This window comes from Anaerophaga thermohalophila DSM 12881, assembly GCF_000191885.1.
GTDB lineage: Bacteria > Bacteroidota > Bacteroidia > Bacteroidales > Marinilabiliaceae > Anaerophaga > Anaerophaga thermohalophila.
The window spans coordinates 1-84715 of record NZ_AEWI01000002.1 but is presented as its reverse complement, the minus strand read 5'-3'; the positions used below and the strand labels follow the sequence as shown (position 1 = coordinate 84715).

At 42.2% G+C, this 84715-nt stretch carries 91 protein-coding genes; 45 read left to right on the top strand and 46 right to left on the bottom strand.

Going from position 1 to position 84715, the window contains the following annotated elements; genetic code table 11:
• Positions 1–93 precede the first annotated feature (93 nt).
• The 37 genes from ATH1_RS0101545 to rpsL form a co-directional block, all read right to left on the bottom strand.
• Complete coding sequence (locus ATH1_RS0101545) at positions 94–3465, bottom strand: ligand-binding sensor domain-containing protein (protein WP_010416638.1); 3372 nt, start codon at positions 3463–3465, stop codon at positions 94–96.
• 332 nt (positions 3466–3797) lie between these two features.
• Complete coding sequence (locus tag ATH1_RS18755; protein ID WP_245531680.1) at positions 3798–4886, bottom strand: citrate (Si)-synthase; 1089 nt, start codon at positions 4884–4886, stop codon at positions 3798–3800.
• Positions 4819–5130 (bottom strand): citrate synthase family protein, encoded by a 312-nt coding sequence (locus ATH1_RS22100; protein ID WP_245531679.1) that lies wholly within the window; start codon positions 5128–5130, stop codon positions 4819–4821. The genes ATH1_RS18755 and ATH1_RS22100 overlap by 68 nt, the downstream gene beginning before the upstream one ends.
• 209 nt (positions 5131–5339) lie before the next feature.
• The gene (gene eno, locus ATH1_RS0101530) at positions 5340–6644 is read right to left on the bottom strand and encodes a phosphopyruvate hydratase (RefSeq protein WP_010416633.1); all 1305 of its coding nucleotides are present in this window, start codon (positions 6642–6644) and stop codon (positions 5340–5342) included.
• Positions 6645–6817: 173 nt separating this feature from the next.
• A complete protein-coding gene (gene rplQ, locus ATH1_RS22690; RefSeq protein ID WP_029163901.1) occupies positions 6818–7444 on the bottom strand; it encodes a 50S ribosomal protein L17 in 627 nt (208 codons plus the stop codon).
• Between the two features lie 5 nt (positions 7445–7449).
• A complete protein-coding gene (locus tag ATH1_RS0101520) occupies positions 7450–8442 on the bottom strand; it encodes a DNA-directed RNA polymerase subunit alpha (protein ID WP_010416628.1) in 993 nt (330 codons plus the stop codon).
• Positions 8443–8451: 9 nt separating this feature from the next.
• Positions 8452–9057 carry a 30S ribosomal protein S4 gene (rpsD, locus tag ATH1_RS0101515; RefSeq protein ID WP_010416625.1) on the bottom strand — a complete coding sequence of 202 codons (606 nt, stop codon included), beginning with the start codon at positions 9055–9057 and terminating at the stop codon, positions 8452–8454.
• 143 nt (positions 9058–9200) lie between these two features.
• The gene (gene rpsK, locus ATH1_RS0101510; RefSeq protein WP_010416623.1) at positions 9201–9590 is read right to left on the bottom strand and encodes a 30S ribosomal protein S11; all 390 of its coding nucleotides are present in this window, start codon (positions 9588–9590) and stop codon (positions 9201–9203) included.
• Between the two features lie 10 nt (positions 9591–9600).
• Positions 9601–9969, bottom strand: coding sequence for a 30S ribosomal protein S13 (rpsM, locus tag ATH1_RS0101505; protein WP_010416620.1), 369 nt, complete (start codon positions 9967–9969; stop codon positions 9601–9603).
• An 11-nt stretch (positions 9970–9980) separates the two neighbouring features.
• Entirely contained in the window at positions 9981–10097 is a 117-nt protein-coding gene (gene ykgO, locus ATH1_RS20285) for a type B 50S ribosomal protein L36 (RefSeq protein WP_010416616.1), read from the bottom strand.
• Between the two features lie 16 nt (positions 10098–10113).
• Complete coding sequence (gene infA / locus ATH1_RS0101500) at positions 10114–10332, bottom strand: translation initiation factor IF-1 (protein WP_010416614.1); 219 nt, start codon at positions 10330–10332, stop codon at positions 10114–10116.
• Positions 10333–10347: 15 nt separating this feature from the next.
• Positions 10348–11133 (bottom strand): type I methionyl aminopeptidase, encoded by a 786-nt coding sequence (gene map, locus ATH1_RS0101495; RefSeq protein ID WP_010416609.1) that lies wholly within the window; start codon positions 11131–11133, stop codon positions 10348–10350.
• A 21-nt stretch (positions 11134–11154) separates the two neighbouring features.
• Entirely contained in the window at positions 11155–12492 is a 1338-nt protein-coding gene (gene secY / locus ATH1_RS0101490) for a preprotein translocase subunit SecY (RefSeq protein WP_010416606.1), read from the bottom strand.
• 71 nt (positions 12493–12563) lie between these two features.
• Complete coding sequence (gene rplO, locus ATH1_RS0101485) at positions 12564–13010, bottom strand: 50S ribosomal protein L15 (RefSeq protein ID WP_010416605.1); 447 nt, start codon at positions 13008–13010, stop codon at positions 12564–12566.
• Between the two features lie 30 nt (positions 13011–13040).
• The gene (gene rpmD, locus ATH1_RS0101480; RefSeq protein WP_010416602.1) at positions 13041–13217 is read right to left on the bottom strand and encodes a 50S ribosomal protein L30; all 177 of its coding nucleotides are present in this window, start codon (positions 13215–13217) and stop codon (positions 13041–13043) included.
• Between the two features lie 11 nt (positions 13218–13228).
• Positions 13229–13747 (bottom strand): 30S ribosomal protein S5, encoded by a 519-nt coding sequence (rpsE, locus tag ATH1_RS0101475; protein ID WP_010416599.1) that lies wholly within the window; start codon positions 13745–13747, stop codon positions 13229–13231.
• Positions 13748–13752: 5 nt separating this feature from the next.
• Positions 13753–14109: a 50S ribosomal protein L18 gene (rplR, locus tag ATH1_RS0101470; protein ID WP_010416598.1), complete on the bottom strand. Its 357-nt coding sequence runs from the start codon at positions 14107–14109 to the stop codon at positions 13753–13755.
• A gap of 23 nt (positions 14110–14132) precedes the next feature.
• The gene (gene rplF / locus ATH1_RS0101465) at positions 14133–14684 is read right to left on the bottom strand and encodes a 50S ribosomal protein L6 (protein WP_010416595.1); all 552 of its coding nucleotides are present in this window, start codon (positions 14682–14684) and stop codon (positions 14133–14135) included.
• 16 nt (positions 14685–14700) lie between these two features.
• Positions 14701–15096, bottom strand: coding sequence for a 30S ribosomal protein S8 (rpsH, locus tag ATH1_RS0101460; RefSeq protein ID WP_010416592.1), 396 nt, complete (start codon positions 15094–15096; stop codon positions 14701–14703).
• Positions 15097–15151: 55 nt separating this feature from the next.
• Positions 15152–15421 (bottom strand): 30S ribosomal protein S14, encoded by a 270-nt coding sequence (rpsN, locus tag ATH1_RS0101455; protein WP_010416590.1) that lies wholly within the window; start codon positions 15419–15421, stop codon positions 15152–15154.
• A gap of 5 nt (positions 15422–15426) precedes the next feature.
• The gene (rplE, locus tag ATH1_RS0101450) at positions 15427–15984 is read right to left on the bottom strand and encodes a 50S ribosomal protein L5 (protein WP_010416586.1); all 558 of its coding nucleotides are present in this window, start codon (positions 15982–15984) and stop codon (positions 15427–15429) included.
• On the bottom strand, positions 15984–16304 hold the full coding sequence (gene rplX, locus ATH1_RS0101445) for a 50S ribosomal protein L24 (RefSeq protein ID WP_010416583.1): 321 nt from the start codon (positions 16302–16304) through the stop codon (positions 15984–15986). The genes rplE and rplX overlap by 1 nt, the downstream gene beginning before the upstream one ends.
• A 21-nt stretch (positions 16305–16325) precedes the next feature.
• Positions 16326–16691, bottom strand: coding sequence for a 50S ribosomal protein L14 (gene rplN / locus ATH1_RS0101440; protein ID WP_010416581.1), 366 nt, complete (start codon positions 16689–16691; stop codon positions 16326–16328).
• A 2-nt stretch (positions 16692–16693) separates the two neighbouring features.
• Positions 16694–16951 carry a 30S ribosomal protein S17 gene (gene rpsQ / locus ATH1_RS0101435; protein ID WP_010416579.1) on the bottom strand — a complete coding sequence of 86 codons (258 nt, stop codon included), beginning with the start codon at positions 16949–16951 and terminating at the stop codon, positions 16694–16696.
• 4 nt (positions 16952–16955) lie between these two features.
• On the bottom strand, positions 16956–17156 hold the full coding sequence (gene rpmC / locus ATH1_RS0101430) for a 50S ribosomal protein L29 (protein WP_010416576.1): 201 nt from the start codon (positions 17154–17156) through the stop codon (positions 16956–16958).
• Positions 17157–17161: 5 nt separating this feature from the next.
• Complete coding sequence (gene rplP / locus ATH1_RS0101425; protein WP_010416574.1) at positions 17162–17593, bottom strand: 50S ribosomal protein L16; 432 nt, start codon at positions 17591–17593, stop codon at positions 17162–17164.
• A 31-nt stretch (positions 17594–17624) separates the two neighbouring features.
• Positions 17625–18335 carry a 30S ribosomal protein S3 gene (gene rpsC, locus ATH1_RS0101420; RefSeq protein WP_010416572.1) on the bottom strand — a complete coding sequence of 237 codons (711 nt, stop codon included), beginning with the start codon at positions 18333–18335 and terminating at the stop codon, positions 17625–17627.
• 10 nt (positions 18336–18345) lie between these two features.
• The gene (gene rplV / locus ATH1_RS0101415; protein ID WP_010416570.1) at positions 18346–18756 is read right to left on the bottom strand and encodes a 50S ribosomal protein L22; all 411 of its coding nucleotides are present in this window, start codon (positions 18754–18756) and stop codon (positions 18346–18348) included.
• A 35-nt stretch (positions 18757–18791) separates the two neighbouring features.
• Positions 18792–19061: a 30S ribosomal protein S19 gene (rpsS, locus tag ATH1_RS0101410; protein WP_010416567.1), complete on the bottom strand. Its 270-nt coding sequence runs from the start codon at positions 19059–19061 to the stop codon at positions 18792–18794.
• Between the two features lie 21 nt (positions 19062–19082).
• The gene (gene rplB / locus ATH1_RS0101405; protein WP_010416564.1) at positions 19083–19907 is read right to left on the bottom strand and encodes a 50S ribosomal protein L2; all 825 of its coding nucleotides are present in this window, start codon (positions 19905–19907) and stop codon (positions 19083–19085) included.
• A gap of 5 nt (positions 19908–19912) precedes the next feature.
• Complete coding sequence (gene rplW / locus ATH1_RS0101400; RefSeq protein ID WP_010416561.1) at positions 19913–20203, bottom strand: 50S ribosomal protein L23; 291 nt, start codon at positions 20201–20203, stop codon at positions 19913–19915.
• Between the two features lie 11 nt (positions 20204–20214).
• Complete coding sequence (gene rplD / locus ATH1_RS0101395; protein ID WP_010416558.1) at positions 20215–20844, bottom strand: 50S ribosomal protein L4; 630 nt, start codon at positions 20842–20844, stop codon at positions 20215–20217.
• Positions 20844–21461, bottom strand: a complete 618-nt coding sequence (gene rplC / locus ATH1_RS0101390; protein WP_010416555.1) for a 50S ribosomal protein L3 — start codon at positions 21459–21461, stop codon at positions 20844–20846. Before rplC ends, rplD begins: the two co-directional genes overlap by 1 nt.
• A 24-nt stretch (positions 21462–21485) precedes the next feature.
• Entirely contained in the window at positions 21486–21791 is a 306-nt protein-coding gene (rpsJ, locus tag ATH1_RS0101385; RefSeq protein WP_010416554.1) for a 30S ribosomal protein S10, read from the bottom strand.
• A gap of 21 nt (positions 21792–21812) precedes the next feature.
• Positions 21813–23930, bottom strand: coding sequence for an elongation factor G (gene fusA, locus ATH1_RS0101380; protein ID WP_010416552.1), 2118 nt, complete (start codon positions 23928–23930; stop codon positions 21813–21815).
• A 35-nt stretch (positions 23931–23965) separates the two neighbouring features.
• Positions 23966–24442 (bottom strand): 30S ribosomal protein S7, encoded by a 477-nt coding sequence (gene rpsG / locus ATH1_RS0101375; protein ID WP_010416551.1) that lies wholly within the window; start codon positions 24440–24442, stop codon positions 23966–23968.
• A gap of 119 nt (positions 24443–24561) precedes the next feature.
• Complete coding sequence (gene rpsL, locus ATH1_RS0101370) at positions 24562–24936, bottom strand: 30S ribosomal protein S12 (protein ID WP_010416549.1); 375 nt, start codon at positions 24934–24936, stop codon at positions 24562–24564.
• A gap of 271 nt (positions 24937–25207) precedes the next feature.
• Between rpsL and fabD the strand changes: the two genes are divergently transcribed.
• On the top strand, positions 25208–26095 hold the full coding sequence (gene fabD, locus ATH1_RS0101365; protein ID WP_010416546.1) for an ACP S-malonyltransferase: 888 nt from the start codon (positions 25208–25210) through the stop codon (positions 26093–26095).
• A gap of 34 nt (positions 26096–26129) precedes the next feature.
• Here the strand turns inward: fabD and ATH1_RS0101360 are convergent, their stop codons facing one another.
• From ATH1_RS0101360 to ATH1_RS0101345, 3 genes are all read right to left on the bottom strand, one after another.
• On the bottom strand, positions 26130–29111 hold the full coding sequence (locus ATH1_RS0101360; RefSeq protein WP_010416543.1) for a PEP/pyruvate-binding domain-containing protein: 2982 nt from the start codon (positions 29109–29111) through the stop codon (positions 26130–26132).
• Between the two features lie 365 nt (positions 29112–29476).
• Entirely contained in the window at positions 29477–31036 is a 1560-nt protein-coding gene (locus tag ATH1_RS0101355) for an Rne/Rng family ribonuclease (protein WP_010416541.1), read from the bottom strand.
• 237 nt (positions 31037–31273) lie between these two features.
• Positions 31274–31558, bottom strand: a complete 285-nt coding sequence (locus ATH1_RS0101345; protein WP_010416533.1) for an HU family DNA-binding protein — start codon at positions 31556–31558, stop codon at positions 31274–31276.
• 122 nt (positions 31559–31680) lie between these two features.
• Between ATH1_RS0101345 and mutY the strand changes: the two genes are divergently transcribed.
• The 6 genes from mutY to ATH1_RS0101315 all read left to right on the top strand — a co-directional run bounded on the left by mutY (position 31681) and on the right by ATH1_RS0101315 (position 37265).
• The gene (mutY, locus tag ATH1_RS0101340) at positions 31681–32739 is read left to right on the top strand and encodes an A/G-specific adenine glycosylase (protein ID WP_010416531.1); all 1059 of its coding nucleotides are present in this window, start codon (positions 31681–31683) and stop codon (positions 32737–32739) included.
• 106 nt (positions 32740–32845) lie between these two features.
• Positions 32846–33337 (top strand): single-stranded DNA-binding protein, encoded by a 492-nt coding sequence (locus ATH1_RS0101335; protein ID WP_010416528.1) that lies wholly within the window; start codon positions 32846–32848, stop codon positions 33335–33337.
• Positions 33338–33574: 237 nt separating this feature from the next.
• Positions 33575–34903 carry a gliding motility-associated protein GldE gene (gene gldE, locus ATH1_RS0101330; RefSeq protein WP_010416524.1) on the top strand — a complete coding sequence of 443 codons (1329 nt, stop codon included), beginning with the start codon at positions 33575–33577 and terminating at the stop codon, positions 34901–34903.
• Positions 34900–35487, top strand: a complete 588-nt coding sequence (gene gldD / locus ATH1_RS0101325; protein ID WP_010416521.1) for a gliding motility lipoprotein GldD — start codon at positions 34900–34902, stop codon at positions 35485–35487. The genes gldE and gldD overlap by 4 nt, the downstream gene beginning before the upstream one ends.
• A gap of 56 nt (positions 35488–35543) precedes the next feature.
• Positions 35544–36179, top strand: coding sequence for a 4'-phosphopantetheinyl transferase family protein (locus tag ATH1_RS0101320; RefSeq protein ID WP_010416519.1), 636 nt, complete (start codon positions 35544–35546; stop codon positions 36177–36179).
• A gap of 351 nt (positions 36180–36530) precedes the next feature.
• A complete protein-coding gene (locus ATH1_RS0101315) occupies positions 36531–37265 on the top strand; it encodes a phosphoglycerol geranylgeranyltransferase (RefSeq protein WP_245531678.1) in 735 nt (244 codons plus the stop codon).
• Here the strand turns inward: ATH1_RS0101315 and ATH1_RS0101310 are convergent.
• Positions 37256–37606, bottom strand: a complete 351-nt coding sequence (locus ATH1_RS0101310; RefSeq protein WP_044114778.1) for a DUF190 domain-containing protein — start codon at positions 37604–37606, stop codon at positions 37256–37258. The two genes, ATH1_RS0101315 and ATH1_RS0101310, sit on opposite strands and share 10 nt — an antisense overlap.
• A 184-nt stretch (positions 37607–37790) precedes the next feature.
• Here ATH1_RS0101310 and ATH1_RS22540 point away from each other — a divergent pair, with 184 nt between their 5' ends.
• The 9 genes from ATH1_RS22540 to ung all read left to right on the top strand — a co-directional run bounded on the left by ATH1_RS22540 (position 37791) and on the right by ung (position 46467).
• Positions 37791–37973 (top strand): hypothetical protein, encoded by a 183-nt coding sequence (locus ATH1_RS22540; RefSeq protein ID WP_342626174.1) that lies wholly within the window; start codon positions 37791–37793, stop codon positions 37971–37973.
• Positions 37974–38332: 359 nt separating this feature from the next.
• Positions 38333–40498, top strand: a complete 2166-nt coding sequence (locus ATH1_RS0101295; protein WP_029163900.1) for an elongation factor G — start codon at positions 38333–38335, stop codon at positions 40496–40498.
• Positions 40499–40739: 241 nt separating this feature from the next.
• A complete protein-coding gene (locus ATH1_RS0101290) occupies positions 40740–41030 on the top strand; it encodes a hypothetical protein (protein WP_010416507.1) in 291 nt (96 codons plus the stop codon).
• Between the two features lie 191 nt (positions 41031–41221).
• Positions 41222–42226, top strand: coding sequence for an MlaD family protein (locus ATH1_RS0101285; protein ID WP_010416504.1), 1005 nt, complete (start codon positions 41222–41224; stop codon positions 42224–42226).
• Between the two features lies 1 nt (position 42227).
• The gene (locus tag ATH1_RS0101280) at positions 42228–42848 is read left to right on the top strand and encodes an ABC-type transport auxiliary lipoprotein family protein (RefSeq protein ID WP_010416500.1); all 621 of its coding nucleotides are present in this window, start codon (positions 42228–42230) and stop codon (positions 42846–42848) included.
• Positions 42845–43972 carry an ABC transporter permease gene (locus ATH1_RS0101275; protein ID WP_010416498.1) on the top strand — a complete coding sequence of 376 codons (1128 nt, stop codon included), beginning with the start codon at positions 42845–42847 and terminating at the stop codon, positions 43970–43972. The genes ATH1_RS0101280 and ATH1_RS0101275 overlap by 4 nt, the downstream gene beginning before the upstream one ends.
• Before the next feature lie 19 nt (positions 43973–43991).
• Entirely contained in the window at positions 43992–44780 is a 789-nt protein-coding gene (locus ATH1_RS0101270) for an ABC transporter ATP-binding protein (protein ID WP_010416496.1), read from the top strand.
• 209 nt (positions 44781–44989) lie between these two features.
• A complete protein-coding gene (locus tag ATH1_RS0101265; RefSeq protein WP_010416493.1) occupies positions 44990–45595 on the top strand; it encodes a superoxide dismutase in 606 nt (201 codons plus the stop codon).
• 200 nt (positions 45596–45795) lie between these two features.
• Complete coding sequence (ung, locus tag ATH1_RS0101260) at positions 45796–46467, top strand: uracil-DNA glycosylase (RefSeq protein ID WP_010416490.1); 672 nt, start codon at positions 45796–45798, stop codon at positions 46465–46467.
• 108 nt (positions 46468–46575) lie between these two features.
• Here the strand turns inward: ung and ATH1_RS0101250 are convergent, their stop codons facing one another.
• The 3 genes from ATH1_RS0101250 to ATH1_RS0101245 all read right to left on the bottom strand — a co-directional run bounded on the left by ATH1_RS0101250 (position 46576) and on the right by ATH1_RS0101245 (position 48836).
• Positions 46576–47016: an Hsp20/alpha crystallin family protein gene (locus tag ATH1_RS0101250; RefSeq protein WP_010416487.1), complete on the bottom strand. Its 441-nt coding sequence runs from the start codon at positions 47014–47016 to the stop codon at positions 46576–46578.
• A gap of 630 nt (positions 47017–47646) precedes the next feature.
• On the bottom strand, positions 47647–47829 hold the full coding sequence (locus ATH1_RS20280; RefSeq protein ID WP_010416484.1) for a helix-turn-helix domain-containing protein: 183 nt from the start codon (positions 47827–47829) through the stop codon (positions 47647–47649).
• 92 nt (positions 47830–47921) lie between these two features.
• Entirely contained in the window at positions 47922–48836 is a 915-nt protein-coding gene (locus ATH1_RS0101245; protein ID WP_010416482.1) for a proline dehydrogenase family protein, read from the bottom strand.
• Between the two features lie 721 nt (positions 48837–49557).
• Here ATH1_RS0101245 and ATH1_RS0101235 point away from each other — a divergent pair.
• The gene (locus ATH1_RS0101235; RefSeq protein WP_010416479.1) at positions 49558–50133 is read left to right on the top strand and encodes a superoxide dismutase; all 576 of its coding nucleotides are present in this window, start codon (positions 49558–49560) and stop codon (positions 50131–50133) included.
• 337 nt (positions 50134–50470) lie between these two features.
• Complete coding sequence (locus ATH1_RS0101230; RefSeq protein WP_010416477.1) at positions 50471–51058, top strand: nitroreductase family protein; 588 nt, start codon at positions 50471–50473, stop codon at positions 51056–51058.
• Between the two features lie 6 nt (positions 51059–51064).
• Here ATH1_RS0101230 and ATH1_RS0101225 read toward each other — a convergent pair whose 3' ends face one another.
• On the bottom strand, positions 51065–52306 hold the full coding sequence (locus ATH1_RS0101225) for a T9SS type B sorting domain-containing protein (protein WP_010416473.1): 1242 nt from the start codon (positions 52304–52306) through the stop codon (positions 51065–51067).
• 439 nt (positions 52307–52745) lie between these two features.
• Between ATH1_RS0101225 and ATH1_RS0101220 the strand changes: the two genes are divergently transcribed.
• The 24 genes from ATH1_RS0101220 (at position 52746) to ATH1_RS0101105 (ending at position 78054) form a co-directional block, all read left to right on the top strand.
• Positions 52746–54908: an alpha-L-fucosidase gene (locus tag ATH1_RS0101220; protein WP_139035186.1), complete on the top strand. Its 2163-nt coding sequence runs from the start codon at positions 52746–52748 to the stop codon at positions 54906–54908.
• A gap of 40 nt (positions 54909–54948) precedes the next feature.
• Positions 54949–57258 (top strand): ATP-dependent helicase, encoded by a 2310-nt coding sequence (locus tag ATH1_RS0101215; RefSeq protein ID WP_010416468.1) that lies wholly within the window; start codon positions 54949–54951, stop codon positions 57256–57258.
• A gap of 395 nt (positions 57259–57653) precedes the next feature.
• Complete coding sequence (locus ATH1_RS0101210) at positions 57654–58259, top strand: DUF4290 domain-containing protein (RefSeq protein ID WP_010416466.1); 606 nt, start codon at positions 57654–57656, stop codon at positions 58257–58259.
• Between the two features lie 30 nt (positions 58260–58289).
• Positions 58290–59594 (top strand): UDP-N-acetylglucosamine 1-carboxyvinyltransferase, encoded by a 1305-nt coding sequence (gene murA, locus ATH1_RS0101205; RefSeq protein ID WP_010416463.1) that lies wholly within the window; start codon positions 58290–58292, stop codon positions 59592–59594.
• A gap of 284 nt (positions 59595–59878) precedes the next feature.
• The gene (locus ATH1_RS22085) at positions 59879–60106 is read left to right on the top strand and encodes a thioredoxin domain-containing protein (protein ID WP_010416462.1); all 228 of its coding nucleotides are present in this window, start codon (positions 59879–59881) and stop codon (positions 60104–60106) included.
• 43 nt (positions 60107–60149) lie between these two features.
• On the top strand, positions 60150–60407 hold the full coding sequence (locus tag ATH1_RS22080; protein WP_010416459.1) for a thioredoxin domain-containing protein: 258 nt from the start codon (positions 60150–60152) through the stop codon (positions 60405–60407).
• 416 nt (positions 60408–60823) lie between these two features.
• Entirely contained in the window at positions 60824–61489 is a 666-nt protein-coding gene (locus ATH1_RS0101195; protein WP_010416456.1) for a nucleotide exchange factor GrpE, read from the top strand.
• A 15-nt stretch (positions 61490–61504) separates the two neighbouring features.
• Complete coding sequence (gene dnaJ / locus ATH1_RS0101190) at positions 61505–62656, top strand: molecular chaperone DnaJ (RefSeq protein ID WP_010416454.1); 1152 nt, start codon at positions 61505–61507, stop codon at positions 62654–62656.
• Between the two features lie 140 nt (positions 62657–62796).
• Complete coding sequence (locus ATH1_RS0101185; RefSeq protein ID WP_010416451.1) at positions 62797–63729, top strand: LysR substrate-binding domain-containing protein; 933 nt, start codon at positions 62797–62799, stop codon at positions 63727–63729.
• A 447-nt stretch (positions 63730–64176) separates the two neighbouring features.
• Positions 64177–65601: an anthranilate synthase component I family protein gene (locus tag ATH1_RS0101175; RefSeq protein ID WP_029163895.1), complete on the top strand. Its 1425-nt coding sequence runs from the start codon at positions 64177–64179 to the stop codon at positions 65599–65601.
• 77 nt (positions 65602–65678) lie between these two features.
• Positions 65679–66248, top strand: coding sequence for an anthranilate synthase component II (locus tag ATH1_RS0101170; protein WP_010416444.1), 570 nt, complete (start codon positions 65679–65681; stop codon positions 66246–66248).
• A gap of 31 nt (positions 66249–66279) precedes the next feature.
• On the top strand, positions 66280–67275 hold the full coding sequence (gene trpD, locus ATH1_RS0101165; RefSeq protein WP_010416441.1) for an anthranilate phosphoribosyltransferase: 996 nt from the start codon (positions 66280–66282) through the stop codon (positions 67273–67275).
• 16 nt (positions 67276–67291) lie between these two features.
• Positions 67292–68095 (top strand): indole-3-glycerol phosphate synthase TrpC, encoded by an 804-nt coding sequence (trpC, locus tag ATH1_RS0101160; RefSeq protein ID WP_010416438.1) that lies wholly within the window; start codon positions 67292–67294, stop codon positions 68093–68095.
• A 173-nt stretch (positions 68096–68268) separates the two neighbouring features.
• Positions 68269–68907, top strand: a complete 639-nt coding sequence (locus ATH1_RS0101155; protein ID WP_010416437.1) for a phosphoribosylanthranilate isomerase — start codon at positions 68269–68271, stop codon at positions 68905–68907.
• Positions 68908–69130: 223 nt separating this feature from the next.
• Positions 69131–70321, top strand: coding sequence for a tryptophan synthase subunit beta (gene trpB / locus ATH1_RS0101150; protein WP_010416436.1), 1191 nt, complete (start codon positions 69131–69133; stop codon positions 70319–70321).
• Positions 70322–70437: 116 nt separating this feature from the next.
• Positions 70438–71226, top strand: coding sequence for a tryptophan synthase subunit alpha (gene trpA / locus ATH1_RS0101145; RefSeq protein ID WP_010416435.1), 789 nt, complete (start codon positions 70438–70440; stop codon positions 71224–71226).
• Between the two features lie 82 nt (positions 71227–71308).
• Positions 71309–72172, top strand: coding sequence for a formyltetrahydrofolate deformylase (gene purU, locus ATH1_RS0101140; RefSeq protein WP_010416434.1), 864 nt, complete (start codon positions 71309–71311; stop codon positions 72170–72172).
• A gap of 183 nt (positions 72173–72355) precedes the next feature.
• Positions 72356–72955: an imidazole glycerol phosphate synthase subunit HisH gene (hisH, locus tag ATH1_RS0101135; protein ID WP_010416433.1), complete on the top strand. Its 600-nt coding sequence runs from the start codon at positions 72356–72358 to the stop codon at positions 72953–72955.
• A 42-nt stretch (positions 72956–72997) separates the two neighbouring features.
• Positions 72998–73726 carry a 1-(5-phosphoribosyl)-5-[(5-phosphoribosylamino)methylideneamino]imidazole-4-carboxamide isomerase gene (gene hisA / locus ATH1_RS0101130; RefSeq protein WP_010416432.1) on the top strand — a complete coding sequence of 243 codons (729 nt, stop codon included), beginning with the start codon at positions 72998–73000 and terminating at the stop codon, positions 73724–73726.
• A 642-nt stretch (positions 73727–74368) separates the two neighbouring features.
• Positions 74369–74728 carry a four helix bundle protein gene (locus ATH1_RS0101125; RefSeq protein ID WP_010416431.1) on the top strand — a complete coding sequence of 120 codons (360 nt, stop codon included), beginning with the start codon at positions 74369–74371 and terminating at the stop codon, positions 74726–74728.
• A 92-nt stretch (positions 74729–74820) separates the two neighbouring features.
• The gene (gene hisF / locus ATH1_RS0101120) at positions 74821–75576 is read left to right on the top strand and encodes an imidazole glycerol phosphate synthase subunit HisF (RefSeq protein ID WP_010416430.1); all 756 of its coding nucleotides are present in this window, start codon (positions 74821–74823) and stop codon (positions 75574–75576) included.
• Positions 75577–75975: 399 nt separating this feature from the next.
• Positions 75976–76572, top strand: a complete 597-nt coding sequence (gene hisIE, locus ATH1_RS0101115; protein WP_010416428.1) for a bifunctional phosphoribosyl-AMP cyclohydrolase/phosphoribosyl-ATP diphosphatase HisIE — start codon at positions 75976–75978, stop codon at positions 76570–76572.
• Between the two features lie 178 nt (positions 76573–76750).
• Positions 76751–77308, top strand: a complete 558-nt coding sequence (locus ATH1_RS0101110) for an HD domain-containing protein (protein WP_010416423.1) — start codon at positions 76751–76753, stop codon at positions 77306–77308.
• Positions 77287–78054: an acyl-[acyl-carrier-protein] thioesterase gene (locus ATH1_RS0101105; protein ID WP_010416421.1), complete on the top strand. Its 768-nt coding sequence runs from the start codon at positions 77287–77289 to the stop codon at positions 78052–78054. The genes ATH1_RS0101110 and ATH1_RS0101105 overlap by 22 nt, the downstream gene beginning before the upstream one ends.
• Positions 78055–78120: 66 nt before the next feature.
• Here ATH1_RS0101105 and ATH1_RS0101100 read toward each other — a convergent pair whose 3' ends face one another.
• Positions 78121–78606 carry a DUF4168 domain-containing protein gene (locus tag ATH1_RS0101100; RefSeq protein WP_245531677.1) on the bottom strand — a complete coding sequence of 162 codons (486 nt, stop codon included), beginning with the start codon at positions 78604–78606 and terminating at the stop codon, positions 78121–78123.
• A gap of 216 nt (positions 78607–78822) precedes the next feature.
• On the opposite strand from ATH1_RS0101100, the gene ATH1_RS18745 reads away from it, so the two are divergent.
• From ATH1_RS18745 to ATH1_RS0101085, 3 genes are all read left to right on the top strand, one after another.
• Entirely contained in the window at positions 78823–79566 is a 744-nt protein-coding gene (locus tag ATH1_RS18745) for a rhodanese-like domain-containing protein (RefSeq protein WP_245531681.1), read from the top strand.
• A 147-nt stretch (positions 79567–79713) separates the two neighbouring features.
• On the top strand, positions 79714–81687 hold the full coding sequence (locus ATH1_RS0101090; protein WP_245531676.1) for a T9SS type A sorting domain-containing protein: 1974 nt from the start codon (positions 79714–79716) through the stop codon (positions 81685–81687).
• A 370-nt stretch (positions 81688–82057) separates the two neighbouring features.
• Positions 82058–84397, top strand: a complete 2340-nt coding sequence (locus tag ATH1_RS0101085; RefSeq protein ID WP_162096770.1) for a glycoside hydrolase family 3 N-terminal domain-containing protein — start codon at positions 82058–82060, stop codon at positions 84395–84397.
• Positions 84398–84715 lie beyond the last annotated feature (318 nt).

Here is an 84715-nt window from a genome sequence, read left to right as displayed (position 1 = left end):
ACCGTCCGTCTCTACTTCAAATTAACGACCGTCCGTCTCTACTTCAAATCTAACGACCGTGCGTCTCTATTTCATATTAACGGCCGTGCATATCTATTTCATATTAACGGCTCCTGAGTCTTGCGACGGGACACCTAAATTAGAATTATTTTTCAACGGCTTAAAACCAATGACCAGCATGTCATCGACCTGTTCATTTTCTCCATTCATCCATTCTTCAATTTTTTGATGCAGAATGGACTTCTGATCCGGAAAAGAAAGACGATGAATATTCAACAGCAGTAACCGGAATCTCCTGTATTTGAATTTTTTATGATCGGGGCCTCCAAACTGATCGGGCAAACCGTCGGAAAAGAGATAAATAACATCATCTTCCTTCAGCATTATTTCTTTATCGGTAAAAACGGGTGATTCGCCGTCTTTTAAATATCCGACGGGGAATCGGTCACCTTTGTAACTGTAAATTTCATTATCTCTGATTAAGTAGAAACCGTTATATGCGCCTGAAAACTCTAATTTTTTATTTTTCCGGTCAATCACGATCATAGACATATCCATGCCGTCGCTGATATTAAATTCGGAAGACTCGGAAGTCTGTTCCCGATGAAGCGTACGAAGGAGTTCACTATTCATAGCTTTCAGAATCCCGGAAGGTGATTCAACGCCCTGAATTTCAACAATGTTTTTCAGGAGGTCTAAACCTATAATCGACATAAAAGCCCCGGATACACCGTGGCCTGTACAGTCGACAGCTGTCACAAAAATTTTCTCACCTTTCTCAAGAAACCAGAAGAAATCGCCGCTTACAATATCTCTTGCTCTTAAATAAACAAAAGACTCGGGGAAAATATGCTGAAAAGAAGCCTCGGAAGGAAGCATTGCCCTCTGTATTCGACGTGCATAATTAATACTGTCTGTCAAACTGCGATTTATCCGGGTAAGAACCTCGCGCTGTGCCTCAATTTGCTTTTTATTAACTGTTTTTTCCTGAAGTTCCTTGTTTGCCTTCCGGTAATGCCGAATACGGTAATTGATAAAAAGATGGATGACAAAAATGAGTGTAAAAACATAAAATGCAATAGCATAATTTGACATCCAAAGCGGGGGATGCACGATAATCTCCATTTCGAGAGGATCGTTATTCCATGTAAAATCATTATTCGAAGCAATGATTTTCAGAGTATAATCCCCCGGCAGCAAGTTGGAAAAAGAAACTTTATTTTCGGAAGTGACGGGTCTCCAGTCGGGATCGTATCCCTGCAGAAATACTTTATATCTGTTTTTCGAAGGCTGCGTGAATTCAAGGCCTGAATACTCAATTTCAACACTTGTAAAAGGTCTGTATTTTATCTCCAATTGTTTGCAATTGGGCCAATAAACATCTGTATCATCCCCTCTTTGCGTAACCTTGATATTTGTCAGAGCAATTAACGGTTTGGTAAGATTGTAGTCAATTGAGTCGGGATGGAACCAGCATAAACCTTCGGTGCTTCCAAAGAACAAAGTCCCTGCGCGATTCTTAAAAACACTGTTATTATTGAAGACGTACCCCGGTAGGCCGTCAACAGTATCAAAATTATAAACCGTTCCATCCGGATTGAGACAGGATATTCCTTTATTTGTTGAAACCCACGTACGATTGGTATTGTCTGATATTACAGCTTTTATCATATCGTTATCCAGTGCCGAATTGCCTTGAATAAGCTGTGGATAAAATCCGGGAGATACCACCTCCCAAACACCCGATCTGGTGCCCACCAATATCTTTCCATGATAGGACAAACTGATTGACAAGACCGAGGTCCTTAACCTAACGCCATTTCCTCTGATAAACGGCAAACTTCTTATTCTTTTGCTGTCACGCTCCAGATAGTTTAAGCCATCTGAAGTGCCAATCCATAAATTCCCTTCCTCATCAAGGCAAAGAGCATTGATATGATCACTTAATAAACCTGTTGAATCCCTCCTGTTTGAAAAATAACTGAACACATTTCTGCCATCAAACCGGTATAGACCAAAACGGGTTCCAATCCACAAATTACCGTCAAAATCGTTTTGAAGCGCATAGATGTGATTTTTTTTAAGAAGATTTTCAACGCCAAATTCAAGTCCGTTCTCAAACTCTACAAACTTGTCGCCAACAGCTTCGTAATAAAACAATCCGCAATTGGTACCGGCCCACAGTCTTCCCGAATTGTCTTTATACAACTCGTATACAGCAAAAGGCCCTGCAGGGGTATCATTTCCACATTGGATAAAATAGTTTCGCACCATCTGGGTTTTAGGATAATACCTCAGGATGCCGGAATCGATTGTCCCGAGCCAAAGACTTCCATCCTCTTCCTGACAGACACTTTGAAAATTGCAGGAAGTTAAATCGCCCTGAACAAGCGTACTGTTACATGAAAAGGCGTGGAATTTGGGTGGCGACAGATTAATTTTAAACACTCCGTTAAAACGGCTTCCGGCCCATATAATACCCGACCGGTCTTTAAGAACTGTTGTAATATGATTATTTATTTTCCTTCCCCGGGGATCAGGGAAGTTCATTCTGCGCCCCGTTTTTGAATTTATTACTTCTATGCCCCGGTTGGTTGCGGCAAAAACAGAACCATCCCCAAAATATAGCAATTCATTTATTGTCAAATCCTCGCTATCGGACGAAAAAGAAAACTCCTGGTCAAACAAAACACTATCCCCTATTTGCACCAATTTCAACCCTGTTGACGAAGCCACCAAATATTTGTCTGAGGCTGGCGGGCAAGGCAATATATCGTATATGGCCGACTGACAGGAAAAACCATCATCGGAACGGTCAGAAAAACGTGTAAAATGCCTGTTCAGGATATTAAATCTGTTCAGGCCATCCTTGGTTCCTACCAGTAAGGAAGTATCGGATTCCTGAATCAGTGGTGCCCTCGATATTTCAGTTACATTAAATACATTGCTGAAATGTCCGTAATTCTCAAAACCACCTGCTTTTCCTTTATATAAAGAGAGATAAGTTTGTGTCTTTACCCATAACCGGCCTTGATTATCAACCAGTAATCCAAAAACTGTATTTTCGGGGAGAGAATTTATCGAATCGGGGTCTGCAAGAAAACAGGAAAATTCTCCGGTTGAATAGTCAAGCTTGTTAAGGCCGCTGTTCCTGGTACCTATCCACAAGTCATTATTTTCATCCTGAGTGATGGCAATGATGTGATTCCCGGAAATTGAGTTCTCGTCCGAAGGGTCATGTCTGAATGTTTTAAATTCATATCCGTCATAACGGTTCAGACCATCCTCAGTTCCAATCCACAAAAAGCCAAAACTATCCTGAAATAGCACAGTTACAGAATTATTTGAAAGACCTTCCCTGATAGTAAAATCAGGTATCTCACCACTACTCCCGGCAAAAGCAGTGGTAAAGTGAAAAATCACCAACAGCAATAACAGAGTCGGGTATGTAGATGTTTCTTTCACAGGATAATGGTTTGGTATTAACTAACAACTTCGCAATATAGCCAATATATTACTACTACAGATTAGTTCATGAATCTTATTCATGAGTGCAGTATAAAAAGCATATTTGTTTGTCAAAATCAAGGCGTTTTAAATTTTTGTACCGGAGTTAACTTGTTGTTAATGAGGATTCAAAAATTTAAAACAACAACGAGTTTGGCAACAAAGATGGTTTTTATACCGGGCTCATTCATAAAGAAGGCCATTGCGAAAATATAAAAAACAAAATTAAAAAATCCGGTAATGCTCATTAAAAAAGCACTACCGGATTTTCACCAATTTTAGATGTTTGGTTATTTCGTTTCAGCGGCCGGGTTATTAAATCCAACTTTTTCCATAAACCATTCCAGGTTCTGCGATTTGGGTCGTTCAATAGGAAGACCGTACAATCTGTCCCATATCAACTGAGCGAGTACACCCAATGCCCTGGAAACTCCAAAAAGCATGGTATATACGGGATACTCTGTAATACCATAGCTCGATAACAAACTACCGGATATAGCATCGACATTAGGCCATGGATTTTTCACTTTTCCTGTCCGCCCCAAAATATCCGGGACAACCTCGTAAACCTGTTTGACCAGCTTAATTAAAGGTGCTTCTGGAATATATTTATTGGCAAAATCGAGTTGAACAGTAAAACGGGGATCGGTTTTACGCAAAACAGCATGCCCATATCCGGGTATAACTCTTCCCGAATCAAGCGTTTTTTGGGCATATTCACGAACCTGTTCCGTGGTAGGGGAGTCAGTACCCAACTCATCCATCATCCGCTGAAGCCAGTTCATAACATTCTGGTTGGCCATACCGTGAAGCGGGCCTGCCAGACCGTTCATCCCGGCAGAAAAGCTGTAATAAGGGTTAGATAGTGCCGAGCCCACAAGATGTGTGGTATGTGCCGAAACATTACCGCCTTCATGATCGGCATGTACCACCATATACAACCGCATCAGTCGCTTTACCTCCTCGCTGTCGAACCCCATCATGTGGGCAAGATTTCCTGCCCAGTCAAGCGAAGGGTCGATATCAATATACTGCTCATCGTGAAAACCCCGCCTGTAAATATAGGCCGCAATCACCGGCAAACGACTGATCAAATCCATTACCCCTTCATACATCGGGTCCCAGTAATCCTTTTTATCCATTCCTGCAAGATAGGCGCGCCGAAAGTGAGATTCGGTGCTCATAGCCAAAATAGCAGCGTTAAACTGAATCATTGGATGAGCACTTTTTGGCAATGCATTAATCACATCAAATGCATGTGGTGGTATGTTTTGAGCTCTTTGGGCCCAGGATTCACTAAGAAACTTCACATCATCTTTCGTGGGAAGCTCTCCAAGCAACATCAGATAAAAACAGTCCTTCGGGTAATGGTTCTCCATCTTCATTAATTTTGGGAAGTTTTTCACGTAATTCGGGAATTGAATACCCTCTGAAACGGATTCCTTCGTCAGGGTCGAGTTTCGAGGTACAGGTAAGCAATGAGACCACACCTCTCATCCCGGAAAACACTTGATCGAGGGTAACTTCCTGAATAACCTTGTCGCCATGTTCCTTCTGGATTTTTTTTACCAATTCGGCCTGGGGCCTTCCAATGGTGATGAGTTTTTCTTTAATATAATCCATATTCTAAAAAATTATAATTATTTAAATTGGTTGATTCGGCAATAAAGAAATAAGAAGTCAAAACCTGCTAATCAAACAAAAAAAAATTAAAATTGTTCTGTGGCTCCGGTTAAGACAAAAAAGCCGGACAGGGAAATTCCACTGTCCGGCCTTTTTATGTTAGAAAGGTATAGTTATTAAAACGACACAACAGATGTCAAACAAAAAATTTATTTTTTTACAATTTTCTTGTATCCATAAACAGCTGCATCGCCAAGCTCTTCTTCAATGCGAAGCAGTTGATTGTATTTGGCCATACGATCCGAACGGCTCAGAGAACCGGTCTTGATCTGGCCACTGTTAGTAGCAACCGCAATATCGGCGATCGTTGCATCTTCTGTTTCTCCGGAACGATGGGAAGTCACAGAAGTATATCCGGCACGGTGAGCCATTTCAATAGCATTCAGGGTTTCTGTAAGCGTACCAATCTGGTTAACTTTAATAAGTATTGAATTGGCAGCACCCATCTCGATACCTTTCCGGAGGTATTCAACATTTGTTACAAAAAGGTCGTCACCAACAAGCTGTACCTTATCGCCAATTTTGTTATTTAAATTGACCCAACCATCCCAGTCGCCTTCATCGCAACCATCTTCAATCGAATCAATGGGATATTTCCCAATCAATTCAGCAAGGTAATCGGCCTGTTCTGCAGAGTTACGCCTGGCTCCGTTTGGCCCTTCAAACCTGGTATAATCGTAAACCCCATTCTCAAAGAACTCTGAAGAAGCACAGTCAAGAGCAATCGAAACCTGACCGCCATCTTCCAGGCGTCCGGGCTTATAGCCGGCATTTTCGATAGCCTTAATAATGCAATTCAAAGCATCTTCGGTACCTTCCAGTTCCGGGGCAAAACCACCCTCATCACCAACGGCAGTACTAAGCCCGCGGTCTTTGAGGACTTTCTTCAACGAATGGAAAACTTCTGCTCCCATACGGAGACCTTCGCGGAAACTCTTAGCACCAACAGGACGGATCATGAATTCCTGGAAGGCAATAGGGGCATCGGAGTGCGAACCACCGTTAATAATATTCATCATAGGAACAGGAAGCGTTACGGCATTGGTTCCGCCGATATAACGATAAAGCGGCAGATCAAGGTATTCGGCAGCAGCTTTGGCTGTTGCAAGAGAGACCCCGAGAATTGCATTGGCACCAAGCTTGCTTTTTGTTTTGGTGCCGTCCATCTGCAGCATTTTATTATCAATTCCTACCTGATCAAGCGAGTTCATTCCAACCAACGCAGGTGCTATAACATTATTGACATTTTCAACAGCTTTAAGAACTCCTTTCCCCAGGTAACGCTTCTTATCACCGTCACGCAATTCAAGAGCTTCATTCTCGCCGGTCGACGCTCCGGAAGGAACGGCAGCCCGGCCAATAATACCGCAGTCGAGGGTTACTTCCACTTCAACGGTAGGGTTACCACGTGAGTCAAGAATCTCACGGGCATGAACATTAGCAATTTGTCCCATAACTTTTTTGTTTTATATCAGTTAATTATCAATTTTCCGAATAATATTGAATATCCGGTTTTTCCGGCCTTCAAATATCATAACATCCTGGCAATTTGTCAAAAAAAAAGGATAAAGCTATAACCCTTTATCCCCTTTTTAAGAATTTTTAAATCAAAAAACCTTAAACCGGTTTATTCTTCTTTCTTTTCTTCTTGTTCGCTATCGGGAGCCTGTTCTTTCGTGGTTTCTGCAGATTCATTTTTCACTTCCTCAGAATTTTCCTCTGAGGCTTTTGGGGAAGAAGAATCTTCCGCAGCAACTCCGGCAGAAGCAGTTTCAGCAGGTGTATCAACCTTGGTTTCAGCTACGGGCTGACCCGTTGACTTTTTACTTCCACCACGGCGTCCCCTTCTGGTGCGTTTTTTCTCGTCACCATCGGATTTGGCCGACAACATGTTTTCGTTATAGTCAACAAGTTCTATATAACAAATTTCTGAAGCATCACCCAGACGATTCCCAAGCTTTAAAATCCTGGTGTATCCACCGGGACGATTGGCCACTTTCTCTGATACATCACGAAACAATTCGGATACAGCTTCTTTGTTCTGCAGATGGCTGAATACAACCCTGCGTGAATGCGTATTGTCGGTTTTAGACTTATTGATCAGAGGCTCCACATACATGCGTAAGGCTTTTGCTTTGGCAACCGTCGTTTTTATTCTCTTATGAATGATAAGAGAACTCGCCATATTGGAAAGCATGGCCTTACGATGAGCGCTCGTGCGGCTTAAGTGATTAAATTTCTTTCTATGTCTCATTTCAATTATTCCTTGTCTAATTTATACTTCGAAATATCCATACCGAAATTCAGTCCCATATTATCCAATAGGTCATCCAGTTCGGTAAGCGACTTTTTCCCGAAATTGCGGAATTTCAGCAAGTCGTTCCGGTTATATTGAACCAACTCACCAAGTGTTTCAACATCTGCAGCCTTAAGACAGTTAAGGGCACGTACAGAGAGATCCAGATCCACAAGTTTGGTTTTCAGCATCTGACGCATATGAAGTACTTCCTCGTCGAATTCATCACTACCGGTCTTTTCTTCAGAATCCAATGTAATTTTTTCGTCCGAGAACAACATGAAGTGATGAATCAATATTTTGGAAGCTTCTTTCAGTGCATCCTTCGGATGGATAGACCCGTCGGTCCGGATTTCCAGAATTAATTTTTCATAGTCGGTTTTCTGCTCTACCCTGAAGTTCTCGACATCGTATTTCACATTACGTATTGGCGTAAAGATAGAGTCAATGGCAATAGTACCAAGTTCCTGGTCGGCGCTCTCATTTTCGCTGGCCGGAACATACCCTCTTCCTTTGCCGATGGTAAGTGTCATTTGAATCTTAACATCAGGGTCCATGTGAGCAATCTCGAGTTCGGGATTAAGCACTTTAAACCCGTTAAGAAATTGTTCGAAATCACCAGCTTTCAGGACTTCCTTACCGGTTATATTAACGGTGATTTTTTCCTGATCGTGGTCTTCAACAGATTGCTTAAACCTGACCTGCTTAAGATTCAGAATAATTTCAGTAACATCATCCACAACTCCCGGAATGCTGGAGAACTCATGGTCAACACCCTCAATCTTCACAGTTGTTATCGCATATCCCTCGAGTGAGGACAACAAGATTCTTCTTAAGGCATTTCCAATAGTAATACCATATCCCGGCTCAAGAGGACGAAATTCGAATCGCCCGAATTTATCGTCAGCCTCGAGCATAATGACTTTGTCAGGTTTTTGGAACGCTAATATTGCCATAAGAATATATTATTTAGAGTACAATTCAACGATCAACTGTTCTTTAATATTTTCGGGTATTTCAGACCTTTCAGGCATATTAAGAAATTTGCCCTGCATGGCACTTTCGTCCCACTCCAGCCATGAATATTTCTGAACACTTGAATTACTTAAAGAAGTATTAATCACTTCGAGCGATTTTGATTTTTCACGAACTCCGACAATCTGGTCGGGTTTGAGTGTATAAGAAGGAATATTAACCACGCTCCCGTCTACAGTGATGTGACGATGCAATACCAACTGCCGTGCAGCAGCACGTGTAGGAGCTATCCCCATACGATAAACCACATTATCGAGTCGGGATTCAAGCAATCCCAGTAAAACTTCACCGGTAATTCCCTTTTTACTTGTCGCCTTCTTAAATAAATTACGGAACTGCTTTTCCAGCAAACCATAAGTATACTTAGCCTTCTGTTTTTCTTTCAACTGTACACCATATTCACTGGTTTTCCGGCGACGGGAATTTCCGTGTTGTCCGGGAGGATAATTTTTCCTTTCGAAATTCTTATCAGGTCCGTAAATGGATTCTCCAAATTTACGGGCGATTTTGGTTCTTGGACCAATATATCTAGCCATTCTACTAAATTTTTGATTTTAAATTTTTGATTTCAAATGATGAATATGACAGCCGCAAGATTATAGAGAGGAGGTTAATAATATAACCCACCATAATTCAAAACCCAAAATCAAAAACTTATGGTTAACAACTAGTTAAACAATTAAACTCTTCTTCTTTTGGGAGGACGGCATCCGTTATGCGGAAGCGGAGTTACATCAACAATTTCTGTAACATCGATTCCACTTGAATGAATCGCACGAATAGCTGATTCACGACCATTGCCGGGGCCTTTCACAAATACTTTAACTTTTCTCAGTCCAAGGTCGTGTGCCACTTTTGCACAATCGCTGGCAGCAATCTGTGCAGCATACGGTGTGTTCTTTTTAGAACCACGGAAACCCTTTTTACCGGCACTGGACCACGAAATCACCTGACCGTTGTTATTGGTCAGTGAGACAATGATATTGTTAAAGGAAGAATGAATGTGGGCCTGTCCCACTGCTTCCACTTTAACAACTTTTTTTCTTTGACTTCCCGTCTTTTTTGCCATAACTCACTAATTATTTCTTCTTGTTAGCAACAGTTTTCTTCTTGCCTTTACGTGTACGGGCATTGTTTTTGGTCGACTGACCATTTACCGGAAGACCGATACGGTGACGGATACCACGGTAACAGCCAATATCCATCAATCGTTTGATATTGAGCTGAACCTGAGACCTCAGTTCTCCTTCGGTAGTAAAACTTGAACTAATGATCTCACGAATTTTTGTCAACTGTTCATCCGTCCAGTCCTTGACTTTGGTATCGCGGTTAACACCGGCCTTATCAAGCACCTTTCCGGCAGTGCTCCGTCCAATACCATAAATGTAAGTCAGAGCAACTTCTCCTCTTTTATGGGTAGGGATATCTACTCCTGCAATTCTTGCCATATTCGAAAATTTTATCCTTGACGTTGTTTAAACTTCGGGTTCTTCTTATTAATCACATACAAGCGTCCTTTGCGCCGTACTATTTTGCAGTCGGAGCTACGCTTTTTAACGGATGCTTTAACTTTCATGTCAATATATCTTTGATTATTTGTACCTGTAACTAATTCTACCTTTCGTCAGGTCGTAAGGCGACATTTCCACCTTAACCCTGTCACCCGGCAAAATTTTTATATAATGCATTCTCATTTTACCGGATATATGGGCCGTAATGATATGCCCGTTTTCCAATTCCACCCGGAACATGGCATTGGACAGTGCCTCGATAATTGTACCGTCTTGTTCTATAGAAGCTTGCTTGGCCATAAGCTGTGTATCTTTTTATTTTTCAGACTGCAAATGTAATACTTCTTCTACAAATTTAAAACTGGATAATATATCAGCTTCATTTTTCCCTACTGCAACAGTATGCTCAAAATGAGCAGAAACCTTACGGTCTTTTGTCCGGATCGTCCAACCATCAGCTTCCTGTACAATGTGTCTTTTTCCAGAATTGATCATCGGTTCAATGGCAATTACCATTCCTTCTTTAAGTTTCACCCCATTTCCTCTTCGGCCGTAATTCGGTACTTCGGGTGATTCATGAAGGTTTTTACCGACACCGTGACCTACCATTTCGCGGACAACAGAGAAACCGTATTTTTCGACATACGACTGAACGGCATATCCAATATCGCCTATTCTTTTCCCTTCTATTGCCTGTTCGATCCCTTGGTACAAAGAGGTTTTCGTTACATCAAGGAGCGTCCGGATTTCTTCATCAACATTGCCCACACAAAAAGTGTAGGCAGAATCACCATAGTAACCGTTAAGTAAAACGCCACAATCAACAGAAACAATATCTCCATCCTTTAACGGGGTGTTGTTTGGAATTCCGTGAACCACCTGATCATTGACCGATGTACAAAGTGAATTGGGAAATCCCCCATAATCCAAAAAAGCAGGAACACCTCCATTATCTCTGATAAACTCTTCTGCAATTTTATCCAGTTTCAACGTAGTAACACCTGGCTCAATCAACCTGGCCACTTCGCCAAGTGTCTTGGCATTCAGCATATTACTTTCGCGAAGTAACTCTATCTCTTCTTTCGTCTTTAAATAAATCATTCCAAATAACCAACCCTTCTATTAATACATTGCGGCACCACCACCGGTGCGTCCTTTTATTCTTCCCGATTTCATTAAGCCATCGTAATGTCTCATCAGCAAATGACTTTCAATCTGCTGAAGTGTGTCTAAAACAACACCAACAAGAATCAGGAGTGATGTACCACCATAAAACTGGGCAAATGTCTGATCTACACCTGCCAACATAGCAAAAGCGGGAAGAATAGCTACGATGGCCAGAAAAATTGATCCGGGCAGCGTAATTTTTGACATCACCGAGTCAAGAAATTCCATTGTTTTCTTCCCTGGTTTCACTCCCGGTATAAATCCGCCGTTACGTTTCATATCCTCAGCCATCTGCTGCGGGTTAATTGTAATAGCGGTATAGAAATAAGTGAAAAGGATAATCAATAAAGCAAACGTGAAATTGTACCAAAATCCGGTAAAATTGGCAAAAGTAGCAGCAAACCCTGTAGCAGCCTCACTTTCGGCAAAACCGGCTACAGTAATAGGTATAAACATAATAGCCTGGGCAAATATAATAGGCATTACTCCGGCAGCATTAACCTTGAGTGGAATATATTGTCTTACCCCACCATATTGCTTATTGCCAACGATCCGTTTGGCATACTGAACCGGCACACGCCGGGTACCCTGTACCAAAAGGATAGTACCTGCAAAAACAAAGAACAAAACGACCAACTCAATTAGCAACATCACCAGACCTCCGCCTTCTTCAAGACGGGAAACGAATTCTGCAACGACAGCAAAAGGTAAACGGGCGATAATACCAATCATAATAATCAGTGAAATACCGTTACCAATACCTTTATCGGTGATCCGCTCTCCCAGCCACATAACAAACATTGAACCGGCTGTGAGAATAATCGTTGAAGTTACTGTAAAGCCCCATCCTGAGGTAGCAAAAGCTGTATCGGGCAATTGTGCATGCAGGTTGGCAATATAACCGGGTGCCTGGAACAACAGTATGACCACCGTCAGGTAGCGGGTAATCTGGTTGATCCTGCGACGTCCGCTTTCACCTTCACGCTGCAAACGTTGAAAATATGGTATAGCAATTCCCAGCAACTGAACAACGATGGAGGCAGAGATATAAGGCATAATTCCCAATGCAAAAATCGAAGCATTGGAAAATGCACCGCCCGAAAACATGTTCAACAGTCCGAGAACACCACTGCTGGTTTGGGCCTCCAGATTGGCCAATTGGTTTGGATCAATACCCGGAATAACAACAAACGACCCCAAACGGTAAATAAGGATAAAACCAAGTGTGGTCAAAATACGGGACTTCAAGTCCTCTATCTTCCAGATATTTCGGATGGTTTCAAAAAACTTCATGAGTATAATTTTCTATATTAACAGACAAACAAAGCCTCTTACGCGTAAAGCGAGCAAGGGGCTGACTCTGTCTATAATTCTTCGGCAGTTCCCTGAGCAGCTTCGATGACTTCCCTGGCTTTCTTCGAAAAAGCATGTGCTTTTATATTCACCTTTGCTTTAAGTTCGCCATCACCTAAAATTTTTACCAGATCATGCTTACCTACAAGACCTGCGTTGTAAAGTACTTCAGGTGTAAAATCCGTTACATTCAGTTTATCAACAAGATATTGAATCGTACGAACGTTAATAGATTTATACTCTTTACGGTTAATATTTTTAAACCCGTATTTAGGTACTCGTCTCTGCAAAGGCATTTGGCCACCTTCGAAACCAATTTTTCTGGAATATCCCGAACGGGATTTAGCCCCTTTATGACCACGGGTAGAGGTACCACCCAGTCCGGAACCCGGCCCGCGTCCAAGGCGCCTCCTGTAGTGGGTAGAGCCTTTTGCTGGTTTAAGATTATGTAATTCCATGATTTATAGCGATAAAACGTTCAACCAAAATTATCTTTCAACACGCACCAGGTGTTTTACTTTTTCTATCATCCCGAGGATATTGGGGGTGTCCTCATGTTCCACGGTACCGTTCAGTTTCTTCAGGCCAAGTGCATCGAGTGTGCGTTTTTGCCGTTTGTTGCATTTGATGCGACTTTTAACCTGGGTCACTTTTATTTTAGCCATTTTAAAGTATTTTATCCGTTAAAAACTTTATCCAGGGTCACTCCGCGTTGTTGTGCAACAGTACGGGCATCACGCATTTCACATAATGCGTTAATAGTAGCCTTCACGAGGTTGTGAGGATTGGCCGAACCCTGAGATTTGGCCAATACATCCGTAACACCTGCACTTTCGAGAACCGCACGCATTGCACCTCCGGCCACAAGACCGGTACCATGGGAGGCAGGTTTCATGAAAATTTGTGCACCACCATATTTTGTGACCTGCTCATGGGGAATGGTTCCGTTAAGAACCGGGACGCGCACAAGATTTTTCTTAGCCGCTTCCACACCTTTGGCAATAGCGGTAGTAACCTCATTGGCTTTCCCGAGGCCCCAGCCTACAATACCATCTTCGTTTCCAACCACAACAATAGCAGAAAAGCTGAATGTACGTCCACCTTTCGTCACTTTGGTAACGCGATTAATAGCTACCAGGCGGTCTTTAAGTTCGATATCGTTATTATTCCTAACTTTTTTAGTATTTCCAGCCATAATGTTTAGAATTTAAGACCGGCCTCTCTTGCAGCATCGGCCAATTGTTTAACTCTACCATGATACAAATAGCCGTTCCGGTCGAAAACAACATTTTCGATTCCGGCTTTCAGGGCTCTTTCGGCAATCAATTTACCAACCATGGCAGCCTTTTCACTCTTATTTCCACTTTGTGAAGCAACATCCTTAACAAGGGAAGATGCTGCCACCAGTGTATTCCCGGATTTGTCGTCAATCAGCTGAACAGAAATTTGTTTGTTGCTGCGGTAAACCGACATCCGGGGTTTTTCGGCGGTACCGGAAATATTTTTCCGCACACGCTTCTTGATTTTCAGTCTTCTATTATGTTTTGAAAAAGCCATATCAAATAACTTATTTACTCAGATTAAACCTTAGCACTCTTACCAGCCTTGCGACGAATTTGTTCACCAAGAAAGCGAACACCTTTTCCTTTGTAAGGTTCCGGTTTACGCAATGACCGTAATTTGGCACAAACCTGGCCCAGAAGTTGCTTATCAGCCGATTCAAGTGTAATCAGAGGATTACTTTTTCTATCGGTTTTAGCTTCTACTTTTACTTCTTTGGGCAACTCAATATGAATGGGGTGAGAATATCCCAGCGAGAGTTCCAGAATTTGTCCGTTATTTTGAGCACGATAACCAACACCCACCAGCTCAAGCTGTTTTTTGTATCCTTCAGATACGCCAATAACCATGTTATTGATGAGAGAGCGGTACAATCCGTGCATGGCCTTGTGCTTTTTCTCGTCTGAGGGCCTTTTCACTTCAATTTTTCCGTCATTAACTTCAACGATCATATCGGGATTAATTTCCTGGTGAAGTTCTCCTTTCGGACCTTTAACGGTGACCACATGATCCTTGACCGTTACGTTAACACCGGAAGGTATGCTGATTGGTAAAATTCCTATCCTTGACATAACTAAAACCTCCTTTTTAATATACGTAACACAAAACTTCACCACCCACTTTTTCATTGCGGGCTTCTTTATCGGTCATTACCCCTTTACTGGTGGATATGATCGCAATACCCAGACCATTAAGAACACGCGGTACCGAGCGATATCCGGTATATTTTCTCAAACCCGGTGTAGATACACGCATTAATTTTTTAATGGCCGGTTCTTTGGAAACGGGATCATACTTCAGGGCAATTTTAATGATGCCCTGCTTACCGTCTTCCATGACCTTGTAGTTAAGGATATAACCTTTATCGTACAATATTTTGGTCATTTCCTTTTTCAGGTTGGAGGCAGGTACCTCCACAACCCTGTGCCGTGCCATGACGGCATTCCTGATTCGTGTCAGGTAATCTGCAATTGGATCTGTCATCTTCTTAAGTTTAAATTGATCCCGAAAACGGGACAATATTTAACACTTACTCTCCTTACCAACTGGCCTTTTTCACACCGGGGATTAATCCGGCAGAAGCCAATTCACGAAAAGTAATCCTGCTAATACCAAACTGACGCATATATCCTTTGGGACGTCCGGTAATTTTGCACCGGTTGTGCTGTCTGACGGGAGAACCATTACGAGGTAATTTTTGCAATGCCTCGTAATCGCCTTCTGCTTTCAGACGCGCCCTTTTTTCCGCGTATTTGGCAATAAGTTTTTCCCGCTTTCTGTCACGGGCCTTCATGGATTCTTTTGCCATATTAACTAATTCTTTTTAAGATTTTTAAACGGTAAACCGAATTCCCGGAGTAAAGCGTACGCTTCTTCATCGGTTTTTCCTGAGGTGACAAAGGTAATATTCATACCCATAATTTTATTCACCGAATCAATATTAATTTCAGGAAAAATGATTTGCTCCTCAACGCCGAGGGTATAATTTCCACGTCCGTCGAGTTTGCTGTTCACACCTTTGAAGTCGCGAATACGTGGTAAAGCAACACGAATTAAACGTTCCAGAAATTCGTACATATTATCGCGGCGCAGTGTAACACTTGCACCGATGGGCATTCCTTTACGCAACTTAAAATTGGAGATGTCTTTCTTCGAGTATCTGGGTACGGCTTTCTGGCCAGTGATTGTTGTCAATTCATTAACAGCTACATCAACTAACTTCTTATCGGCCACAGCATCGCCTACACCCTGATTAAGAACAATTTTCTCCAATCTGGGTACCTGCATCACCGTTTTGTACCCAAACTCTTTCATAAGAGCCGGTACAATTTGTTCCTTATACTGTTTTTCTAATGTCGGTGTATAGCTCATTACTTGATCTCCTCTCCTGATTTTTTAGAATAACGAACCAATTTCCCCTGGTCGTTTCGTCTGCGACCAATACGGGTGGCTTCTCCTGAAGAAGGGTCCTTCAGGTTTAGATTGGAAATATGAATCGGGGCCTCCTTCTTGATGATTCCGCCCTGTGGGTTATCAGAATTGGGTTTGGTATGTTTGCTTACCATATTAACCCCTTCCACGATGGCGCGCTTCTTTTCGGGAAAGACCTCCAGGACTCTTCCTTCCTGTCCTTTGTTGACACCGGCATTGACAATAACGATGTCGCCTTTTTTGACATGTAATTTTCCCATAATTTCTTAACTCTTTAAAATTTAAAGCACTTCAGGCGCCAATGAAACAATTTTCATGTATCCGTCGCGAAGTTCACGCGGTATGGGTCCGAAGATACGTGTACCACGCATCTCTCCCAGGTTATTGATAAGCACACAGGCATTATCGTCAAAACGGATATAAGAGCCGTCGGCGCGCCTGACTTCCTTTTTGGTACGAACGACCACCGCTTTACTAACGGTGCCTTTCTTCATTTCGCTTGAAGGCAGGGCACTCTTAACAGTTACCACGATACGGTCGCCCACCGAAGCATATCTGCGTCCCGTACCACCGAGGACCCGGATACAGAGCACTTCTCTGGCGCCGCTATTGTCGGCAACATTTAATCTGGATTCTTGCTGTATCATGATTACTTAGCTCTTTCAAGGATTTCAACTAATCTCCAACGTTTGGTTTTGCTCAGGGGCCGGGTTTCCATAATCCGGACTGTATCCCCGATATTGCAGGCATCTTCGGCATCGTGCACGTGAAACTTTTTTGTCTTTTTCACAAATTTCCCGTACATGGGATGTTTCTCACGAACTACGACAGCAACAACGATGGACTTGTTCATCTTGTCGCTCACGACAACACCTGTTCTTTCTTTTCTAAGATTTCTGGTTTCCATCTACTTACTGTTTTTCATTTAATTGCTTCTGACGCAGAATTGTTTTCAAGCGTGCAATGTCACGGCGGGTCTGCTTAATCTTCATCGGATTCTCCAGCGGAGAAATGGTATGATTAAGTTTCATGTGAACCAGCTCCTGACCTAAGGTGTCGATGCGCTCCTCAATTTCCTGAGGTGTCATTTCTCTAATTTCAGAACTTTTCATACCGCTTATTCATTTGAAGATTCAACAAAATCCCGACGCACTACAAACTTGGTAGTAACGGGTAGCTTTTGAGCAGCCAAACGCAGGGCTTCTTTGGCTACATCGTAAGGTACTCCGTCGCATTCAATAAGCATGCGTCCGGGTGTTACCGGGGCAACAAATCCTTCGGGGCCACCTTTCCCTTTACCCATCCGAACTTCGGCTGGTTTTTTGGTAATTGGTTTATCGGGGAAAATACGTATCCAGATTTGTCCCTGGCGTTGCATATAACGTGTCACTGCAATACGCGCGGCCTCAATCTGACGACCGGTAATCCATTTCGATTGCAGCGATTTAATTCCAAAAGAGCCGAATGCCAGTTCATGCCCTCTTTGGGCGTTACCCTTCATTTTTCCCTTTTGTTGCCTTCTGTATTTTACTTTTTTTGGTTGTAACATCGTTAATGTTCAATTAAAGGTTAACGAATGACTACTTTCTTCTCTTTTTGAATCCGCCTTTGCTACGGCCACCGCCGCCGGTCTCTTTCACATTGAAGTTGGGTGAAAGATCTGGTTTTCCGTAAATTTCTCCTTTACAAATCCAGACTTTGATCCCAATCAAACCGGTTTTTGTGAGGGCCTCGGCTTTGGCGAAGTCAATATCGGCGCGGAAAGTATGAAGGGGAGTACGACCTTCTTTATACATTTCGGAACGGGCCATTTCGGCTCCGTTCAGACGACCTGAAACCTGAATTTTTATCCCTTCTGCTCCCATTCTCATTGTGGAAGCTATGGCCATTTTAACAGCACGGCGGTAGGCAATACGCCCCTCGAGTTGTCGTGCAATGTTATTGGCCACGATAAGGGCATCCATTTCAGGACGCTTCACTTCGAAAATATTGATCTGTACTTCTTTATCGGTAATTTTTTTCAACTCCTCTTTCAGCTTGTCCACCTCTTGCCCGCCTTTACCGATAATAATACCCGGGCGGGCAGTATAAACGGTAATGGTAACAAGCTTGAGTGTGCGCTCAATCACGATCCGTGATACACTGGCCTTGGCCAGACGAGCATTGAGGTAATTACGTAGCCTGGAGTCCTCCAACAGCTTATCGCCGTAATCTTTCCCACCGAACCAGTTGGAATCCCATCCGCGGATAATTCCTAATCTGTTACTTATTGGATTTACTTTTTGTCCCATCTAGCTCAATTTAATTTTCCTGATTTTCTAACTTACTGTCAACCTTAATGGTAACGTGGTTCGACCGCTTACGAATGCGGTGTGCACGTCCTTGTGGAGCTGGTCTTAATCTTTTTAATATCCGACCTGAGTCCACATAAATCTCTTTGATGTAGAGATTGGCATCTTCCAGCCGAACGTCCTCGTTTTTTTCTTTCCAGTTGGCTATGGCTGACAACAAAAGTTTCTCAACACGACGGGAGGCCTCCTTGGTGGAAAACTTCAGGACGTCAAGTGCCTGATTTACTTCCATTCCCCGAACCATATCGGCCACAAGCCTCATCTTACGGGGTGAAGTAGGCACATTGCGAAGCCTGGCCACATATTCCTGTTGCCTGGCTTCCTTTAATTTTTCTGCTCTTATTCTTTTTCTTGCACCCATTTTTTTGTCATTAAAAAATTAGAACTCCCGGGCGATTATCTCTTTTTGTTCCCGGCGTGACCACGGAAGGTACGCGTAGGAGCAAATTCGCCCAACTTATGTCCTACCATATTTTCGGTAATATAAACGGGAATGAATTTATTTCCGTTATGTACCGCAATGGTATGCCCCACAAACTCAGGGGCAATCATCGATGCACGGGCCCATGTTTTAATGACCGACTTCTTGCCGGATTCATTCATTTCTGAAATCTTACGTTCCAGCTTGTAATGAATATAGGGTCCTTTTTTTAACGATCTGCTCATAATTCAAAAACAATTAACCGGTTACTTTTTCCTTCTTTCGAGAATGTACTTGGATGAAGCCTTCTTGCGGTTCCTGGTTTGATAACCTTTGGCAAGAACGCCTTTCCTTGATCTTGGGTGTCCGCCGGAAGCGCGGCCTTCACCACCACCCATCGGGTGATCGACCGGGTTCATAACCACACCACGAACACGGGGACGACGGCCAAGCCAGCGTGAGCGCCCGGCTTTACCCGATTGCTCAAGAGCATGGTCGGAATTACCAACTGCACCAACAGTGGCGCGACAAGTGGTAAGTACCATCCTCGATTCTCCGGAAGGTAATTTCACAACGGCATATTTTCCTTCGCGAGCAGAAAGCTGAGCAAAGGTTCCGGCACTACGGGCCAGTGCACCTCCCTGGCCGGGATGCAGTTCTACATTATGGACAATGGTACCCAGCGGAATATCTCCCAATGGAAGTGCATTTCCTATTTCGGGAGGAATTCCTGTTCCTGACTGCACCTTCTGTCCAACCTGCAACCCGTTGGGTGCAAGAATGTACCGTTTTTCACCATCTTCGTATACCAACAACGCGATTCGCGCACTACGATTGGGATCGTACTGAATGGAATCGACTGTTGCAGGAACACCGTCTTTATTTCGCTTGAAATCGATTACCCGGTACTTCCTCTTGTGGCCGCCGCCGATGTAACGCATGGTCATTTTTCCAGTGTTGTTACGTCCGCCGGACTTTTTGAGTGGCCGCAATAAGGACTTCTCTGGTACATTTGAGGTAATCGTATCGAATGCACCAATAATTTTGTTTCTCTGCCCCGGTGTTGTGGGCTTTAATTTTCTTACTGCCATGTCAATTAAATATTGCTAAAGAAATCAATCTTATCTCCTTCGGCTAATGTTACAATAGCTTTTTTAAAAGAATTGGTACGCCCGCTGATGATACCGCTTTTGGTATAGCGTGATTTCACTTTTCCAGAATAATTCATTGTATTTACACTGGTAACGGTCACGCTATACATCTCCTCCACGGCTTTTTTAATCTCAATTTTATTGGCGCTTTTGTCCACTATAAAGCCGTATCGGTTCAGGGTATCGCCAAGCCAGGTCATTCTTTCTGTTACTATGGGCTTAATAATTACATTCATGACTTAGTTTGTTAAGCGTTAAAATGTTGCGCGATTTCTTCAACCGAACTTTCGGCTAAAACAAGCGACTGGGCATTCATTATATTGTAGGTATTGAGACCTGAAAGCGTAAATACCTGAGTCTTCGGGACATTACGTGATGAAAGATAGACGTTACGATCGATTTCCCTGAAAATCATCAGTGTCTTTTTACCGTCCAGATTAAGATTCTTGCGAATGCTTACAAATTCTTTGGTTTTAGGCGCTTCCAGCTTAAAATCTTCCACTACAACAATGGCGTTGTTCCTGGCCTTATAGGCAAGGGCCGATTTGCGTGCCAGTTGCTTCAGCTTTTTATTCAACTTAAACCGGTAGTCCCGGGGTTTTGGACCGAAAGCACGACCTCCGCCACGAAAGACGGGAGACTTAATGCTGCCGGCACGGGCGGTACCCGTACCCTTTTGTCTTTTAATCTTTCTGGTACTCCCGGCTATTTCTGCGCGCTCTTTTGCCTTATGAGTGCCCTGACGGTTATTGGCCAGATACTGTTTTACATCAAGATAGATGGCATGATCATTGGGCTCAATACCGAAAACAGAGTCGGGCAATTGCACTTTCCTGCCGGTTTCCTGTCCTTGTATGTTAACTACGTTCAGTTCCATTACTTTTCGATAATTAGATATGAACCCTTAGGTCCAGGAACAGACCCTTTAACCATCAACAGGTTATTTTCGGGAATTACTTTAATTACTCTCAGGTTTTCAACTTTAACTCGGTCGCCGCCTGTACGGCCGGCCATTCTCATGCCTTTGAACACTCTGGACGGGAAAGAAGACGCACCCAATGATCCGGGGGCCCTGAGGCGGTTGTGCTGACCATGGGTCTGATCACCTACGCCACCAAAACCGTGACGTTTTACAACACCCTGAAATCCTTTCCCTTTGGAGACCCCGGTGATATCGACAAAAGTATCTTCATCAAAGATATCCACAGTTAAAACATCACCGAGTTTCAGTTCCTGTTCAAAATCTTTCAATTCAACCAGCTTGGCCTTGGGAGTGGTACCAGCCTTCTTAAAATGCCCTTTCATGGGATTGGTGGTACTCTTCTCTCTTTTTTCGTCAAAAGCCAACTGAACGGCTTCATACCCGTCGGTCTCATTGTTTTTGACCTGGGTGACGACGCAAGGACCAGCTTCGATAACAGTGCATGGAATATTTTTTCCCTCGGCACTGAAAACGGAAGTCATTCCGATTTTTTTTCCAATTAATCCTGGCATTGCTTAAAGATTTAAAAATTCAGATCACACTTTAATTTCAACTTCCACGCCGCTGGGAAGTTCCAGTTTCATGAGGGCATCAATGGTTTTGGCTGTTGAACTGTAAATATCAATCAGCCGTTTGTAGGATGCCAGCTCAAACTGCTCACGGGCCTTCTTGTTAACGAAGGTGGAGCGCAAAACTGTAAAAATCCGCTTATGCGTGGGAAGCGGAATGGGGCCGCTAACGACAGCCCCGGTAGTCTTTACCGTCTTCACGATCTTCTCGGCAGATTTATCCACCAAATTGTGATCGTACGACTTCAGTTTGATTCTTATTTTTTGATTCATAATCGTTGATGAGAACTGTTTCTATAATAATTCAACTTTACCTTTTGCCTCTTTTACAACTTCTATGGCAATATTCCTGGCCACTTCTTCAAAATGGCTGAATTCCATCGAAGATGTTGCCCTGCCGGATGAAATGGTTCGTAAAGCAGTCACATAACCAAACATTTCTGCAAGCGGTACTTTAGCTTTGACAACCCTGGCACCGGCCTTGGATTCCATTCCTTCCACCTGACCGCGACGCTTGTTGAAATCAGATATTATGTCGCCCATATATTCTTCGGGAGTAACCACTTCAACCCTCATAATAGGCTCCAGTAATACCGGCTTTGCTTTCATGCAGGCTGCCTTAAACGCCTGACGAGCAGCAATCTCAAAGGAAAGCTGGTCAGAGTCGACAGGGTGGAATGAACCATCAAGCAGTTCAACTTTAAGACTGTCGACATTAAAACCTGCCAGGACTCCATTTTTCATGGCTTCTCTGAAGCCTTTCTCTACCGAGGGAATAAATTCTTTGGGAATATTACCACCTTTTACAAGATCAATGAACTGAAGACCGTCTTTCCCTGCCTCTTCGTCGGCGGGACCGACACGAACAATAATATCGGCATACTTACCACGACCACCGGTCTGTTTCTTAAATACTTCACGATGTTCGACGGTTTTCGTAATGGCCTCTTTGTAGTTAACCTGCGGACGCCCCTGATTACATTCAACCTTGAATTCGCGTCTCAACCGGTCAATAATGATTTCAAGATGCAATTCCCCCATTCCGCTAATCACAGTTTGTCCGCTTTCTTCATCCGTTTCTACACGGAATGTCGGATCTTCTTCAGCCAGCTTTGAAAGCCCGTTACTCAGCTTGTCCATATCTTTCTGACTTTTGGGCTCAACGGCAATACCAATCACAGGATCAGGGAATTCCATAGATTCGAGTGCAATGGGGTGTTTTTCGTCACAAAGCGTATCACCGGTTCTGATGTCTTTAAATCCCACTCCGCCACAAATATCTCCGGCAGATATGACATCTTTGGGCAACTGTTTATTAGACCTCATTTGGTAAAGCCGGGAAATTCTCTCCTTTTTTTGAGTTCGCGAATTCCAAACCTGAGAACCAGCTTCAATTTTTCCGGAATAAACACGCATGAAAGCCAGTCGTCCCACAAAAGGATCGGTGGCAATTTTAAAGGCAAGAGCGGTAAAGGGAGCGTTCTCATCGTGCGGACGAGATTCTACCTTACCGGTATTGGGATTGACACCTTCAATCTCGGCCACATCAACAGGTGAGGGAAGGAAAGCAACAATGGCATCAATCAATCGTTGAACACCCTTATTTTTGAAAGCCGAGCCACAAAGCATGGGCACTACCTTCATATCAATAGTAGCCTTTCGCAAGACTTCAATCAGCTGCTCTTTTGTGATGGAATCGGGATCTTCAAAGTAACGTTCCATCAGTTCATCATCGTACTCTGCCACAGACTCGATAAGCTTTCCACGCCACTCTTCAACCTCATCGGCCATATCGGCAGGTACATCCTGGAGTGCATAATTTGTTCCCAAAACATCGTCGTCGAACCATACAACAGCCTTGTTTTCAATCAGATCGACGACGCCCCGGAAGTCATCTTCGGCTCCAATAGGGATCTGAACAGGTACCGGATTGGCACCAAGAACCTCTTTCACCTGACGAACCACTTCAAAAAAGTTGGCGCCGGAACGGTCCATTTTGTTGACGAAGCCCAGGCGGGGTACACCATATTTGTTGGCCTGACGCCACACTGTTTCTGATTGAGGTTCAACCCCTCCTACAGCACAAAATACAGCAACGGCACCATCGAGTACCCTGAGTGAACGTTCTACTTCAACAGTAAAGTCAACGTGGCCGGGGGTGTCAATAATATTAATTTTATATTCTTCGTTGTTATATTTCCATTGAGTGGTAATGGCAGCGGAAGTAATGGTAATACCTCTCTCCTGCTCCTGCTCCATCCAGTCCATCGTAGCAGAACCATCGTGCGTCTCACCAATCTTGTGGGTCATACCGGTATAAAACAGAATCCGCTCGGTAGCGGTTGTTTTTCCGGCATCAATGTGAGCCATAATTCCGATGTTTCTGGTATATTTCAAGTCTGCCTTTGCCATAATATTAAGGTATCCTCTTCTTTATTTAATTAAGTTTAAAATCTAAAATGAGCGAACGCACGGTTGGCTTCAGCCATCTTGTGCATATCTTCTTTTCTTTTGAAGGCTCCGCCTTCCTGGTTATATGCCGCAACAATTTCAGCAGCCAGCTTTTCGGCCATTGACTTACCACTGCGCTTACGGGCATAAGCAATCAGGTTTTTCATACTGACCGACACCTTTCTGTCGGGACGGATCTCCGTGGGAACCTGAAATGTAGCCCCACCAACGCGGCGACTTTTGACCTCTACTGCCGGGGTAATATTTTCCAATGCCTTTTTGAATACCTCGAGTGGTGATTTACCTTCTTTCTCTGCTTTGTCTGCAATACGATCCATAGCATCATAGAAAATACCGTATGCAACAGACTTTTTACCATCGAACATCAGGTTATTTACAAACTGAGTTACCAAAGTGTCATTAAACTTTGGATCGGGAAGAATAATTCTCTTTTTTGGTTTACTTTTTCTCATCTCTTCTTTTTGTTTATTAGCCTTTTTATTGGCTGTATCCGTGTCTTCAACGACCCATGGTCATTTACTCAACCTTTGTTTACAAACCAAATAAACAAAACCAAACTGTGAAACATTAATTACTTTTTAGGACGTTTAGTTCCATACTTGGATCGACGCTGAGTCCGTCCTTCAACGCCTGATGCATCCAATGCTCCCCTGACAAGGTGGTAACGAACACCCGGTAAATCTTTTACCCTGCCACCGCGTACAAGAACAATAGAGTGCTCCTGAAGGTTATGACCTTCACCGGGGATATAGGCGTTTACCTCTTTTCCGTTGGTCAATCTCACACGAGCTACTTTGCGCATGGCTGAGTTCGGTTTCTTAGGTGTTGTTGTGTAAACCCTCACACAAACACCACGACGTTGCGGACAAGCATTTAATGCAGGCGACTTACTTTTATCAACCTGTTTCTTCCGTCCTTTCTTTACTAACTGATGAATTGTTGGCATATATACAACTATTTTAAACTTAAAATACTCTTTTAAAATGGGTTGCAAAGGTAGTGTTTTTCAATTAAAATCTCATTGATTCTCAATATTTTTCACCTCTTTGCACAAAAAAGCGGTGCAAAAGTACTAATTTTCAATTGAAAAATCCTAACAACACCTGACTTTTTATTGTAAAGAATTGGTGAGCCCGGAATTTAACCTTAAAAGACCGGAACAAATTGTATATTTGCAACCCCGAAAATCAATGTAAATTTATTAAAACCAACAAACAATGAAGGCATACGTATTTCCCGGGCAAGGCGCCCAATACGTTGGAATGGGAAAAGATGTTTATGAGAACGATCCCATAGCCAAAAAACTTTTCGAAGAGGCCAACGAGATTTTAGGTTTCCGCATCACCGACCTTATGTTTGAAGGAACGGAGGAAGACCTGAAACAAACAAAAGTAACACAACCTGCGATTTTCTTACATTCGGTAATTCTGGCCAAAACACTTGGAACGTCGTTTCAACCCGAAATGACAGCCGGCCACTCTTTAGGAGAATTTTCGGCACTGGTAGCTGCCGGAGCATTAACCTTTGAAGATGGTTTAAAGCTGGTTTACCAGAGGGCCCTGGCCATGCAAAAAGCCTGTGAGATAAAACCGTCAACAATGGCAGCAATTGTCGGGTTGGATGACAACATTGTAGAAGAAGTCTGCGATTCGGTTGATGATATTGTCGTGGCCGCCAACTATAATTGCCCGGGGCAGCTGGTAATCTCCGGCACCTTCGAAGGTGTTGATAAGGCATGCGAGCTATTGAAAGAAAAAGGAGCCAAAAGAGCACTTAAATTACCCGTTGGCGGAGCCTTTCACTCCCCTCTGATGGAACCTGCACGTGCCGAACTTGCCGACGCCATTAACAATACACAATTCAACATCCCGGTTTGCCCGGTTTATCAAAACGTGGATGCCAAACCCCAAACCGATCCTGCTAACATTAAACAGAACCTGATTGCACAGCTCACCGCACCTGTCAGGTGGACACAGACGGTTCAGAATATGCTTGCCGACGGCGCCGATCATTTCACGGAAATCGGTCCCGGAAAGGTACTACAGGGCCTGATCAAAAAAATTGACAGAAGTGTAACAACGGAAGGTATTAGTCAGCTTCAGTAATTTCAGAAAAACGGGTGCGCATAAGCCACCCGTTTTATTTATTCCACATCACCACAGCTTTTTGTTGTTTGCCATCCATCAAAATCGTCAAGGGTTTATTAAATCTTACGTGAACAAAATAACCTGTATTATCAACCACCTGCTGATTACTTAAAAATTCGAGGTCGACAAACTCATTTTTGTTTTTGGTGTGCACTGAAAAATAACCGACATTCATTGAAGTCACATTATGAAAAAAATGTGAACCCAGAGAAGCATCCAGAGGAAAATCCGGGAGTCCCATCTCAACAATTACGCGGGCATGAGAAATTTGTGACCAATATACAGGGATGCCGGTAAAGGGATCGCGTGTTCCCCATCTTCCGGGACCTATTAACACATATTCGCGTTCTTCTTTTTCCATCTTTTTGTTGAGTCTGGCCATCTCAGCCGCCATTTCGCGGGTCTTTGTCCTGTCGAATTTATCCACATTCATAAAAATAACATCGCTGATATGATTGTATCGGCCATTTCCCATTCCTTTCTCGGATTTCAGGATGACACGTTCATCTTCAACCTCAGAAAAATCCACATCCAAATGTTTTTCAAGGCGAATCAGGGGTTTTATCTGCAACAACCACAATGTCGGATTGCCTTTATCTCCCTCATCCAGGTCTAAAGCAAACTCAATCTCAACAGGAGCCCCCATTGCCTCTCTCAAGTATCGTAACAACATGTCGAGTGTGCGTGGCAAAGGCACCAAATCATATTTTAAAATATCGGCGAAATTCAATACTCTTGGGCCACGAATGGAAAAATCGTTGACCAAGCGATCGTTATTAATATCATAAACAGTGGCACAATGTTTCAGATTTCCGTCTTCTTCAGCCTCACTAATATCTAATTTCCTGATAAACGCATCTTCCCCGTCATTCAATAAATCGGCATTTTCTTCTTCCATATCCACTGCATAAAAATATTCCTGCGAGTCTTTGATCTGGTCGCTCAGTGAACTCAGTTCAAGACCCGGATAACGCGGACAAAAGCGCCATGATTTTTCACCGCCGACAACATACTTCCCAAGTCCGACACAAATTACAGCAAAGCCGTCGTCGGGTTTCATGTAGGAAAACGGATAGTAATTGAAAGACTGTGCCACGCCGCTAACGTGAGGATAAAACCGGTTGTGCGCTTTTTGTCCCACCAGTTTCTGAATAATAACCGCCATTTTTTCTTCATCAATTTTATAATGAACCGCATCGAAATAAGCACGGGCAGTAGGACTGAAAATAGAAGCATAAACCAATTTTACGGCCGTTGCAAGCTGGTTAAATCGCACCTCGGGATTGGGATCATTATTCGGAAGGACATAAGTAGAAAAAACACCGGCAAAAGGTTGTAAAAGACTGTCCTCAAAAAGTCCTGATGATCTTACAGCAATCGGTACATCCATATACTCGATATACTGGCGCAGCTTTCTTTCAACTTCATTACTCAGTTTGGCCTTTATTATTTTCTGTTTTATCTGATCAAAATCCTTTTCTTCATAGATAGACTTTAAAAGATTATTTTTCTCAAGAAATGTGGTAAACTCTGCGGCCCCGACAATTGTTGTAGGCGGAATTTTAATATTCAGGTCAGGAACAATGGAAGCAAAATCAATATTCTCGATAAAGTTACTGAGAAATGCCAGTCCCCTTCCTTTTCCACCGAAAGAACCATCGCCGATGCGCATAACGAAACGATCCATATTTACCATAGACGGATCGAACTGAACGACACGGCCCCTCATGCGCTCAATCCTGGCTTCTTCAAATACATCAAGAATTTTCTGTCGTAATTTTGTTGTGCTTTCAAAATCTTCAATTCTATATGGTCGCAGTCGCTTGGCTATAGAAATCTCTCCACGCGCCATGAGCCAGGTAGAAATCCCGTTTCGGCGGGCATGATATAAAAGCGACTCCGGGGGTACTTCCTTCAGGCAACGAATAAACTCTTTCAGGTTTCTTGCTGTAGCCAGGGTTACTCCGCGTGAATTGGTAAACACGAAATTTCCGAAGCCTAATTTCTGATGAATGAAATTATAAATATCCATACTCAGGGTATCGGAATTTTTGTCAATAAAATCGGCCCCCACTTCCTCAGCTTTTCCCGCATTCCCGGGATCAGACGACTGCAAAAGTGTGGGAAGATTGACCTTACTTTTCACATAGCGAATCAGATCAACACCGGCATTTTCATCCTGTTGCCCCTCGCGTGAATATTTAACATCAGAAATAACACAGATAAGATTGTCCAGATATTTATCCACTATTTCCACTGCTTCTTCGTAGGTACTCACTAAAAGAACTTTGGGGCGAACTCTCATTTTGAGTATCTTATGTGTCTGGTCCGAAATTTCTTCCGTGAGAATATTCTGTGTTTGCGTCATTATAATGGAATAGAGCATCGGAAGATACCGGCTGTAATACCGTTGAGAGTCCTCAACCAGAAGAATAACGCGAACATCGCCCACCCTTACATCGTTTTCGGCGTTGAGCTTATCCTCTACATATTTTATCATTGCAAGAAACACGCGTGAATCGCCGTTCCACACAAATACCTTATCAATGCTTCCCCCCGGCGAAGAAGCTTCATCAAAATACTTAAGATCTTCATTATTATTCACCATCAGAAGAACAGGCAGATCGGGATAATATTTTCGGATCTCCCGACTTAATGATATAGGCATCTTTTTGTCGAGACCGGCCATCAGAATAACCATATCGAATTTACGCTCTGACATAAGCGACAAAGCCTCATCATAAGTAGCAACGCTGGTAATTCGTGGTGCAGAAAAAAGATTGAGTTGGAGATATTCCCCGAAAATTTTGTCGAAAAACCGTCCTTCTCTGACAATCGAATAAGAATCATAATAGGTAGCAACCAAAAGAACCTCGGTTACTTTGAAAGACATCAGTTCCTGAAAAATATCCTGGTCGGACTTTTTACGTTTGTATATTTTGGAAAGCTCAACATAGTGATTTCCATTGCTCATAATACTTACAAATTAGTAGCAGCTTTTCTCAACTTCAGAAAATTGCGGCGATTTAAAGGAGAATTGGTCATAGTGTTTTGATTTAATTTTCTCCGGCTGACTTTATGAGATAAATTTACTGAAGAAATCGGCCAAAAACAAAAAAAGCCATTCTCTCGAAACGAAAGAACGGCTTTCTGATTGTCTGTCTGTGCTTTATGAATTTAAAATTTCATCAGTATAGTCTAAGTTATTAGTCGGATGAAACTCACGATGAATCGTAAGATCGGCGTTAGCCAATTTTGTTCATGCCTTTTTGAGTATTTGGCATTCCAAAATTCATGTTCGTTTCATACTTACTAAAACAGACACCTGGTGTATAAAAATTACACACCGGGATGAATAATCTGTTTCTGAGTATTGTCGTCAAAAAATTTATATTCAAGAAACGCAAGAGAATCGGAGGGTTTCACCTTTATGCCAAGCCCAAGGTCAAACTTCCATTTTAAAATCTGAGATGGAAATCCCTGCTTAAGATAGGCATAAATATAAGGATGAACCCACAGGGTCAACTTCTTCTTATTCAGCTCTTGCACTACAAACCGGATTTTGTCATTCAAAGTATCGGCAAACAGGATAGAAGGGGCTATTTCTCCCTTCCCTTTACATACGGGACACTTTTCACTGGTGTCGATATGCATTTCGGGACGTACTCTCTGACGGGTAATTTGCATCAGCCCGAATTTACTCAGCGGCAAAATATTATGCTTGGTTCTGTCAGCATCCATAGCTTCTTTCATCCTTTCGAAGACGAGCTGACGATGTTCGGATAATTGCATGTCAATAAAATCGACCACAATGATACCTCCCATGTCGCGAAGCCTTAATTGCCTGGCAATTTCTTCTGCTGCAGCAAGATTTACTTCCACAGCATTTGATTCCTGGTCGGATGCCGAGCGTGACCTGTTGCCACTGTTTACGTCAATAACATGCAGCGCTTCGGTATGTTCTATAATAAGATATGCGCCGCTTTTGAATGACACGGTACGCCCAAAAAGGGCCTTAATTTGTTTTTCAATTCCAAACTGGTCGAAAAGAGGAGCATTCCCCTTATAAAGTTTTACAATTTTTTCTCTTCCGGGGGCAATAAGTTCTACATATTCCCTGACCTCCCTGAATATCTCGATATCGTTTATATATACCGAATGAAAAGAAGGATTGAGAATATCTCTCAATATAGCAGAGGTGCGGCCAATTTCACCGAGAACAAGTCCGGGAACCTTAACATCGCGAACTCTGGCTATAGAGTCTTCCCATCGTTTAACGAGGGTACGAAGCTCTTTATCCAGTTCAGCCACTCTTTTCCCTTCGGCCACTGTACGAATAATGACACCGTAATTTTTGGGTTTAATGCTGAGCAGCAAACGTTTCAGACGGCTTCGTTCTTCCGGAGATTCGATTTTCTGACTCACCGAAACCCGGTCGGAGAAAGGAATAAGTATAAGGTTTCGGCCAGCAATGGAAATCTCGGAAGTGAGCCTGGGTCCTTTAGTGGAAATAGGCTCTTTAGCAACCTGAACGAGTACTTCCTGTCCACCTGTTAGGACTTCGGAGATGGTTCCGTTTTTATTGATATCGTTTTCCGGTTTGAATTTGTGCAATGAGACACTTCCCTTTTTGGCTTTTGACTGTTTGAGGTATTTGTTAAGACTCAAAAATTGTGGTCCCAAATCGAGATAATGCAAAAATGCATCCTTCTCATAACCAACATCCACAAACGCTGCATTCAATCCGGGCATTATTTTTTTTACTTTGCCCAGATAAATATCACCAACTGCAAACTTTACATTGCTGGGCTCACGCCTCAGTTCAACGAGACGCCTGTCTTCGAGCAAGGCAATGACAAGTTCGCCGGGAGTTACATCTACAAATAGTTCTGCACTCACAATATGTATTAAGTTAAATATACATTATTTCAAAGAACGACTCAACAGACACAATAAAAGAACAAACAACGCAGTGGCTGTTTGTTCTTCAGTATCTTCTTATGCGGTTAAAAGACTACTTTCTCTTTTTATGGCGGTTTTTCCGCAGTCTTTTTTTCCGCTTATGTGTTGCCATTTTATGCCGCTTTCTTTTTTTTCCACTTGGCATAGTAATTCAATTTATCAAGTTAAACATTTTTACTTAACGTTGTTCTTCACTTTCGTAACAAAACTTTTTGAAGGTTTGAACGAAGGAATGTAGTGCTCGGGAATAATAATGGTAGTATTTCTCGAAATATTACGGGCAGTCTTCTCTGCACGCTTTTTCACGATAAAACTACCAAATCCTCTCAGGTATACATTCTTACCTTTTACGAGGTTTCCTTTTACTGTTTCCATGAAGGCTTCAACAGTTTTCTGAACTGTAACCTTCTCAATTCCAGTATTCTTCGAAATTTCGTTAACAATATCAGCCTTTGTCATCTCTTTGTAAAATTATTTAATTATCAACTAATTAGACGTAAATTTTCATTTTCAGTGTGCAAAGATAAAGGAATTCCATAAGAAAAAAAATAAAACCCTTATTTTTGCATAAATTTTTAATAATGACCAATTTCCCATCAATAATCAGAAAATGGTACCAAAAAAATGGAAGACATCTTCCATGGCGGGAGACCAATGATCCTTACAAAATCTGGATATCGGAAATAATACTTCAACAAACACAGGTTAAACAAGGTTTAAATTATTACCAGCATTTTATCAGCAAATTCCCTGATGCACAGGCATTGGCCAACGCTTCCGAAAACCAGCTACTGCAACAATGGCAAGGCCTTGGTTATTATTCCAGGGCCCGTAATCTTCACCTTGCTGCAAAAACCATTGTAACAGAACACAATGGCTTGTTTCCACAAACATACAAAAAAATACTGAAATTAAAAGGCATAGGTCCATATACTGCAGCAGCAATTGCTTCAATTGCTTTCGGTGAACCACGACCAGTCGTCGACGGGAACGTATACAGAGTGCTTTCAAGGCTTTTCATGGCAGGGATTCCTATTGATCGAACCGAAGGTAAAAAATATTTCGAAAAAAGAGCATGGGAACTCCTGGACCATAATAATCCGGGAACGCATAATCAGGCTATGATGGAACTAGGGGCTCTGATATGCAGGCCTGCTTCTCCCCTCTGCCGGGAATGCCCCGTTTTAGTTTTTTGTAAAGCCGCTGCACAAGAGAAACAAACACTTTTCCCTGTCAGAAGTAAAAAAATCAGCAGAAAAAAAAGATGGCTCCATTTCCTGATTATTTCACAAAACGGACAAACGGTCGTTCAAAAAAGAATAGAAAACGATATATGGAAGGGCCTTTATCAGTTTCCACTCATAGAAACCAAAAAATACAGTTCTTCTGATACAATTCGTAAAAAATTGGGAAAAGCATTATCTGACGGAATAATAATTGAAAAAACACATCAGGAGAAGTACTTGCTCACCCATCAGGAGTTGGATGCTTCATTTTATAATATAGTATGGCCAAAAAATGTTGTAATTCCTCAAACTTTTAATCAACTCAAAAACGAATGGATAAAAAACGAAAACATTCAAGGATTACCCTTCCCGCAACTGATTCAAAAAAATTTATCGAAACTTATTAAGCCTTAAAAATCAATATCCTAAACAACAGAACTTAATAATTTTCATTTCTGATTATGAAACGGTAGCAAAGTTTAGTATTTTAGCTGATTATAATCCCAAAAACCCTGTTACAATGATAAACAAAGTGATCTTAGTCGGAAACGTAGGGAAAGACCCCGATGTAAGATATTTCGACAACAACGAAGGCGTTGCCAATTTCCCTTTGGCCACTACCGAACCGGGTTTTACAACCCGCGATGGGAGGCAAATTCCTGAAAGGACCGAATGGCACAACATAACCGTACGTCGCGGACTTGTAAAAGTAGCTGAGTCGTATATCAGGAAAGGTACACAGCTATACATTGAAGGTCGGCTTCGTACTCGTTCCTATGAACAAGATGGTGTTACCAAATACATTACAGAAGTTATTGCCGACACACTTAAATTGTTAGGAAAAAAATCGGATAATCCGGCGGTCAATGACAACCAGTCAACCGCCCAAACAGCATCACCCCCGGGGGGAAACAATTTCGCACCTCAATCACAAAACGAACCAACGGGTAACGAAGGTTTCAGCGCAGGTGACAATGAAGATACTCCCCAGGAGGACGATTTGCCATTTTAGTTAGTGTCTGTCCTTAAAGTACCATTTGTTGTGTTACGCTTGCCGCCAAAATACTCATCCCGAGGTAGTTTTTGTAAGGTTTTTTCAATAAAACCAACAAAAAGCAAGCGCGGGACTCCGTTCTTGGCGGCTTCGCAAGTCTTGCAACTGGCACTTTCTGAACAGACACAATAAATTAAGTAAGGAGCTTTCCCGACTTTATAGACGGACACCAGTTAATTGATAAATTGTCATTCTTTGGAAACTGACTTATTTCTGTCACATATTCCCGTGGTGGTTACCAATATTCTGTTCCACCCCCCAACAACGAGTATTATTATTGCCATCATCGCTACCCTGATGTTATTGGCTGGGTCTGCCCTTGTTTCAGGCTCAGAGGTTGCTTTTTTTTCTCTAAAGCCGGATGATGTAAATCACCTGAGAACTGAAAACTCAAAACGCAGTCAGCAAGTCATTAAACACCTGGAAAATCCCGAGTTACTATTAGCGACCATACTAATTCTCAACAACTTTATAAACGTCGGGATTGTTATCCTTTCCGCTTATATTTCTTCCGCCGTAATATCATTTGGAGAGAATACAACACTCAAATTCATTTTTGATGTTGTAATTATCACCAGCATTATCCTGTTTTTCGGAGAAATATTTCCAAAGGTTTTTGCAGGGCAGTCGCCACGGAAATTTGCTTCACGAATGGCTCTTCCGCTCAGAAATGCAGCAAAAGTATTAAAGCCTGCAAGCATGCTTCTCGTTCGATCATCGGAATACGTGAAGAACAAAGCCGCGCAAAAGACTAAAAACCTGTCGCTCGACGACCTGTCCGATGCCCTTGACCTTACAGGAGATGAGGTGTTCGAAGAAAAACAAATTCTCAAAAGTATTGTCACTTTCGGAAACATCAATGCCGGAGAAGTAATGACTGCAAGAGTGGATGTTACCGATCTGGAAATAAAAAGCGACTTCAACAAAGTACTTTCGGTTATTGTCGAATCCGGTTATTCGCGGATACCGGTTTTCGAAGAAACACCGGACAATGTAAAAGGTATTTTGTATGTTAAGGACTTGTTGCCCCACCTTGGTAAAGACAACACTTTCAGATGGCAAAACCTGATCAGACCTGCCTACTATGTACCCGAAACAAAGCGTATTAATGACCTTCTGACTGAATTTCAGGCCAACAAAATCCACATGGCCATTGTTGTGGATGAATATGGTGGAACATCCGGAATCGTAACACTGGAGGACATACTTGAAGAGATTGTAGGCGAAATCAGTGATGAGCTGGACGAAGATGAAGATTTTTTCTCTGTTCAGCCCGATGGGTCACTGGCTTTTGAAGGAAAAACACTTCTGAAAGATTTCTTCAAAATCACGGGAATCGATGAAAACGCATTTGATGATATAAAAGGAGAAGCCGAAACACTGGCCGGGCTCCTTCTCGAAGTTAAAGGCGTCATCCCCGAAAAGCATGAAATTATCGAAATCGGACCGTATAAGTTTACAATACTGGCAGCCGATAAACGACGGATTAAGAAAATCAAATTTGCTCAAAAAGGGAAATTATGAAAGAACTCAAAACTGCCGTCCCATACTTCGTACTCCCTGTGATGATCATCTTCCTGATGATGTCGTGCAATGATGCTCAACCCCCAAAACCCAGGGGCTATTTCAGAATAGCCCTCCCCGCCAAGGAATATGTGCCGATCGACACCATCCTGCCTTATTGCTTTGAGCGCCCTGTGTATTCAAAAATAGTGCCGGATGATGGATATAACAAAGAGCCCTACTGGATCAACCTGAAATTTCCACAATTCAAAGCACAGGTACACATCAGTTACAAGCCTGTTGAAGACAATCTTTATCAATTACTTGAAGATAACCGTGAGCTTGTTTTTAAACATACCGTTAAAGCCGATGCCATCAGGGAACGCATGTTTGAGTCGCCCGAAAAAAATGTTTACGGCATACTTTATGAAATTAAAGGAAATACAGCCTCCCCCCTCCAGTTTTTTGTTACCGACAGTACAAAGCATTTTTTAAGAGGTTCGTTGTATTTCAATCTTGTACCCAATAAAGACTCCATCGCCCCCGTACTTGAGTTTATCAAGGATGATATTACCCATTTAGTCGAAACCATCGAATGGCAATAACTGCTTAGAAGTTTGGAAGTCAGATGATTTATACCTGATGCTAATACATTATACAAATGCCAATTGTCTTTGAAAACGAAAATTCTCACCAAACCAGAGTCGCAGTATGGAAAATTACAGAGAGCGAAGAAGCGCTAAAACTGATGCTCCCACCCCTTAAAAAAAATGAAACAGATTTTTTGCAAAGCATTTCGTTTGCTCCCCGCCGAAAAGAATGGCTGGCATCAAGGGTCTTAATATACCGGTTGACAGGTCTTTATCCCGAAACCAGATACATGGACAACGGACAACCTTTTGTAACTAACTGCCGGGAGAATATCAGCATTTCGCACACCAGAAGTTATGCTGCCATTGTATTAACCAACAGCTTCATGCCGGGTATAGACATCGAATATCCTTCGGATCGGATACGCAAAGTATCCAAACGATTTCTTAACCCGCATGAGAAAAAGTTCATTAAAGATCCGTTTACAGAAGTTCAACTGGGGCTGATATGGTGTTCCAAAGAAGCCATTTTTAAGACAGCGGGCATTCCCGGCCTTGTTTTTAAAGACCATATCATAATATCACCCTTTACTCCGGTTCATCAACAAGGCAGTATTAATGCCAGTCTATCTGTTTCCGGTTCAAACAAAACTATATATTTGAATTACGTTTTAGACAAAAACTTTTATTTGGTTTGGACAAAATAATTTTTGAAAGAGTTTAACCTGATATAGTCATCCGTATAAAATTTATTTTTAAAGTCTGATGGAACTCGCATGCAAGAACTTATACATGTTCTGTTGTGGAAAACGTTGTCATGCTCGTTTCATCACTATAAATATTTTTTCTTTATACGGGCAAACTGTGGTGTTGCAGGGGGTTGGTGAAAAAAGCTAAAACGCAAAGACGTTTGTTGTGTTTATAATCCACACTACTGGCTACTGACTAAAAACTACTGACTAAATTACTTATATCTAAAAATCTGATAATCTATTAAGGCTATCTTTGTCACGCGCATTTCATATATTTGTTTTGAAAAAATACCTTAAACAGTTGTTTTGAAAGTACAAGTTTATATAGAACGTCACCTCCGCGACAAAAAAAAGATGCTTGCTCTGCTTATCGATCCCGACAAATGCAGGGGCAAAATTCTGGCGCAACAAGCAGGTTTAATAAATTCTTACCGGCCTCATTTAGTATTGGTCGGAGGCAGTCTTACCAGTTATCCGGTAGATGATGTTGTGAAATATCTTAAAGAAAAAACAGATGTTCCGGTTGTATTGTATCCCGGTCATCCCTCTCAAATATCCTTTAGTGCCGATGCATTATTGTTTCTTTCCATGATATCCGGCCGAAACCCGGAATTGCTTATCGGAGCACATGTTACTTCGGCTCCTGCCATTCGCAGGGAAGGTCTTGAAACCATTCCAACCGGTTATATGCTGATAAATGGTGGGGTGTCCACCTCGGTTGAATACATCAGTCAAACCAGTCCCATTCCATCCGACAAAACAGACATCGCCACAGCTACCGCACTTGCAGGAGAAATGCTGGGACTTAAAATGATTTATATGGATGCAGGCAGCGGCGCCCGCAACCCAGTTCCCCCTGAAATGATACGTTCGGTCAGACAAAACATCCGGATACCTCTTATGATAGGAGGAGGAATCGACACGAGAGAAAAATTCCATACTGCACTAAGAAGCGGTGCCGATATCGTGGTCGTTGGAAATGCTTTAGAAAAAGACCCGGAACTGCTATGCAAATTTATGGAAATTACCAGTCAGCCATGACTTTCGCCATATCGGAGTACATCAACCTCTTCCATTGTAATCAATCCCCGGGAACCTGCTTTATCCATTAACCTGTTAATGATTTGGGCAAAATCCGACAATCGCTCATCAACATCCACCAGACCAATTATAACCGGTATATCGTCTGACAAAGCAAAAGTTTTACTGCTGTGCAGCATACTTTCGGCCCCATAAGAGAGTATTCCTTTTGATACGGTAGCACCGGCTATGTTATACTTTTTTGCTGCATATATAATGGCCTCGTAAAGCGGCCGCTGATAAACAATGTCGGATTCCCCTACAATGATAATCAACTTTCTGGCGTGACCGGAGAGATTCATAATTTCACCCATTTAAGTAAGTACATAATTCTGCCATAAGACATTTTGTTTATGACTGCAAAACAAACTGAACAAATACAATTGTCTGCAAAGACATGTTTGAGCCCGGCCTGAAAAGCATCTTTGTTGCCAAACTCAAGGCCTTTTATACCGCACTCATGTATAAAACAAAACAGTAAAATCAATTTACATAATAGAATTGACAAATTCAATATTTGAGTGCAGTATAAAAAGTCTTTTGACCCCTAAATCCCCTAAAGGGGACTTTTTCAAACTGCTGATTTTTAGCAGTTCCCCTTTAGGGGTCAGGGGTAAATATGGTAAAAATCAGCAGTTTGAAGGCTTTTTATACTGCACTCACATTTAAGTACAGCATAAAAGCATATTTTTGTCAAAATCAAGGCGTTTTAATTTTTGTACCGGTGTTAACTTATTGTTACTGAGGATGCAAAAACTTAAAACAACAACGAGTTTGACAATAAAGATGCTTTTCAGGCCGGGCTCATATTTGGAACATTTTAAAACCATTACAGCATTGCAACAACTAAGCAATCTACTTTTTTGTCTTATCACACAAAATCAAAACACAAATTCCTCTGTATTAAATCAGAGGCAAAAAATATGCTCACGAAAAATGATGCATATTGCTTGCATCTTATTAAGGATTTATTAATTTTACGGTCATCCGTTTTAAAATTATTTTTAACCTTTTTTAAATATACTATCATGAAAGTATATCAGGCCGATCACATCAAAAACATATCGCTGCTTGGAAACAGCGGCTCGGGAAAAACCACCCTTGCAGAAGCAATGCTCTTCGAGGGTGGTGTTATCAAACGCAGAGGAAATGTAGAGAATAATAATACAATATCGGATTATCACCGGGTAGAGCATGAATATGGCTACTCGGTTTTTTCGTCTGTATTATTCACCGAATGGGAAGACAAAAAACTGAATTTTATTGATGCTCCCGGATCAGACGATTTCATCAGCGGAGCGATCACTGCTTTGAATGTCACAGATACTTCCTTAATGGTACTTAATGCTTCGCAGGGAGTGGAGGTAGGAACGGAAAATTTGTTCCGATATACAGAGACCTATCACAAACCGGTTATTTTCGTGGTCAATCAGCTCGACCATGAAAAAGCCAACTTTGAAACAACTTTTGAGTCTGCCCGTGAAGTGTTTGGTCGTAAGGTAGTTATTATTCAGTACCCGCTTAATGTAGGTCCCGATTTTAACGCTTTGATAGACGTTCTGAAAATGAAAATGTACAAGTGGGGTCCGGATGGTGGCGTTCCTGAAGTTCTTGATATTCCTGACGAAGAAAAATCCCGTGCCGAAGAGTTACACAACGAACTGGTTGAAGCTGCAGCCGAGAACGACGAAGACCTGATGGAACTTTTCTTCGAAAAAGGTTCTCTGAATGAAGAAGAGATGCGTCATGGCATCAGAAAAGGACTGATAGCCCGTGATCTTTTCCCCGTATTTTGCGTTTCAGCCGCAAAGGATATGGGCGTAAGGCGCCTGATGGAATTCCTTGGCAACATTATTCCGCTTGTATCACAAATGCCTCCCAAAAAAACCAGCAAAGGTGAAGATGTTCCATGCGATCCCAATGGGCCGGCATCCATATTTGTTTTCAAAACAAGCATTGAACCTCACCTGGGGGAAGTTAGCTTTTTTAAAGTTATGTCGGGTAAAGTTTCCGAGGGTATGGATTTGATCAATATGTCTCGGGAAGCTAAAGAAAGACTGTCGCAATTATATTGTGTTGCAGGCAACACGCGGCATAAAGTTGAAGAACTGCAGGCCGGTGACATAGGAGCTACCGTCAAGCTTAAAGAAACAAAAACCAATCATACCCTGAATGAAAAAGGATGCAATTACATTTTTGAACCGATCAAATATCCAGAGCCCAAATACCGGACAGCCATTAAACCGGTGAGCGAAAGTGATGATGAACGACTGGGAGAAGTTTTGCAGCGGATACACGAGGAAGACCCGACAATAATAGTGGAATACTCAAAAGAACTTAAACAGATTATTGTTTACGGACAGGGTGAGTTCCACCTGAACACGATGAAATGGCGGATTGAAAACAACGATAAAATTCCGATAGAGTTTCTCACGCCAAAAATACCTTATCGCGAAACCATTACAAAGCAGGCCAGAGCAGATTATCGCCACAAGAAACAATCGGGAGGAGCCGGCCAGTTTGGTGAAGTCCATCTCATCATAGAACCCTATTATGACGGAATGCCGGAACCATCCGTATACAAATTTAACGGTCAGGAATATAAAGTAAACGTCAGGAATACCGAGGTGGTGGATCTTCCATGGGGCGGTAAGCTGGTCTTTTGCAACTGCATCGTAGGAGGAGCCATCGACAGCCGCTTTATGCCTGCCATTCTGAAAGGAGTGATGGAAAAGATGGAAGAAGGACCACTTACAGGTTCTTATGCACGGGATATCAGAGTCTGTGTCTATGACGGGAAAATGCACCCGGTCGACTCCAATGAAATCAGTTTTAAGCTGGCCGGTAGAAATGCCTTTAGTCAGGCCTTTAAAGAAGCAGGCCCCAAAATACTTGAACCTATTTATGATGTTGAAGTACGTGTTCCCTCCGACCGGATGGGTGACGTTATGAGCGACCTGCAGGGAAGAAGAGCAGTCATTGAAGGAATGAACAGTGAAAAAGGTTTTGAAGTAATAAAGGCCAAGGTACCATTGAAGGAAATGAACAAATATTCCACTTCATTAAGTTCACTCACCGGTGGCCGTGCATTTTACACTATGAAGTTCAGCAAATACGATAAGGTTCCACCTGAAATTCAGCAGGAACTTTTGGCTGCCTACGAAGCTGAAACAAAATCAAAAAAAGAGGAATAAGCTTTTTCATCAGTATAAAATTAGTCTAAGTTATTGGTCTGATGGAACTCGCATGTAAGCGTTTTATACATGTTCTTTTGTGGAAAACTTTGCCATGCTCGTTTCATTATTCTGAACAAGGGCTGCCGCAAAAGCAGCCCTTTTTTATTGCAGTTTTCTGAACACTATAACAAGTTAAAGAGTTTTATAAATCAGTGTCTGTCCTTAAAGAACCATTTACTGTGTTACTAATTTTAATGCCATGGATACATTATCTGAAGCAATGGAAAACCTTAACAAAGAGGGTTTCACAGAAGAGTTCCGGCCTGCCGGCGATTTTATTGAAGCCATCGGCACCAGAAAAAAATATAATCCTGAAGACCTGATAATCTTAAAATCCTATCGTTTCGAAGGTATGACCGATCCGGCAGATGAAATGATCTGTTATGCCATCAGTGCGAAGGATGGAACAAAAGGTACTTATGAGTTGCAACTCTATTCTCAGCTTCAACTTGCATCAGTGCGAAGGATGGAACAAAAGGTACCTTGGTAATGTCTTTCAGTGCCGAGAATTCAGAAGGTGTAGAAACTGTCCGTAAAATTCCTTCAAAACAATAAAATTCAATTATCTTTGATAAAATAGCATTAACCAATGAAACGAGCATGGCAAGGGTTGTCTCAAAAGAATATGTATAACTCAATCATGCGAGTTCCATCCGACCTTAATAAATAAATTTCATACGGATGAACAACCGATCAAAAAAAATAAGACTGGGGATTTTTATCATAGTCAGTTCCGCCCTGCTTTTGTTTCTGGTCGTATATTTTACAGCCAGGGAGTTGTTCGAAAAATCCGACACCTATTATGTGAATTTTCACGATGTCTCGGTAAGCGGAATGGAAATTGGAAGCCCCGTAAAATATCTCGGCATCAACGTAGGAACCATTTCGGACATTCGTATTAACCCACAGGATATCACCAGTATTATTGCAGAACTCTCGCTAAAACAGGGCACCCCCATTAAAGAAGACGCAAAAGCGGATATTGTTTCGCTCGGGATTACCGGCATGAAAGCCATAGAAATACGTGGTGGAACCAATAAGTCCAATCTTCTGAAACCAGGTTCATATATACAACCGGGTTCTTCTTTGACATCAGAAATAACGGGAAAGGCAGAAATAATTGCTGAAAAGGCAGAAAAAGTACTCAACAACCTGCAGATGTTCACTCATCCCGATACTCTGGCAAAAATCACTACCACCCTTGTGAAATTCAGCAAGATGGCAGACGATGCCGATCGTGCCATTTTACGACTTGATACCATCGTCGGCCAAAACAAGAAGGATATTGGCTCTACTATAAAAAATGCCAATAAAATCAGTGCCTCAATTCTTGAAACAAGCAGCACACTGGAAGAAACAATGACCCGGATAGACCAGCTGGTTCAAAGCGATTCTATTCATGACATTATAGGAAATGCCCGGGAAATATCACAAAAACTGAAAGAAACAAATATTACGCAATTAATTGACGATTTGGCAGGAGTGGTCGCACAAACCAAAGAACTTCTCATAAAGGTAGATGACGATATCAACAAGGGCACTAAGGGACTTGTAGAAACCCAGGAATTGCTGCAATCAACGCTTCGCAATCTTGAAGAAGCATCCCGAAAAATCAACAACAATCCATCGGTGCTCATCCGCAAAACCAAAGTTAAAAACCTGCCCGATGACAAATTAAAGGATTAATATGAAACAGAAAATATTACCTATTCTGATCATGACCATTATCCTCACAGGATGCGGATCACAAAAAACTGTTGTCAAAAAATACTATACTCTTGAACAACCGGAAAAGGTAAGTAAACCTTTTGTTGAAGATTCGGTTCTCTTCAATGCCAGGTGTGAAGTTGGAGATGTGAATGTATATCCGGCATATTCAAGTCGGAGAATTGTTTGCAGGGATGACTCACACCAGATCCGATATTTTGGTGAGCACGAATGGGCCGTTCCACCATCGACTGTTCTTACGCCGATGATTATAGATTTCTTGTCGGCCAAGAATCTTTTTTTAAGAGTTTCGGACAGATTCTGGGAACATACGCCTGAATATCGTCTCAACACAACTGTCTTCGAAATAGAGGTTGGTACAGCTGAAGGCAAAAAGGATTTTACGACGCATCTGACTTTGAAGTTCGAATTGATTGATACCCGTTCCGGAACAAGCATTCTTACTCACATTAGCAACAGAAAATCAACCCTGGAAAAAAGGAATCTGAATCTGATGGCCGAAAGCATCAGTGATCTTTTTTATGAGGAACTTGAAAATTTTGCACAGCAAATCAGAGAAACCCTCTCGGCTCAAAGATGATATTCGTGAGAAAGAAAAAATGGACAAATAAATCGAACCATTTCATCCTCGACGGTAATGTGGTGAGGCTTAAAAAAAACCTGACCATTCATAATACTGCCGAATTCCTGGACGACATTGAACTTTTGTTTCGGAAAAGCGGTGAAAGTGACCTTTCTGTCGATCTGTCCGCCCTGGAAAATATAGATAGCGCGGGTGCCCTGGCCATACATCGTCTGCCCCAAAATGCAGGAAGACATAACATCTCCCTGAAAATCGAAAACGCAGGAAAAGACATAGAAAACAAACTGTCACTTTTCAGTCCTGTTAAACAAAAAACTGAACAGTCGCGTAAAAAAGAAGGGATTCTTTATTTATTAGGCGATAAAGCAGGGCATTTCCTGGTCGAATATGTAGCTTCATTCTTTTATCTCGTTTCGGATGTTCTTTTCTGGTCAGTCAAAGACCTGTTTCACACGAAACAACGCAGAAAAGGCGAGTTCGTTAACCAGGCCGTTTCAATAGGTGTAAATGCCGTGCCCATTGTCATGGCAATGGCCTTTATAATCGGGCTGGTTCTGGCTCTTCAGTCATCTTCTCAACTCCGCAATTTTGGCGCTAATATTTATATTGTAGACCTTACTGTAATAGCCATGATGGCTGAAATAGGCCCGCTTATCACAGCCATTATGGTTGCAGGCCGGAGCGGTTCTTCCATTGCGGCCGAAATTGCAACAATGAAGGTAACGGCCGAAATTGATGCGCTGCGCACCATGGGACTGAATCCCGTTCGGTTTGTTGTAATTCCCAAAATATACGGAAGCCTGATCACTTTACCTTTCCTGACCATTCTTGCCTCTGTTGCCGGAATTTTCGGAGGCGCCGTTGCTGCCTATCTTTACCTGGATATAACACCCGAAATATTTTTTAACAGGATGTCCGAGGCTCTTTATCAAAAAGACATCCTTACAGGAATAATCAAAAGCATTGCCTTTGCTTTTATCATTGTCATCACGGGAGCCTTTTTCGGCTTCAGAGTAAAAGAGGGTGCCGAAGGAGTAGGCCGTTCTACTACCAGTGCAGTAGTGGCAGCCATTACATTGGTTATTATTGCCGATCTGATCCTGGGACTGATATTTTACTGACCTTCAATGCATGACATATATGAGTAAAGAAAAGATCATAGAAGTCAAAGGACTTAAAGTATCATTTGGAGAAAAAGAAGTACTTAAAAACGTGTCCTTTTCAATAGAGGAAGGAGATGTTACAGTGATACTTGGAGAAAGTGGTTCGGGAAAAAGTACCATTATGAAGCACATGCTGGGACTTTATCCGGTAGCTCCGAATACCATCTCAATTTTCGGGCAGGACATCGTCACCTTTGACGAAGAGCAGGAACTAAAGTTCTATTTAAAACTCGGCGTTTTTTATCAAAACGGTGCATTATTGAATTCCCTGACCGTTGGTGACAACGTAGCCCTGCCACTGGAACAACATACCAACCTGCCTGCAGATGCCATTGAAGACCTGGTTCGCACCAAACTCAATCTTGTCAATCTCGAAGATGCCTATTATCTCTATCCTTCACAATTAAGCGGAGGCATGTTAAAAAGAGCTGCTCTGGCCAGAGCCATTATTATGGATCCTCCGCTTTTGTTTTGCGATGAACCGGGAGCAGGACTCGATCCTGTTTCTCTGGCCAATCTTGACGAACTCATCCTGAAACTTCGCAATCAGCTTGGAATGACTGTTTTGATGGTCACCCACGAAGTGACAAGTATTTTGCGGATTGCCGACAAAGTGCTTTTCGTTGACAACGGAGTCATCGCTTTTGAAGGAACCCTCACTGAGGCACGCCAATCAGAAATTGAGTCGCTAAAAGACTTTTTCACTGTTGGAACCGGTGGCAAAAAAGTCACTCACTCACTTGCTTCAACAAGAACTGATAAATAGATCAGGCCGGCTCATCTGATGGTTTCATCATCCGCGTTCAAGTTTAATATGCATTAGGCTGAGCATACTTTTGTCTAAAGTCTTCCTATAGTTATTTAACAATTTTTAGCCCCAATTATTTGGATTAAGTTTAAATAAGCATTAATTTTGGACAAGTTTATCTGAAATAAGAATTAAATCGATTGTCTAATCATAAAAACTTGAACATTATGGCATTTGAACTTCCAAAACTCGATTATGCTTACGATGCACTCGAACCTTATATCGATGCTCGTACCATGGAGATTCACCATACCAAACATCATGGTGGTTATACCAGTAAATTAAATGCAGCCATTGAGGGTACCGACCTCGAGGGGAAAAGCATTGAAGAACTTCTGTCCAATGTATCCAAACACTCTACAGCAGTGCGCAACAACGGTGGTGGTTATTACAACCATAACCTCTTTTGGAAAGTAATGGCTCCCGATGCCGGAGGCAAGCCAGAAGGAGAACTGTTGGCAGCCATTGAAAAAGATTTTGGCTCATTTGATCAGTTTAAAGAAACTTTTAACAATGCGGCAGCTACCCGCTTCGGCTCGGGATGGGCATGGCTGGTTAAACAAAACAATGGTAAACTTGTAGTGGGAAGCACTGCAAATCAGGACAACCCGCTCATGGATGTTTCCGAACTTAAGGGAACTCCCATCCTTGGGCTGGACGTTTGGGAACATGCCTACTACCTGAAATATCAGAATAAGCGTCCCGAATATATTGATGCATTCTGGAATGTGGTCAATTGGGATGAAGTAGCCAAACGTTTTAAAACAGCATAAACCGGAATCACTAACCATTTTTCAATCAACTAAATTTTATCCGGGTTAATGTAACGCCCGCGAAGCCACTCGTGTTTCGCGGGTGTTCTGATTTTAATGTGAATTATTATTGATCTTGTTATCTTTGCAGTGAAGCAAAACCAGTTAAGACAAGTCCCGATTACCAGGGACGAGTTCCATCAGGCCTTAAAAAATGCAATATGTCTCAGATTAATCCCCGAATAGAAGAAAGTTGGAAAGAAGCACTAAGTGAAGAATTTAATGCTCCGTATTTTTCAGAGCTAAAGAAATTTCTTGTTGATGAAAAAAAGAAGCATCAGGTTTACCCCCCCGGCCCGATGATATTTAATGCCTTCAATCATACGCCACTTGATAAGGTGAAAGTGGTACTCCTCGGACAAGACCCTTACCATGGCCCGGGACAGGCACAGGGACTTTGCTTTTCTGTTCCCGATGGTATCCGTCAGCCACCTTCGCTACAGAATATTTTTAAAGAAATTGCTGACGATATAGGAACACCGCCTCCGCCTTCGGGCGATTTGACCCGTTGGGCCAGCCAGGGCATCCTGTTGCTGAATGCTACATTAACCGTCAGGGCCAGAACACCCGGATCGCATCAGGGCAAAGGATGGGAACAATTTACCGATGCTGCTATTAAAGTGGTCTCGAAAACACGTGAAAATGTCGTCTTTTTATTGTGGGGACGATATGCCCAAAACAAAGCAGCACTTATTAATCCATCGAAACACCTGGTGCTGAAAGCAGCCCACCCCTCCCCTTTTTCTGCCCATAATGGCTTCTTCGGTTGTAAACATTTTTCCAAAACCAACGAATGGTTGAAAAATCACGGACTAAAAGAAATTGAATGGTGATGATAATTGAATCATATCCTGAACAAACATAAAAAAATCCCCCTGCAAAGCAGAGGGATTTATTTTTTTACCATCATCCGGATAGTTGTTCATCGTCGTTAACCTGTCTTACTTAATTTCAATCATACGAGCAGGTTTTGGTTTAACTTCATCACGCTTCTGCAAGGTAATTCTCAGCAAACCATCTTTGTATTTTGCATCAATTTTGCTTTCATCAACCTCATCTTTAGGGATGGCGAATGAACGGTTGAATGATGAATAAAAGAATTCGCGACGAGTATATCCTTTGTCCTCATCTTTTTGCTCGTCTTTTTCTTCCACTTCGGCAGAGATGCTAAGCACCCCGTTGTCAATTTCAACTTTAAAATCATCTTTTTTCATTCCCGGTGCTGCAACCTCAATAACATATTCATCGTCGTTCTCCTTAACGTTAACAGCGGGGGTAGAAGTTCTCCGGGCAGGAGTGTCAAAGAAATCACCGCCAAAGAAATCATCAAAAATGTTGGCGATGTCGGGTACCTGGTTGTTAAATCTTCTTACAATTGCCATAGCTATAACCTCCTATTTTTAAGTTTGACATTTCTTTTTTAATCATTCTGCCAAGAGAATATCAAAGGAAATGCCAATACAAAACAAGCGCCTAATTGACAGAAACGATAAATTCAAAACGCCATAAAGTCATGCAAACCAGAGTTATAGCGTCATTTTGACAGAAATACGACTATTTTATCCGGTTTTCCTTTGTCTATCCAGTGCCTATCTGTAAAGTCGGGAAAGTTTCTTACTTTATAATATAATGTATCTGTTCAGAAAGTGCCGGTTGCAAGGTTTGCGAAGCCGCCAAAAACGGAGTTTACCTTTAATCAGTATAAAATAAGTCTAAGTCATTGGTCTGATGGAACTTGAATGCAAGGCTTTATACATATTCTTGTTGTGGTATGCCTTGTCAGACCCGTTTTGTCTTACATCTTACCATCTTAAATCTAAAAATCTATTACAATCTTTGTCATGCTCGTTTCATCCGTATATAATTTATTCATTAAGGTCGGATGGAACTCGCATGCAAGGACTTATACATATTCTTATTGTCGCAAACTATGCCAGTCTCGTTTCGTAAATGAGTATTTTGGCGGCAAGCATAACACAGCAAATGGTACTTTATGGACAGACACTTTTAAACTATTCTTTCCACTCAAGTATATCACCAGGTTGACACTTAAATTCTCTGCAAATTGCTTCAAGAGTAGTGAACCGAACAGCTTTAGCTTCACCTGTTTTCAGTATTGAAAGATTGGCCTGCGTAAAGAATTTAAAACAGCGATAACATAGAGATAACACAGAAAAGACAATAAAAGAAGACATTTGAAGCGTGGAAACATTTTTTATTTCCTCCCAACAATTCCTGTGTGTAAAGGGTCGTTTCGAACGTGAAACGACCCTTTCTTCAAACAGGTTTATCCTCTTTTAAAGAGAGCCTTAATAATATAAAAAACCATTTTGGGATTTTCTTTCAGCCGGCGTGATGAATAGCCCAGCCATTTTTTTCCGTAAGGCACATATACTCTCATTTGATGTCCGGCAGCTATAATTTCGGAACACAATTCAGGCGTAACACCATAGAGCATTTGAAACTCATAGTCGGCAGAAGTCGTCAGCGAATACTTATTTATCAATTGCCGGGCCATATCCGTCAATGCCCGGTCGTGTGTCGCAATCCCGACGTAGATTCCTTTATCAAAGAAAAATTCAAGCGTCTCGATAAATTGTTTATTGATGGCTTTTCTGTCCTGAATAGCAATTTCAGGAGGTTCAACATAAATTCCTTTACAAAGGCGAACATTAACAGGAGTCGATGGTGAATGTAATTCAGCCAAAAACTGAATATCGGTTGGTGTACGCTTCAGATACGCCTGAATAACGATACCAACATTTAAAGGATATATTTTATGCAACCGTCGGTAAAGCTCCAGCTCGGCATCCACGCAGCTGCTGTCTTCCATATCAATCCGGACAAATGAGTGGTGCCGATTTGCCTTTTCCACCACACTTCTGACCAGTTCAAAGCAAGTCTCAAAATCTATCAGAAGACCAAAGTTTGAAGGCTTTAATGAATAAGTGACCGACAGTTTTTCCGATTCAAACCGGTCAATCATTTCCAGATAAATCTGCTGAACGGCTTTTGCTTCTTTAATATCAGCAACATATTCCCCCAGATGATCAATGGTAGCAACCATGCCCTTCCCGGCCAGGTCCCTCGTAACACGCACCGCATCATCAATTGTCTCTCCGGCAATATAACGCCTGGAAAAAAGCCACACAAATTTTTTGGGCAAATAGGGAAGTGACGAAGCAATTATTTTATTTATCATACGTTAAAAAGATTAGAGCCAAAAATCCATCCGGACTTTGGTAATGAAACGAGCATGACAAGGTTTGTCACAAAAGGACATGCATAAATCTCAATCATGCGAGTTTCATCCGACCTTAATAAATAAATTTTATACGGATGAAACAAACAAAAAGCCAAAGGACTCAAACGTGTAAAAAAGCGTGTTAACCAGTGCCAGTTTAACGCCGTAATTTATACATCAATACTCCGTTAGATTTTTCCAATGGATTGCAAATCAGTTGTTTGCAATCAAAACCTTTTTTTTCTTTTAAGATGCAGTATACCAAGATTATATTTGGATGATCCGACATCTTATATCTGGAAGTCTAACGGTCTGTTAATACATAAAATAACATCAGTAAATATTCCACTTTCAGGGGATAAAAAAAATGACACATCTCACAAATACGTTTGTAATTGATTTAGTCTGATAAAATTCATAGACACAAACCCCCTCCGTTTGGGATATTGATAACCAAAACGGATTTTTTAACAAATCGTTTTTCCCCCGCCAAGCAAGTTTTTCCAATAATAATCCTGAAAAAATCGGTATTTTTATTATATTTGGATAGCAACGACAGCTTTGTAATTTTTGAGAGGCAGAATAGCATCTGTCAGGCTGCTCTTCTTTCTCTCAAAAGCAAAATTCAATCGATTGTAAAAGTTTAATACACTCTTTTGTAAAACAAAAACACAAAATCATGAAATTTTCACTTCCTCAATTACCCTATGCTATGGATGCTCTAGAGCCTCACATTTCGAAACGAACATTGGAGTTCCATTACGGCAAGCATCATCAGGCTTATGTCAATAATTTAAACAATCTGGTGCCGGGCACCAAATTTGAAAATGCTGATCTGGAAACCATCATCAATGAAGCCGACGGAAACATATACAATAACGGAGCCCAGGTTTGGAACCACACGTTCTATTTCTCTTCCCTGTCGCCCAACGGCGGCAATGCGCCAACAGGTCCCCTGGCTCAGGCTATTGATGAAGCATTTGGCTCTTTCGGTGCATTCAGGGAAAAATTTTCGCAGGCTGCCACCACACTTTTCGGCTCAGGCTGGGCATGGCTTGTGAAAAACAGCGACGGAAAACTTGAAATCATAAAAGAAAGCAATGCGGGTAATCCCATACGTAATGGAATGATTCCAATCCTTACCTGCGATGTATGGGAACATGCCTATTATCTGGATTATCAGAACAGGCGCCCCGAATATATTGAAGCATTCTGGAATTGTGTCGACTGGGATATTGTAGGTAAACGTTTTTAATATTCTGAACTTATAGGAAGCCAGGTCTAACCTGTCTTATACATAACTCAAGCAACTTTCCTGATCTCAGATAGTTGTTTGAGTTGTGGATAAGACAGCCCAAAAACAGAACAAGCCATCTAACATCCTAACCTGGACAAGCCAGAACCAAAAATAACTAAAAAGCTAAAGTCATAATTTGTCGGATTAGCTAATTGCTACGCAATTATTTTTTTGTCGTCAGCGAAACGACTCGAAAGAGTTCGAGAACACCTTAAAAAATCAATTATGCTGTTGTCAATTTTGCAAATTTACGCGAATATCAGAAGTAAGACACTAAAACCTAACGTTTTATATTATGACCAACTTAAAAGATTTAGTCAGGCGAAACCGTAGTTATCGTCGTTTTTACGAGGACATCACAATCCCCGAGTACGTACTGGAGAGCCTCGTAGACCTGGCCAGGCTTTCTCCCTCGGCCCGTAATGAACAACCTTTGAAATACTTCATTTCTTGTGACGCAAAAACCAATGAACTAATATTCCCGCATTTATCATGGGCAGGTTATCTGAAAGACTGGGACGGGCCGGCACCGGGTGAACGTCCTTCGGCTTACATCGTCATTTTGAATGATGTAAACATTTCGGACACCTATTTCTGTGACGATGGTATTGCAGCGCAAAGCATTCGGTTGGGTGCAGCAGAACAGGGACTGGGCGGATGCATCATCGGTTCGGTAGACCGTTTGAAACTGCAAAAGGCCCTGAAACTCCCCGGTCACTTGAAAATTATTGAAGTCATTGCGCTTGGTAAGCCACGCGAAGAAGTGGTCATAGAAGACGTGAAAGACGGCAACATTAAATACTGGCGCGATGAAAACCAGGTGCACCATGTTCCCAAGCGCTCACTGGAGGAGATCATTGTAAAATGTTCCGGTAAAGAATAACCCAAACTATTTCCCTTTAATCAAATGAACAGCCCCATCCTTTTTGTGGACTTCTCCTTCATTGTATCCTTCAGCATAGATGTAATAAAAATAGACCCCGGGGGCATGGCCACCTCCATCCCACCCTACAGCAGGATCGGTACTCTCATAAACTTTTCTGCCCCAACGATTGAAAACCACCATTTCAAACTTTTTCAGTGATTTGTAGGCCACCCTGAATTCGTCATTGATTCCATCGTCATTAGGCGTAAACACATTCGGAACCTCCAGCTGCGATTCCCAGATATTTACAACAAAAGGATCACTCAAATCCTCACATTCCGAATCCCGGTTCACCACTTTCAGGTAAACGGTATCCTGACCTGCTTCGGAAAAGACAAAACGGGGGTTCTGGTCAATGGATCTGCCCGAATTACCGAAAGTCCACTCCCACGCTGTTACTTTCCCCATGGAGGTATCGGTAAACTTAATTTCAAACGGGGCCGATCCCGTGACTTCATCTGGTCGTTTATTTTCAGCTCCTTCATTCTGAGCTTGTCCTTCATTCTCAGCCGGATTTTTAAGCACCTCAATCTCAAAATCGGCCTTCACCGCAATCGCAGTATAATCCACACCGGCTTCAATACTATTCCCGAATTTGTCGGTAACAGTTACCACATAACTTAAATCTTCATAAGGCGGATCAATAGAGGCATATCTTCCATTTTCCTGAACGTCACTTTTAGGATATGTAGTCCACTGAAAAGACAAATCATAATCAACCCCGACTTGAGCACCATCCACAGGATCATAACAAATCAGAGGCACACTGTCGGCAGATGCCATTAAATCAACCCCTAAACAATCGTCGTAAACAATTTCAGCCTTAACATCGGTTATTGCCTGAGAATTGAAAACCCAAAAACGCTGGTCAAGTACAACATTGTCGTTGTCTTCAACTACAAGCCGGTAACCTCCTTCATCATTCACAATCAATTGTTCACCTCCACTCTGCATGACAGAGTTCCAGGAGTTATCTGCCGGATTATGCCTGTACCATGTATAAGACAAACCGCTAAATCCGTCTTCATAACTCACAATCATAGATGCATTCCGGGGGAAACAAAACACGGTATCACCGGGGGTCTCTGACAAATAATCAATTTTTGCCCCTGAAGCGTCAGGGTTATCTGCCGTTAATTGAGCAATAGAAACCTTAAAGCCTGAAAATAAAAAAACGAAAATTGCGATATAACGGAAATAAACCATTCCTGTTTATTTTAATGTGTGAAAATGAGTTCACTGAGTTCACTCTTAAAAGTCTTTTTTTGCCAATCTCATTGTCAAATCAAACTTTTAAATACTCATTAACAACCAGTCAACTCCGGTTCAAAAATTTCCTGCAACTTAATCCTGACAAAAAAACAGCTCTTACAGAAGCAAACTCAAAAATACAATTATTTAACGTATCAACAGATTTTTAAATTGTGAATGTGCCAAACAGTTTTAAGCATTTTTATAAATTTATGCTCCGTCGAACAGGAATTCTTATCTTTGACACGTAAGAAAGTCATCCAATATTTTGCGGGCGAACAGACGGGCACTAATTAAATCTATGACAATAACTCTCTTATAATAAATACTTTGCGTCCTGTCATCACCGCGTTTTTCTTTTTTCAGACGATTATTAAATAACCCGACAATAACTATGCGAAAATATACAACTCTCATCACACAGATTCTTCTTCTATCAATTGCATTGGTCACTACTATGTGTTCGGATGCCAAAAAAGAGACACCAAAACAAGAGCAAATCGGTAAAGAAGCAGGATTGTCTGTTGACCCACTGCAGCAATGGAATGCTGATAAACTCTCATTGTTTGTTCATTTTGGTGTTTATTCCGTTTTAGGCGGTGAATGGGAAGGCAACAGAGCTGAAAGAGCAGAAAATATATGGGCCGAAGCCGGAATGTTTGCCGATGAATATGAACAAACTGCAAGAGATTTTTCACCTAAAAACTGGGACCCGTCAAAGCTCATCAATCTTGCCAGGGACCTTGGTGTCAGAAATATCGTTTTCACGGTCAAACATCACGACGGATTTTGTCTCTTCAAAACCGAAACGACTCCTTTTAATATCGTCGACTTTACCTCATTTGGTCATGATCTGATGGAAGAAATAGCCGAAGCATGTAAAAATGCCAATATCGGTATTGGAATCAACTTCTCACTGACCGACTGGCACCTGCCTGCGGCATCGCCCATGTCATCCCATCACGGAGCACCGGTTACCGAAGCCCATCATCAAAATAATCTCGGGCAAATCAGGGAATTGTTAACCAATTACGGTGATATTTCTGCCATTTATTTCTATTCAGGTCTAAATACACCAACCCAAAGCCGTGAATTACGCGAACTTATAAAAAGTCTTCAACCACAATGCCTTATCAGCAATGAAATTGGCAACAATAGGGGTGATTTCATCGCTTCTCCCTTTAATCAGTCACTGCAGATTACTCCCGATATTCCATGGGTACAACGAAATTCTGCCTTCAGTCCGTCTTTAGGATACAAAAAGAATAAAACATTCGTCGATACACTTGGTCTTGCACGAAGCAAAATACGCGAATTGGTAAAAGTGATTTCGGAGGGTGGGAATTATGCTCTCAACGTTGCTCCCAGAGGAGATGGCTCCCTGGATGAATTGGAAGAAGAGATTTTGAGCCACATGGGACGATGGATCAAGGTAAACCGGAATGCTATTTTTCACACACAGAAGAATCCACTAGGCAACACCTCAGAATCATGGCCGGCTACCTGGAAAGATAACCATCTGTATCTGTTCGTCAATGCAGTCCCTGCTTCACAAAAAATTGTTTTCTCAGGGCTCCACAATGAAATAGAAAAAGTGAGGTTTCTTGGCAGTGGCATTGAACCGGCGTTTTTGAGTCGCGGACAAAGGCACGAAATCCTATGGACGCCTCCTGCCATGGCCGATCCGATGCAACTTCCTGTCCTCGAAATAACAATGAAAGATACGATCCAACCGGTTGCCGCTGAACCATTATATACCGCTCCCGACGATACAATCTCACTTAATTTGAATAATGCAACCCCGTTCAGAAGCATTTCCGGAACAGACAGACTTTCTGAGATACCATCGAACACAGCTTTGCGATGGAACCTTGACATCAGACAAAAACCAGCTGCCTTACTGAAATTTACTTCCTTCGAAGCAGGAAAAACCATTAAAATCAGGACGGCATTATCAGAGATGGCAGAAACACTAAAAGGTAATCGTGGTGATTTGATACGTTCGGAAAACGACACCATTCAGACCGGTCAGATATTCAGGTCAAAGCCCTTCTACGGAGCTTTCAAAGACCTTCATGTTAACCCAAACGCGAACAATCGCCTGCAAATTTCACACGGATCATGGATGGCTAATTCAGGACAGAAAGACATGCCGGCACCACTACCGCTAACACATCATTATTATTATGTAGAAATCGATTCAGAAAATCCACAAAAATATCTGTACCGGATAACCGGGAATGATGGCATTCAGATTTGGCTAAACAAGGAGGAAGTGTTACTTGCCGGAAATGACAATACGGGAAAACCCCTGACGTGTGAGATTGTCCTCCATCTGCAGAAAGGGAAAAATATACTGCTAATAAAAAATTTTAACCGGTGGGGAAATGCAGACCATTTCTCACTTACCCCGGTGCCCGAAGCCAGATGGCTGACCCGGCCCGTAGAAATACCTGAAAATCCTGAATTTATTGAAGTAACGGAGACGAACAAAAATAATATCCACGCAGATATTTACATGCCCAACTTTTCTATCGAACTGGTGCCCGAAAATTAAAGAATTACTATATTCGAACTTTTGAAAACCATAAGTTTCTGTGGAGAATTATCTGGAACAACTTAACGAAGCGCAATACAAAGCAGTTGTCGATATCGACGGGCCGGCACTGGTTATTGCCGGGGCCGGATCGGGAAAAACGCGTGTGCTTACTTATCGAATCGCGTATTTGTTGAATAATGGTGTACCGCCCTGGACCATTTTGGCGCTTACCTTCACCAATAAAGCCGCCGGTGAAATGAAGGAGCGCATTGGTCAGATTGTAGGTCATGAAATGGCATCGAAACTCTGGATGGGTACCTTTCACTCAATCTTTGCCCGAATTCTGAGGATGGAAGCAAAACACATCAATTTCCCGCCTACTTTTACCATCTATGATACAACCGACTCAAAGAGCCTCATTAACAGCATCCTAAGAAATATGAAGCTGAACAAAAATAAAGCTTACAAACCGGGAACCATTCTCGGGCGTATTTCTTCAGCGAAAAATGACCTCATTGTACCGGCAGCATACGCGCAGGATCAAAAACGAACCATGGCCGATGCAGCTGCCAATATCCCTATGATGCCCGAAATTTATGAACACTACGTGCGCGAATGCAGAAAAGCAGGAGCCATGGATTTCGACGACCTTTTGCTAAATACAAACATCCTTTTTCGCGACCATCCCGAAGTATTGGCCAAATATCAGGAACGCTTCAAATACATCCTGGTCGATGAGTATCAGGATACCAACTTTTCACAGTATCTGATAACCAGGAAACTGGCCGAAAAGCATAAAAACATCTGTGTGGTAGGTGATGATGCCCAGAGTATTTACAGCTTCCGGGGAGCTAAAATTGAGAACATACTAAACTTCAGAAACGATTATCCCGACTATAAACTTTTCAAACTCGAACAAAACTATCGATCCACACAGACTATCGTCAATGCAGCAAACAGCATCATTGTCAAAAACAGAGGACAAATACACAAAAAAATCTATTCGCGAAACGATGAAGGCGCAAGAATCAACCTGATTCAGGCTCATTCCGATGTTGACGAGGGTTTTATTGTTGTCAATGACATTAACGAAGTTCGACTCAGACACCAATACCAATATCAGGATTTTGCAATTTTGTATCGAACCAATGCCCAGTCGAGAATTTTTGAAGAAGCGCTGCGTAAAAAAAACATACCCTATAAAATATATGGCGGTCTTTCTTTTTATCAACGTAAAGAAATAAAGGACCTTTTAGCCTATCTGAGGGTATCGGTCAATCCGAACGACAATGAAGCCCTGAAAAGAATTATCAACTATCCGGCCAGGGGAATCGGTAAAACCACTATGGATAAAATTGAGGCACTGGCCAACCACAACAATGTTAGTTTATGGGCTGTTCTCACCAATCCGGCCCTTCCCAACACCGGCTTCAATGCCGGAACACTTAGAAAACTGAATAGTTTTACCCGGCTTATTTCCGGCTTTATCAGCCAGGTACCAAACCTTTCGGCATTTGATATCACAAATGAAATTGCCACGCAAAGCGGGATATTAAAAGAGCTGCATCAGGACAAAACCCATGAAAGCCAGACGCGACTCGAAAACCTGGAAGAACTGTTTAACGCCATTCGTGAATTTTCTGACAACAGACAGGAAAGCGGGGAAAATAATGGCCTTGCTGATTTTTTGCAGGAAGTCTCTCTTTTAACAGACCAGGATACAGAAAAACCTGACGACATCAACAAAGTCACCCTCATGACCATTCATGCCGCCAAAGGACTCGAATTCAAAAACGTCTATATTGTCGGTATTGAAGAAGGATTGTTCCCGTCAGGCATGGCCTCAACCAGCGAAGCAGGGCTGGAAGAAGAGCGCCGTTTGTTCTATGTGGCGTTAACAAGAGCACAGGAAAGAGCCACGCTCACCTTTTCGCGAAGCCGTTACAAATTTGGCGAGCTGACGTTTGCCCGCCCCAGTCGCTTCCTGGGCGAAATTGATCAGTCATACCTCAACGTTCCCGGGGAAGCCAACAGTTTCGCTCCGCCGAAAACACCATTGAGTGGTAAAAAAATGCCCGAAAAACGTACATTCAGTTTCGAAAAGACACCTCCCGGCCCAAAACAAAAAGTTAATTTTTCAGGAAAAGTATTGAACAGACAATCTGCTACAAAAAAGTTCGATGACTATGTTCCGGCCAGTGGAAAAGAGATACAGCCGGGCATTATTGTAGAACACGAACGTTTTGGACGAGGCAAGGTGCTGCATATTGAAGGAGAGCACCCTAACGTTAAAGCCACCGTCTTTTTTAATAATGCCGGACAAAAACAATTGCTGCTAAAATTTGCCAAACTAAAAATAATCTCTTAACTTTGTAAAATAATTAGTCTACAAAGGATTACGACCACGAAAACTCGTCATACTTACCGGCCAAAATTGTATTTAGCTGATTTTTTTAAGGCAGATACAATATTTATCGATACAAAAGCCGATATTTGCAGACCCGAAATGCCATTTTACGCTTACTCATGAAACGAGCATGGAGTCGAAGTTTCTCCAATCTGCCGAATCAAGAATCTGTATTGCATCGCAGGATGTGAATTAACCAATTAAGCGCCAACGTTTTTAATTTATTTTTTAAGATAACACCCCGGAATATAAAGATCAATCCGGAGATTTTTCTATATCAGAAACATGCTGTTGTGTTCGGATATCTGTTTCCTGACGCCATCGACAACAGCGAAGTCAAACATTTCTTACAACCAATGGATTATAATTCAAACCGAAAAAAACTGGTTTTACCTGAATATGGACGCCATATTCAGAAGATGGTAGACCATGCGTGTACCATAGAAGACCGGGAAGAAAGAACCCGCTTTGCAAAAGCCATCATCGGCGTGATGGGAAACCTGTTTCCTCATTTACGCGATGTAAGCGATTTCAAGCACAAATTGTGGGACCATCTGGCTATCATGGCGGATTTCAAACTCGACATTGATTATCCTTACGATCCCCCCGCAAGGGAAAATTTTAACTCAAAACCGGATCCTATTTACTACGATCATGGAAACATGACCTTTAAGCATTATGGCCGCCTTGTGGAACAAATGATACACGAAGCCGCCAAAATGGAAGAAGGACCCCTTAAGCGCCATCTGATAATGCTTATCGGCAACCACATGAAAAAATCCCTGTCTAACTGGAACAAAGATAACGCAACAGACGACAGGATACTGAGTGACATGGAACGCCTGTCAGACGGGAAGCTCAAATTTGAAGGTCAACCACGCATTGCGGATTTCAGGGAGCACCAGCCAAGCAACAATAATCATGGTCGCCAGAGAAAAAAGTACGTCCGTAAAAACAACTAATTCCAAAACCCACCCAATACATCAGAAACTATGAGCAGCTTTGAAGTCGCAGGCGGCCGTCCGCTTAAAGGAGAAATTACTCCCCAGGGAGCCAAAAATGAAGCGCTGCAGGTTATTTGCGCCACCTTATTGACCCCCGAAACGGTGACCATCGACAACCTGCCTGATATTCTGGATGTCAATAATCTGATAGAACTTCTACGCGAGCTCGGCGTTTCGATTCAAAAAATCTCCCGGGGGAAATACAGCTTCAGTGCCGTCAATATAAACCCGGATTACCTGAAGACCAAAGAATTCAAAAAAAAAGCCTCTTCCCTCAGGGGCTCTATTATGATAATGGGGCCATTGCTCGCCAGATTCGGAAAAGCTTTTTTCCCAAAGCCCGGCGGCGATAAGATAGGACGACGGCGAATGGATACGCACTTCTACGGTTTTGAGAAGCTGGGTGCATCGTTCGATTTTAACTCTGAAGATATTTTTTATACCGTACATGCCGAAAATTTAAAGGGCAGCTATATGCTGCTCGATGAGGCTTCCGTCACAGGCACCGCCAATATAGTGATGGCTGCTGTACTAACCCCGGGCACAACAACAATTTATAATGCAGCCTGCGAACCTTATATTCAGCAATTGTGCAAAATGCTGGTCAACATGGGAGCGCAGATCAGCGGTATCGGCTCAAATCTCCTGACCATAGAAGGAGTATCGCGGTTAAGAGGATGTGAACACAGGGTGATGCCAGACATAATTGAAATAGGAAGTTTTATTGGTCTGGCTGCATTAACCGGCAGTGAGATTACCATAAAAGATGCTGCTACGGAACACCTTGGAGTCATCCCACTGGCTTTCAGGAGAATGGGGATAACCATAGATATCAGCGACAACAATATATATATCCCTCCAAAACAAAAATATGCCATCGAAACTTTCATAGACGGCTCTATTATGACCATCTCGGATGCACCCTGGCCGGGACTGACTCCCGACCTTCTGAGTATTTTCCTGGTAGTTGCAACTCAGGCCAACGGAAGCGTTCTTATTCATCAGAAAATGTTCGAGAGTCGTCTGTTTTTCGTAGATAAATTAATCGACATGGGCGCACGTATCATCCTCTGCGACCCCCACCGGGCCACGGTAATCGGGCTAAACCACGAAACACCGTTAAGAGGAAGTGTAATGACCTCACCCGATATCAGGGCAGGTGTGGCATTGTTAATTGCAGCCCTTTCTGCTAAGGGGAAAAGTACTATTCACAACATAGAACAAATCGACAGGGGTTACGAAAAAATAGATGAAAGATTAAAACTCCTTGGTGCAGAAATTCGCCGCATTTAAAGAATTTTTTCTTTATTAATCTACTCATATTTGTCTTTTTTACAGGTTTTTAACTGCACATAAATTATTGTATATCAGTAATTTAATTTCGATCGCCCTTAAATTAACATTATTTTTCAAAAAACCAAATAAACCTATCTTTATTTTTCCTGTTTTACAGCATAGTTTTGTTTCGAAAAATAGTTCACTGGTCACATAATTATAGTTGTTCATCGAAAAACTTTGACCAGTCCAAATTATTTATTGAAACTTTGCGCTGTAACAAAAGAGGAAGGATTTTATTTATGAGGAACAAGTTACTACTAATCACCATTTTGGCCGGTATTGTATTCCTGTCATTCATCAACGGTTCCCCGGAACCACGGGTAGGAACAGATGTCGGGAACAAGGTTCCTGATATAAACCGGCCCCTGATCAACGGTGTTCCGTTTCATTCGGACAGCCTCCGGGGGAAAATGGTGCTTTATGATTTCTGGGCATCCTATGATGCACCGTCGAGACTTGAGAGCTAACAAAAAAAAGGAAGTATATCAAAAATTTCATAATCAAACGTTTTTGAACGGTGAAAAATTTGTTATCGTCAGCATTTCTCTCGACAGATTTAAAACGCCTTTGATGCAGGTTATCGAGAGCGACAGTTTATTTGATATGTATCATATCTGTACATTCGAAGGCAGAGATTCGGAAATTGCCAGGAAATTTGATGCTACCGGCAAAATGAAAGATTATCTGGTGGATGGCGACGGACGTATTGTCGCAGTCGCAACAAGCATTGAAGAAATAGAACAAGACCTGGCAAGATTGCAACGATAAAAGTTGCATGAAAACCTGAATAACTTATTATTTACAGGGACACAAAGGCAGTAAAAGAACAATTTCTTTTGCTGTCTTTGTCATTTTTACCGCCCGGTAAAGTGTCAAAATGTCCCGGTTTTTAATATGGCAAAGAAATTGTATGCTTTTGTCGGCTAATTATTACAACCTAAGTTCGTGCAGGAGAAAACGGCCACTCAGCATTGCTGTACAGTGCCGAAATCCTGAATGGTGAGCCAAACAAACTTTAAGATATATGAAACGAGCATGACAAGGTTTGTCACAAAAGAACATGTATAAAACTCAATCATGCGAGTTCCATCCGACCTTAATAAATAATTTTTATACGGATGAAGTTGATTATAAGTACTTTACAAAAGTTTAACCAGGAGTTGTATTAAAAAATATGTCAGAATATGAGCAAAAAAAAAGTAACAGAAGAAAATAAGAAGCAGGAAGAAAAGCAAAATACCGGGCAACAAAAAAGTAACAAAAAAGCAGAAAGCGAAACCAAGACTACCGACCGGCAAGAAGTAGAAGAGCAAGAAGTAGAAGAGCAAGAAAAAAAGACCGAAGTAGTAGAAGAAAGCCGGGAGGAGCAGGAATGCAAGGAAGCAAAGGAAGACGCCCGTGACGAAATAGAACTTTTGAAACGGCAACTGGAAGACCTGAATGACAAACACCTGAGATTAATTGCCGAGTACGATAACTTCCGCAAACGGACGCTAAGAGAAAAAATGGAACTCTCAAAAAGTGCGGGAGAAGGTTTGTTGCTTGCTCTTCTGCCGGTAATAGATGATTTTGACCGCGCCAGAGCACATTTGGGTACTGCCAGCGATCTGGATGCCGTAAAAGAAGGTATCGACCTGATATATAATAAATTTCAGGAATTCCTAAAACAGCATGGGGTGACAGAAATAGAGACCGAAGAGCAGGAATTTGACAGTGAATGGCATGAAGCGGTTACTAAAATACCTGCTCCTTCTGAAGATAAAAAAGGCAAAATCATCGATTGTATTCAAAAAGGCTATAAACTTAACGACAAAGTAATAAGGTATCCAAAAGTTGTCGTAGGCGAATAAAACCCAATCATTATCATGTCAAAAAGAGACTATTACGAAGTACTGGAGGTTTCGAGAAATGCAAGTGCAGAAGAAATAAAAAAAGCTTACCGCAAAAAGGCCTTAAAATATCACCCCGATAAAAATCCGGGTGACAAAGAGGCAGAAAATAAATTTAAGGAAGCGGCAGAAGCTTACGAAGTACTCGGTAACGCAGAAAAAAGGCAAAGATACGACCAATTCGGGCACGCCGGCGTTGGTGGAGCTTCCGGTAGTGGCTTTGGAGGTGGAGGAATGACAATGGAAGACATTTTTTCACACTTCGGAGATATTTTCGGCGGCAGTTTTGGCAGCTTTGGTGGGTTTGGCGGTTTTGGCAGTTCCTCAAGAGGCGGCCAGAGAGTCAATAAAGGTTCCAATCTGCGGGTAAAAGTCAAGTTGACATTGAAAGAAATTGCCAACGGCGTAGAGAAAAAAATTAAAGTCAGGAAATACGTTGCCTGCGAATATTGCAATGGTACAGGTGCCGAAAACGGGACTGCCTACAGCACATGTTCTACCTGTAGAGGAACCGGGCATGTAACCAGAGTTGCCAATACCCTCCTGGGACAGATGCAGACCAGATCTACCTGCCCGACTTGTGGTGGCGAAGGAAAAACCATCACCAAGAAATGCCCACATTGCAATGGTGACGGTGTTATCCGTAAAGAAGAGATTATCACCATCAACATTCCGGCAGGTGTGGAAGAAGGGATGCAACTCTCTGTTTCAGGTAAGGGGAATGCTGCACGCCGAGGCGGAATAAACGGTGATTTGCTGGTACACATTGAAGAAGAAAAGCATCCCGAACTTACCAGGGATGGCAACAATCTTATCTACAATCTCCAGCTGAGTGTTCCGGATGCTATCCTGGGAACGGCTGCTGAAATTCCAACCGTTGAAGGAAAAGTGAAAGTAAAAATAGAACCCGGAACACAACCCGGTAAAATACTGCGATTACGCGGAAAAGGTCTGCCCGAAGTCAACAGTTATCATCAGGGAGACCTGTTGGTCAGAATAAATGTCTGGATACCAGCCGATCTTTCAAAAGACGAAAGAAAATTAATGGAAAAAATGAAAGAGTCAGACTCCTTCACTCCGCGTAAGGAACAAAACGGTTTTTTCAGTAAAATGAAGGACATCTTTTAGCAGACGATTATTTCTCAGAGGCCTTCAGTTATGCCGCGAGGCAGCTAAAACGGCTGAGAAATCAATATATACTTATTTCGAAAACGGGAATCAAATGGTTTCCGTTTTTTTATACCTTTTGCGCCAAATACTCAAATATCATGAATATTCAACAACTCGAGTACATTGTAGCCCTGGACAACCACAGACATTTCGTGGATGCTGCCGAAAGTTGCCACATTACCCAACCTACCCTTACCATGCAGGTGAGAAAACTGGAAGAAGAGATTGGTGTACAAATATTCAACAGGGGTAAAAAACCCATTGAACCCACCCAGGCAGGTGAAGAAATCATTATTCGCGCTCGTCATATATTGCGGGAAATCAATGATTTACGAAATTACGTATCAACAGAACAAAAAAGCATCGAAGGTGAGTTCAGACTGGGTATTATTCCTACTCTTGCGCCTTATCTCATTCCACGCTTTTTGCCACAGTTCGTCGAGGAAAACCCAAAAACACATTTGCGCATTGAAGAAATCGAATCGGAACAGCTGTTAAAAGCCCTGCACAACGACAGGATTGATATCGGACTGATGGTTACACCCGCTGAAGAGAAACAAATCAGGGAAATACCCCTTTTCTACGAACCGTTTCTTTTCTATGCGCCTTATGACCATCCTTTTATGCATAACGAACTGATCGAGGACAAGCTTCTGGACCCCGCAAAAGTACTCGTACTGACAGAAGGACATTGCTTCAGGAACCAGACACTAAATATTTGTGGTAAAAACAATCAAAACAACAACGCCTTCGGTTTTTTCTATGAAAGCGGCAGCATTGAAGCCTTGAAATCCATGGTAAGAAAAGGAATCGGTTACACTCTGGTACCCGAACTCTCCGTGGAACCAATGACAGACAAGCCTTTTGTTCGCCGGTTTACGGAACCCGAACCGGTGCGGGAAGTAAGCATTGTGGTACACCAGAATTTTACCCGCCAATTGCTCATCGACCGCCTCAAAGAGTCCGTGCAAAATAATTTGCCCGAAAATATCAGGAAGACCAAGAGTGTTAAGAAAATAAAGTGGAGGTAGTCTAATGGATACGGCAACGTATAAGCGCAGTGTCAGACATATTAAATTTCCCGTCATGATTGTTTCATAGCACAACAACACCAGCCGGCTATCCCCAATGCCTGTCTGAAAGATTGGAATCGAAAAAAAACCAAATCTCTTGCATTTAAAAAAATCATTCCTTATACTTGCAAAATCAAAACATAACAAAAATCATAAAAACGGGGCAGGAAAATGAATGCCCCGGAAAGAAAACAGATTTTTACCGACATGAACAATACGTTTTACAATATTTGGTGGTGGCGTCATTTTTTACTTCTTCTTACGGGGTGAAGGTGACAGCCTCATGCTTATATTGTAAATAAGATGATCGCATTAAAGGCTTGCCGAACCCCGGCAAGCCTTTTTTTTTTGAAATCAACCAACATACCAAAAACCAAATTTTGCAACAATATTAAAGACCGACCTATGAAGAAACAAAAATTAAACCTCGTGTGCAGTCGCATACCTGCCCATGTAGGCGACATTGTAACACCGGTCAGCATCTACCTGAAGCTGCGCGATCTTTTCCCCAACACCATTCTGTTGGAAAGCTCTGACTATCATGGAGGCCATAACTCACTATCGTTTATCTGCTTTAAGCCAATGGCCGATTTTATCGTCCAAAACGAAACCGTAAAATGCCGTTATACCGATGGCTCGGTTGACGAAATTCCGCTTCCGTCAGAAAAATCGGTGCCGGTTTTGATTCAGAACTTTATCGACAGTTTTGATATTCCCGAACAAGAACAAAAAAGTTGCCCGGTTCCGGCTTGTGGGTTATATGGTTATACTGCTTATGATGCTGTCCGGTATTTCGAAGACCTGGAACTCGACATCAACACCGAAGCACCTCATGCCATCCCTGACATTCGCTATCATCTCTATCGTTCGGTTATTGTTTTCAATCATTTTACCAATCAGTTATTTCTGGTGGAACATCTTCTTCCCGAAGAAAAATCGCAGCTCAACGAGACGCTTGAAATACTGAAAAGCAGGTCAGTTCCGTCCTTCACGTTCCAACCCGTCGAAGACGAACGCTCTCCCCTCGATGACAATACCTACATGCAGATGGTTACACGGGGCAAAGAACACTGTCACCGTGGCGATGTTTTTCAGATTGTTTTATCAAGACAGTTTCAGCAGTCTTTCAAAGGCGACGAATTCAATGTTTACAGGGCATTGCGCCACATAAATCCTTCCCCCTATCTTTTCTACTTCGATTATGGCAATTATCGACTCATGGGGTCATCACCCGAAAGTCAGCTCATTATTGAAAACGGCGTGGCCACCATCAACCCGATAGCAGGCACATTCCGCCGTACCGGGGACGACCTGAAAGACATGAAACTGGCCGAAGAGCTGGGTAAAGACCCGAAAGAAAACGCAGAACACGTTATGCTTGTTGATCTGGCCCGAAACGATTTGGGACGCAACTGCCGCGAAGTAGAAGTCAAAACTTACAAGGAAATCCAGTACTACAGTCATGTTTTACACCTTGTATCAGAAGTCAACGGAAAAATGCGCAATCCCAAAGATATTGCCAAAGTAATGGCCGACACTTTTCCGGCAGGAACACTATCAGGCGCTCCCAAATATAAAGCCATGGAACTGATCAATAAATATGAACCCCACAACCGGGGTTATTATGGCGGCTGCATTGGAAAACTGGGACTGGACGGCTCCTTTAACCAGGCCATTATGATTCGTTCGTTTCTCAGCAAGGACAATACGCTGTTTTATCAGGCAGGCGCAGGCGTTGTTTCAGAATCGGTGGAAGAAAAAGAGTTACAGGAAGTCAATAATAAACTGGGTGCTCTGAAATCGGCAATTGAAATGGCAAGAGATTTTTGAAAAAGTATATACATATTCTTGTTGTGGCAATCTTTGCCACGCTTATTTCATCATAACATTTAAACCAAAAGCAACTCATGAAGATACTTGTTATAGACAATTACGACTCATTTACTTACAACCTGGTTCATTACATAGAAGAGGTGGCCGACCAGGAAGTGGATGTTTTTCGTAACGACAAAATTACGGTAGAGGAAGCCCGGGGCTACGATAAAATAGTATTATCACCGGGTCCCGGAATCCCGGATGAGGCAGGCATTCTGAAGCCGCTCATAAAAGCGCTGGCTCCCACACATTCCATTTTGGGCGTTTGCCTTGGTTGCCAGGCCATAGCAGAAGTGTTCGGTGGCAGTATATACAACCTGCCAAGGGTCTATCACGGCATAGCAACCCCTATCTCTGTTTGCGACAGAAGCGAGCTGCTCTTCAATACTCTCCCGGATACATTCATGGGGGGACGTTATCACTCGTGGGTTGTTAATGAAAACGATCTTCCAAAAGTGCTTCATGTCACCGCCCGTGATATCCAGGGACAGATCATGGGGCTCACGCATGAGAAATATGATGTCAGAGCAGTACAGTTCCATCCCGAATCAATTCTCACCGAACACGGAAAACAAATGATAAAGAACTGGCTCGAAGGATAATAACTATGGACACTAACTAATATCTAAAATCATGTTACAACCAACATTGACAAGGCTTTTCGACTACAATACCCTTTCAAGAGAAGAAGCCCGGCAAATACTGGTTAACATTACCAGTGAAAACTACAGCAAATCGGAAGTTGTTGCATTTCTTTCGGTCTTCATGATGCGTCCTGTCACGGTAGAGGAACTCTCCGGCTTTCGCGACGGATTGCTGGAACAGTGTAAAAGACTCGATTTATCGGAATTTGAAACCATCGACATGTGTGGTACCGGTGGTGATGCTAAAAACACATTTAACATTTCCACACTGGCATCGCTGGTAGTTGCCGGGGCAGGTTACAAAGTGGCCAAGCACGGCAATGCGGGCGTAAGTTCGGCCTGTGGATCATCCAATGTTATGGAATACATGGGTTATAAATTTACCACCGATAATGAGCTGTTGAAACGCCAAATCGACAAAGCAGGCATCTGCTTCTTGCATGCTCCCCTGTTTCACCCGGCCTTAAAAGCGGTAGGTCCTATACGGCACGAGTTGGGCATCAAAACTTTCTTCAACATGTTGGGGCCTTTGGTTAACCCGTCGGACCCGCAAAACCAGCTGGTGGGTGTCTTCAGTCTGGAACTGGCCAGGATTTTTCAATACATTTATCAGCATTCCGACAAGAACTTCAGCATCGTACACAGTATCGACGAATATGATGAAGTATCTTTGACCGATGCTTTCAAAGTAATTTCCCGAAAAGGCGAAAAGTTGCTTACCCCTCAGGATATTAATCTTCCCCGAAACAAACCCGAAGATATCTTTGGAGGGAATACCGTTGAAGAATCAGCGTCCATCTTTAAAAAAGTTTTGGCCGGCGAAGGCACCAGCGCGCAAAACAACGCTGTACTTGCCAATGCTGCCCTGGGAATAAACACCATAGACAACAATCTCACATTTGAGCAAAGTATGGAAAAAGCTCAAGATTCGCTGTTTGGCGGGAAAGCTGCAAAAGCAATGAAAATTTTACTGGAAAATCAATAGCACAACCACCTCTATTATGAATATACTTGACAAAATAGTGGCCCACAAAAAGGAAGAGTTAAAAGCCATCAAACAAAAAGTCTCCGTCAAAGAGCTGGAGTATTACCGGCATTTTTCCATTCCTGTCCCATCGCTTAAACAAAGTCTGACCGATAACCCTGATTTCCCTGTTATCGCGGAATTCAAACGCCGGTCACCCTCCAAGGGAGATATTAATGCCGATGCAAAACTTAAAGACGTCATTCCCGACTATCAAAAAGCCGGAGTGGCGGGGATATCGGTTTTAACCGATCACCACTTTTTCGGAGGCAGCAGTGAAGACCTGAGTTCAGCCCGCGATCTGACCTCTCTTCCCGTTATCCGAAAAGAATTTATCATCGATCCGTATCAGGTTTACGAGGCCAGAGCCATTGGTGCCAGTGCGATATTACTCATTGCCGCCATCCTGGAAAAAGAGCAGGCACGCGACCTTGCCGCTCTGGCCAATTATCTTGGAATGGAAGTACTGATGGAGTTACATGATGAGCAGGAGACGGAAAAGATTAATACTTATGTCGACATGGTAGGAATCAATAACAGAAATCTGAAAACCTTTGAAGTCAACCTGGAACATGCTGCCCGCCTGGCTTCTTCGCTTCCCGAGGACATCCTGCCGATTGCTGAAAGCGGAATCCACTCGACCGGGGATATTCTTTTTCTGAAAGATGCCGGGTTTAGAGGGTTTCTGATGGGAGAGTATTTCATGAAACACAAAAATCCGGGACAAGCCTGTATGAAATTGAAAAAAGAATTAATCCAAAAACAATTGAACCGGGCATGACAAGGCTTTTAAAATAGATTATCAGCTATAAGATAAAGCAACCATGATAAGGAATACCATGTTCCAACGACTCTATTTCAAAAATATGCATAAGCATGTGCGTCCTCCCGATAAACCGGGGCATGCTATCAGATCAATAATTTAGACTGATTTTATAAAAAAGCCTGAAAAAAATGGACAACCCCATCAAGATAAAAGTGTGCGGAATGCGTGACCGACAAAATATTGAAGAACTGGTTAAACTGAAACCCGACTACATCGGTTTCATTTTCTATTCCAAAAGTCCGCGTTATGCAGGAAGTATCCTTACCCCTGAAACAGCGATGGACATCCCCGAAACCATAAAAAAAACCGGAGTTTTTGTGAATGCCGATTTAAAAACAATTAAGGCGACCTGCCAAAGATTTAATCTGCATGTCGTTCAACTACATGGCAAAGAAACCCCGGAATTTTGTATGGAAATTCGTCAGGCCGGTTACGAAGTCATTAAAGCATTCAGCCTGAAACAACCTTCAGACCTGGATGACGCTTTGAAATACAATGATGCCTGCGACTTTTTCCTTTTCGATGCACCAACCGACAAACATGGAGGCAGTGGAGAAAAATTCGACTGGCCGGTGTTAAATAATTTTAATGTAGAAAAGCCGTATTTCCTAAGCGGGGGCATTGAAGAATCCGACGTTCAGCGCATCAGAAATAACTTTCCGCTTCGCCCTTATGCGGTAGATATCAACAGCCGGTTTGAAGTATCACCCGGCCTGAAAAACATTGAAGCGGTACGCCGTTTTATGATGGCTATGAAACAACTATGACAAGACATCAAGTGAAGCCGCTACTGAAAAAGTTGTTTTTGCCAGAATTGAAGCACAAGATTTTGAACCTAAGTCAACTTATTCTTAATAAGGATTTAAGAACTTTGTACTGGTGAAATTTTGAGTCTTTCGACAAAGATGCCTTTTAAACCGGACTCAAACAGGCAAAAAGAGAAACTTTCAAAAGTGCACACAATCAATCAAATCAATAAAATAAAAAGATATGTCAACTTCATTTCACCCTGACGAGAAAGGATTTTACGGCCCCTATGGTGGTGCCTACATTCCTGAAATGCTCATTCCGAACATAGAAAATCTGAAAAAGAAATATCTGAAAATTCTGAATTCGGATAGTTTCAGGAAGAATTTCAAAACATTGCTTGAAGATTATGCCGGTCGCCCCACGCCACTTTATTATGCTACCCGGCTTTCGGAACATTACGGGAGCAACATCTGGCTCAAACGCGAAGACCTGGCACACACCGGGAGCCACAAGATCAACAACACCATTGGACAGATACTGCTGGCCCAGGAAATGGGGAAAAAGCGGATTATTGCAGAAACGGGTGCCGGACAGCATGGTGTGGCCACCGCTACAGTATGTGCTCTGATGGGACTTAAATGCGTGGTTTACATGGGAGAAACCGACATTGAACGGCAGGCTCCCAATGTTGCACGAATGAAAATGCTTGGAGCAGAGGTGAAAACTGCCATATCGGGCAGCCGAACATTAAAAGACGCCACCAATGAGGCCCTTCGCGACTGGATTGCCAATCCGCTTAACACTTATTACCTGATTGGCTCGGTTGTTGGTCCCCATCCTTATCCCGATCTGGTTGCCCGGTTACAATCGGTCATTAGCGGCGAAATGCAATGGCAACTGCGTAACAAAACAGGAAAAGCCGAACCCGATTATGTAGTTGCATGTGTCGGAGGAGGCTCCAACGCGGCCGGCTCGTTTTATCATTATCTCGACACACCGGAAGTTAAGCTCATTGGAGCCGAAGCATCGGGACAGGGATTAACTACGGGGAAAACAGCTGCATCCATCGCACTGGGAGAAACCGGAATCATACATGGAAGCATGACCTACCTGATGCAAAACGACGACGGACAAATTACCGAACCTTACAGCATTTCAGCCGGTCTCGACTATCCGGGAATAGGACCGTTACATGCCTGGCTCAACCAGACCGGCAGAGCCAAATATCTATCAGTAACCGACCAGGAAGCGCTTGATGCCGCTTTGCGACTTACCCGCAAAGAAGGTATTATTCCTGCCCTGGAATCTGCACACGCACTTGCCGCCCTTGACCAGCTTGAACTGAAACCGGAAGAGAACGTCATAGTCACTATCTCCGGAAGAGGAGATAAAGACATGAAAACTTATATGGAGAAATTGAAACTCCGGTAGAATAAATGAAACGAGCATGACAAGGTTTGTCACAAAAGAACAGGGTCAAAGTTAATCATGCAAACTACACCATACCAACAACTTAAACTGAAGTTATACTGATAAATGAAGCCATCATGAAAAAACTCATATCTCTTTTTCAGCAAAAAAGAAACCTTTTGTCGGTTTACTTTACGGCAGGTTTCCCCGAGTTAAACAGTACAGTCCCCATACTGAAGGCACTCGAAGAAGGGGGTGCTGATTTTGTAGAAATAGGAATGCCCTATTCCGATCCGCTGGCAGACGGACCGGTAATTCAAAACAGCAGTTCCAGAGCGTTGACCAATGGTATGTCCCTGAAAGTCCTTTTCGAACAGCTAAAAGACATAAACCAACAGGTCAGCATTCCCCTGATACTGATGGGCTATCTGAACCCCGTACTAAAATTCGGATTTGATGCATTCATCGAAAAATGCAAAGAAACAGGCATCAGTGGTTTAATAATCCCCGATCTTCCCTACGAGACCTACATTGAAAAATACGAACCTGTTTTTACCCAAAACAAAATCAGCAACATATTCCTGATTACCCCGCAAACGCCAAAGCAAAGAATCTTAAATCTGGATCAGGCTTCAACATCATTTCTTTACATGGTCTCTTCGGCCGCTGTTACGGGCACGCGTCAGGGATTGTCAAAAAGACAAATCCGGTATTTCGAGCGAGTCAACTCGATGAAACTTTCCACCCCAAGAATGGTCGGTTTCGGCATCAGCAATCATGAAACATTTAAAGAGGTATGCCAATATGCCCATGGAGCGATTGTAGGAAGTGCTTTTATAAAACATCTTGAAAATTACGGACACGATCAGGAAGCAATTATCAATTTTATAAAAAACCTCAAAACCGGAGAACAAACAGACATTTAATCCGCTTTACAGGCTATAAATTATTACTTTTGTGACTACAAACTGATTAACATATAAGTTGGAAAATGATTAATCATGTAATATGGAAAACACAGTAACAGCGATATTAAGGATTCATTGTCCTGATCGGCGGGGAATCGTGGCCAGAGTTACCGACTTCATACACCAAAATAACGGCAATATTGTTGCCCTTGACCAATATACCAATCGTGAAGAGAACCACTTTTTCATGCGGGTGGAGTGGGAACTGGCCGGCTTCTCTCTTGACAGAGCTGATATAGGAACGGTATTTGGCCCTCTTCTGGGAAAACCGCTTGAAATGAACTGGGACCTGAAATTTTCGGATATGATACCGAGAATGGCTGTTTTTGTCTCCAAAAGCTCACATTGTCTGTACGATATTTTGGCACGCTATCAGGCTGGCGAACTGAAGGTCGTTATTCCGGTTATTCTCAGTAATCATGAAGACCTTGGAAAGGTTGCCGCACAATTTAACATTCCGTTTTTCTATGTCCCCGTTAACAAAAACAACAAACAGGAACAGGAAAATCATGAATTGAAGATACTCAAAGAACAGGAAATAGACTTTATCGTTTTGGCCCGATACATGCAAATCCTTTCTTCCGAATTTGTAAAACACTATCCCAACCGCATTATTAATATTCACCACTCTTTCCTGCCGGCATTTGCAGGCGCCCGGCCCTATCATGCTGCCCATTCAAGAGGGGTAAAAATCATAGGTGCTACCAGTCACTATGTAACAACAGACCTGGATGCAGGTCCCATTATAGAGCAGGACGTTATACGGATTTCCCATCACGACTCGGTGGAAAGTCTTGTGCAAAAAGGAAAAGACATCGAAAAAATAGTACTCTCCAGGGCCGTGAAAGCACACCTTGAAAGAAAAACCCTGGTTTACAAAAATAAAACGGTTGTTTTTGCTTAAGAAATTCAGCAAATACCAGCAATAATGAAACAAGCATGACAAGAATTGCGATGACAGATTAACAGATTTTTAGATAGAAGATTTAAGATGAAACGAGCATGACAAAAGTTGTCACAAAAAAACATGTATAAACTCAATCATGCGAGTTCCATTCGACCAATAACTTAAACTAATTTTATACGAATGAGTATCGCTATTATCAAATACAATGCCGGTAACATCAGATCTGTCAGCTTTGCTCTTGAACGCCTTGGATATAAACCCGAGATAACCAGCGACCCTGAGGCGATCCGTAAAGCAGACAAAGTAATTTTCCCCGGTGTCGGCGAGGCCGGCACAACCATGGCATTTCTCAAAAAGGAAGGACTGGATAAGATCATCCCGTCACTAAAACAGCCGGTTCTGGGTATTTGCCTTGGAATGCAGCTTATGTGCAGCTTTTCTGAAGAAGGAAATACCGAATGTCTCGGAATTTTTGATGAACCGGTCAGAAAATTCACCCTGCAGGAAGAAGCTGACAGAAAGTATAAAATTCCGCACATGGGGTGGAATAACATCGCCCGTGTAAAATCGCCTCTGTTTGATTCCACACTGGAAAATCAGTTTGTCTATTTTGTTCACAGCTATTATGTTCCAACCGGCCACGACACAGCAGCTGAAAGCAATTACATCCACCCCTTTAGCGCAGCACTGCAAAAAGACAATTTCTTCGCTACCCAGTTCCACCCCGAAAAAAGCGGAAAAGTCGGGGAGAAAATATTAAGAAATTTCCTGATGATATAGTCTATAATTCCCTACATTCGAATTTCATCCAACCAATATATAATGAAGACAATCGAACTCATCCCGGCCATTGACATTATCGGCGGCAAATGTGTCAGACTAAGCAAAGGGGATTATGAGACCAAAAAAATATACAACGAAAATCCCCTGGAAGTAGCTCAACAATTTGAGGATAATGGTATCCGGCGATTGCACCTGGTCGATCTGGATGGCGCAAAACAAGGGAAAATCATTAATTACAGAGTACTCGAAAGAATCGCTTCACGCACCAACCTGATTATCGACTTTGGCGGCGGACTAAAAACCGGTGAAGACCTTCGCATTGCCTTCGAAAGTGGCGCTAAAATGGTTACAGGCGGCAGCATTGCCGTAAAAAACCCCTCTGAATTTGAAAGCTGGATTTCGAAATACGGACCCGAAAAAATTATTCTCGGATCGGATGCGAAAGACCGGAAAATAGCTGTATCGGGATGGACCGAAACATCAGAAACCGACCTCTTCGACTTCCTTACCGGATACATAAACAAAGGAATAACCAAAACCATCTGCACCGACATCAGCAAAGACGGAATGCTGGAAGGTCCGTCCATAGAATTGTACAAAGAGATATTGAAGGAATTTCCCGAGCTCTACCTGATAGCCAGTGGCGGTGTCAGCAATATGGACGACATCGATGCCCTGGAGCAGGCCGGTGTTCCCGCAGTAATTTTTGGCAAGGCTATTTATGAGGGAAGGATTGGGATGGAGGAGATAAAAAAAAGGCAGAAGTGAGACAGGCAGAAGGCAGAAGCATTCGCAATATTATAATTTTCAATGATTTGTAAAAATGCAATTTGCTTAAAATAAATTCTTCACAATCAAAGGTTTTAACTGTTAAGCTGCAAAAATTCATCCGTATATAATTTATTTATTAAGGTCGGATGGAACTCACATGCAAGAACTTATACATACTCTTATTGTGTAAAAGCTTGTCATGCTCGTTTCATCAGTATAAAATTGGTCGAAGTTATTGGTCGAATGGAACTCGAATGATTGCTTATATACCTGTTCTTTTGTGACAAACTTTGTCATGCTCGTTTCATTATGGCATAGAACGTTTTCTAATTCGCTTAATTTCCCTATTTTTGATGACATAAGCAGTGGTTTGTTGGTGATTTTGCTTTTTTGTTTTGTAACTACTTAAAATATAGCAAATTAAATCATAAAAACCACTGCTTTTTCTTATTATTGAGTGCAGTATAAAAAGCATATTTTTGTCAAAATCAAGGCGTTTTAAATTTTTTGTGCCAGAGCTAACTTGTTGTTAATGAGGATGTAGAAATTTAAAACAACAACAAGTTTGGCAACAAAGATGCTTTTTAGACCGGTCTCAACAATTGAATTGGCAAAAACATTATAAACTAAATCTATACCATGAAATCTTACCGTGATTTAATTGTCTGGCAAAAGGCAATTGACCTTGTCTGTGTAGTTTATAAATTATCGTCATCTTTCCCAAAAGAAGAAATATTTGCATTGACAAGCCAACTCAAGAGAGCAGCGATTTCAGTTCCAAGTAATATTGCGGAAGGATATGGACGAAATAGCAAAAATGACTACATAAGGTTCTTACAAATTGCATCCGGATCTCTTTACGAGTTTCAAACACAAATTGACATAGCAAATCGCCTGAATTTTTTAAATGATGATGCTTTCGATGAAGCAAAAAGCTTAAGCAATGAAATAGAAAAAATGCTCGCATCTCTGATCAGTAAATTAAGAAATGCAAAGTAAAACAGCAGAACTGGTTATAGATGGAAGACAAACCTTCAAAAGAAACACGATTACTTCTGCCTTCTGCCTGATAAACTCATAAACTCTTAAAAATGCTTGCAAAACGAATCATACCATGCCTTGACATCCGCAACGGACAAACCGTTAAAGGCGTTAAATTTCTGGATATAAAAGAAGTGGGTGACCCGGTAGAACTGGGAGCCCTGTATGCCCGGCAAGGAGCGGACGAGCTGGTATTTCTGGATATCACGGCCAGTCATGAAAAAAGAAAGACCTTTTTCGAGCTTGTCCGCCGTATTGCACAACATATCAACATTCCCTTCACTGTAGGAGGCGGCATCAGCGAACTTAGCGATGCAGATGCATTACTGAGCGCCGGGGCCGATAAAATATCCATTAACTCCTCGGCCGTTCGCAATCCACAATTGATCAACGACATGGCTAAGAATTTTGGTAGTCAGTTTGTTGTTGTTGCAATAGATGCCAAACAACATCAGGGGGATGAATGGGTAGTTACCGTCAACGGTGGACGCATTCCAACGGAGAAGAGGCTGTTCCCGTGGGCCAAAGAAGCCGAAGACCGGGGCGCCGGTGAAATACTTTTCACCAGCATGAACCACGATGGTGTAAAAAGTGGATTTGCCAATGATGCGCTTGCCAAATTATCGGATGACCTGCAAATCCCAATCATTGCATCGGGCGGTGCCGGTGCTAAAGAACATTTCAAGGATGTTTTTACCATTGGAAAAGCCGATGCCGCGCTGGCTGCAAGCATTTTTCATTTCAACGAGATACCCATTCCCGAGCTAAAGAACTATTTGAAAAAAGAGGGCATACCAGTCAGGTAAAACCACTTTAACCACACAATAACAGATCGTTTAAAACAGGTTTAGGAACTATTGTGTAACTACAAACATAGAATATTGAGTGCAATATAAAAAAGCATATTTTTGTCAAAATCAAGGCATTTGAATTTTCTGTACCGCAGTTAACTTGTTGTTAATGAGGATGCAAAAATTTAAAACAACAACGAGTTTGGCAACAAAGATGTTTTTTAGACCATACTCTTAGATTTATCCAAGGTTCGGACATGCGCAGTAAATCATTGTCAATTAATTTAATAAAAGAACTACAGAATTTGTATCTTCATTACATCAAAATCCTATCTAACTAAATATTACCATTTACATGACTATTGTTATCTTTGCAACGGCAACATCAAACAAAATATTAAATAACTAATAATCATGCAATTAGATTTTTCAAAATTAGGAAACGGGTTACTTCCTGCCATCATACAGGATGCAAGAACCAATGTAGTTCTTATGCTCGGGTTCATGAATGAGGAGGCATTTAAAAAAACCAAAAAAGAAGGAAAGGTAACATTCTATAGCCGTACCAAAAACAGGCTCTGGACCAAAGGTGAAGAATCGGGTAATTTCCTGGAAGTAGTGTCAATACTTCCGGATTGCGACAATGATACCATCCTTATTAAAGCCAATCCTGCCGGTCCCGTTTGTCACACCGGCAACGATACCTGCTTTGCCGAAATAAACAAAGGCAACATCGAATTTCTGGTACATCTTCAGGACGTGATCGACCAACGACTTCAGGAAATGCCTGAAGGCTCTTACACCACCTCACTCTTTGAAAAAGGCATCAACAAAATAGCTCAAAAAGTGGGAGAAGAAGCCGTTGAAACTGTTATCGAGGCCAAAGATCACAACGACGACCTTTTTCTGAACGAAGTGGCCGACCTGACCTACCATTTACTGGTGCTACTCACTGCCAAAAGCTACCGCATTGAAGATGTGGTTAAAGTGCTCCAGGAAAGACACAAATAAATTCATAAACCTTTCTGAACAGACACATGATTTGTTACAACTTTTACCGACTTTACAAGCGGGCACAATTTACAATCAAGGGATTATATCCACTAAAATGCAGTCTGCCAAAGTCATGCAAATCATCTTATATCTTATATCTAAAATCTAACGGTCTATTGACCTCTATTGATTTAAAATGTCTTTAAAAAGCACAGATTTAGCATACGCTATTTTTGAAAAATATTATTCCGACAACCATCCCGCAAGAAATATTCTTCTGACGCATAGCCGGCTGGTTCGAAATAAGGCTCTTGAAATAGCAGATAAACACCCTGAGTTAAACGCCAATCAACAGTTCTTGTCCGAGGCAGCCATGCTTCACGATATAGGCATTTTTCTTACCAATGCCCCGGAAATAGGGTGTCATGGAGAGTACCCTTACATTTGTCATGGTTATCTGGGCCGTGAAATCCTCGAAAAAGAAGGCCTCCCCCACCATGCACTGGTTTGTGAGAGACACACCGGTACCGGACTGTCAGCAGAAGAAATCCGAATGCAAAAGCTTCCGCTTCCTCACAGAGATATGGTACCCATATCCATTGAAGAACAAATTATCTGTTTTGCCGATACATTCTTCAGCAAAGGCATTGAAACCGAAAGAGAAAAAACACCCGATGAAGTGAAGCAAACCCTTAAAAAATACGGAACAGACAAAGTTGAAAAATTCTCGAAATGGTGCACAATATTCCTGTAAACGAAGAACTAAAAAAGATACACGAAGAAAAACTTGTCATTTCTTCTTTCGATGTGGGGGCTTCAGGACACCTCGAAACGCCGGCCCTTATGAGGCATTTACAGGAAGCTGCTGCCAGACATGCCATAGCGCTTGGGGTTGGATTTGAAGATTTTATTAAAGAAAATATTTTCTGGGCACTCACACATCTGCAGGTCGAAGTGAACCGCTGGCCAAAAATGAACGAAAATGTAACCGTGGAAACCTGGCCCAGGAACATACAAAAACTATATACTACTCGCGATTATTTACTGAAAGACACCCAAAATAACATTCTCATCAGAGGAACCTCGGCATGGATAATGGTGGATATAAAACGCAAAAGACCTGTCAGACCAAATGAAAGGTTGCAATTTATGCCATTTCTTCCTGAACTAAAAGCGCTTGGAGAATTCCCGGAATATATTTCAACTAAACCTGAAAACAAACTGACAGAACACCGCCATGAAGTAGTATACTCCGACCTTGACATTAATCGGCACGTCAACAACACCCGCTATATGGAATGGGTTATGGATGCCATTGCCACCATCAGGGAACAAGAAATCGCTTCTTTCAATATTCATTTTACAAGCGAATTTCGAAAAGGTGAAACCGGAATTATCAAAATCGGCAATTCACAGCAAATGAAAGGCAGCATCATCTTCAATATAGAACATGCAGAATCGGCGAAAACAGGATGTTCCGGTATGGTGAAATTTATTTAACCAAATTCTGGCAGCAATGAAATTGACAAAAAGAGACTCTTAGGAGTGAACTCATTAAAATTCTGTCTATTGCTGTCCTTCTTCCGCGAGCTTTTGATCCACCTTCTGCTTAATTTTGGGATTGGTACTGTATGCTCCAATCATTTCCTGATACAGAGCAGGATTAATTCCTGCATCGGTTACAATCTTATTCACCTTGCGTTGCGTGTCCATCTGAATTTTCTGAATTTCTTTAGAAATACTTTTAAATGTTTCCATATCCTCTTCTGAAACACCCTGGAGTTGGTTCCCTTGTTGCATCTGGCGGGCAATTGTATTGAACTGGTTAAGTTCCATACCTTGCTCCTCAATCTCCTTAATCATCTTTTTTTCAGCCTCTCTTTGCACAGGAAGAGCTTCTACCAGCGCTTCAGCAAAAAGATCAATCTCCTCACCGGAATACTCCTTTTGTTGACGCTGCTGAAGTATGTCCTGTTGTGCAAAAACATTTCCTGTTGCCAGAAACATGGCAATCATCATCAGACTCGCTACTTTTTTCTTAATTGACTTCATAACTTTCTTCCTTTAAATGATAAATGGTTTCTAAAAATTATTCCTGCACCGGCACAAAACCATTTTCCATATAAGTAAACCGGCGATATCTTTATAGATAAAGCAAAATAAATTAATAATCAACATCTTAGCACAAAGGAAATAAACCAAAAATACAACTCCAAACTATTTTCAAAAGCTTTTAACAATTAAACATCATTTAACGGTCACTTCAGTATCCTACTCCCCAAATTATGGGCTCCTGAAAAAGGGGACAGCGCCTACTGGAAAGAATTTGACTGGAACCTGGCCGCCGAAGCAGGCATGAAACGCATCGGATTACCCTACAGCGGAAATTATGAATTCGTAAATACTGAAATGAACTGGCGTAACAAAGCACTTTCGGCTGCCCTGCCGGTATTAATGGTAATATTTATCATGGCCACTCCTTCGCGAAAAGAATATACCATACAAAACCTGGAAGCCCGGGCTGCAGCCGGCGAGTGTAACCCCCATCTTATCGACCCTGACAAGCTGGCCTTTGAACTGATGAATAATTATTACCAATATAACGTCATTGATGTACGTAGTCCTGAAGAATATGAAGCGTTCCACATTGCCACGGCCATCAACATTCCCCTCTACGACCTGCACAATCCCGCCTATCGCGAATTACTCAACCAGCGTATCCTCACCAATGTTTTTTACGGGTCAACTCCCGAACAGGCAAAAAAAGCCTGTCTCATAGCCCGCTACCATGGCAATGAGACAAGTCTGGCGCTCAACGTAACGGCAGAAAAATTCAAAGATACATTTTACGGCAATATTGAAATCCCTGATGATCCTACCAAAGAAGAACAAACATTGGCACTTTTCAGAAGGCACGCCGCCGAAAAGATGAAAGAAATTGAAAATAACCTTGCCTCAAGAGAAAAACCGGTAAAGAAAAAAATAACACGGGTACAGGGCGGATGCAGTTAGTATAATCTCACTTATCGGAAACCCTACTATCACAAAAGGGGCCGTTGAACACAAATAACGACCGGTTTACATAAATTAAAATAATTTACGTAAAAAAAAAGATGCAATTGGTGTTTTCTTTTCCGAACTTGCTTAAAAAATAACGAAATGAAAAACACTATGCGTAAATTATTTACCAATCTAAACATTGCAACAAGGCCATTTTCCTGTCTGTTCATTCTTCTCTTTGCCATAGTTTCTTTTTCGGCACAGGCACAGATACAAATTATGGTCGATGATGACGGAGTGCCCTTTACCAGCATCTCCAACCATACCACATGGGAATCGGCAACAAATGATCTGCAGACTGCCATTGATTTAGTCTACGAGAATGGTGGTGGTTCCGTTTGGGTGGCAGGCGGAACCTATCTTCCTACAACTGAATTGGCAGCAGATCCCTCAGCCCCCGTTCCTACGGGGAATGTCCGACACACCACTTTTGTCATGAGAAACGGCGTTAGTGTTACCGGAGGATTCGAAGGTGATGAAGCAACCCTCGCCGAACGCCCCGAAGACCTTTTTGGCACTACTAATAAAGTCGTTTTATCGGGCGACATTGGGACTCCTGCCGATTCTACCGACAATTCCTTTCATGTGGTTCTCTTTCCTGAAGGGAGCGACGATTCAGCCATTCTTCAGGAGGTTTATATTACGGGAGGACAGGCAAATAATTATCAGTATTTTGGTTATCGTGGAGGTGGTGTTCATCTCCGATCCGGCGGGATCATCAGAAATTGTGTGATAACCGGGAACTTTGCCGGCGAGGCCGGTGGAGGTGTTTACCTTTATAAAGGTGGAAGAGTTGAGTCGGGAGAAATAAAAAATAATGTTGCTTATTCTATCGGTGGAGGCGTCAACCTAAACCTGGGCGGATTGGTAACTTCAGCAGTTATACATGGCAATAAAACATCAGACGAAACCGGAGGAAAAGGTGGAGGCGTATTTTTTTCCTCTGACTTAAGCGAGTACGGAACTGTTTCCAACTGCTTTATTGTGGATAATCTATCGGCAAAAAAAGGTGGTGGTGTTGGCATCTATCTTGGCGGTCATCTTATCAACAATCTTATCAGTAACAATGAAGCTGTCGGCAATGGCGGAGGTGTATTTATACAGGAAGGCGGACTGATATTGAACAACACAATTGTTGCCAACACAGCAGATGCTGCCGGAGGTGTTTACGGAGATAATGGCGGAGAAATAATCAACACGGTTATGTGGGGTAACAAAACATCCCTGACAACAAATACGCAATTTGTAAGACTTACGGAATCGACCACGGCTGATTATTGTGCCATTGAAAACGGAACAACGGCCAATGGCATCACCAACCTTGTCATCCTGGATGCAGAAAATTCAGGAAGCGGAACACACCCGGAATTCAGGAATACGGTTTCATTTTCAGGATTACCGACCGGTGAAAGTCAACTCAATGAAATATTAAACAGTGATTATAGCACAGGACTAACTTCAGCTTTACTGGATGCAGGTACACCCGATATAACGGGACTGCCCGTTCTGTCTGATGACATTATCGGTAATCCAAGAATTACCAAATCAGCAATAGACATAGGTGCTTATGAAACATTATATTACAGCATTACAGGCACTGTGAACGGAGGAAACGGAACTATTGATCCGACCGGTCCGGTTAATATTCTTGATGGTGAAAGTGTTGAATTCATTGTTACCCCGGCATCCGGTTATGATGCAGCTTTGTTCAACATCAATGGAGACGACTTCTTAGGGCAGCTTGTCAATGAGGGCAGTTATTTTTCTTACACCGAAAGTACTGTTTCGTCTGATCTTGATGCAGTGGTTGAATTTGGTATTATTAATAAAATAAACAAACCGGAAGAGGCAAAACCGACCATCTATCCAACCCCGGCCAGAAATGAATTATTCATAGATGGATACGATGTGCAGTTTATCCGGATTTTTAATATTACCGGGGCAGTCGTCAAAGTATTTAACAGCAATGTTGCCTTACCACTAAACATTTCCGGTCTGGAGAACGGTCTTTATTTCATTGAAATTACGGGGAAAGAAAATGAAAAGCACATTCTGCGGTTTGTCAAATATTAAACCGGGCTTTGTGTTCCTTTAGTCGTGAAAGATTCCAGATTTGATACCGGCACCTTACATCGTGAATCAAGTGTTTACATTAACGACTTAATTATATTAAAACATTGATTGTCAATGATTTTCAATTCACCCTTGACTCTCTGTTGTCCCTGTTTTCAGGAGGCAGGCATTTAAAAATCTAACCATCTACCAAGGAAACGAGCATGGCAAGGTTTGCCACAAAAGAATATGTATAAGTTCTTGCATGCGAGTTCCATCCGACCTTAAAAATAAATTTTATACGGATGAAACCTACAATAAAAATTATCCTTTTCTTTGTACTTGCAATAGTTATTGTACAGTGTACGCGAACAAAAAAAAGCAAGACAACGTGAAAAAAGTACAGGACATCATCTCCTCAATGACCCTGGAGCAGAAAGCACAGCTGGTGATCGGAACAGGTATGGTTTTCGATCTTCCCGACACAATTGAAGCACCTTTCGAAGATCCTCTAAAAAATTACGGCGATACAGCTTATGCAAAAATGGTTCGCCGCATCCGTAAATATTTACCCGGAGCGGCCGGATTTACTGCCGAATTCCCGGAACTGGGAATTACTTCGCAGGTGCTGGCCGACGGCCCCGCCGGACTCCGTATCGCTCCCGAAAGGGAAGGAACGGACAGCACTTTTTATTGCACGGCCTTCCCTATTGCCACGGTTCTGGCATCTTCGTGGGACACAGACCTCGTAGAAGAAGTCGGAAAAGCCATGGGCAATGAAGTCCTGGAATATGGTGGCGATGTCCTTTTGGCACCTGCCCTGAATATTCAACGGGACCCGCTTTGCGGAAGAAACTTTGAATATTATTCGGAAGACCCCCTGATAAGTGGAAAGATGGCTGCAGCGATGGTCAAGGGTGTCCAGTCCAATGGTGTGGGAACTTCCATCAAACATTATGCTGCCAACAATCAGGAGACTAATCGTCTCTCCGTCAATACCATTGTTAGTGAACGCGCTTTGAGGGAAATTTACCTGCGTGGCTTTGAAATTGCCGTCAAAGAGTCGCAGCCATGGACTGTTATGTCGGCCTACAATAAAATCAACGAACAATACGCTTCCGAAAGTCATGATTTATTGACTAAGATTCTTCGTGACGACTGGGGATTTGAAGGATATGTCGTAACCGACTGGGGAGCCGGAGATGACCTCGTGGCACAAATGAAGGCAGGCAATGATCTGATCATGCCGGGGCTGCCCGACCAGATTGAGAAGATTATTGCAGCCGTTGAAGAAGGTAAGCTGGATGAAAAAATTCTTGACCGGAATATTAAACGTATTCTCAGTATCATGTTGAAAACCCCGAAATACAAAGCGTATCAACATTCCAACAATCCGGATTTGAAGGCCCATGCCCGGATAACCCGCCGGGCCGCAGCTGATGGGATGGTATTGCTTGAAAACCGCAATCAGGCACTACCCATTTCAGCAGAAAAAGTTAAAACAGTTGCCGTTTTCGGCAATTCATCTTACGAGTTTATTTCGGGCGGAACAGGTAGTGGCGATGTTAATGAGGCCTACATCGTTTCACTTATCGAAGGATTGGAAAATGGCGGCTTTAAAGCCAACGATGAACTTTCAGATATTTATAATCATTATATCAAAGAGATGCGTACCAAAGCCGGCCCGCCAAAAAACTGGCTGACAGCATTGATGGGTGGCAGGGAACCAGTTGCTGAAATGGAAGTATCTGCCACAATGGCCCGCGAAATGGCAGAGAAAAACGATGCAGCTCTGATTACCATTGGCCGAAATTCGGGTGAAGGCAGAGACCGGGAAGCAGAACCGGGCGATTTTTATCTGACCGACACGGAAAAACAACTCATCAGGAACGTTTCTGAAGCATTTCAGGCCAAAGACAAAAAGGCCATTGTCATTCTCAACATCGGGGCTCCTGTTGAAACAGCCTCCTGGGCAAAAATCCCGGATGCTGTCCTCCTTGCCTGGCAACCCGGACAGGAAGCCGGAAACTCATTGGTTGATGTGATTAGCGGAAAAGTCAATCCTTCAGGTAAGCTGGCCGTAACTTTCCCCGTTTCGTACGATGATGCCCCGACATCAGCAACCTTCCCGGGCCATGCCATTGAAGGAGAAACGAGCAACACAGATGATTTATCAGGATTCTCGATGATGCAGAGAGTCCCATGGGAAGTGATCTATACCGAAGATATTTTTGTGGGATACCGCTACTACTACACTTTCAACAAAAAAACAGCCTATGAATTCGGTTACGGCCTCTCCTATACCGATTTTGATTACAATAACCTTAAATTATCCGCCGATGAGTTCAAGGATAAACTTACCGCTTCAGTTGAAATCACGAACACAGGCGAAGTAGCCGGACGCGAAGTGGTTCAGGTTTATATATCAGCACCGCAAGGCAATCTGGTAAAACCAAATATTGAATTGATCAACTTTGGAAAAACCAAACTTCTACTACCTGGAGAAAGTGAAACCCTTTTGTTTGAAATTAATGCACGTGACATATCATCATTTGATGAACAAACCGGTGCATGGATTGCCGAAAAAGGAGAGTATACCCTTAAAATTGGTTCATCTTCCACACAAACAGAGCAAACAGCCAACTTTTATTTACCCGAAACCACAGTGGTGGAGAAAGTTACTCAACATGCTTTAGCACCTGTTCAGGAAATAAACAAAATGACACTCTGATAAACAAGTCGGTTCTACCACGAATTTAATGACAACTTGAAATTTGTTTATATGTGGTTAAAATATAGTTTAACGTAGTTATATGCTGTATTTTTTTTTAACAATATTTAAACCACATTTATAACTATATTTTAACAAATATTAAACTACTAAAATAAGGGTCAATAGTCCGTTAAACTTTTGTAAGCATCTTATATTCAGCTGGTTATACCCAAAGGATCTGTTTTGATAAAATGCAGATTTTCAACGGGATACGAATCATCCTGTAACTTAACCCAACTTGTCATCTTGCTATCATAAAATTCTGTATTCCAGTCA

Bases quoted from the DNA above. Each gene is read 5' to 3' on its own strand.
- ATH1_RS18755 (WP_245531680.1), bottom strand. From the start codon at position 4,886: ATGGAGAACCATTACCCGAAGGACTGTTTTTATCTGATGTTGCTTGGA.
- ATH1_RS22100 (WP_245531679.1), bottom strand. From the start codon at position 5,130: ATGGATTATATTAAAGAAAAACTCATCACCATTGGAAGGCCCCAGGCC.
- eno (WP_010416633.1), bottom strand. From the start codon at position 6,644: ATGGGACAAATTGCTAATGTTCATGCCCGTGAGATTCTTGACTCACGT.
- rplQ (WP_029163901.1), bottom strand. From the start codon at position 7,444: ATGAGACATAGAAAGAAATTTAATCACTTAAGCCGCACGAGCGCTCAT.
- ATH1_RS0101520 (WP_010416628.1), bottom strand. From the start codon at position 8,442: ATGGCAATATTAGCGTTCCAAAAACCTGACAAAGTCATTATGCTCGAG.
- rpsD (WP_010416625.1), bottom strand. From the start codon at position 9,057: ATGGCTAGATATATTGGTCCAAGAACCAAAATCGCCCGTAAATTTGGA.
- rpsK (WP_010416623.1), bottom strand. From the start codon at position 9,590: ATGGCAAAAAAGACGGGAAGTCAAAGAAAAAAAGTTGTTAAAGTGGAA.
- rpsM (WP_010416620.1), bottom strand. From the start codon at position 9,969: ATGGCAAGAATTGCAGGAGTAGATATCCCTACCCATAAAAGAGGAGAA.
- ykgO (WP_010416616.1), bottom strand. From the start codon at position 10,097: ATGAAAGTTAAAGCATCCGTTAAAAAGCGTAGCTCCGACTGCAAAATA.
- infA (WP_010416614.1), bottom strand. From the start codon at position 10,332: ATGGCCAAGCAAGCTTCTATAGAACAAGACGGTACAATTATCGAGGCA.
- map (WP_010416609.1), bottom strand. From the start codon at position 11,133: ATGATTTATTTAAAGACGAAAGAAGAGATAGAGTTACTTCGCGAAAGT.
- secY (WP_010416606.1), bottom strand. From the start codon at position 12,492: ATGAAGTTTTTTGAAACCATCCGAAATATCTGGAAGATAGAGGACTTG.
- rplO (WP_010416605.1), bottom strand. From the start codon at position 13,010: ATGGAATTACATAATCTTAAACCAGCAAAAGGCTCTACCCACTACAGG.
- rpmD (WP_010416602.1), bottom strand. From the start codon at position 13,217: ATGGCTAAAATAAAAGTGACCCAGGTTAAAAGTCGCATCAAATGCAAC.
- rpsE (WP_010416599.1), bottom strand. From the start codon at position 13,747: ATGGCTGGAAATACTAAAAAAGTTAGGAATAATAACGATATCGAACTT.
- rplR (WP_010416598.1), bottom strand. From the start codon at position 14,109: ATGGCTTTTTCAAAACATAATAGAAGACTGAAAATCAAGAAGCGTGTG.
- rplF (WP_010416595.1), bottom strand. From the start codon at position 14,684: ATGTCAAGGATAGGAATTTTACCAATCAGCATACCTTCCGGTGTTAAC.
- rpsH (WP_010416592.1), bottom strand. From the start codon at position 15,096: ATGACAGATCCAATTGCAGATTACCTGACACGAATCAGGAATGCCGTC.
- rpsN (WP_010416590.1), bottom strand. From the start codon at position 15,421: ATGGCAAAAGAATCCATGAAGGCCCGTGACAGAAAGCGGGAAAAACTT.
- rplE (WP_010416586.1), bottom strand. From the start codon at position 15,984: ATGAGCTATACACCGACATTAGAAAAACAGTATAAGGAACAAATTGTA.
- rplX (WP_010416583.1), bottom strand. From the start codon at position 16,304: ATGGGAAAATTACATGTCAAAAAAGGCGACATCGTTATTGTCAATGCC.
- rplN (WP_010416581.1), bottom strand. From the start codon at position 16,691: ATGATACAGCAAGAATCCAGATTAAATGTTGCCGACAATAGCGGCGCC.
- rpsQ (WP_010416579.1), bottom strand. From the start codon at position 16,951: ATGGAAACCAGAAATCTTAGAAAAGAAAGAACAGGTGTTGTCGTGAGC.
- rpmC (WP_010416576.1), bottom strand. From the start codon at position 17,156: ATGAAAAGTTCTGAAATTAGAGAAATGACACCTCAGGAAATTGAGGAG.
- rplP (WP_010416574.1), bottom strand. From the start codon at position 17,593: ATGTTACAACCAAAAAAAGTAAAATACAGAAGGCAACAAAAGGGAAAA.
- rpsC (WP_010416572.1), bottom strand. From the start codon at position 18,335: ATGGGACAAAAAGTAAATCCAATAAGTAACAGATTAGGAATTATCCGC.
- rplV (WP_010416570.1), bottom strand. From the start codon at position 18,756: ATGGGTGCAAGAAAAAGAATAAGAGCAGAAAAATTAAAGGAAGCCAGG.
- rpsS (WP_010416567.1), bottom strand. From the start codon at position 19,061: ATGAGCAGATCGTTAAAAAAAGGACCCTATATTCATTACAAGCTGGAA.
- rplB (WP_010416564.1), bottom strand. From the start codon at position 19,907: ATGGCAGTAAGAAAATTAAAGCCCACAACACCGGGGCAGAGAAACAAA.
- rplW (WP_010416561.1), bottom strand. From the start codon at position 20,203: ATGAATGTAATTATTAAGCCCATAGTAACAGAAAGAATGACCTGGCTT.
- rplD (WP_010416558.1), bottom strand. From the start codon at position 20,844: ATGGAACTGAACGTAGTTAACATACAAGGACAGGAAACCGGCAGGAAA.
- rplC (WP_010416555.1), bottom strand. From the start codon at position 21,461: ATGCCAGGATTAATTGGAAAAAAAATCGGAATGACTTCCGTTTTCAGT.
- rpsJ (WP_010416554.1), bottom strand. From the start codon at position 21,791: ATGAATCAAAAAATAAGAATCAAACTGAAGTCGTACGATCACAATTTG.
- fusA (WP_010416552.1), bottom strand. From the start codon at position 23,930: ATGGCAAAGGCAGACTTGAAATATACCAGAAACATCGGAATTATGGCT.
- rpsG (WP_010416551.1), bottom strand. From the start codon at position 24,442: ATGAGAAAAAGTAAACCAAAAAAGAGAATTATTCTTCCCGATCCAAAG.
- rpsL (WP_010416549.1), bottom strand. From the start codon at position 24,936: ATGCCAACAATTCATCAGTTAGTAAAGAAAGGACGGAAGAAACAGGTT.
- fabD (WP_010416546.1), top strand. From the start codon at position 25,208: ATGAAGGCATACGTATTTCCCGGGCAAGGCGCCCAATACGTTGGAATG.
- ATH1_RS0101360 (WP_010416543.1), bottom strand. From the start codon at position 29,111: ATGAGCAATGGAAATCACTATGTTGAGCTTTCCAAAATATACAAACGT.
- ATH1_RS0101345 (WP_010416533.1), bottom strand. From the start codon at position 31,558: ATGACAAAGGCTGATATTGTTAACGAAATTTCGAAGAATACTGGAATT.
- mutY (WP_010416531.1), top strand. From the start codon at position 31,681: ATGACCAATTTCCCATCAATAATCAGAAAATGGTACCAAAAAAATGGA.
- ATH1_RS0101335 (WP_010416528.1), top strand. From the start codon at position 32,846: ATGATAAACAAAGTGATCTTAGTCGGAAACGTAGGGAAAGACCCCGAT.
- gldD (WP_010416521.1), top strand. From the start codon at position 34,900: ATGAAAGAACTCAAAACTGCCGTCCCATACTTCGTACTCCCTGTGATG.
- ATH1_RS0101320 (WP_010416519.1), top strand. From the start codon at position 35,544: ATGCCAATTGTCTTTGAAAACGAAAATTCTCACCAAACCAGAGTCGCA.
- ATH1_RS0101310 (WP_044114778.1), bottom strand. From the start codon at position 37,606: ATGAATCTCTCCGGTCACGCCAGAAAGTTGATTATCATTGTAGGGGAA.
- ATH1_RS0101295 (WP_029163900.1), top strand. From the start codon at position 38,333: ATGAAAGTATATCAGGCCGATCACATCAAAAACATATCGCTGCTTGGA.
- ATH1_RS0101290 (WP_010416507.1), top strand. From the start codon at position 40,740: ATGGATACATTATCTGAAGCAATGGAAAACCTTAACAAAGAGGGTTTC.
- ATH1_RS0101285 (WP_010416504.1), top strand. From the start codon at position 41,222: ATGAACAACCGATCAAAAAAAATAAGACTGGGGATTTTTATCATAGTC.
- ATH1_RS0101280 (WP_010416500.1), top strand. From the start codon at position 42,228: ATGAAACAGAAAATATTACCTATTCTGATCATGACCATTATCCTCACA.
- ATH1_RS0101275 (WP_010416498.1), top strand. From the start codon at position 42,845: ATGATATTCGTGAGAAAGAAAAAATGGACAAATAAATCGAACCATTTC.
- ATH1_RS0101270 (WP_010416496.1), top strand. From the start codon at position 43,992: ATGAGTAAAGAAAAGATCATAGAAGTCAAAGGACTTAAAGTATCATTT.
- ATH1_RS0101265 (WP_010416493.1), top strand. From the start codon at position 44,990: ATGGCATTTGAACTTCCAAAACTCGATTATGCTTACGATGCACTCGAA.
- ung (WP_010416490.1), top strand. From the start codon at position 45,796: ATGTCTCAGATTAATCCCCGAATAGAAGAAAGTTGGAAAGAAGCACTA.
- ATH1_RS0101250 (WP_010416487.1), bottom strand. From the start codon at position 47,016: ATGGCAATTGTAAGAAGATTTAACAACCAGGTACCCGACATCGCCAAC.
- ATH1_RS20280 (WP_010416484.1), bottom strand. From the start codon at position 47,829: ATGTCTTCTTTTATTGTCTTTTCTGTGTTATCTCTATGTTATCGCTGT.
- ATH1_RS0101245 (WP_010416482.1), bottom strand. From the start codon at position 48,836: ATGATAAATAAAATAATTGCTTCGTCACTTCCCTATTTGCCCAAAAAA.
- ATH1_RS0101235 (WP_010416479.1), top strand. From the start codon at position 49,558: ATGAAATTTTCACTTCCTCAATTACCCTATGCTATGGATGCTCTAGAG.
- ATH1_RS0101230 (WP_010416477.1), top strand. From the start codon at position 50,471: ATGACCAACTTAAAAGATTTAGTCAGGCGAAACCGTAGTTATCGTCGT.
- ATH1_RS0101225 (WP_010416473.1), bottom strand. From the start codon at position 52,306: ATGGTTTATTTCCGTTATATCGCAATTTTCGTTTTTTTATTTTCAGGC.
- ATH1_RS0101220 (WP_139035186.1), top strand. From the start codon at position 52,746: ATGCGAAAATATACAACTCTCATCACACAGATTCTTCTTCTATCAATT.
- ATH1_RS0101210 (WP_010416466.1), top strand. From the start codon at position 57,654: ATGGATTATAATTCAAACCGAAAAAAACTGGTTTTACCTGAATATGGA.
- murA (WP_010416463.1), top strand. From the start codon at position 58,290: ATGAGCAGCTTTGAAGTCGCAGGCGGCCGTCCGCTTAAAGGAGAAATT.
- ATH1_RS22085 (WP_010416462.1), top strand. From the start codon at position 59,879: ATGAGGAACAAGTTACTACTAATCACCATTTTGGCCGGTATTGTATTC.
- ATH1_RS0101195 (WP_010416456.1), top strand. From the start codon at position 60,824: ATGAGCAAAAAAAAAGTAACAGAAGAAAATAAGAAGCAGGAAGAAAAG.
- dnaJ (WP_010416454.1), top strand. From the start codon at position 61,505: ATGTCAAAAAGAGACTATTACGAAGTACTGGAGGTTTCGAGAAATGCA.
- ATH1_RS0101185 (WP_010416451.1), top strand. From the start codon at position 62,797: ATGAATATTCAACAACTCGAGTACATTGTAGCCCTGGACAACCACAGA.
- ATH1_RS0101175 (WP_029163895.1), top strand. From the start codon at position 64,177: ATGAAGAAACAAAAATTAAACCTCGTGTGCAGTCGCATACCTGCCCAT.
- ATH1_RS0101170 (WP_010416444.1), top strand. From the start codon at position 65,679: ATGAAGATACTTGTTATAGACAATTACGACTCATTTACTTACAACCTG.
- trpD (WP_010416441.1), top strand. From the start codon at position 66,280: ATGTTACAACCAACATTGACAAGGCTTTTCGACTACAATACCCTTTCA.
- trpC (WP_010416438.1), top strand. From the start codon at position 67,292: ATGAATATACTTGACAAAATAGTGGCCCACAAAAAGGAAGAGTTAAAA.
- ATH1_RS0101155 (WP_010416437.1), top strand. From the start codon at position 68,269: ATGGACAACCCCATCAAGATAAAAGTGTGCGGAATGCGTGACCGACAA.
- trpB (WP_010416436.1), top strand. From the start codon at position 69,131: ATGTCAACTTCATTTCACCCTGACGAGAAAGGATTTTACGGCCCCTAT.
- trpA (WP_010416435.1), top strand. From the start codon at position 70,438: ATGAAAAAACTCATATCTCTTTTTCAGCAAAAAAGAAACCTTTTGTCG.
- purU (WP_010416434.1), top strand. From the start codon at position 71,309: ATGGAAAACACAGTAACAGCGATATTAAGGATTCATTGTCCTGATCGG.
- hisH (WP_010416433.1), top strand. From the start codon at position 72,356: ATGAGTATCGCTATTATCAAATACAATGCCGGTAACATCAGATCTGTC.
- hisA (WP_010416432.1), top strand. From the start codon at position 72,998: ATGAAGACAATCGAACTCATCCCGGCCATTGACATTATCGGCGGCAAA.
- ATH1_RS0101125 (WP_010416431.1), top strand. From the start codon at position 74,369: ATGAAATCTTACCGTGATTTAATTGTCTGGCAAAAGGCAATTGACCTT.
- hisF (WP_010416430.1), top strand. From the start codon at position 74,821: ATGCTTGCAAAACGAATCATACCATGCCTTGACATCCGCAACGGACAA.
- hisIE (WP_010416428.1), top strand. From the start codon at position 75,976: ATGCAATTAGATTTTTCAAAATTAGGAAACGGGTTACTTCCTGCCATC.
- ATH1_RS0101110 (WP_010416423.1), top strand. From the start codon at position 76,751: ATGTCTTTAAAAAGCACAGATTTAGCATACGCTATTTTTGAAAAATAT.
- ATH1_RS0101105 (WP_010416421.1), top strand. From the start codon at position 77,287: ATGGTGCACAATATTCCTGTAAACGAAGAACTAAAAAAGATACACGAA.
- ATH1_RS0101100 (WP_245531677.1), bottom strand. From the start codon at position 78,606: ATGAAGTCAATTAAGAAAAAAGTAGCGAGTCTGATGATGATTGCCATG.
- ATH1_RS0101090 (WP_245531676.1), top strand. From the start codon at position 79,714: ATGAAAAACACTATGCGTAAATTATTTACCAATCTAAACATTGCAACA.